This window comes from Chishuiella sp. (assembly GCF_032109125.1).
Lineage (GTDB): Bacteria > Bacteroidota > Bacteroidia > Flavobacteriales > Weeksellaceae > Empedobacter.
The window spans coordinates 1-102,103 of record NZ_DAMCLZ010000013.1; the positions used below are offsets into that span (position 1 = coordinate 1).

Here is a 102,103-nt window from a genome sequence, read left to right on the forward strand (position 1 = left end):
ATTGGGTAATGACGTGAAGCAATTTTTATCTCAATTCGTTGAGTTGACATTCTTTATTTTTAATTATTTGTTTTAATTTGAGCGATGCACGTATCGACTTCTTTTATTAATTTGTTCATTCTCTGCTTCATCATTTGCTTATACTCCTGATTTCCGCTCATTGCATTAACGACTTTTAATCGTTTTACCTCTTCATTTAAATGTAAGTTATTCGCTTGCGAATCTCTCAATTTATTTTTTAATCTAGTGTTGTCATCTTTCAAAGAGTCAATTTCCTTTTGCAATTTTTCAACTTCTTGAATAGAGTTTTCAGCACCTTTTAATATATTTTTATAATTCTCTAGTTGGTCTAAAAGGTTTAAAACTTTGTTTTCAAGTTCATTAAATTTTTCCATTTTTTCCATCTCCTGAGAATTTCAATTATTCTAGCTTCTATTGCAAAAATAACATTTTTTTTACATCTTTCGACATAAAAAAATAATTATTATTCGATTTTTGGTATTCCTCTGAAAAGGAGTGTTTTAAAAAAAAGTGTATAAAATTAAAAATTTTTATACACTTTCTATTTCTATTATTAAAAGCTAGACATTATCTCCAGAATATAATAATGTTAAAGAAGCTCTAGTGATACGATAATTTTGAAAACGATATACTTTTAAAATTAATTTATCTCCTACATTAAAATAACCTATACCATAAATATTATGATTAACTACTAAAGTTCTTTCTCCATGAGTAGTTGACTTTGCTACTAATAACACGTCATTTCTAAATAGAGATGACCTTGCTTCACCAGCAGTATATCCTTGTGTATTTTGACTTGTATCTATTGCTAAACTTGAATAAAACCTATAAAATCCTTTTTTAGATATTGTTATTTCATGAGTATTTTCATTAAAATTAATATAATCATCTTTTATAGGTGTAAAAGTGTTAAAATTAACTTGAGTCGTACTTCCACTAGTATTTGTCATATTGGATTGAAAATTAAATATTCCTATAACATATGGTATTACTGAAACTTCGTCAATTTTAGTCCATTTTGATGCTTTTCCTACTCCTTGTGAAGATAAAACATCATTTTGATTCCCTGAACTTCCTTTATTAGATGCATCTCCTCCTAAAATTATATCTTTAGTAACTTGTAAATTTCCATTAACATGCAGATCTTCTTGAGGTGTATTTGTATTAATTCCAATCTGAGCATAGGAATCATTAAATATTAAAATAAATAATAATATTAATAAATTATTGCAATTTTTCATAATGTACTTTTTTTTATTCAGATAAATAAGTAAAACTCACTGAAGCTTCATTTGTATACATATTTCTTGTGTAAGAAATAGCAACTCTAATAATATCTCCTTTATTAAAAAAAGTAGTTGTACTTAAATTTTCTTGCATTTCTTTATTAGTACTATCATATCCTGTACTATTAGCCGAAATATCTGCTCCATTTCTAGATAAAGATAATTTATATGTACCTCCACAAGCATTATTTGCACCACATATTATAGTAGCCTTAGCATTCGAATTAACTAAATAATAACCTGATTTATTAATGATGAATGTATAATTAGAAGTATTATATGTTATATAACTTGATAAATCGTGATCAACATGATTAAACTGTATATTCCACGCTGTATTTGCATTGACAAGAGTACCAGTTGTAGTTCTATTTGATATATTTATAACCTGTGGTATATTTATTTTATTTGGTTCTATCCATTCTGGAGATTTACCTACTCCATTAGACGTTAATATTTCTCCTTCTTTACCAGAATAACCACTACTTGTATCTGTCCCTCCTACATTTAAATCTTTCGTAATTTGTAAACTTCCATTTAAATGAAGAGTTGATTTTGGTGAAGAGGTATTGATTCCAACTTGAGCAAAACAAAAATAATTAAGGCTTGCCAAAAATATAAATGAATATTTTTTTTTCATATATTTTAATTTCCTAAAAATTGAAGAGATAAACTTGCTATACTAACAGATGCATTAGATGTAAACTTTCCATTTAAAGTTATACTATCATCTTTATTTAAAAATATTGTATTTGTAGTATTATGATCTATATTACTTAAAGACGAATACCCTGAAACATTACTTACAATTGTAGAATTATTTTTAATCAATGTAGTCGTTGCAGTCCCTGACTGATTAATATTATAGTGAATATAAGAAGTTACTTGATAATAACCTGATTTTACTATTTTAAAAGAATTAGAATTATTAGTGGGTTGAGGAATAGCATAATTTTGTAAGTTTAGAAGAGTTGTATTAAATGTAATAAGGGTTGCTACATTTGCTGTAATTGATTGTGAAGAACTTTTATTAATAAAACCTGCTTCTACAGGAACATTAATATCATCAAGATTTCCCCATAATGGAGGTTTATTTTCACCTTGAGAAAATAATATTTGTCCATTTTCTCCAGGATCTCCTTTGGTACTTTCTGTGCCTCCTACGTTAATTTCATTTGTTACTTGAAATTCTCCATTTACATGGAAAGTTCTCTGTGGATTTTCTGTATTAATACCAACCTGTGCATTTATTAAATAGGAGGTGGCAAAAACAACTAAGCTTGTAATTTGCTTTATCATAAATTTATTTTAGTCCTATCAAATGTATTGATTTACAGCACAATAAAAAAAATAAATAATTAAAATAATTTATAATTATTTAGTAAATAATTATAAAAATAAAAACAACAATAATCCTCAATTAATTGAAAACACTTATGGATAAAAGAAATTTAATCTTAACAAAAAAATAAGACAACTATATATTTTAAGATTATTTTTAACATTTAATATTTAGTCAAATACTTAATAAATTACTCTTCTACTAGATAAAAACTTATTTTTATTGTAAAAAAAATAAGTTTAAAAGATTTAGTTTATTTTTAGCAAAAATTTAATAAAAATCTTCATTGTGATAAAACCTATTTTTCTAAACTTAATTTTAACTTCTATTGTTTTTGGACAACGAGCCGAACAGCCAAATCCAATTACTTATCCAAAAAATGCATTTCAAAATCCTTTAGAAATAAATAATTATTTAGCAGCTAATTTTGGAGAATTAAGAACAAATCATTTTCATTCAGGATTGGATATAAAAACTCAACAAAGAGAAGGTTTAAAGGTTAAAGCAATTGGAGATGGTTATATTTCTAGGATTAATATATCTCCCACTGGCTATGGTAATGCTCTGTATATTGATCATCCAAATGGATATACATCTGTTTATGCTCATTTACGTGAATTTTCACCAGAAATACAAGAATATATACGTAAACAACAATATGCTCATGAAACTTTTAAAATAGATGTCTATCCAAAACCAGAAGATTTCCCCATAAAATCTGGTGATACAATAGCTCTTTCTGGAAATTCTGGTGGCTCTGGTGGTCCACATTTACACTTTGAAATTAGAGATACAAAATCAGAAGAACCTATCAATCCATTTTATTTTGGATTTGATATTCCTGATAATAGAAAACCCTCAATATTAAGCTTATATGCTTACCCAATTTATGGTAATGTAAATGAAAAAACAAATCGAATTCTTGTATCTAACAACGGAACAATTTCGGCAGCAGGAGCTATTGGTTTTGGAGTTAAAGCCTATGATAAGCTAAATGGAGCAGAAAACAATAACGGTATCTATCAATTAAATGTTTTTGTTGACGAACAACCTATTTATACATTTACAGCTAATCGTTTTTCTTTTGATGAAGTAAGAGCTATTAATAGTGTTTGTGATTATGGTGACATTCAGAAAAATAATAGCTGGGTATATCAAGCTTTTGTAAAAGATGGAAATCCACTTCGTATTTTTTCTAATTTAAATAATAATGGAGTTTTAACAATAGAAAATGGTAAAACATATAAAATTAGAATAGAAGTTTCTGATTATGCAGGAAATATTACTTCTCAACAATTTACTGTAAATGGAAAAGAATATATAGATTCTGTAAAACTTCCACAGACTAACCCTATGTTTTGGAATAAAGAAAATTATTTTAAAACTGATGGTATTGAGTTATTTTTTCCTAAAAATAGTTTTTATGAAGACTTTGATTTAAGTTATTTTTTTAAAAATGGCAAACATTGGGTAGGCGACTATAATATACCTGTTCATAACGCTTACACTATTGTAATTACTCCTAATCCTGAAATACCAACAGCACAACTTGATAAAGCTGTTATTGTAAGAGAATATCAAAAAAGAGGTATTTGGAAAAAAAGTTATGAAGCAACAGAATTAAAAAATGGTAAGCTTGTAAGTCATGTGAAAGAGTTTGGCGTTTTTTCTGTTATGATAGATAATACTAAACCAACAATTACTCCGTTAAACATCAAAGCAAATAGTCAATTTTCTAATGCTAATTCAATCATTCGGTTTACAATAAACGATGAACATTCAGGAATAAAAGATTATAAAGCTTATATAGATGGTAAATGGGTATTAGCCGAATATGATCAAAAAATTAAACGATTAACAATCAATTTAAATAAAGAACAAATATCGGTTGGAGACCATCAATTAGAACTAAACGTTAGAGATGAAAAAAACAATACAGCAACCTACTCTGCTCCATTCAAAAAGATTTCTTAGTACAATAAGTTTATCTCTTTTAGGTGGAGTTTTATTTGCACAGACAGCCCAAATTTCAGGAAAAATTGTTGATGAAAATAAAAAACCTATTGATAAAGCAGAAATTATTGTAGCAGATAAGTCTTATTTCACAAATCAGGATGGAGATTTTAAAATAGATATACCATCCAATCAATCTGTAACAGTAACATTTAACTACAATAATTATTTATCTTATGCACAAACAGTTAGTTTAAGAGATAAAAATAAAAAACAATTATTTATTCAATTAGTTCCTGATAAAAATAAGGCGATTGAATTAGATGAAGCTATTATTACATTTCAATCCAATAGTAATAAACCTTTACAAAGCACAAGTCTTAGTGCTGCTCAAATGCAGCAAGGACCAAGCCTTACTGGTGGAGTAACTGATCTATTGAAAACATTACCTTTCGTAAATTCTAATACTGAATTAAGTTCTCAATACATGGTTCGTGGAGGTAATTATGACGAAAATTTGATTTATGTAAATGGAATGGAAGTTTACAAACCTCAACTTATTCGTTCTGGTCAACAAGAAGGATTAAGTTTTGTAAACCCAAATATGACAGAATTTATTAATTTTTCTGCAGGTGGATGGGAGGCTAAATATGGTGATAAAATGTCTTCTGTACTTGACGTAACCTACAAACGCCCTCAAAAACTAGAAGGACAATTAGAAGCTAGTCTTATGGGAGGAAGCGCTACTATTGGTGGAGCTTCAAAAAACAAAAAACTTTCCGCTATTATTGGAGCTCGTTATCAGAATAGAAATTTAGTTTTAAATACTTTAAAAGGTGATACTAATTTCAACCCACAGTATTATGATGTACAAACCAACATCAACTATAAACTGAATGATAAATGGAACATTGCATTTCTAGGAACTGTTTCCCGTTCTCGTTACGAAATGTTTCCTATAAAACGTGATACTTACATCAATCGATCAGATAATCCATTATTATTAACAGTTTATTACAATGGTAAAGAAGATGATAAATATGGTACAGAAACAGGTAATTTATCATTTACTTATCAACCAAATTCTAAAGTAGATTTAGCTTTGGATGTTTTTGCTTATCATTCAAAAGAACAAGAATATTTTGATATTCAAGGTTCTTATTTTATTTCTGAAGTTGATGAAAAAGGAAATGCAACCTCAACTACAGATGTTGGTACACAACTAGATCATGCACGAAATAATTTCGATGCACTTGTTACTGGAATACAACATAAAGGTAAATACAAAATAAATGGAAATAATAATATTGAATGGGGATTAAAATATCAGCAAGAAGATATTCGGGATCTTTGGAACGAGTGGCAAGTTATAGACTCTGCTGGATATGTTGTAACACCAACTCCTAGCAATGGACTTAATTTGCAATATTATGTTAATTCAAAAAACAATATAAAAACCAATCGTATTTCTGGTTATGCGCAATACACTGGAAAATATATGTGGAATGATACAAAAGTATTTTTAAATGCTGGCTTACGTACAACCTATTGGGATTTCAACAACGAAACAGACATTTCTCCAAGAGCACAAATTGCAGTAAAACCCGATTGGAAAAGCGATATGTTATTCCGTTTTTCAACAGGAATTTATTATCAACCTCCATTCTATCGCGAAATAAGACGATTAGATGGTTCATTGAATGATAAAGTAAAATCTCAAAAATCAATTCATTTTATTGCAGGTAACGATTATGAATTCAAATGGATGGATCGTCCTTTTAAATTAACAACAGAATTGTATTATAAAATACTACAAGATTTAAATCCTTATTATGTAGATAACGTTCGTATTCGATATACAGCAGATAACAATTCCAAAGGTTATGCTTATGGATTGGATATGCGTTTATACGGACAATTTGTACCTGGAATTGACTCTTGGTTTTCGGCATCTTATGCCAGAGCATATCAAAATATTGATAACAGAGGAAATATTCCTTTACCAACTGATCCTAGGTTTAAGTTTTCTGCATTTTTCCAAGATTACATGGATTTCTTACCTTCTTTTAAGGTAAATGTAAATATGGTTTATGCTTCTGGATTACCAAACGGCGCTCCTCAATTTTCTGATCCTTACGATTATCAAACTACATTATCTGCCTACAAGCGTGTTGATATTGGTTTTGTAAAAGAATTGGTCAATCAAAAAGAACTAAAACCATCTAAAGGTACATTCTGGAGTAATTTCAAAGAAGTATCTATTGGTGTTGATGTTTTTAATGTTTTTGATATCAAAAACCAAATCAGTAACTCATGGATTAGAGACGTTAATTCTCCAGCAGTTTATACCATGCCAAACTATTTAACAGGTCGATTTTTTAATGCTAAAATAAATTTCAAATTCTAAAAATACATTCATCAAAAAAATATTTATTTTCTATAAAACACTTTCTATTTCAGAAAGTGTTTTTTTTATGAAATATATTCAAAACAACTATAAAAAACGTTATTCAATTTCATATTCTTTTAGATTTATAAAAAATAAAATTATTTGCGCAAACCCTTCGGGAAACGCTTTTCGTTCCCAATCTTTTTACTTCGCTAAAAGGCTTCGTAAAAAGGATTTCCACTTCAATCGTTTTTGTAATTTAGATAGTAAAAAAAGTACCCTATATTTACATAGATATATAAGTTAACTTCAACCTTAGAAAAACACCGTGATAAAAGAATATCCATTACAATTTACATTAACTCTTATATTGTTTTTAATAATTAATACAAGTTATTTTTGGGAAGGAGAATTTGGAATTTTAATTTCTCCAATTTTTATTGTTCTTTTTATGATATTTTTCATTTTGTCTATTGAACTGATAAGGCAAGTTTACATTTCAAGCAGAGATAAATTCACTAATAAAAAGCGAAACTTTTTGCTCCTATTTATGACATTAAGTTTACTTTTAATCATTATAAAACCAACAGGAATAATAAACTTTGAAAAATTTGAAGGTAAAAATTTGTACTTTGCACAAGTTAAAGGATCAGCAAATTGTACATCAACAATAAAATTAAAACAAAATAATAAATTCACTTACGAAAGTATCTGTTTCGGAATAGAGAAAACAAAAGGTTTTTATGAAATTAAGAACGATACTATTCATTTCAAGGATTTTGATAAAAGGAAATTCCAATTCAAGTATGGTAAAATAAATTCAAAATTTAACACAATTGATTTGTTTCGTGAAAAAAATGATAATAATCCTTTCTCAATCCCAATAATAAAAAATTAAAAAGACTCCAGATAAAATCTTTTTAGTAAAATAATGGATTAAACAATAAATTAAAAGTTTGTACATTTTAATCCACAAAAGCTTTTTATATTGACTTTTTCTTAAATTTAGAAAATAATAAAAAACTATTGTTTTAGGTTAGTAAAAAATTGAACTTCTACCCTATTTTACCCATCAAAAACTGTTTTTTTTATTAAATTTACTAAAGGCTTACAGCTTTGACCTCATTAGTAGAAATTATTTTCAGAAAATGAATGAATCATTTGAGTATAAAGGTTATTGGTATATATCATCAAATCCTAACAATAAAATTGCTGGAATATTAAATTATCAACCTAATAATTCTATTAGGTTGGAATTATTTGATAGTTTTAGTAAATCAGAAAATCCAATAATAAATTTTCTAGAAAGGGAAACTATTGATATAATTTGGGGTATAACATCTGATGCAAAAAAAATATCTCTAATTAATTGTTTTCCTTCACAAGGAAAACAAAATTTAGGTTGTGAATTTTCATTATCATTTTATAATATTCAATATTGCCTAGTAGGTATTCATATAGACAATATCGACGATAAGAGATTCAAATCATCAAAAATTCTTATGCCATTATTAACCACTTGGTGCTATCCTGGAGCTATAAAAAAATCTATTCAATTCAATAAAAAAAATGTAGGAATTAAAAAGATTAATGTCTCTATTGACTATGAAGAAAACGATAAACCAATAACATCAGTAATATTAAACGATAATACAATTTTAGAAATTAAAAAAAATGTTGATTATAATGAATCACATTATTCAGAAAAGAAAATTTTAGAACAATATACATATTTTAAAATAAATAAGAAAAATGAAGTCTCATTTAAGGATTTTATTCATGACATCTTTGAATTTGAAAATTTCATATCATTGGCAACTTTAACTACTGTAAAAGCATCCAATATTATTCTAATTGATGAATCACAATATCAGATGATTAAATCAAACAAAATTTTTCATCCAATAAAATTATATTATAAATCAGAAGAAAAAATAAATAATAATACATCAAAAAATGATTATTTCTTATTCAATTACTCTCAAATTAATACAGATTTCCCAAGAATAATTCAAAAATGGTATAGTGATAACTTTAATATAATACCAATCAAGAAACATCTTATCAAAAGTATTAGTTTTACTAATACTTTTGATAGTTTAGACTTTTTAATAATAGTACAAGCTCTAGAAGGTTTTCATACAAGATTTAGAATTCAAAAACAAATGATATTAAGGCAACGACTTCAATCTCTTATTAAAGAATTCAACAACATACAATTTATTAATAAATTAAAAATCGATATTCAAGTTGTTGTAGACTCTCGTAATTATTATTCACATTTCATGAATAAAAGTGAAAAGCCTAAAACCTTAGATGGTTATGAACTTTATCTAATAACAAAAGAACTACGTATTTTACTTATTTGCTGTATATTGAATTATTGTGGATTTGAAAATGAAAAAATTGAACAATTTTTATTAGATAGTAATAATAGAGGAATCCTTAATAAATAACCCCCGTTAATATCGCTAACTATTGCACAACTATATTTTTTGATACAAAATCACATTTTTTTAAAAGCTATTTTTTGAAGGATTATCTTTATTATAAATAAGAACATCCACTAGTTTTTAAATTTTATTAATTTTCAATATTTTTAAGTTTAATTATTAATAAAATAATTTTTAGAAATCAAAAAAACTAAAAATGATAAATTATTTGACAATAGAAAAAAAATTATATGAAAAATGGAAAATTAATATTCCATTTTTTTGGATTCCTTTAGATGATCCGATTGATGTCAATTTAAACAATGAAATATGTTATTTTAATTATACTAAGCTAAAAGAAAACTATGACATTAAAATTATTGAAAATTTTATTCAAACAAAAAATGAAACAATAATTGTTTTAAATGACTTCAATGAAAAGTTTACCTTAGAGAAGATTGAAATTGAAAAAATTTCTGGTTCAGATAAATTCATTACAAACAAAAATGGAGATTGGGTAATTTATATTACTCACGAAGACACTATCACTTTTGCAGGAATTAGCTTAATTTCAAAATTAAAAGAATGGGTTGATTTCGAAAAAATGAAAAATCCTTGGGAAAAATAACCCCATACAAAATGATATTAGCAAATATTAATTCAAAATTTATCTTAGAAGACATAATGGAAAAAAATCTTGAAAAAATATTTATTCTTGAATCTAAAGAAAAATATAATGAAGCATTTATAAGTTATAAATCTCTTTTAAACTTAAATCCCACAAATTTTAAAATTTGGAAATATTATTTCTTTTTTCTCTGGTCAATGATTGAAGATGTGAATGGTAATTTTACAATTATTAAAAATGAAAATTTAAATATAGAACTGAATAAAGAATTAAAATTAGGGATTGAAAAATTTAAAAATTTAGCTGAGTTTAATTTTATAACAGGATATACCATTTCAATTTTCCCTTATGAGTTTGGTGATTATGATGAATTAGAAGAATTAGGCCAAGAATTATTATGCAGAGCTTGCGAATTAGATTCTGAAAACCCTTTTTATAAAATGGTATTTTTAGGAAGTATTGAAAATCGAACAAAAATTCAACAAAACGAATATGAAACATTAAAACCGAGAGTTGAAAAATTAATACTTGAACAAAATTCTGAAAACGGTTTGCTAAACAAATATTACAGACAGATATTTGTAAGAAAATAATGAAGAATAATATTTCTAAAAACTCAATAAAACATAATAAATAAAGTTTTTTCTGTCTTAGATTTCGATAGAATTTTTCTGCTTTTTCTTTTCGAAAAAAATCACTCCATTTGACATAAAACAGTTATTTATAAAAACTTAACAAAATAGAAAATTTATTAAAAATAATCTATTCCTAAAATCTAACATCCCAAATCTTAATTTGCAATAGCGATTGAAGAGGAAATCCTTTTTTGATTGGATACATTTCGACATTCGCTCAATGCAATGACCAATCAAAAAAAGATTGAAACGAAAAGCGCGGCCCGAAGGGATTGCCCAAATTGTAAAAATAATTATGAAGGTTACATTAATTATAATTTTCTTAATTTCGCAACTGCTTTCAGAAATAGAATTCTGACAAAAAGACACACTATGCGCATTGGCAAACTATTTGATTCTATCAGAAACAAAACAACTAAGAATATGTCTGAACAAAATATAAATGAAGAATTAGAGAACGAAAATCTACAAGATAACGTTCAAGATACTGAAAATAATTCAGATCAAAAAGAGAATGAGACTGTCGGAAAGTCAGAATTAGAAATTGTAAAAGAGCAATTAGCAAAAGAAAAAGATCAATACTTACGTTTATTTGCTGAGTTTGATAACTTCAAGAAGCGTACTTCTCGCGAGCGTATCGATACTTTTAAGACAGCTAACAAAGAGGTGATTACATCTTTATTACCTGTTTTAGATGATTTTGGACGTGCATTAAATCAAATTCAGAAATCTGAAGATGATACTTTATACCAAGGAGTTGAGTTGATTAGTAATAAATTAACTGAGACTTTACGTGCTAAAGGTCTAAAAGAAATGGAAGTAAAGGCTGGCGACGATTTTAATACTGATTTCCACGAAGCAATTACTCAAATCCCTGCTCCAACAGAGGATTTAAAAGGTAAAATTGTTGATGTTGTAGAAACAGGTTATTTATTGAATGACGTAGTTGTACGTTATGCAAAAGTTGTTGTTGGACTATAAAATTAAGAATTAAAAAAAATGTCATCTAAAAGAGATTATTACGAAATATTAGAAGTTGAAAAATCTGCAACTTCAGAACACATCAAGAAAGCTTATCGTAAACTTGCTATAAAATATCACCCTGACAAAAATCCTGGTGACAAAGAGGCAGAAGAAAAATTTAAAGAAGCTGCTGAAGCTTACGAAGTATTAAGCGACGAACAAAAACGTAGCCGTTACGATCAATTTGGTCATGCTGGAATGGGCGGTGGCGCTGGAGGTTTTGGCGGTGCTGGAGGCGGAATGAATATGGAAGATATCTTCTCTCATTTCGGTGATATTTTTGGCGGAGGCGGAGGTTTCGGCGGATTTGGCGGAGGTCAATCTCGTGGTCCTCGTAGAATGAAAGGTTCCGATTTACGTATTCGTGTAAAACTGAATCTTGAAGAAATGGTTAACGGTTGCGAAAAGAAAGTGAAAGTTAAACGTTTTAAACAAGCCGACGGAGTTACTTCTAAAACGTGTCCTACATGTGGTGGTTCTGGTCAACAAGTTCGTGTTACAAATACTTTCTTAGGACAAATGCAAACTGCTACAACTTGTTCTACATGTCAAGGTGTTGGTAAGGTTGCTGATAAAATTCCATCTGGTGCTAATAACCAAGGTTTAATAAAAGTTGAAGAAACAATAGATATTAAAATTCCTGCTGGAGCAAGAGAAGGTATTCAATTACAAGTTCGTGGAAAAGGTAATGATGCTCCTTTTGATGGTGTTCCTGGAGATTTACTTGTTTTGATTGAAGAAGAAGAACACGACACACTAAAACGTGACGGTAACAACCTTCATTTTGATTTATATGTTTCTGTTCCTGATGCTATTTTAGGTTCTTCTAAAGAAATTCCTACAGTAAATGGAAAAGTAAAGATCAAGATTGAAAAAGGTACTCAATCAGGAAAAGTTTTACGTTTAAAAAGTCAAGGTTTACCAGATTTAAATGGTTATGGTAAAGGAGATTTATTTGTACATGTAAACATTTGGACTCCTACTCATCTTTCTAAAGAACAAGAAGCTTTCTTTGAGAAAATGAGAGATGATGATCATTTTTCTCCTGAGCCTTCGAAAAATGAAAAATCATTTTTTGAACGTGTAAAAGATATGTTTCAATAAATATAAAGTATAAAAAACCAGCATATAATGCTGGTTTTTTTATTTTCAAAAATTTTGTATTGAAAATAAAGTTATATTTTACTTATTCTTATTCTTTTTCTAATTCTATTTCATGTCCAGCTTGTGTAAGAACTACTTTTTTTCCATTTTCACTAAATGTTAGTTTTATACCTGCTTTATCAAATGTAAAAACGTTTTTTTGAATAGCATCTAATGGTAAAGAAGCCTGTCCTGTTGCTTGGGCTACAAGCTTTAAATTCTCTTTTGAAATAGTAATTTTGAAAGGCAATCCTTTTCCTGAAAAAACACCTAGAAATTTATCTAATTCTTTTTCTGTAAATACAATTTCATCAAAACTTGGTATTTCAATAGTATGATTAAAAATAGCATTTAAAATTGTACTTGAAATAAGATTTATATTATAGTTTAATGCATTAGATACTACTGCATAAGAAACTTTTTCTTTTGGAAAAATCGACACAATTGATTTGTATCCATCAATTGCTCCATCATGCCCTACTCCAAAATGATTTTCGAAAGACATATCAAATATACCTAATCCGTATTTATTAGAGAATGTTAGCATCGTGTCTAAACTTTTTCTATTGATTATTTTCAGATTAAATAAATCATTTATAAAAAAAACTAAATCTGTCGAATTACTTATTATTGCTCCTGCTCCTAATGGAACAGAATAATGTGTTTCATTTTGTTTTACCCAACCGTTTCCAAAACTATAAGAATTAGTTGTGTATTTTGATTTTTTATAAATTCCAAAATAAGTGTTTTTTAACTTTAGAGGCTTGATGATATTTTTTTCTAAAATATGAGCATAGTCTGTTTTATATATTTTTTGTAATATAAATGATAAAAGTATATAATTAGAATTACTGTATTCATTTTTCGAATTTGGCTCAAACAAAGATTGATGAATCATTATTTTATTTAAAACATCTTGTTCTGATATTTTATTTGTATTCCAATCTAAGTAATCTTCATCATCAGTTATGCTATAAATACCACTAGAATGGTTCAATAAACTTTTAATTGTTATTTTATTAGCATTTATTATTTTGGGATAAAAATCACTCAATTTAGTTTCTAAATTCAATTTTTTATCTTCAATTGCTTTTAAAATCAGTACAGAAGTAAAAAGCTTAGAAATAGAACCTATTTTATAATCAGTTGTATTGTTTGCTTTTATTTTTGATTCTATATCACTATATCCAAATGATTTACTATAAATAATTTTATCATTCGCTAATAAACTCACACTTCCCATAAATTTATCATTGGAAGATAACTCTTCAAAATAGTTTGAAAGAGATAGTGTATCTATAGTTTGAATTTGACCAAAAGATGTATTGTTTGGTAAACTAAAAATTACAGATAGAACAAAAAATTTTAGATAATTCATATTATTGTTTTTTGAAATTGTTTCTTTAATCTAAGGAGGAGAGTAATTATAAAAAACAATGTAATAGAACAGATAATCATTACAGGAATAAACCAATTTCCAAGCTGTTCGTATTGATAATAATTGAAAGAAGTACTTTTTAGCTTACCTAGTACAAAGAATTTATTTTTTAAATAATAAAAACCTATATTCTTAGGATCTAATATCTTTTTAATACTCAGAAAAATAAAAAAGAATAATGATAAATAAAGTATTAAAAAAATAATATAAGAGACTCCATTTGTGATATTCATTAGTAAAGCATTAAATATTTTTATAGGATTAAAAGATTTGGTTGCTTCATATAATCTTTTTTCTCCAACTAATTCTTTCAAGAATACTTCTGGATTTCCAAGTTTTTCTGTGACATCTAAAATATTTTCAACCTCACTTTTATTTGAATTCAATAATGATTCGTAAATATGACTATTAATTTCAAGTAATATATCATTTTGGCTCTCTTTACTAAGACTTTTTATTACATTTCTTACTCTATCAAAATATTGTATGTATATTCTTTGGGCAGATTCATCATTAAAATTTACTTCTTTAAATTTCATAATTATAATTTATTTATAGTGTTATTAAGATCAATCCAATAATCTTTCATCGTAAGAAAAGTAGATTTACCTTCTTCGGTAATTGTATAATATTTTCGAGGAATACCTGATTTTTGCTCTTTCCATGAAAAATCTACAAGTTCTTCGTTTTTTAACCTAACAAGTAAAGGATATAAAGTTCCTTCGGCAATATCTATACTTGTTAACTCTTTTATCCCGGTAATTAATTCATATCCATAATATTCTTTTCCATCTGAAAGTATATTTAAAACAATATAAGAGAGTGTCCCTTTTTTTAATTGGGATATCCATTTATTTTTAAAATTCTCATTCATAATTCAAATATAACAAAGTATTTTGTATAACAAAGTATTTTGTATAAAATAATTACTTTTATAGTTTTATAAATAAAATAGATAAGAAAACTCATTATAAATGAACCTAGATATAAAATAATATGTAAAAAAATCCGAAGAATTTTACTCCTTCGGATTCAAATAACACTAAATAATTTAGCTATTTTAATTAAAATGTTCAATAATTAATGAGCATGTTCTCCTCCTGAATCACTCATTTTTGCATTAATAAAAAAAGCTCCTTTAATCACCACTTTTACATCTTTACCAATATCATTTATAGGAGTTATACCAGTAAATCCAAATTCTGAAGTTCCTTTTACTATTTCTATCTTTTCAAAATTTATACTTTTCAATTGTTTCTTTACATTCTTATTAGTATTTTTTTCAGATTCATGTCCATGATCTTCTATTCCTTCATCATGCTCATTATCTTTAGTTTTATGTTCTTCATTTTTTTTATTGGTTTGAACAAAAATATAAAATTTACCATCTGCTTCCACAATAGCATCATTAGGAACTGCAGGCGTTGCTGATCTATCAATTCCTACAATTCCTGTGATATTCATATTATCAATAAGACCTTGCTTACTTCCTATAACATCGCAATGCACAGAAATAGTTTTACTATCACTTGAAAATGATGAACCTATACTATAAACTTTTGCTCTATAATCAATTTCAGGATTATTAGTTAATCTAAATTGAACAATTTGACCAACTCTCATTCTAGGTAAATCTTTTTCAAAAACCTGTAAATCAAGATGAATAGAATTATTATCAATTAGTTCTACAATTGGTGAAGAAATATCTACATAACTACCAATCTGAGCAATAACATTACTTACATAACCACTTATTGGAGAAGTAATAACTAATCCCGATTGAAAATTCTTATTACTTACTTTTGCTGGATTAATCCCCATTAATTGTAATTGACGTTTTAATGAAGCAAGTTGAGATTTCAAAGATTTTAATTCTGTTGTAGAACTCTGAAGATTTTTTTTAGCTCCTGCATCATTATTAAATAATTCTGTTTGTCTATTATATTCTTGCTCTGCATAAGTAATCTTACTACTAACTGTTAAATATTGTTCCTGAATTTGAATAAATTCTGGATTCGAAATTGTAGCAACAATTTGACCTTTCTTTATATAATCACCAATTTCTACAGGCAAAGATTTAATAACACCTCCATAAATAGATGTTACAGAAGCTTTACTATTATTAGGAACCCGAAGATTTCCGTTAGCTTTTATCGTTGCCATCAAATCTCTATTTTCTATCGTTCCTAACGTTACTCCTACCGCTTTCATCTGTTCTTCTATAAGCGTTGTAATTGTTATTGGCTCTTCTTCATGATTATCTTTTTTAACCTCTATTTTAGGTTCAACCTCCTTCACTTCTTTTTGTCTACAATTCGTAAATAACAGCAAAGTGATTATTGAAACAAAAGTTATATATTTTATATTTTTCATTTTATTGATTGATTAAAGAATTAATTTGAATGACAGATTCATTTACTTTTTGAATAGATTCTAAGTATTTAAGTTGAATATTCGTTGCTGTTTGTAAAGCAAAAAGATACTCTACGTATGAAATTTCTCCTGTTTTATAACCAAGTTGTGCGGCTTTTACTATTTTTTCAGCATTAGGTAATGCTTGATTTTTATAATAATAAAACTGTTTAACATCTTGTTGGTATTGACTAATTGTATTACTTAAAATTGTAGACATTTGTTGTTGTTGAAATTTCACTGTACTTTCTATCATTTGTTTTTGATAATCAATAGATTTTATACGTGCTTTCGTTGCTCCAAAAGTTAAAGGAATAGAAACTCCAACATTTACATAACTGAATCTATTTCCTGAATTTGCATATCTTTCTCCAGATTTAAAATCCTGCATACCAATTAGCGACTGATTGGAATAGCCTAAAGTAAAATCGGGTAAACCTTCTGCTTTTTCAACACTTTTAGATTTTTCTAAAACCTCCATTTCTTGATATAAAGATCTAATTAAAGGGTGATTTGCTATTAAAGAATTATCAAGAATATTTTCTAGTTTTAATGGTTCATAATTTTTATCAGCAACAATTTCAAATGATTCCTCTGTATTTAATAATACTTTAAGGCTTTTATAGGCATTTTGAAGAAATACTTCATTTTGTTGTATTAAAAGATTTATTTCTCCTTTCTGAGTTTCAGCAGTATTAATTTCGATTTTTTTAATATCACCTGCATTATATCTTACAGTTGCTATTCTTATAAAATCCTGATATAATTGATCAAGTTCATTTAATTTAGTTTCGTTATTATTTAAATATTCAATTTGTTGATATAACGTACGTATTTGCTTCACCATCTCATTAATAGAAACTTCTTTCTCTATTTCTTTACTTTTTACTTCTTGCTGTATAAGTTCCTTTCTTGCTTTAAACAAAGTAGGAAATGGAATATTCTGAGAGATAGAATAAGATTGATCAAACTTTGGGCTATTATATTGCCCTAGTTGTGCTTCAAATCCAAGTTTTGGTAATTCATTAGCTGTTTTCTTTAATACTTCAGTCGAACTAATATCTAATTTTTTTGATTTTATTCTCTCATTATTATTCAAGGCTATATCCAAGGCTTGATCTAATGTTAATAGTTTTGATGTTTGAGCATTCGTAGTGCTTGTTAAAAACAAAAATCCAATTACAATAAAAAATGTTATAGGTTTTAATCTTCTATGTTTGAAATTGAAGTTAGTTGTACAAAAAATAATATATAACATTGGTAAAACAAATAATGTCAAAAATGTAGCAGTAACTAAACCTCCTATTACAACAGTAGCTAAAGGTTTTTGAACTTCTGCGCCAGCACTTGTACTTATCGCCATAGGTAAAAAACCAAAAGAAGCAACTGCTGCTGTCATCAAAACAGGGCGAAGACGTGATTTTGTTCCTTCAAATACTCGAGTATAAACATCCGTCATACCTTCTTTTTCTAGAGTATTAAATGTTCCTATTAATACAATCCCATTTAAAACAGCAACACCAAACAAAGCAATAAAACCGATTCCGGCACTAATACTAAAAGGCATATCTCTAATTAAAAGAGCTAAAACTCCTCCTATAGCACTCATTGGAATAGCTGTAAAAATTAGAAAAGCTTGTTTCATTGATCTAAATGTCAAATACAATAACATAAAAATTAAAAATAACGAAATAGGTACTGCTATCATTAAACGCTTACTTGCTGCTTGTAAATTTTCAAATTGCCCTCCATATGTAAAATAATATCCTGGAGGTAATACTATCTCTTTGTCTAACTTAGATTGAATATCTTTAACCACACTTGCTATGTCCCTATTTTTTACATTAAATCCAATAACAATTCTTCTTTTACCTTCTTCACGACTTATTTGTGCTGGTCCTAATTTGTAACTTATATTAGCAACTTGTGAAAGAGGAATTTGGTTTCCACTATTCGTTGCCAACATCAAGTTATTAACATCATTAATATTAGTACGATTTATACTATCTAAACGAACAACCAAATCAAAACGACGTTCATTTTCGAAAACTTGCCCTGCAGACTTTCCTGCAAAAGCAGTACTTAAAGCATCATTTACATCTAAAACACTTAAACCATAATTTGCTAAACGTGTTCTATCATATTCTACATTTATTTGCGGTAAACCACTTATACGCTCAATTTGTGGATCTGTTGCCCCATCAATAGATTGAATAATTTTACCAACTTTATCTGCATAAATAGATAACGAATCCAAATTTTCTCCAAATATTTTAACCGCAACATCCTGACGAATCCCTGTCATCAACTCATTAAATCTCATTTGTATTGGTTGATTTTTTTCAAAGAAAACACCAGGAATAACCTCTAATTTCTCTGAAATTTCATTCGCCAATTCATCATAAGTTTTTTTTGTTTTCCATTCATTTTGAGGTTTTAGAATAACCATCATGTCCGTTGCTTCGGGTGGCATAGGATCTGTAGGAACTTCAGCAGATCCTGTTTTACCAATTACCATTTTTACCTCATCAAATTCTTTTATAATTCTAGATGCTTGCATAGATGTTTCTAAACTCTGACTTAATGAACTACCTTGTGGTAAAATACAATGATATGCAAAATCTCCTTCTTGTAATTGTGGAATAAACTCACCTCCCATACGACTAAAAATAAATGCACAAATTACAAACGTAGTAACCGTAATTGTTACTATTATATATTTTACTTTTATAGCTTTTCTTAAAAGAGGATTATATATACTATAAAGTTTATCCATTATTCTATCTGAGAATGTAGGTTTTGGATTTATGTTTTTAGATAAAAACAAAGCACTCATCATCGGAATATAAGTCATTGAAAGAATTAACGCTCCTATAATTGCAAAAGCTACTGTTTTTGCCATAGGCGAAAACATTTTGCCTTCAACACCAACCAACGTTAAAATAGGAATATAAACAATAAGAATTATTATTTCTCCGAAAGCTGCACTACTACGAATTTTAGAAGCAGAAAGAAAAACTTCTTCATCCATTTCTTTTTGTGTAAGTCTTCGTATTTTTTTATTTAATCCCAAATGATGTAAAGTAGCCTCTACAATAATGACAGAACCATCGACAATCAATCCAAAATCAATAGCACCTAAACTCATCAAATTGGCACTTACACCAAATACATTCATCATTCCAAGTGCAAATAATAATGATAACGGAATGGCTGAAGCAACAATTAAACCTGCACGGAAATTTCCTAAAAACAAAACAAGAACAAAAATTACAATCAATGCACCTTCAATTAAATTCTTTTCAATCGTTTTTATTGCTCTTCCTACAAGATCAGTTCTATCCAAATAAGGTTCTATAACAACATCTGCAGGTAGAGATTTCTGAATTGTTGGAAGTTTATCCTTAACCCTATTAACAACTTCATTAGAATTTTCTCCTTTCAGCATCATCACAACTCCACCAACAGCATCTACTTGTCCATTGTAGGTCATTGCCCCATAACGTATCGCACTTCCAAAACGAACATTAGCCACATCTTTTACAAAAATTGGAACACTTCCTCCATCATCATTTTTTACTGCAATATTTTCTACATCTTTTAAAGAAGTCACAAGACCGATACCTCTTATAAAATAAGCATTAGGCTTTTTATCAATATAAGCACCACCAGTATTTTGGTTATTATTCTCTAGTGCAGTAAAAACATCTAAAATACTCACTCCCATTGCTTTTAATTTATCGGGATTAATTGCAACTTCGTATTGTTTCAACTCACCACCAAAACTATTTATTTCAGCTACACCAGGTGTTCCATTTAACTGTCTTCTTACAATCCAATCTTGCATTGTACGTAAATCTTTTGCAGTATATTTCTTTTCACTTCCTTTTTTCGGATGAAGAATATATTGGTATACTTCACCTAAACCAGTACTAACAGGGGCAAGCTCTGGAATTCCGACACCTTGTGGAATTTCTTCTTGTGCTTGTTTTAGTCGTTCACCAATTAACTGACGAGCAAAATAAATATCTACATTTTCTTTAAAAACAACAGTAATAACTGATAAACCAAATCTTGAAATACTTCTTATTTCTTCAATATCTGGCACATTTGCAATACTTTGCTCTATTGGAAAAGTAACAAATTGTTCAACTTCTTGTCCTGCAAGAGTTGGGCTTGAAGTAATAATTTGAACCTGATTATTAGTGATGTCAGGTATTGCATCAATAGGTAATTTCTGAGCACTCCACACACCCCAAATTATCCAAACAACAGTTAAAATACCAATAACAAACTTGTTCTTGATACTAAACTTTATAATATTATCTAACATTTTAAAATTTTATGAATGTTTACTATAAAAACCGTAAGCAAATCATTAATAAATGAAGCATACGAATATGTTTACCTAAGGAGAATCCAAAGGCATAAACATATATAATAACAGCTATTTTAAAATATTATATTTTAGGCGGTTGCCATATATTCCCGTAGAAATGAGAATATAAATCAGTATCTATTAATGGAAACTTTAACTTATCGGTTATTTGAAATTTAGGTTCTTTTATTTCTATAGAATTAAAGTTAAAGTCTGTTCTAGCAACTGTACCACAACAAGAACATGAACAAAAAGGACTACAAAAATCTTCATGTATATCTTGACTTTTTATTTCATCTACTTTCGATTGTTCTTTTGTACTATTTCTATTAAATTCTTTATAAGCATCATTGCATGGCGATAAAGATAAAGCCAACATGTAAATACTTAATATGAATATAATTAATTTCACTTTTTTAAATTCTATATAAAATTGATAAGTTCTATTTCACAAATCTACATGTATTATTCTGCAATTTGATTGCAAAATAAAAATAAATTAAACAAATTTTTTGGGCGTTCCTTTCAGGTCGGGCTTTCCATTACAATCTTTTATAAAAAAGATATAAATAAGACTTTAGTCATTCAATTTTTTATAAAAGGATTTTCATTGCAATCACTAACGCATAAGAAAAATTAAAAAGAAGCTAATCAATTAAGATTAACTTCCTTTCATTTAAATTAAAAAAAATATAAGTAATAAATTTACCCTTCGGTAAACTCAATTTCTTTGCTTCTATCTCCTCCTAAATTTGCATTTATAAATTTTTCATTAGAAGGAAGTTCAATTTCATAATCTTCTAAAATTTGAATTTCTACTTTACCTTTTTCCATCATAAAATCTAATGTATGACCACCTCCATTTCTTAATTCTGTAATAAAATGTAAATGATAACCTGCTACAGTAATTCCTTGCATATAATCTGGTGAATAAAAACCTGCTAACAACCCTTGTTTATCATGAAAAACAAATTCTTTTTGGTCATTTACTGCCAACATAAATTTTTTATATGGTTTATGCTGTTTAGAAACAGTTCTTGTACGTACAGTTGAAAAATATCCTTCCAAATGAATTGCATAAAACAAATTTGGACCAGGAGTTAACTGCTTCATCAATTGATCTAGACCTTCTTTATTTATTGATTCTGTAATTTCGTGTACTATATCAGCTTTAAAATTAGTAACTGATGCAAATGGTGTTTTTTGAGACATATTTGCTTTAGATGAAGTTCCATCTGCTTTTATTTGATAAAATTCTCCATTATATGCTACCATTTCTCCATCCATTCCATTAAAAGTTCCTAAACCAAAATCGCCATGTTCTGCAATTTCTCCAATTGTTTTTTCACTTTCATATAATCCCTCCAACAATCCATTCATAATAGAAAATTGAAATAATTTTGCTCTTTTCATAATTCTTAAAAATTATTTATTTCTCTAGACTAAAGCTTCTGCATGCAGCGCTTTTCCTAATTTTATATTATCTCTATAATCAATAGGAATATCAACAATAACAGGGCCTTCTGTTGCTAATGCCTTTTTTAGAATATCTTCCATATCTGTTGCATCATTTACTCTGAAACCTTTTGCTCCAAAACTTTCTGCATATTTTACGACATCTATAGGTCCAAATTCTATTCCAGAAGTTCTACCATATTTCATTTCCTCTTGAAAAGCAACCATATCATACGTTCCATCTGTCCATACAAAATGAGTTATATTAGATTTTAGTCTAACTGCTGTTTCTAATTCCATTGCAGAAAATAAAAATCCTCCATCACCAGAAATAGAAACTACTTTTTCATTTGGGTGAACCAGCGATGCTGCTATTGCCCAAGGTAATGCAACACCAAGTGTTTGTTGCCCATTACTAAATAAAAGTCTTTTTGGTTCAAATACTTGGAAATATCTTGCCATCCAAATATAATGAGAACCTATATCACATGTTACTGTGACATTATCTCCAATATTATCTCTTAATAACTTTATGAACTGTAATGGATGAACTTTTTCTCCCTCTTTTACTGTTGGAATTTTTTGTTTATCCTCAATAAACTGTGCATGATACTTATCTAATAATGGATAAACAACATCTTTTTTTTCAGGAATTAAATCTTTCAATTCATTTAATGTTGCACTGATATCCCCTATTAATTCTAGTTGAGGTTGATAAAAATTATCAATATCAGCTTGATTATAATCTAAATGGATAATTGTTGCATCCTTGGATGTATTCCAAAAGTGAGGATCGTATTCTACAGGATCATACCCAATTGCTAAAATAACATCTGCTTTACTAAGCAATATATCTCCTGGCTGGTTTCGGAATAATCCTATTCGACCAACATGGTATTCTTCTAAATCTCTTGGTAATAAACCAGCTCCTTGAAAAGTTCCTACAACTGGAAAAGGTCTTTTATAGAATAAGGCTCTTGCTGCAGCGACAACATCATCAGCATTTGATGATTCTCCAGCAATAATTACAGGATTTTTTGCATTTAATAATAATTCTGCTGCTAATTTAATATACTCTTTTGGAGCAGAGCCAGATTGTATATTTGTTGTTGCTTTTATCACATTTGTTGTTGCATCTCCTGTTACAACATCATTTGGTAAACTAATAAATGTTGCCCCTTTTCTTGGTTGTTCTGCAATTCGAAAAGCATTCGTTAAAACTTCTGGTATTGCATTGGAATCAGTAACCTCTAAACTCATTTTTGTTACAGGCTTCATGATACTTACTGCATCCAAAGATTGATGCGTTCTCTTAAAAGAATCACTTCTTTTTACAGCTCCTGCTATCGCTACAATTGGGTCTCCTTCTGTCGTTGCTGTTGCTAATCCTGTTGTTAGATTGGTAGCTCCTGGACCAGAAGTAACCATACAAACACCAGGTTTCCCTGTTAACCTACCAATTGCAGCTGCCATGAAAGCTGCATTTTGTTCGTGACGACAAACGATTAAAGGTATATTTTGTTCTACTAATTCATCGAAAACTGGATCTATTTTAGCTCCTGGTATTCCAAAAACTTGTTTTACATTTTGTTCTTTAAGTGTTTTTACAACTAAAGAAGCTCCTGTTTCTATATTTTTCATGATATTAACTAAATAATTAATAACTCCGTAAATAATATTATTGTCAAATAATTGTGCTTTTATTTAACAATACTAAGTTAATCTGAAATTAAAGTTTTAACAATCGTAATTACTAATACAATTGATAGGCTATACTTATGAATAATATAATTATTATAACTATTTTTATATAACAATACATTCATATTAAATACTGAAGCATTATTTATTTTATCAAAAATTTCGCGTTAGGGGTTGAAGTGGAAATCCTTTTCTAATTTGATGCATTTCGACTTTCGCTCAATAAACAATTAGAAAAGATTTAAACGGAAAACCCGACCGAAGGGAACACCCAAAATAAAAAAATAGAAGTATTAGATATGTTATATTCAATTTTTAAAATTATGGAATTACACCAATTAAAATATTTTATAAAAGTTGCAGAAATATTGCATTTTACTAAAGCATCCGAAGAATTATATATTTCTCAGCCTGCTCTTTCACAGCAAATGAAGCAATTGGAAGATGAGCTAAAAGTTCCACTATTTTATAGAAAAGGACGAAATATTCAGCTAACACAAGCAGGAGAAATATTTTTGGATTATGCTAGACAGGCTTTAAATGTTGTAAAAGAAGGAAAGAAAGCCATGAGTGACTTGAAAAATGAAGTGAGTGGAACTATAAAAATTGGGATTATGTATTCCTATTTCGCTCCATTAGTTGACTTACTTCCTAAGTTTTGTAGTAAATATCCTAATGTTTCGTTGAGTTTACATTATGGAAATGATGAAGATAACAAAACAAAACTGATGAATTCTCAGTTGAATTTAGCATTGACTTTTGGTGAAAATGAGATTGACAATCAGTTTGAAATTCTTGCAAAATTTGAAGCTTTTCCTAGAGTTATAGTCAGTAAAAATCATCCTTTTGCAAAAAAAGAAACTATTAGTATAAGAGAGCTAAATGATACACTATTAGCATTGCCTACTGAAGAAAATATTATACGAAGTAGTTTGAACAAACTTTTTGATAAACATAAATTTTATCCGTTTGTGAATACCGAAATAAGTGATGCTCACTTACTATTTGATTTGGTTGAGGAAGATAAATTTGCAACAATAATGACTGATACAGCTACTTATTCGAGAAAAGATTTAGTTTTAATTCCATTGAAAGAAAAAATAAACTCTGTACAAGGAATGATTTTAGTAAAAAAAGGAACATTTATAAGCAAAGCAACTCAGATTTTTATAAATGAAGCTATAGCTATTTTAAATTCCATTCGAAAATAATAAAGTCAGCATAAATGCTGACTTTCTACATTATAAAATAAAAGATTAATGTTGATGTGTTGAATGATCTTGTTCTGTATCTACAGCATCTGTATCTCTGTCGTATAAACAACATGAGTGTAGTTTTTCATACACTTTGTCATCTGCTTTTTTATTTTGAGTATCATGACCAACCGCAACAATTGCATCTTCTACAGCATCTACATTATTTTTAGTTTCGTTAAGAACGATATGTAAATTATGTGTATCTACATCCCATGTTGCAACTTTTACTCCTTTTACACCATAAGCTGCCTTTTCTATACGTTCTTTACATTGTCCACAATTACCATTTACTTGAATGTCATGCTTAGCATTCTTGTTTTGTGCTTGTGCATTTATTCCTACTATTGCTACTAGAGCAAAGGCTATTAATTTTTTCATTTTTTTTGATATTGTTATTTAAATATTTTTCTTAATTATTTTAAACTAAATCTTAGTCCTGCATAATACATCTGTCCGAAAATTGGAGCATAAACAATAGAACTATCAAAGTTAGAACCGAATGGATTATCCCCTCCCAAAATAACACGATGTTGTCTATAATTTGAAATATTCTCTCCTCCTATATAAACTTCAAATCTTTTTGAAAAAACTCGTGTTATTTGTGCATTAATTGTACCGAATGGGTTTGAATATTCAGGTAATCGGTTTTCTGGAGCATTACCTAATGTATTTGGTAAACGTTGTTTACCTAACCAATTATAAGTAAAATCGAAACGCCAATTTTTACCATTTCTTTGATTTGTTTCATATTCCAAATTTGTAAAAAAACGATGTTTTGCTTGTAAAGGTCTTTGCATTTTTCCTGTTTCATAATCTGTAGACAAATCATAGTATTTATAAGATGTTCTTATTTTAAAATTTTTGAACGGATTATAATTAAAATCGAGCTGGAAAGAATTTGCGTATGAATTTCCTTCTAAGTTATAGAATCTAACTTGATGAGCAGAGTAATCTATATCTGTAACAATTTGATTTTGAAAACTTGTTCGATAGAAATCTGCTGTAACATCTGCATTTTTGCCAAATAATTTAAATTCTTATGTTACACTAATTCCATAATTCCATGCAATCTCTGGATCTAAACCATATGCTTTGCCTCCATCTCCTAAAATGTGAAATTGTCTTGAAGAGGCAAATAAATTCTGATTTTCTGCAAAAATATTATTAATTCGTTTACCTCGACCAATAGATGCTTTTATCGTTGTTCCTTTTACAGGTGTATAACGAGTGTGTAAACGAGGAGTTAAGAAAAATCCCATTCGATTATGATAATCAGCTCGAAGACCAGCTATCATATTGAAATTTTTCAGATTATTATATGTATATTCAAAAAATGTACCTACAGAATTATCTATTCTATCATAATTTTTATCAGTTGGTAAAGCAACAAATTCTTTGAATCTATCATACGTAAAGCTAGCTCCTGTAGAAAACTTATTTTTTGTATTATTTATAATAGAACTAAAGATATAGTTAGAATAGAAACTTTGTTGTTCTATATTATATTGATTCAATCCAAAATAAGAATCTTGTTTATGATAACTGAATGCAGTTTGTAATCCCATACTTTGAAAAGGCATTTCTGGAAATACATATCCAATTTTAGAAGATAAATCTACTCTATTTGTATTTATTTCTGAACCCCAATAATTTGTTGTTAATTTATCTCTATGTTTATCAAAATCTAACTGACCAGATTGTTTTTGATCAGTTAAATAACGAGCAGACAAAAAACCAACCCAACCTTTTTCTAAATTTTGGTACTGCCAACGATTCATTACATTTATTTGATGTCCTAATGGATTATCTAAAAATCCATCGTGATTCATATCGTTTTTTGCAACACGAGTATTTCCGTGTAAAAATAAAGTAGAACTCCATTTATCATTCAATTTTTTATTAAGATGAACATTCCCTTCGAAACGAGCATCTGTAGAACCATAAACATTAACAAATAAAGGTACATCATTATATGGTTTTATCAATTCTGTATTAATTTGTCCTGAAATACTTTCGAACCCATTAACAACAGTACCAGCTCCTTTGGTTACCTGAATACTTTCTACCCATGTACCAGGAGTAAAACTAAGACCATAAGCTTGCGAAGCACCACGAACATTTGGAATATTTTCCTCTGCTATTAAAATATAAGGAGAAGTTAATCCTAACATTTTAATTTGTTTATTACCTGTTACAGCATCCGAGAAATTAACATCAATAGAAGGATTTGTTTCAAAAGATTCAGCTAAATTACAACAAGCTGCTTTCAGTAATTCTTTACCAGACATTGTTGTCATATTAGTAGCAAATTTAGATTTTTTTAAAGAGCTACTCGTATCTCTAACCACAACTTCTTTTAGATTAGTATCACTATAATTAGTATCAAGCTGAATAGTTATATTTTGAAATTCATTTTTCAATTCCTTGAAAGTAGTTGTCTGATTTTCATAATAAACTCCTAAAGTAGATGTCGGTTGATAATCTTCTAATTCGAAATTTCCATTTTCATCAGTTAAAACAGAAACATCTGTTGATTGCCAGAACACTTCTGCTCCAACAACTGGTTGATTATTTTGATCTGTTATTTTCCCTTTTAAAGAGGTTTGTGCGTATGTAATAGCTGCACTTAGTATAAATACTGAAGTGAATATTTTTTTCATTTTCACGATTTAAGGCATAATGCCTATTTATTATTGCGTACTTTTTGATTATAATTTAATCAAGTACTTAAATATTTGAATAATAGCTTATTGATTTCTGATTGATTTCAATCAAAATAAAATAGTTTATTATCCTTCGTAAAAAGTTAATTGAGAATTTTTTATATAATTTGGAGGAGCATTTGAATCTACAAAAAACTCTAGAAAATGTTTCTTACTAATTACAGTTGAATTTACTATAGGTATTTCTATTTGTAAAACTTCTGTAATTACTGTATAAATAGGAACAAGTTTTTGTATAGAAACTACTTGTTTATGATTATTCTTATCTGAATAAGATATGTCTTTACAACAATCATCTTTTTGTTTAGATTCCCCTTTAGGAGATTCACAATGATTTTTCTGTTTTAGAGTTGAACAACAAGATTTTACTTTATCTATTTTACAACTAGTATTACCTAAATGATTTAATTTTATTTTTTTTATTTCATCTTGGCAATAATGCGTCGAAAATGCTAAGTTAAGATTAGAAAAAATCAAAACCATCGACAAAACAAACTTTATGTATTGTTGCACTTTCATTAAAAACAAAAATAATAAAAATATTGAAAAGATTAAAGTTCTATTATTTATATGATTTTCAGAATTTGTTATAAAATATACATATTAGAATTTTACAAAAACATGCCTAAATTATCATCAAAAATCATTAAAATTGCATTAAAATAAGAATACACATTTTAATTATGTCAGAAGATATTTTCAAGAAAGTAATTTCACACGCGAAAGAATATGGATTCATTTTTCAATCGAGTGAAATTTATGATGGATTATCAGCCGTTTATGACTATGGACAAAACGGAGCTGAGTTAAAAAATAACATCAAACAATATTGGTGGAAAGCAATGGTACAAATGCATGAAAACATTGTCGGCATTGACTCTGCAATATTTATGCACCCTACAACTTGGAAAGCTTCTGGCCATGTAGACGCTTTTAATGATCCATTAATCGATAATAAAGATTCCAAAAAAAGATATCGTGCTGATGTTTTAGTTGAAGATTTCTGTGGTAAAATTGAAGTTAAAATTGATAAAGAAGTTGCAAAAGCAGCAAAACGTTTTGGTGAATCTTTTGATAAAGAACAATTTTTAGCAACAAATCCAAAAGTAATTGGATATAAAGAACAAATTGATTCAATTTTACATCGTTTAGGAAAATCTTTAGAAAATGAAGATTTAGAAGATGTAAAAGCTTTAATAGAAGAATTAGAAATTGCTGATCCAGTAACTGGTTCTAAAAATTGGACAGAAGTACGTCAATTCAATTTAATGTTTGGAACAAAATTAGGTGCAACAGCGGATCAAGCAATGGATTTATATCTACGTCCAGAAACAGCACAAGGTATTTTCTTAAATTACTTGAATGTTCAAAAAACAGGACGTATGAAATTACCATTTGGAATTGCACAAATAGGAAAAGCATTCCGTAATGAAATTGTTGCTCGTCAATTTATTTTCCGTCAACGTGAGTTTGAACAAATGGAGATGCAATTTTTCGTGAAACCAGGAACTGAATTAGAATGGTACGAAAAATGGAAACAGACACGTATGCGTTGGCACCAAACTTTAGGATTAGGAAAAGATAATTATCGTTTTCATGATCACGAAAAATTAGCTCATTATGCTAATGCTGCTGCTGATATTGAGTTTAAATTCCCTTTTGGATTCAAAGAGTTAGAAGGAATTCACTCTCGTACAAACTTTGATTTAAGTAGCCATGAGAAATTTTCTGGTAAAAAATTACAGTATTTTGATAATGAAACAAATGAATCTTATGTTCCTTATGTTGTAGAAACATCTGTTGGATTAGATCGTATGTTTTTAGCTGTATTCTCAAACTCTTTAAAAGAAGAAGTTTTAGAAGATGGATCAGAACGTGTAGTTTTAGCTTTACCAGCTGCTTTAGCTCCAATAAAAGTTGCAATTTTACCATTAGTTAAAAAAGATGGTTTACCAGAATTTGCTGAGCAAATCGTTAAAAAATTACGTTTAGATTATAATGTTATGTACGAAGAAAAAGATTCTATTGGTAAACGATACCGTAGAATGGATGCTATTGGTACACCATTTTGTATTACAGTAGATCATGATTCATTAAATGATAATTCAGTTACATTACGATTCCGTGACACAATGGAACAAAAGCGAGTTCATATAGATGAATTAGCTTCTATTATAGATAAAGAAGTTAATATGAAATATTTATTTGAACAATTATAAAATATAATTCAATAAAAAAAACTCAGAGATTATCTCTGAGTTTTTTTTATTGAATTATTTGAACAATTTCTTTAGTTTATTATCAATTTTGAAGTTGTTACTCCATCATTAGTTCCTATTTTTATAATATAAATTCCTTTTGGTAAATTTGTATTGATTTGTTTCTTAAAATTTCCTGAAGAATTATAGTTATTTGAATAAACTATTCTCCCATTAAAATCAACTATTTCTAAATTTACATTTCCTGTTGATTTTTGTTCTATGTAAAAAGATCCATTAGATGGATTGGGATAAATAAGATTTGTATTTTTTATTTCTATATCATTTGAAGCTAAAGATGAATCTGTTTCAAATTTTTTAACTGCTAAAAAAATATTATCCACAGCTTCAATCATAATATAACCATCTGTTACATCCTTAGCATCTGTAGGCAAAGAAAAATTTGCAGATCCTGTATTATCTACAATACCTAATTCCTTAAATGTAGATCCTCCATCCCAAGAAATAGAAATTTTAACTTTTGAAGTGTTAATAGGTACTAAATTAGTATTCCCAACATTCCATGTTACATCAAAGTTATTTTTATTAATCCCTAATTTATCATCAACACTTGGTTTTGTAATTTTAAAAGCTTCAGTATTGTCAGCTACTATAACTTTTACTTCTCCATAACTATTTTGTGGTCCTTCTACATTATAATCTCTTGCAGTAACTGTAAAATTATATGTTCTAGGAACTGTTGTTAAAGACTCTCCTTGAATATTTGGCTCGTTAAATTCATTTAGATTTGGTTCTGTTCTAATTTCTCTAATCAAACTATCATTTAGAATTTTTTGAAAACTAGGAAAATAACGATATGTTTCTTTTACAGGTTTATATGATCTAAAATTAGGACCAGATGTTTTTATAGATCTTACTCTACTATTTACTCCTATAGAAAAAAATGTCCCTGTATCATTTTGTTCCCAAGCTACAACTACATCATCATTTTCATTATCAGAAACTTTAGAATTTAATTTAAATGCTGTTCCTATAGGGATATTATAAACTGTATTCTCAATTTCAATTTTTGGAGCTGTATTTAAAATTGGTCTTGTAATTCCACATGTTTTATTTTCTAAATTATCCTGTATTTGTTTCAAACTAGCATGAGAAAAATAATCATCTGAATGTCTTTGCACATTATAATAAGTGATCCCTGCATAACTCATTATTGTAGAACCACTCCCTGGTTCTACTTGTACTTGCTTTCCAGTATCTTCATAAGAAAACGAAAAAGTATGATTTGCACCAATTTGATGACCTATTTCATGAGCAACAAAATCAATATCAAATGCATCTCCTTTTGGTAATCCAATATATGGAGAAGTAAAACCACTACCTTTTCCAATAGGAAAATCTGTTTCACAAATACAACCTATACATCCTGCATTTCCACCACCACCAGCATGACCAAACAAGTGACCTATATCGTAATTATTTTCTCCAAAATTATCTCGTAAGTTTCTTTGTAGTTCCACGTTCCATCTATTTGTATAAGTATAAACAGAATCTCTTTTCATTCCATCTTTTTCATTAGAGTAAGGATCTGTATTTGGGTCTAAATAAATTAATTTTTCAATATCATCTGTCAATATAAAATTAACAGATAATTCTTTTTCAAAAACACCATTTACACGAGTCATTGTATTATTCATAGCTTCAAGAGACTTTTCTACAGTACCTCCAAAAACCTTACTATACTCACCTGTTACAGAAAGTGCCAAACGATATGTTTTAAATGTATTTTCAGCTATTTGAACTTTACTATTATTTTTATTTGCTATAGATTTTAAAGATTCATGTACCTCTGGTGTAAGACAATTAAAATCTCCTTTATTTGTTTTTGAGTGTACTTCAAAATATTCTCCTCCTTTTGAATAAGTTTCTAAAAATTCTGATTTATTTTGATCTCTAAAAATTGTAGAACTAATACCTGATGGACCTGTACTAAATCTTAAATATGAAGAATCCTTCAAACTTTTCCCTACATAAGAGCGAATATTAGGATATTTTGCTTGATCTTTTGTTGATAAATTTGAAGCTTCCCAGACTTCAAAACGTTCTAATTCACCATCAGCATTTGGTAATACAAGAACAGTTCCTGTTTGATTTGAACTTCTTGAATTAACATTAATCAAAACTTCATCTAAAGAACTACGTTGTAATTTAAAAATTTTTTGATTTCGTTTTTCCTTATATTCATTTTTAGCCATCGGATAAGCTTCACCTTCATTAACTAATTTCCAATTTTGTCCATAAGAATAAAAATTACCAATTAATAAGGTTATAAAGAGTATTTTTTTCATCATATTTATAAATTTTAATTATTTTTAATAAGTCTAAATTAATTTAAAGTAAAAGTAATACTTATTATATAGTAACAGTAAATTATAAAGAATTATTTTTGTTTAATGAAAAAACTTTTAATTATTGGTCAAGTTTGGCCAGAACCAACATCATCCGCAGCAGGAATTAGAATGATTCAATTAATTGATTGTTTTACTATAAATAATTATAAAATTTATTTTGCAAGTGCAGCAACTAAATCAGAATTTAGTTATGATTTGAAATCCAAAAATATTGAAGAAGTATCTATTCAATTAAATGATAAAAGCTTTGATATTTTAATAAAAGAATTAAATCCTTCTATAGTTATTTTTGACCGCTTTATGACAGAAGAACAATATAGCTGGAGAGTGATTGAAAATTGTCCAAATGCATTAAAAATACTAGATACAGAAGATTTACATTTTTTAAGAAATGCTCGCCAAAATGCATCTAAAAAAAATATTAAATTTACAGATGAACTATTATATTCTGATTTAGCAAAAAGAGAAATTTCTGCAATACTTCGATGTGATTTATCATTAATCATTTCTAAAAAGGAAATGGAAATTTTGATTAGTAAATTTAACATAAATGAAAATATATTATATTATCTTCCTTTTTTAGAAAAGAAAATTAAAGAAAATGATATAAATAATTGGAAAAAATTTAATGATCGAAAGAATTTAATATTTATTGGTAATTTTATTCATGAGCCCAATTACAACTGTGTTTTATATTTAAAAACTAAAATTTGGCCAAAATTACGTAAAAAGCTCCCTAATGTTGAAATGCATATTTATGGAGCTTATGCCACACAAAAAGTTTTACAATTAAATAATCCTAAAGAAAATTTTTATATTAAAGAAAGAGCTCTTGATGCAAAAGAAACAATGAGTAATTATAAAATTTTATTAGCTCCTATTCAATTTGGTGCAGGCTTAAAAGGTAAATTTATAGATGCTATGTTATCTGGAACACCTTCAGTAACAACATCACTTGGATCTGAATCTATGACCGAAAATGGAGAATGGAATGGATTTATAGCTGATGACGATTCTACTTTTATAGAAAAAGTTATTTTACTTTATGAAAACGAAGAAATTTGGCAATCATCACAAAAAACAGGAGTTGACATTCTGAATAAAAATTATAATAAAGAGTTATTTGAATCTAAATTTTTAACTAAAGTTGACTCAATAAAAGAAAATTTAGTTGAACATCGAAATTCAAATTTTATTGGTCAAATTTTGCAATATAATATAAATCAAAGTACAAAATATATGTCTCTTTGGATTGAGGAAAAAAATAAAACCAGTTTTAACTAAAGTTAAAACTGGTTTTATTTTTTACATTTTAATTAGATTAATCAATTTTAAAACTATTTACAATAGCAATAAAATCATTTTTCATTAAATCTTTATTTTCATATTCACAGTATTGTAAAATCTGATAAATATAATCTTTTGTTTCAATCACAGTTTGTAAAAAATAAATTCTGCCTGAATCTTCAACATTTGTTTCAAATTCTGTGTATGCATAATTAAAACCTCGTTCATAAGATATATATGGCTTTTTTATATATGTAAATCCTTCCTGTTGAGTATAAGGTTCAATAGAATTTAAAGTATAATCAATAATATCTAATTTTACATCTGCTAATTTTAGCTCATCCTTATGTTCAAAAATTAAAAAACCATAAGAACTAGGCTTTGGCTCAGTACTCTCAAATTGAATTGTAGCATAATCATTAATACCTATAGTTCGTTTAAAATTTTCTGGCATTATAAGACTGAAAGTCTCTGAACCATATACTTTTTTCTGAGCAGAAATCGTAATACTAACTAATAGATAGCATATAAATAATATTTTTTTCATTAAATTAATTTGAGATACAAATAAAAAAGCCCTGATTATATCAAGGCTATAACGTATTTATTTTATTAAAATTGTTTAATTAGAACAAGATTTATTTTTTAATTCACAAGGTGTTTGTCCTTCAACTATTTTTACACCATCAATATTTTTAATTTTACCAAATCCTCCTGCAACATCAATTAAATTTTCATAACCACGAGCTCGTAAAATAGAAGTAAAAATCATAGAACGATAACCTCCTGCACAATGCACTAAATAAGTTTCTTCTGGATCAATTAATTTCATTGATTCATTTATAAAATCTAAAGGAGCTGATATTGCATTTTCTACATGAGAAGTTGAATATTCTCCTGGTTTTCTAACATCAAGAACCTTCAATTCTGTTTCATCAACTAATTCTACAAATTCTTCAGGAGATATTGATACGATCTCTTCAAAATCTTTTTCTGCATCTAACCAAGACTGAAATCCATTATTTAAATAACCTATTACATTGTCATAACCAACACGAGCTAAACGAATTATAGTTTCTTCTTCCGTTCCTGTTTCTGCTATCAATAAAATTGGTTGTTTTATATCTGTAATTAATGTTCCAACCCAAGGAGCAAAACCTCCATTAATTCCTATGTTTATAGAACCAGGAATAAATCCTTGAGCATAAATTTGAGGATCTCTAACATCTAATATAATAGCGCTTGTTTCTTCAGCAACTTGAATAAGTTCATCTGGAGAAAAAGCATGAGCAGCACGTTCTTTAATCACATCCAAAGACTCTACTCCCATTTTGTTCATCATAACATTTTCAGGAAAATAAAATGGTGGAGGTAATAGACCTGAAGTTAATTCTTTTATAAATTCTTCTTTAGTCATAGAAGGATTTAAAGCGTAATTAACTTCTTTTTGATGTCCTAAAGTATCTGATGTTTCCTTACTCATATTTTTTCCACAAGCCGAACCAGCTCCATGAGCTGGATATACTATAACATCATTATCTAAAGGCATAATCTTTGTATGTAAAGAATCATACATAAGCCCCGCTAATTTATCTTGAGTTAATTCTGAATTTAACTTTTGAGCTAAATCTGGGCGACCTACATCTCCAATGAACAATGTATCTCCAGAAAAAATAGCATATTGTTTACCATTTTCATCTTTCAATAAATAAGTTGTACTTTCCATTGTATGACCAGGAGTATGTAAAGCTGTTATTGTTACATCGCCTAATTGAAAAACTTCATTATCTGTAGCGATATGAGCTTTAAAATTTGGTTCAGCAGTTGGACCATAAACAATCATTGCTCCTGTTTTATTTGCTAAATCTACATGACCAGAAACAAAATCTGCATGAAAGTGAGTTTCAAATATATATTTTATTATTGCTTGATCTTTGGTTGCTTGATCAATATAAGTTTGTGTTTCTCTTAACGGATCAATAATAGCAACTTCGCCATTACTTTCTATATAGTATGCACCTTGTGCAAGACATCCTGTGTAAATTTGTTCAATTTTCATAAAATGAATTTAGGTTATAAAAGTACAAATAATAAAATTCAGAATATTATTTATCCATATAAATCGTTTATTTAAAGTGATAAAAAATTGATAATCAACTTTATTTAACATCAATTTTTTATTAAATTTATTTTTTTATTAAATGAATAAATAACTCTGTATCTTTTCTTGGCTGAATTGAATTATAACATTTTTCCATTCTTTCTATATTAAAATAATGTTTAAAATAATTTTCATATTCATCTTTATTACCTCCATACGGAGGATTTAAGGTATTAAAATTATGATTAAAAAGCAGACCAATTAATTTTCCATTAATTGATAAAAGTTGATGCATTTGATGAACATAAGATCTTCTTAAATTTGGATTTAATGCACAAAAAAATGTTTGTTCTAAAATTAAATCGAATTGTCCTTTTAATGTAAAAAAATCTTGATGAAAAATTTGTATATGATTATTGTTTTTAAATTTTTGTTTTAATTGTTGGGTAACAACTTCAGAAATATCAACCAAAACAATATTTTTAAAACCTTTTTCTAACAAATATTCAGCTTCATAAGCATTACCACAACCTGGAATTAAAATTTTAATATCTTTATTTTGTAGTTGATCAATATATTCCTTTAATGGTCGTGAAGGAGATTTTAAATCCCATTTTATATCATTATTTTGATATTTATAATTCCAAAAATTTTCGTCTAAATTCATATTTATTGAATTATAAATTCTTCTATAAACATAAATATAGCCATGACAATAATAAAATATGCGAATGTTTTTTTAAGAAATTTTATTGGTAAATATTTATTAATATATGTTCCTACAATAATTCCTAACATTGAAATTCCTATAAATACACTCAAAAAATTCCAATCTATTTTTATATGTAAAGCATCTCCAATCAGAAATCCGACCAAAGAATTGATTGCTATAATAACTAAAGAAGTTGCAGAAGCTTTTTTCATATCAAGTTTAGCAACCATAATAAGAGCTGGCACAATAAGAAATCCTCCTCCAGCACCTACCATTCCAGTTAAACTTCCTATCAATAATCCTTGTATAAGTAAAGTGATATTCGATTTAGAAGTAACATTATTAGAGCTATCTTCTTTTCTACCTTTTAACATAGAAATAGCAGCAAAAACCATTAAAAAAGCAAAAAGTCCAAACATTGCCATTCTACGTGTTACAGTAAAATCATTTACTGTAAAAATATCACTAGGTAAAGCTGGAATTAAAAATGCCCTTACTAATGTGATTCCAATTACAGCTGGAATACCAAATTGAATAACAACTTTCCAATCAACCATTTTTTGTATTGCTTGTTTTATTCCTCCTATTAAACCAGTAGAACCAACAATACATAATGAATAAGCCGTTGCAATCCTTTCATCGAAATGAAATATATAAGCTAGAATAGGAACAGCCATAATAGAACCTCCTCCACCAAGAACTCCCATAATAAGCCCGATGAAAAATGCACCTACAAAACCAAAAAATTCTATTATATCCATAAATTCCTATTGTTACAAATCTATAGGAAAAAGAATATATTATTCAATTAAAATATATTGAAATATTGTTGTAAATTAATGTAAATCCTACTAAATCAATAGAGAAAATTATTAATTCTATAAAAAATGCTCTAGGTTTCCCTAGAGCATTTTTTAATTATATTTTATAAACTTCATTAACATTTATTTGAGTTGTAAATAATCCATAATTTACAAAAACTGTATCTTTTTTTATTTTATCAATTGTACCAACAGAAGAAGATCCATGAATTTTAACACGATCACCAACTTTTAAAGCATCAATTTTTTTCTGTGTTGCAACTTTTTCTTTTTTCTCTAAAACTTCTTTTTGTTTAGATATTGTTTCAGAATTTTCTTTCAATTCTCGTTGGACTTCCTTCTCAACAATTTTTTCAATTTTCTTAAGTTGTTGTACTTCTTTCGTTTTCTTCGAATTTTCCATTTCTATCAACTTCAAGAAATTAGAAATCATTTGTTTTTTATTTTTCGACTTCAAATAAGAATCAGCCATATCAGAAATTCGTTCCCCAAGCTTTAGTCGCTTTTGTTCCCTATCATACAATTGTTGAAAATCATAAAGCTTTTGTTGAATTTTTTCATTCGTCTGCTCTAACTTCTCATTATTTTCGATATTAGTTTCACGCAATTCTTCTACATGATCTTTTGTCTTCTGAATCTCAAATTTTTCTTGTTGTAATTTAAGAATTGTTTTATCTAAACTAACTTTCTCACTTTCTACTTTCTTTTTAGCACGATTAATTAATCGAAAAGGAATTTTATTTTTCTCTGCAACCTCAAAAGTAAAAGAACTTCCTGCTTGACCAATTTCTAAACGATAAAGTGGATCTAAAGATTTTTTATCGAACAGCATACAAGCATTGATTGCCTCTGGTAATTGTTCTGCACTAAGTTTTATGTTTGTATAATGAGTTGTAAAAACACCGAAAGAATTACGCTCGTAAAACTCTTCAAAAAATACCTCAGCTAAAGCTCCTCCTAATTCAGGATCAGAACCTGTACCAAATTCATCAACTAACAATAATGTTTTATCATCTGCATTTTTCAAGAAATAAGACATTTGTTTTAGTCTATAACTATAAGTTGACAAATGATTCTCGATTGATTGATTATCTCCAATATCTGTAAATATTTGATCAAAGAAACCGAATTGACTTCCTTCTTTTACAGGAACTAAAATTCCACTTTGAATCATTATTTGAAGTAAACCAATTGTTTTTAAGGTAATTGATTTTCCTCCAGCATTTGGACCAGAAATAATAATTATTCGGCAATCCTCATTAATTTCCAAACTTTGAGGAATTGTCTTTTCTGATTTTCTCTTATTATTTAAAAATAAAACAGGATGAAAAGCATCTACTAATTTTATTATTCTATTTTCAGATAAATTAGGTAAAATTCCATTAATCAAATAAGCATAATTTGCCTTTGCTTGTGTAAAATCTATATATTCTAAAAAAGCTTGATATTCTTCTAATTGTGGTTTATATTCTGCGATTTCAGCTGTAAGATCTAAAAGGATTTGAATAATTAAATGTTTTTCTTCTTCCTTTAGTTCCTCCCATTCTCTGCGAGGATTCTGTACACTTTCTGGTTCTATGAATGTTATAGAGCCTGTTTTAGAAGTTCCTAAAAATTGTCCTTTTACTCTTTTTCTTAGGGCTGATTTTACAGCAAGTACTCTTCTATTTCCTATTACAGATTCTCTAATATCATCTAGATAATCTGCATGATAAGACATTGATTTGTTAAATAATTCTGTAATTCTTCCGTTTAAATGACGTAATCTATCACGAACAATTTTTAATTCTGGACTTGCATCATCTTTTATTTCTCCAAATTTATTGAATACTTGATCAATTAATTTTACTATATTTTTTTCATAAGTAATTGATGATGCTTTCTCAAAAAGTATAGGAACATACTCTACATAAGTCGTAAGATATTTAAATATCTCTTTGACTTGCAATGTATTTGCTTTTATTTTGAAAAATTCTTCTGCTGGTAAATAGTAATTTTCTATTTCCAATCGTTTTAGATTTTCATCTAAAATATAATATTCAGAAAAAGGAACTAGATTTCCTGTTTCCAATGATGTTAAATATTCGTTTGTTGTTTTTAAATCTACAAGTAAATCTTGATGATTTTCATAAGGTTTTAATTGATTAATAAAATCAACAACCTTTTCGGTATGAGCAAATTCTGCGATTTCCTTTTGAATCGCGTTAAATTCTAAATCTTTTAAAGTTTGTTCTGATATTTGCATTAAGGCAAATTTAAGCATAATTTTGGTTTTCAAAAAAGTTAAAGATGATGATGGAAAAGGATAATTCTTGGTATAAATTTTTAGAAAATGAATTTGAAAAAGATTATTTTAAAAATTTAATAAAATTCGTAAATAATGAATACGAAACAAAAGAGATATATCCACCAAAAAAGGAGGTTTACAATGCTTTTAATTCTACACCATTAGAAGATGTAAAAATAGTTCTTATTGGTCAAGATCCTTATCATGGGAAAGGACAAGCTAATGGTTTATCTTTTTCTGTTGCTGATGGTATAAAAATTCCGCCAAGCTTAAGAAATATATATAAAGAATTAAATGATGATTTAAATATAGATATTGCTACTTCTGGAAATTTAGAAAAATGGGCAAAACAAGGTGTTTTATTATTAAATGCAACTTTAACTGTTGAAGCTTCTAATGCAGGTTCTCATCAAAATAAAGGTTGGGAAGAATTCACCGATACTGTTATCGAATTGCTTTCTGAACAAAAAAATAATATTGTTTTTATTTTATGGGGGGCTTATGCACAAAAAAAAGGAGCTAAAATTGATAGATCTAAACACTATGTGATTGAATCTGCCCATCCATCTCCTTTTGCTGCTTACAGAGGTTTCTTTGGAAGTAAACCATTTTCTAAAACAAATACTTTTTTAAAAAGTAAAAATATTAAAGAAATCGATTGGAATATTTAAATTATAATTCTTTAATCTTATCAAGATATTTTTTAAACAACCTCGGATCATTTACATTTATAAATGGAGCATCAGTAGTTATTTTTTTTCTCATATCAGAGTATGTCGCCACAAAAATTGTAGCTTCTGGAGCTAATTTTTTTATTAATTCTAAATATTCCGCCAACATATTCATATCATAATTATCTTCTACGTATGTAAAAATATGTGTGAATTTTACACTTTGCATACATTGTTCGACAGAAGAAAGAGGTTGATCCTCTCCTAACAAGATACCATCTTCACCATTTATTTTTAAATGTAAATAAGCAAAAAATAATTCTATTTCATCGTCTTCATTTTTTGGTAGAAAATATAGCCATTTTCTATCACTTAAATTTACATTTTGCCTTGCTGTAACCATAAAATAATTTAAATTATTCTTAAGCAAGTTTCTTGTATATGATATCACTGCATCCTCTACAGAATATGTTTTAGAAATATTAGAAAGTTCTTTAATAAAAGGGAATACTATCTCAAGACAACAATCTTCTATTCCCATAATTTTAAAACAAATACTTATAATTGTATCAAAAGATTTTTCATCATAAGAAAAACAAACACAAGTAAGTAATCTAATTACTGGTAAATATTTCTTTTTATTCTTTTTTAAGTAATTATGTAATTCAAATTCAACTAAAACTTGTAATTCTGAAGGTGTTTTTGTTGCTAATTTTTCTACTGTGAATTTAGTATTAGATTCTATTAAAAAAGAAGTAAATATGAGTTTTTTTAATTCAAACTTATTAAATACACTTTCTCTATCTATTTTTTCTTCTCTAAATATTTTAAATTTCTTATTCCAAAGAATAATCATTTGAGAACTCAATCCAGAGAATTGAGTCATATGTTTCATAGTATAAATATACATAAGTAGAGGTTTATTTTTTGAGACTGCAAAATTACTAATTTTAATTCTAATATGTTAGATATTTTTTTTTGTCTACTGTTAATCTTTTATTTATAAAAAATAATAAGCATTATTAACAATAATCAATAATGCTTATTATAAAAATATTTAAATTATTTTTAATCTCCCAACATACCTCCTAAAGCAGAATTAACAAATGCTAAAACAACTCCAAATAGTAATGCATACCAGAATCCATCTACATGAAAACTATCTCCCATTATAGCACTTGCTAAAAGAATTATAACAGCTGTAATAACAAAAGAAAACAACCCTAGAGTTAAAAATGTAATTGGAAAACTTAGAAATTCTAATATTGGTTTTATAAAAGCATTTAATAAACCAATTACAATTGCAACTATAATTGCAGAACCATAACCTTTAATAGAAACTCCTGGTAAAATAGATGCTAAACCGAAAACAATTAGTGCTGAAACTAATAAATTAATAATAAATCCCATAATTTTTTATTTTTTAGATTGTTAATACATTATATAGAGCAAATTTTTTGCCAAAAATAATTTAATAAAAAAAGCTCAGAAAATCTGAGCTTTATATATTATTATATTTCATCTTATTAAAAAGGCATTCCTGGAATATTTGGTAAATTATCTTGAGCTGTCTTTTTTGCTTTTTCAATTGCATCGTTTTTAACTTCTTCTAATGCTTTATTTAAAGTCATAACCAACAAATCCTCAATCTCTTCTTTTTCCATTCCATCAGCTAATTCAATATCTTTTATCGTAGCCAATTTAGACATTGTTATTTTTACTTTTCCATCTGTTGAAGTTGTTGTAAAAATTTCACTATCTAATTCATTTTTTAAATCTGAGAATTTTTCTTTAAATGAATTAATTTTCCCCATCATTCCCATGATGTCTCCAAAATTTCCAAACATTATTTTATTTTTAATTATTAATTTATTCGTGTAATTTTTTCCAAATAAGATCTTTCAATTCTTTAATTCCTTTTCCTGAAACAGATGAAATAAATATTGTATCTATATCTTTAGGTAATTGAGCTTTTATTTCTTCTTCTAACTCATCATCTAACATATCAGATTTAGAAATAGCCAAAATCCTTCCTTTATCTAATAATTCAGGATTAAATTTTTGAAGTTCATTCAATAAAATTTTATATTCTTTTGCATAATCTTCAGCATCAGCTGGAATTAAGAATAATAAATTAGAATTTCTTTCTATATGTCTAAGGAATCGATGTCCAAGTCCTTTACCTTCTGCAGCTCCTTCTATTATTCCAGGAATATCTGCCATAATAAATGATTGGTGATTACGATATTCTACAATTCCTAAATTCGGTGTTAAAGTCGTAAATGCATAATCTGCTATTTTTGGTTTTGCAGCAGAAACAGCAGAAAGTAATGTAGATTTTCCTGCATTGGGAAACCCAACAAGACCTACATCAGCTAGTATCTTCAACTCTAATGTAAATTGACCTTCAACTCCATCTAATCCTGGTTGAGCATAACGAGGTGTTTGACGTGTTGCAGAACGAAAATGCCAGTTTCCTAATCCTCCTTTACCTCCTTGAGCAATAATTAACTCTTGTCCATTCTCTGTTATTTCACCAATAACATTTCCTTCTTCATCTTTTGCGATTGTTCCAATTGGAACATCTAAAATTATATCTTCTCCATCAGCTCCAGTAGATCTTGATTTACCACCACGACCACCATTTTGAGCTCTGAAGTGTTTTTTAAAACGAAACTCTAATAAAGTCCATAAATTTGAGTTTCCTAAGAGTGTAATATTTCCTCCTCGTCCTCCATCTCCTCCATCAGGACCTCCTTTATCGATATATTTTTCGCGATGCAAACTTGCTGAACCCGCACCTCCGTGTCCGGCTCTACAATTTATTTTTACGTAGTCAACAAAATTTGATTGCATATTTTTTATTTTTATAATAGTTTGCAAAAGTACAATTTATAAAGATTATAATGAAATCTTATTTATATTTGTTTTCTTTTAGATAAAAATATCTAAAATTTATTTGAAGAAGTTATCGACTTTTACTTCAGAAAGCTGAATAGATGTTGTTGGTATTCCATAAATTATTAGTCGATCTATTAAACCTTCAAGTTGTGAACTATCATTTAATATACATTCTGCTAATAAACAATATTCTCCAGTAGTTCTTTTACAACTAATAATCTCAGGAAACTTATACAAGTCATTTATAAATAATTTAAATTCATCATTCTTAAATTTTAAAAAAATAATCACTTTTAAGCTATAACCTATTTTTTGAAAATCTATATCTACACTAAATTTTTTGATTACTTCATCATCAACTAACTTCGTTATTCGTTCTTTTGTAGCTGATTGCGACAAACCAATTAACCTACCAATTTCTGCATAACTTAATCTCGAATTATCATTTAAAATTTTAAGAATTTTATAATCGTAGTGATCCAAAATTATTTTCATTGTTTCTTGTTTTAAATACAGTTATAATCATTAAAAATACACTTGTTTTATATTAAATCAACTTTAGATATATTTTTTTTTCTTAGAAATTTGAAAAAATATATAATATGAAAAGACTAAAACCTTCAGAAAATGGATTTACTCCATTTGAAAAACAAATTGGACATAATAAGTTTATTCTAGAAAGTTGGAATAATTTAGATGAATCTTTATGGCACAAAACTTCATTAAATCAAAATTTATTAGAACAAATTCGCAGAACATTAGCTTTTGAAAATAAATGTGAATATTGTATGGTTAAAGGAGGTAGACCGAATTATAATCCTAATAATATAAAAGTATCTATAGCTTGTGCTTTTGCAGAATTATTTTGTAAAGACCATTTTTCTATATCTGATAAACATTTCGACATTTTAAAAGAATATTTTACGGATAAAGAAATATCCGAATTATGTACATTTATTGCATTTGTACAGGCATCTCAAAAACTTGGTAAAATTTTTAATTTATCAGAAAATGATCAATTAAATGCAGTTGTAAAATTAAAAGATGTTCTATAGAAAAAAATAAGCTTCCTAGTTAGGAAGCTTATTTTTTTATGCTACATTATTTATATATTCAGCCTCCAAAATTTGATCTACAATTTTTTCAACTTCATCAATATGTTCTTTAACTAATTCATTATTCTTAATCTGCTCAATCTCATAAAATTTCACTGTATTTTTATAGTTATTTAGTTGAGTGTAAAACTTTCTAAGCTTTGCTCTATTAAATATGTGTTCTTCTTTTACATAAATAACGTGTATTTTAGATTTTATATATTGTGTTATCTCTAAAATATCTGTTCTATGTCTAGAAATATCAATTGAATAAAATATTGATTTTAAATAATCATTCTTAGCTTTAGGTTCTTCAATCACCCAATCTTGAGTTTTAGGGCTTGATGCTATAGGAATTATATTTAATACTTTATTTGGAAATAAACAAGCCATTTCCCATGCTATTCCACCTCCTAAATCAGCTCCTATTATAGCAAAAACTTCATTAATTTCTAATTCAAATAAAGTCAACCAAAATAAAACAGCTACATCTCTTGCAGTAATACGATCAAAAGGCAAATAATCATAGTTTATTGACTTTGAAACTTCATTACCAGGTATATCTATAGTAATAACAGTATATTCATTAAGATCAATTGCTTTATTTTTTCCCATAACTCCATCCCAATGATAAGCGCTATCAGAATCTCCTTGTAATGAATGATTAATTAATACAACTGGAGCTGTTCCTAATGGTAAACCAAATACTTGGTAAGTAACTGATACTTTACTTAAAATTGTGTTATCCTCTAATGGCCATACAGGCACTTGTAACTGTTGTAAATTTTGCATAATTATGTAATTTTTGGTTGATGGTAATATTTAAAATTGTTTATAAAAAAAATCCCTATCGATTTCTTCGATAGGGAACTTTACCAATTAAAAAATAAAAATAATTTATTATATTAATGTATAACATTCCCTAGCCTGAACTTACAAACCTGTTGACGAATTGAAATATTAAAATACATTTTTTTCATTTTTTAATTGCTTATACCCCAAATTTATAAAAAATAAATCTACTTTTTCTAAAAAAAATGATAATAATTTGTAAAATTTTCTGTAAATATTCTTTTTATTGTATATTTGCTATGTATTTCGAACCGAAAAGCGGTACCAACCGAGAGTAGTCTCCACGGTGGTAAAATAATACGGGAATCAATCCAAATAAAACGTTTCTCCTTTATTCATCGAAATACAATAATTGTTTAATAAAAATAAATATTTATTGTATGTCACAAAACATTTCAGAATTAAATTTAACATCAATTACAAATGAAAAACTAGTTCATTTCATTAATTACCAATTACCTATTACGAACAAAGATTTAAAAGAGATTCTTTTAAAAGAGTTTAAAAATAGAAATTTAGAATACAGACATCTTTACAACTTTCAGTTAAATGAATTAGATATTAAAAATTCTCTTCATTTAATAGATGATTGCTTATTTGAAAAAAATATTCCCAAACCTCCATTAGTTGGTAATTTTTATCCAATTGTTAGAAGATTAAAAAACTTTTTAATGACAAGTGAAGAATTAAAAGGAAAAAGATTAAAAACCTTTGACTACATATTCGATCAACTTTTTTTAGCAGATGATTTTATTGAAATTATCTCTGAAGATAAAATTCAAGAATTAAATGAAAATGACGTATTTATTACATTCAAAAATAAGTTTCAACAATTTCCTAATCAGAATGTTTTAAAAAGAATTACTTTAAAAAGTTCTATAATAGTAATTGATAAGGATAATTACTATAAAGGTTATAAAAGAATATCTATTCATAAAGATAATTCCGTGATTAAAGAACTTATTTTAGCATAAAAATAAAAGCAATTTATAACTTGGTTATAAATTGCTTTTTTTCTTATATCATACTATTAATTAGATTGAATGATATTTGAAATCGTGATTATTTTTTATTGTTTTAACTGATTCGTAAATCAATTCAATTACATTTTTTACATCTGCCTGATGAACCATCTCTACAGTTGTATGCATATATCTAAGTGGTAAAGAAATAAGTGCTGAAGGCACACCTCCATTACTGTAAGCAAAAGCATCTGTATCCGTTCCTGTTACACGAGAACTAGCCGCTCTTTGAAAAGGTATATTATTTTTTTCTGCCGAATCAATAATTAATTCTCTTAAATTATTCTGTACAGCTGGAGCATAATAAATAACAGGGCCATCTCCACATTTTTGTTCTCCTTCTTTTGACTTTGTAATCATAGGAGTTGTGGTATCATGTGTAACATCTGTAACAATAGCTACATTTGGTTTTATTGTTTGCGTAATCATTTCTGCTCCACGTAAACCTACCTCTTCTTGTACAGCATTAACAATATATAATCCAAAATCCAATTTATCTTTATTCTCAGCAATTTTACGAGCAACTTCAGCAATCATAAAACCTCCCATTCTATTGTCTATTGCTCGACAAACGAAATAACGATCATTTAGTGTAAAAAATTCATCTGGATATGTTATAACACAACCTACATGAATTCCCAATTCTAAAACCTCTTCTTTTGTTGTACATCCTGTATCTATCCAAATTTTATCTGGCGTTGGAGCTTCCTCTTTTGCTCCTTGACGTAAATGAATTGCAGGCCATCCAAAAACACCTTTTACAATTCCTTTTTTAGTATGAATACTAACTATTTTAGATGGAGCTATCATATGATCAGAACCTCCATTTCTAATAACATAAATTAAACCATCATCTGAAATATAATTTACAAACCATGAAATTTCATCTGCATGTGCCTCAATAACAACTTTATATTTAGCTTCTGGATTAATTACTCCATATGCAGAACCATAATTATCTGTTTTTACTTCATCTACATAAGGCTTAATATAATCTATCCATACTTTTTGTCCAGCACTTTCAAATCCTGTTGGTGAAGCTGTATTTAAATATTCCTTTAAAAAATCTAAAGATTGATTATCAAATAAATTATTTTTAGTCATTTTTCTTATATTTTATAACAAATGTACTAATTTTAGGGACAGTTCTCAACAAATTTGAACACATGAAATATTACAATTTTTGTATCATCATATTATTTATTTTTTATTTTTCTCCAAATTCAAATGCTCAAATATTTGGATTAGATCTTGGAGGAAAAAACTCTACTCAACAAATAAAAAATGATTCTACAAGTTTAGATGATTTTACATTTAACCCTGAAGATACTATACATTTAAATGAATCTAATTTTTATACAGTAAAATTAAAAACAGATTTAGAAAAAAAATATTATTTATGGCTAAGAAAACGTGTTCGTGATGTTTGGCCTTATGTAAGAACTGCCGTTCGTGAATACAATCATGTATCAGATACTATCCAATCAATGGATAAAAAAAGAGAGCAAAGAAAATTTATTAAAAGTAGACAAAAGGAATTAGCAGATAAATTTGAAAAAGAATTAAAAAACATGTCTAATTCTAGAGGCCAAATTATTACCAAATTAATTTATAAAGAAACAAACAAAACAACTTTTGAAATCATAAAAGAGTTACGTGGAGGGTTTAATGCATTTTTATATCAAGCTGCAAGTGGAGCATTTGACATAAACCTTAAACAAACTTTTGATCCAAAAAAAACACGTGAAGACCTATATATAATTGTTATTTTACAAAGAGATTTTGCTAATGGAATCCTCAAACCCATTGACGAAGATGATTAAGAATTTTAATTGAGTTTTATAAATTATAATTTTTCATTATATTTGATTTTAATAAAAGGGAAAAAGTGCAAAAAAATATAAAAAGAATTGGTGTTTTAACCTCTGGGGGAGACGCACCTGGAATGAATGCTGCATTACGTGCAGTAGTTAGAGCATGTAAATTTTATGATATAAAATCTATAGGAATTCGTCAAGGATATGAAGGTTTAATCAACAATGATATGATTGAACTTGGTCCTCGTTCCGTAAAAAATATAATTAATCAAGGAGGGACAATTTTAAAGACTGCTCGTTCACAAGAATTTAGAACTCCTGAAGGAAGAGCTAAGGCTTACAAACACTTAACAGAAAATAACATTGACGCTCTTGTTGTTATTGGTGGAGATGGTTCTTTTACTGGTGCAAATATTTTTCATAAAGAATATGGAGTTCCTTTTATAGGAGTTCCTGGTACTATTGATAATGATATTTTTGGTACTGATTTTACTATAGGATATGATACAGCTCTTAACACAGTTGTAGAAGCTGTAGATAAGCTACGTGACACTGCTACATCTCATGATCGTGTTTTCTTCGTAGAGGTTATGGGAAGAGATGCAGGTTTTATTGCTCTTAATAGTGGTATAGCTTCTGGTGCACAAGATATTTTGATTCCTGAACAACGCGATAGTGTAGAAAATTTATGCAAATCACTTGAAAGATCTGCAGAATCTGGTAAAAAATCTAGTATCGTTATCATCGCTGAAGGAGAAAGTCTTGGTGGTGTTTATGAAATTGCAAAACAAGTAAAAGAAATACATCAAGAATACGATATTCGTGTAACTGTATTAGGACACATACAACGTGGTGGTTCTCCTACATGTCATGACCGTGTTCTTGCTAGCCGATTTGGTATAGCTGCTGTTGAAGGTTTATTAGAAGGTAAAACAAATTTGATGGCTGGAATTCGTTCTAGTAAAATTGTTTTTACTCCAATCGAAGAAGCTATTAAAAAGCACAACGAAATAGATACAGAACTTATAAAAGTTGCTAATATATTAGCAATCTAAAAAAAATAAATATAAAGGGAAAAATTATATATTATGTCAAAAATTAAAATTGGAATCAATGGATTCGGAAGAATTGGTAGCTTAGTATTTGGAGTTGCTATCAAAAGAAAAGATATCGAAATTGTCGGAATTAACGACCTTGTAGATGTTGATTATTTAGCTTACATGTTAAAATATGACTCTGTTCATGGTAAATTTGAAGGTGAAGTTAAAGTAGAAAACGGACACTTAATTGTAGACGGTCAAAAAATTAGAGTTACTGCTGAAAAAGATCCAGCTAACTTAAAATGGGACGAAGTTGGAGCTGAAATCGTAGTTGAAGCTACAGGTTTATTCTTAACTAAAGAAACTGCTGGTAAACATATTGAAGCTGGTGCTAAAAAAGTTGTTTTAACTGGACCTTCTAAAGATGATACCCCTATGTTTGTTATGGGTGTTAATAATGATAAAATAACTGCTGCTGATACTATCGTTTCTAATGCTTCTTGTACTACAAATGCATTAGCTCCTTTAGCTAAAGTTATTCATGAAAACTTTGGAATTGTTGAAGCTTTAATGACAACTATTCACGCAACTACAGCTACACAAAAAACAGTAGATGGACCATCTGCTAAAGATTGGAGAGGAGGAAGAAGTGCATTAGTAAATATCATTCCTTCTTCTACTGGTGCTGCAAAAGCTGTAGGAAAAGTTATACCTGAATTAAATGGAAAATTAACAGGAATGTCTTTCCGTGTACCAACTGCTGATGTATCCGTTGTTGATTTAACAGTTAAATTAGAAAAAGAAACTAATTATGACGAAATCAAAAAAGTTATTCACGATGCTGCAGAAGGAGAATTAAAAGGAATTTTAGGATACACTGAAGATCCATTAGTTTCTCAAGACTTTGTAGGAGATACAAGAACTTCTATTTTTGATGCTGAAGCTGGTATTATGTTGAACCCTACTTTTGTAAAGTTAGTTACATGGTATGATAACGAAATTGGTTACTCTAATAAAGTAGTAGATCTTGTTGAATACGTTTCAAAAATATAATATTTTAATAATTTAGTTTATTTTATTTAAGCCTTTCTTTAAAAGAAAGGCTTTTTTATTAACTATAATTTAAATTTTAAGAATATATTAAGAATTATTCTGTTAATGTTGTGTGAAATAATTTTTAGTTTATTACATTTGTTACAAATCTAAAGCCTATAGAAAACGTATACTTTAAAAACAACTATAATATCCCAGCTATGAATTACGATAATGACTCAGTGCTTATCAAAAATTATATTGACGGTGATGAAAAATCACTAGAAATTTTAATAAAAAAATATAAAAATAGAGTTTTCAGTTTTATTTATTCCAAGGTTTTAGAAAAGGATATTACTGAAGATATTTTCCAAGACACTTTTATAAAAGTAATTCTTACTCTTAAAAGTGGTGGCTATAATGAAGAAGGAAAATTCCTTCCTTGGGTTATGCGTATTGCTCACAATTTAACAATAGATTATTTTCGTCTTAATAAAAAATCACCTACAGTTAGAGAATCTAATAACAGCGACAGTGATTACAGTATCTTTGATTTTATTGGTATTTGTGACGAATGTTCTGAAACTATTTTAATCAAAAAACAAATCAATCAAGATTTAATAAAAATGATCGACCAACTTCCAGATGATCAAAAAGAAGTTTTAGAATTAAGAATTTTCAAAGAACTTAGTTTTAAAGAAATCGCTGAAGAAACTAATGTAAGTATAAATACAGCTCTAGGTAGAATGAGATATGCTATCATTAATTTAAGGAAAGTCATTGAAAATAATAACATTACTTTAACAGTTGATTAAAAAATATTTATCATATAATTACGTTTATGTAATAAATAAGATTATATGATTGAATTTTACTCAGAAAAATTAGAACCAAAACAATCAACAATTGATAAATTATTATTGTTTTCAAAATCTATTTCTACTGTAAAATCAGAAGAATTAAAGACTAAATTAATTATTAATTTAAATTAATTTAAAATCTATTTCATTTTCAAATAAAAAACGCCTAAAATAATATATTTTAGGCGTTTTTTTATTATCTATTATAAATTACTTTTCTACAAAGGTAGTTTGTATATACAATTCATCTTTTTGTGCTTGATCTATTGTTGCAGGTGCATCAATCATTACATCTCTTCCTGAATTATTTTTAGGGAAAGCTATATAATCACGTATTGTTTCAGAACCATCCAAAATAGAAACAAATCTATCAAAACCAAATGCTAAACCTCCATGTGGTGGCGCACCATATTTAAATGCATTCATTAAGAATCCAAACTGTGCTTCTGCTTGCTCAGGAGTAAATCCTAACAATTCGAACATTCTTGCCTGAATAGCTTTATCATAAATACGAATAGAACCTCCACCAATTTCATTACCATTTAAAACTAAATCGTAAGCATTAGCTCGAACTTCTCCAGGGTTAGAAGTTATCAATTCCATATCTTCTGGTTTTGGCGAAGTAAACGGATGGTGCATTGCATGGTAACGCTCAGTTTCTTCATCCCATTCTAATAAAGGAAAATCTACAACCCAAAGTGGCGCAAATTCTTCTGGTTTTCTTAAACCTAAACGCTCTGCAATTTCCATTCTTAAAGCTGATAATTGTGCACGAACTTTATTCGTATTACCAGACATCACCAATAAAATATCTCCAGCCTTAGCATTCATACGTTTTGCCCATTCAGCTAAATCTTCTTGAGAGTAGAATTTATCAACAGATGATTTATACGTACCATCTTCGTTACAACGAACCCAAACCAATCCGCTTGCACCAATTTGTGGACGCTGAACCCATTCTATTAATTTATCAATTTCTTTACGTGTGTAAGAATTACATCCTTCAGCAGCAATACCAACGATTAATTCTTGTTCATCAAAAATCTTAAAATCATGTCCTTTTGCTAAATCTGTAATTTCACCAAATTCCATCCCAAATCTAATATCTGGTTTATCATTTCCAAAACGACGCATAGCTTCAGCAAACGTTATTCTTGGGAAATTATCAAATTCTAAACCTTTAAATGTTTTTAATAAATGTTTCGCTAAACCTTCAAAAACATTCATAATATCTTCTTGTTCAACAAAAGACATTTCACAATCTATTTGTGTAAACTCTGGTTGACGGTCGGCACGTAAATCTTCATCACGGAAACATTTCACGATTTGAAAATAACGGTCCAAACCGCCTACCATCAACAATTGTTTGAAAGTTTGTGGAGATTGTGGTAAAGCATAAAACTCACCTGGATTCATACGAGAAGGAACAACAAAATCACGTGCACCTTCTGGTGTAGATTTTATTAAAACAGGTGTTTCTACCTCAACAAATTCTTGTGCGTCTAAATATTTTCTTACTTCTTGTGCAACTTTAGAACGGAAAATCAATTTTTCCTTAACTGGGTTACGACGAATATCCAAATAACGGTATTTCATTCTTATGTCTTCTCCCCCATCTGTATTATCTTCAATCGTAAAAGGTGGCAAAGCAGACTCATTAAGAATTGTAATATCTTCTGCTAATATTTCTATATCTCCTGTTGGAATATTTGGATTCTTAGATGCTCTTTCTATAACAGTTCCTTTCACCTGAATTACAAACTCACGTCCTAAATTACGTGCAGTTTCAAATAATTCTTTAGAAGAACGTTCCTCATCTAAGATAATTTGCGTGATTCCGTATCGGTCACGTAAATCAATCCACATCATAAAACCTTTGTCACGTAGTGTTGAAACCCAACCGCTTAATGTTACTTGTTCATTAATATTGGCTTGAGTTAATTCACCACAAGTATGTGTTCTAAACATTTATCGTAAAATTTATAACACAAAGGTAAAGCTTTAGAACGAAATAAAGAAGGTTAAGAATTATTTTGAAAAATAATTTAGTTTTAGGCAAACCCTTCGGGACACGCTTTCCGCTCCCAATCTTTTTACTTCGCTAAAACGCTACATAAAAAGGATTTCCTCTACAATCGTTTTTGCAATTCATATAATATATAACTAAGTAAAAAAGTATTTTATATTTACGGAGCTAAATAAGTGAGCCAACATTTTAGAAAAAACAGTACCAAAATGAAATTTATGGATTTAGACAATGGAAATTTTAAAATTTCAGATATTTTAATTATCAGTCGTAATACACACTTTTCAGAATTACTTGAAAAATTTCCTAATAATAAAATTTGGGACATCAAAAATGGATATAGATGGATATACTTTGACAATGAAAATATTAATGAAAAAAAATTAAACATTAGTATATGCTTTAAAAATGAAAATATCTTTGAAATTCATTTCAGTTTCTCTAATTCTACGCAACAAATTTGGAGCGAATGGACAACCGAAAAAGAACTTGAACAAAAAAATATATACGATTTTTTTTTAACTTCTGAATTCGGAAATAAACGAAAATATAAATGAGGAAAATTTGGAGCAATTTATGATTCAAGAAGTGGGGGAACCTTTATGTTTTTAAAATATCATTAAGTATGGCATCAAATAAAAAAGCAATAACTATATGTATGTAAATATTAACGGAACGGTAATTAACAAATAATAAAATTGAATATTTTTCTGAATATTTTCATTCAAATGATGGAGGAAGATCTTATATAAAATAAACTTACGAGCAATTACACCAGACAATAAATTTTGAGGATTTTTATCACGAAAAAATATCCAAAAAAAATAAAAATTGAAACTGCTGAAAAATAAAAACATCGCCTAACATAAGTAACTGTCGTATAACTCCAATTTTAAAATAAAACATAACATTTTTAACCTCGTTTAATCCTTTTTAAACAAGATTTATATGTTTCGACAAACTCCTTTAGATTTGAAAATAAAAAAAAGATTATATTTATAAGAAAGAGAACGTGCTTAAGTAAACTAAGACAGACTCCGAGTTTAAAACTCATTTGTTGATTCAGACTTAAACACTTTTTTGTAAAATACTCAGATAGAAATCCAGGAAAAACCCATTATTAAGGAGTCGAGATTTTACAATTTTCTCTTTCAAATTAACTTGTAAATCTAAATTTATGGAAAAAGTATTTTCAAATTAAAAATAATGTAAAAGAGATTAGTCAATTGATTAAAAAAGTAGTTAAAGATCAAAATGTTGTAATTGCTATGGAAAATACAGGAAGGTATAATTCTAATTTATTCGAATATCTGTCAACCAAAGATTTTAAAATTTATGTTCCAAACCCTCTTCATCTAAAGAAGTCAATTGGCTTATATCGTGGAAAAAATGATAAAATAGATAGTCAACGAATTTGTTCGTTTATAGAGAAGAATTATACTGATTTTAAACAATGGAAACCTTCGAATAAAACAATTGATAAATTAGGTTCTTATATACTGAAAGAAGGTATAGAACAAAAATAAAAGCCAGTTTATTAACACAACAAAAGGACTATAAAATCATAAAAAATAGTCTTGATAAAGAATTTATTCGTTACAAGAAACAACTGATTCAATTATTAGAAAATCAAATTATTAGATCATAAAATTGAATATTTTATCACTCTTGATACTGACTTAAATGAACATTTTGAGTGTATACAAACTATTTCAGGTTTTGGAAAAGTATTTAGCAACATTAATTTTAATAAAAACAAAAGGCTTTACAGAAATCGATTCTCCTAGAAAAATGGCTTGTTATGCTGGTGTTGTTCCATTTAAAAATAAATCAGGATCTTCCATTTTCGGAAAGAATCGGGTTTCATTTTTCGCAGATAAGCAATTGAAAAGGTTTTACATTTGGCTGCTTGAAGTACGATAAGATTAAATAATGACTTGGCTATTTATTATCGACGAAAAGTCGAACAAGGAAAAAAACAAAATGTTAGTCTTAAACGCTGTGAGAAACAAAATTATTCATCGTATTTATGCATTAATTAAAAATCAAACTTTTTATCAAAATAAATTGGTTTTATCATAGAAATCAATATGATAGAAAAAAATAAATGAATGAAGGTTTTCTGTCTTAGATTTCGACACAATTTTTCTACATTTCCATTTCGGAAAATCACTCTATCTGACAGAAAGAAAATAAAATTTATATCATTACTAAAATCTAATATTTCAACTCTTAATTTGCAATAGCGATTGTAGCGGAAATCCTTTTATAATTGGATGCATTTCGGCTTCGGCTCAATAACCAATTATAAAAGATTGGGAGCGATAAAGCGCGTCCCGAAGGGATTGCCCACAAAAAAAAACATATTAATAAAAATATATTTTTCTCCTCTTATTTTTATTTTTTATCCACTACTGGACGATTTTCGGCATTTGCTAAAATCCACGCTGTGTTAAAAGCTAACTGAGTCCTGCGTTTTAATAAGTCATAATTTATTTTATCTGGTGTATCTCCTGGTTGGTGGTAATCATCATGCACTCCATTAAAAAAGAAAACAGATGGAATATTATGTTTTGCAAAATTATAATGATCAGATCTATAATAAAAACGATTTTTATCTTGTGGATCATCGTATCTGTAATCTATATTTATACCCAAATTTTCATTCGCTTTTATTACAGTATTATACAAATCTGTAGATAACATATTAGAGCCAATAGCATAAACATAATCTTTTGTTTTCTCGTCATGTTCATAATCTATTCTACCTATCATATCTATATTGATATCTGCAATTGTATTATCTAAAGGAAAAATAGAATGCTCTGAATAATATTTAGATCCTAAAAGACCTTTTTCTTCCCCAGATACATGCAGAAATAAGATAGAACGTTTTGGAGAAAATCCTTTTTTTTCTGCTTCTCTGAATATTCTAGCAACCTCCATTACACCTACAGTTCCAGAACCATCATCATCTGCACCTGCATACAATTTTCCATTTTTTATACCTTCATGGTCATAATGTGCAGAAACAACTAAAATTTCATCTGGTTTTTCATATCCTTTTATAAATCCCATAACATTTCTCATTTGGCCATTAACTCTACTAAAAGTTCCTTCTGGTATAACTTGAAAATAATCATTATTTGGTCCACTAATTCCTAAATCTTTATAATAATTAGCTATATAATTTCCTGCTTTTATTTCTCCTTCAGAACCTGCATTTCTTCCTTGCATTTCTTCTCCAGCAATTATATAAAGATTCTTTTTCAGTTTTTCTTCGGAAATATTTTCAGAATATTTATAAAGATATTTATCATATTTTTCTTGAGATGGTAATTTAGTAGAGTTACAACTTAATAAAGTAATTGTGAGAGTAATTCCTAATAAAATTTGTTTCATGTTAATTTTTTAACTTAAATTTAAAAATAAACTAATAAAATCATTAAAAAAAGACTTTTGTATAAAAAACGAATATTTATACTATTTTATCATTTTTTTGGGTAGTCTTTTTTTATATTTGCCCGTTTTTAAATTAATTATGTCACAATTATTCAGAAAAAAATCTGTCGCATCCATTCTAGCTGAGTCAGATAAAAATTCAGCCTCAATGAAAAGGACTTTAGGAGTTCGAGATTTAACAGGTTTTGGAATTGCAGCTATTGTTGGAGCAGGAATTTTTAGTACGATTGGTCGTGCTAGTTTCGAAGGTGGTCCAGCAGTAATCTTTTTATTTATTTTTACAGCAATTGCATGTGGATTCACTGCTTTTGCATATGCAGAATTTGCTTCATTAGTTCCTGTTTCTGGAAGTGCATATACATATAGTTATGTTGCTTTTGGAGAATTATTCGCTTGGGTAATTGGTTGGGCACTTATTATGGAATATGCAATAGGAAATATAGTTTTAGCAATATCTTGGAGTGACTATTTTACTACTCTACTCTCCGGCATGGGATTACATATTCCTGAATGGATGACTATGGATTATTTTACAGCGAAAGAAGGATTTGAATTCATAACAAATGAACTAGCAAAAGGTAAAACTTTAGAATCTTTAGCAAATTCGAACTACGCACAAGAAATACCAAAGTATTTAGCATTTAAAAATGCACCTAACATTGGATTCAATCTTGTTGTTGATATTCCAGCTTTAGTAATTACATTCTTAATTACTGCTTTAGTTTACAGAGGAATTAATGAATCTAGAAAAGCTAGTAATGCAATGGTCGTATTAAAACTCGCAGTTGTATTTTTAGTTATTATAGTTGGAGCATTTTATGTAAATCCAGATAATTGGAATCCTTTTGCTCCTAATGGAATTGGAGGAGTTTTAGCTGGAGTTTCATCTGTATTTTATGCTTACATTGGTTTTGATGCAATTAGTACAACTGCAGAAGAATGTAAAGATCCTAAACGTGATTTACCAAGAGGTATTTTTGCTTCTATTATTATATGTACAATACTATATGTTATAATTGCATTAGTAATCACAGGAATGGTTCATTATTCTGAATTGAATGTTGGAGATCCTTTAGCTTATGTTTTTGATAAAATAAATGATTTAAAATGGCTTGCAGGAATTATAGCTTTATCTGCTGTTGTAGCTATGGCAAGTGTATTTATTGTTTTTCAAATTGGACAACCTCGTATTTGGATGACTATGTCTAGAGATGGATTATTACCTAAGAAATTTTCTAAAATTCATCCTAAATTTAAAACTCCATCCTATGCAACAATTTTCACAGGTTTCGTAGTAGGTATTCCTATTTTATTTACAGATTTAGAATTGGTTGTTGATGCCTGCTCTATTGGTACATTATTCGCTTTTGTATTAGTTTGTGCTGCTGTAATTAGAATGGATGCCAATCCAAATGCTACAAGAGGTAATTTTAAAACTCCTTTTATTAATGCTAAATATATAATGCCATTTGTAACACTTTTAATTATTTTTATTTGTTCTACAACTTTTCAAAAAGAATCAAAAAGCTTCTTTACAAATGAATCCCAAGTTACACCTGTAGAAAAATTTGTAAGTTCTTTAAGTGATAAAGAATTAAAAGATTCTTATAATACAATAAATAATATATCAGGAAATGAAATAGAGCATATAGATGATTATTTATCTAATTTAAATCCTGAGACTTACGAAAATACAATTAAAAAATTACCTGTATACGAAGGAAAGAAAACAGAACAAGGATGGAACGTATTTAAACATAAAATACCTATGTATATTTTCATAGCTATTTATATATCAATGTTTTTTCGTTGTTTCTTTAAAAGAACATCTATAATTCCTTTAGCTGGTATGCTATGCTGTTTTTATATGATGGCTCAATTAGGATTAAAAAATTGGCTTATATTCTTAATTTGGTTGGCTATTGGACTTATAATTTATTTCTCTTATGGTTACAAGCACAGTAAATTAAAAAAGAATTAAATTTTAGAATAATTTATAAAAATAAAAGGATCAAATAAGTTTATTTGATCCTTTTATTTTTATAAATCAGATGTAACTTTATCAAATTTTAAAATAATAAAATTATCATCAAGAGTAAACGTATAAAAACTCATTTTTGTTTTACTAGTTCCTTTTTCCATAAAAATATTTTTAACAGGTAAAACGATATAAAATTTAAAATGACTATCTTTTTCAAAATGTTTTACAGCTGAATAATATATTAAATTATACCAACTATCTATTGGTGAATAGATTCCATAGAAATCTGGAAATATTTCATTTTGTCCGTTTTTATAAACATCAACTAACTTGTATTTATCGATATCCAATTTAGGAGCACATTTATAAAAATTTGTTTTTTCACAAAAATCTAAATTATCATCATATTTTACCATATCTAACTTTATTCCAAACTCATTGATTTCAAAATTTTCAAATTTATTAATCATTGGATCGATAAGGATTTCTTTATTTATTTTACTATTATTATTTGTTTTTATATCATCAACAATAACTTTATAAATATTTAGACGAATTTGATCAGGATCAATTTCCTGAGCTTTCAGCAAAAAAGATAAAAAAAGTATAGAAATATAGAAATAAAACTTCATAACTAATTATTTTGGTATAATACTTGATATATGGTAATTAATTAAAATCAAATTTATGATAAAAAGTTTTAATAAAATATTATTTAAAATTTAAATCAGTTAACGTTTTGTTAAACAATGATTTATTTATTAAATTTAAGCTATTAAAAACAATTAAATAACATATTACTTACCAATTAATTAAACGAAATTAAATACATATTATAAATAAATTTTATTATTTTTATAATTATTTTCTATGTATAATACTTTACTCAATTCAAAAAATATTAGACATTTGCAGTGTCAAAATAATTTATTCATAGATAGTAATACGAAAGGTGACATACGAGTTAAATGAAATTGATTTATGATGTTGATATTACTCGGACCTTAGTTTACTTTTTAGAGTTTTTTATAGTAGTTTAGGTTGGTTAGTAATCCGTTCTCAGAACGGATTATTTTTTTTTATAAACTATTGACAAAATCTTTCAAAAGATGAAATACGTTTACTGAATTATCAAGATTCAAATTTTTCATTTTATCCTTAGGATCATGATAATACCCTTTTCCTCCTAACGTATAAATAAAAAAAGATGGTACTGATTTCTTATAAAATGGACAATGGTCGGAATTACAAGATTCTCCTCTTATTTTAATTTCTGCTAAATAATTTTTGTTTTGATTAATTTCGACTATTTTTTGAAATTGATCACGATAGACTTTACCATTAACAATTTGAATACCTTTATCACCAGCTCCCATAATATCTAAATTAACTAAAAATTTTATTTGTTTCATAGGAAATAGTGGGTGATTAACATAATAATCTGCACCTAGCAACCCTGCTTCTTCTCCAGCGAATGCTATAAAAACCATTCTATATTTTGGTTTTATTTTATGATAGTAATCCATTAAACTTAACATCATTGCAACTCCACTAGCATTATCACTTGCTCCAGGAAAAATAGTTTTCCCTACTTTTCCTAAATGGTCATAATGAGCTGTTATAACAACTGTACTGTCGTTATTATTTCCATCTATATAACCAATAATATTTTTAGCATTAAACGTTCTATTAAAATCAGCATTTATTGAATAAGAGTCTATTCCTGAGGTTGTATAAAATTTATCATTAATAATAAATTCAGAAATCGATGATTGTCTCTGGCTTAAACTCGCAATTAGTTTATCTGATGTAAATCTGAAAATAGCCCTGTCATTATTATCATCTTTTTCATAAATATTTGCCCAACCTTTATAATATTGTTGAATAGAATCAATTTTAGATTTTAATGGAGGAAGAATTATATTTTTATTTTTTTGAAGAACTTCATCTTCCTCTATAAATTTTCTTAAATACCACTTAGATAAAAAAGATTGTTTATACTTCGCTACATTAAAAATATAAAATGGTAATTCAACACTACTAGATACAGACTTTGAACTTGGTTTAACAAGAAAATCAATTCCATATTTTAATTTTTTACCATTAATTTTTAATTCAGCGCTATTTATAACATTAATAGGATAATTAAATGATTGATAATAATCTTGTTCAAAGTATTTTAAATTATTCTTAGCATATTGTTTCGACAAATAAACTGCTGCATTATTCATACCTTCATCTACATAACCTCTACCTGCATATTTTTTAGAAGAAAGAGTAGTAATTATTGAAGTAAAATATTTTTTATTAAACTCTTGTGCTTTCACACTAATTAAATTTAAAAAAAATAAAAAAATAATCAGTTTATATTCTCTTTTATTATCCATAAGTAAAATTTGCATAAATCTAAATATAGTCAATAAAAAAACACTCAAAAAATAACAATGAGTGTTTCTATATTTATATACTGATTATTAATACTATAAAAATTTAAAAAGTATTCTTATACTAAATGTAATTACTAATAAAGCTACAGCTAATGTTGCTATTTTTTGAGGTATTTTTCCTGCTAATTTTGCTGCTAACGGAGCTGCTATAACTCCTCCTAATATCAAACCTGCTACAATATAACCATGACTTACTCCTAATGCAGCAAAAAATGTAAGTGATGCAGATAATGTAACAAAAAATTCGGCCAAACTAACCGTTCCGACAACAATATTTGATTTTTTACCTTTAGATAATAACGTAGAAGTTACAACTGGCCCCCAACCTCCACCTCCAAAAGCATCAAGAAAGCCTCCAGAAAAACCTAAAAAACCTACTCTTTTTACTTTTTTACGTTCAATTTTTTTTCTAAATGCAAGAATAATAAGACGAATACCTATAATCAAAGTATAAGTTGCTAAAACACCATAAGTTATTGTTTCATATTGATTACCTAAATAAATTAATAGCAATGACCCTGATACTGCTCCTATAGAGCCAGGAATTGCTAAAGCTAACAATAACTTCTTATTTACGTTACCAAATTTATAATGAGAAAAACCACTAATTCCACTCGAAAACATTTCAGCTGTATGAATACTTCCACTAATTGATGGTAGATTAACTCCAAAAAGCATCATACTTGTAGAACATGTAATTCCATAACCTAAACCTACAGCTCCATCAACCATTTGAGCAAAAAAACCAACGGCTAACATTATATAAAAAACACTTGGAATATCAATAACAAAGGCTTTTGCCTCAGAAAAGCTAATTACAGATGATAAAGCATAACCAACAAATAGAGCAAAAAAAGCTAATGATATTTCAAAAACTAATCGTCTATAACCTTTCGATTTCTTTTTTGTTTTTTTTAATTGGACAGAGTTTGATTGATTTTCAAAATCTATCATTTCATTGTTATAAGTTCCCTTATCTACATTTTCTATATTTTTCATAAAAAGCTTTCTTATAGAATTCGTATTTTACTTTAGATAAACATTAAAGCTGCAACTGTATTATTTGTTGTTTCATCAATCAAAATAGCATTACCAGTTGTCGTATTTTCTTCAAATAAATCAAAAAATAAAGGTTGATTTGTTTTTAAACCAATTTGAGCTATATCATTTAATTTTATCTCATCAGAAGAAATAAATTCCCAATTATTAATATCCCATTGCTGATCTATTGTTTTAATTTTTGTTCTAACTGAATGAAATCTATGTTGTAATAAGTATGTTTTACCTTGTTGTAATGCATTTGAATCTAACCAACAAACCCAAGCCTTTAAATCATTACTATTTATTGGCTCTTCATTTATTTTAACAATTGTATCTCCTCTACTAATATCGATATCATTTTCAAAATGTAAAACAATATTTTCTCCAGCTTCAGCTTTTTTAACTTCTACTAAGTTTCTTTCTATTTTTGAAATTTTAGAAATAATATTTGATGGTAAAATCTTAACTTCATCACCTACATTATAAACTCCACTCAATATCTGACCTGCATATCCTCTATAATCATGATTTTCTTCATCTTTAGGTCTTATAACCCACTGAACTTGAAAACGAGCTGTTAAATCCGTATTATTATCAATTGTAATATTTTCTAAAACATTTAACAATGTATTTCCATTGTACCAAGGTGTTTTTGAAGATTTATCTACAATATTATCTCCTACCAAAGCACTTGCTGGAATAAAAATAACTTCGTCATAATTTAATTGACTTTGTAATGATTCAAATTCTTTTTTTATGGCAAGAAATGTATCTTCAGAATAACCTACTAAATCAATTTTGTTTACAACAACAATTGCTTTTTTTATTCCCATTAAAGAACCAATGCTTGCATGACGCTTGGTTTGAGTTGTAACTCCTTTTCTAGCATCTACTAAAATAATTATCAATTCAGAATTAGATGCACCAGTAATCATATTTCTAGTATACTGTTCGTGTCCAGGAGCATCGGCAATTATAAATTTTCTTTTTGCTGTAGAAAAATATTTATATGCAACATCTATTGTTATTCCCTGCTCTCTTTCTGCACGTAGACCATCAGTAATTAATGATAAATCAATCTCATCATCTGAATTTGATTTTCTTTTTTCTAAAACACCTAATTGATCTGTATGTATACTATTCGAATCATATAATAAACGACCAATTAAAGTACTTTTACCATCATCAACATTTCCTGCAGTTATGAATTTTAGTGTATTCATTTTTATTTTATTTTCTATAAAATTTATAGATTAATTTGTATTGAATAATTTAATATAAGATTAAAAATAACCTTGTTTTTTACGATCTTCCATTGCAGATTCTGACAATTGATCATCTAAACGAGTTTGTCCTCTTTCACTTATTCTTGTGTGAATAATATCTTCTATAATATCATCAATTGTTTCTGAATTTGAAGGAACAGCTGCCGTACAAGTCATATCACCAACAGTTCTGTAGCGTACTTTTTCTACAACGACTTGATCATTTTCATTTGGTTGAATAAAGGCTGATGTAGCAATTAGCTTATCGTTATATACAATACATTCTCTCTCGTGTGCAAAATATAAATTTGGTAATTCTATATCATTGTATTTTATATAATTCCAAACATCTAATTCTGTCCAATTACTAATTGGAAAAACACGAACATTATGTCCTTTTTCAATTCTTCCATTCAATATATTCCATAATTCTGGTCGCTGTAATTTAGGATCCCATTGTCCAAAATCATCACGAACAGAAAAAATTCTCTCTTTTGCTCTAGCTTTTTCTTCATCTCTTCGAGCTCCTCCAATACAAGCGTCAAATTCATTTTCTTCAATAACATCTAACAAAGCATATGTTTGTAATGCATTACGAGAAGGAAAACGTCCAGCAGTTTCTTTTAAGTTATATTTTTTTATGGCATCTTCTACAGAAGTTACAATTAAGTTTTCTCCTAATTTATCTACTAAATAATCTCTAAATTTTATAGCTTCAGGAAAATTATGTCCCGTATCTACATGAACCAAAGGAAATGGAAATTTACCTGGTCGAAAAGCTTTTAATGCTAAATGAATTAAAACAATAGAATCTTTTCCTCCAGAGAATAATAAAGCAGGTCTTTCAAACTGTGCTGCTGTTTCTCTTAAGATATAGATTGCTTCATCCTCTAATTGACTTAAATAATTTTTTTGGTTTGACATTTTATTAAATATGATTCAAAACTTTTTATAATAACAACAATTCTATATCAATTTGTTAATGTATTTCACAATAACTATTAATCTATAGAATCGATAGAATTTATGCTCAAATTTATAAATAAAAATTAACTTTAATTCTTAAAAAAGAGTAGAATCATAAAAAAAATGGAATATTGCAATGACTTTCTTACCTTTGCAAAATGTCAAGAAAAGTAAAGCAAAAGATCATATTAAATAATATAGAAGTTCTACGAGCGGGTGCGAAAGGCGTATCTGTAGGTAAAACAGAAGAAGGAAAAACAGTTTTAATCAAAGGTGCTATTCCTGGAGATATTGTAGATGTACATGTTTTAAAGAAAAAAAGTAGCTATTTAGAAGGTCAAGCAATAGAAATACATACAAAATCTCCTTACCGAGTAGATGCAGAGTGTGAACATTTTGGTGTTTGTGGAGGATGTAAATGGCAAGACATGAGCTATGATGCACAACTTAAATTCAAACATGAAGAAGTTGTTAATAATTTAGTTCGTATAGGAGGATTCAAAGATTTAGCAGAGGAAATTATTCCTATTTTAGGTTCAAAAGAACAATATTTCTACCGTAATAAATTAGAATTTACATTCTCTAATGCTCGTTGGTTAACTTTAGATGAAATTAACTCTGGAAAAGATTTTAATGATAGAGATGTTGTTGGTTTTCATATTCCTGGTGCTTGGTCTAAAGTATTGGATGTAACTAAATGTCATTTACAACGTGACCCTTCAAATGCTATTCGTAATGAAGCTAAACGTTATGCTTTAGAAAATAATTTAGATTTCTTTGATCTTAAAAACCAAGAAGGATTATTAAGAACATTAATGATTCGTACTTCCCAAAATGGTCAAGTTATGGTTTTAGTTCAGTTTTTTAGAGAAGAAGAAGAAAATCGTATTGCATTTCTACAAAACTTAAAAGATAAATTTCCTGAAATTACATCTTTATTATATGCTATCAATCCAAAACAAAATGATTCAGTTTATGATTTAGATATAAAAGTTTTTTCTGGTGATGATCATATCATGGAAAAAATGGAAGATTTGAATTTTAAAATTGGACCAAAATCATTTTATCAGACAAATCCAGAACAAGCTTACGAATTATATAAATTAACTCGTGATTTTGCAGGATTGACAGGAAATGAATTAGTATATGATTTATATACAGGAACTGGTACGATTGCACAATTTGTTTCTAAAAAAGCAAAAAAAGTAGTTGGTGTTGAATCTGTACAAGAAGCAATCGATGCGGCAAAAGCAGCGGCTAAATTCAATAATATAGAGAATTGTGATTTCTACTGTGGCGATATGAAAGATGTTCTAAATCAAGACTTCATCAACGAACATGGAATCCCAGATGTTTTGATTACTGATCCTCCAAGAGATGGAATGCATAAAAAAGTAGTTGAGAATATTCTATTCATGAATCCTAAACGTATTGTTTATGTTTCTTGTAATTCTGCTACTCAAGCTCGAGATTTAGAATTAATGAAAGAAAACTATAAAATTGTTAAAATTCAACCTGTTGATATGTTTCCACAAACACACCATGTAGAAAATATTGTACTTTTAGAGCGAATTTAAATTCCTATCGAATAAAAATGAAAAAATTACAATCCATATTATCATTAGCAATCATTGCAATTATAGGTTCATTTATATTATATAGTTGTGAGGATGATGATATTTGTACAGACGAAGGGCAAGTGCCTCGATTAGTAGCTGATATGTACTATTCTGGAACAGATGTAAAACTAGAAGATTCTATTTATTACTGGGCTTACATACTCAATGGAACAGATACAGTACAAATTGATAATGGATTTGTTAGTGAAAAGTCTAGTTTTGGTATGGGAGTTACGAAAAATGATGCTAAAAAAGTCTTCTATACTATTGCTCAAGGACCAGACCGTACAGTTAAAGATGAAAATGATGCAGATGTAACAATACTTGCAAAACGTGATCGATTAATTTTAGAATATGAAAGTCTTGGAAACGCTTATACTTCTAAAGCATGTGGATTTGGACTAACATTTCATGGCGTAAAAGTCTCTCTAGTTTCTGGAAAAACTAACGGAGAAGGAAATTGGATAAAAAGTATAGAAACTGTAAATACCGAAATAAAAGATGGTTCGACACCTATTATTAAGCTTTTCACTAATGCTCGCAATTAATTTTGCAAATGCACAAGAAAAATTAGAAAAAACAGATTCAAGTAAAATTGCAGTTACTGATTCTATTCCTAAAAAAAAATATCATGATATTTTTATAGGAGTAGACTTATTTAATCCCATTATTGGTGCATTTAAAGACAAAAAAGGTTTCAACACTTTTCTATCTTATCAAATAAACAATAAATGGCATTTAGTTGCTGAAGCTGGCTATGAAAAAAACATTTTTAATGAAATAAATTGGAATGTTGATGTAGATGGCTTTACAGGTAAAATTGGAGCAAACTGGTTTATTACTCAAGACGTAGAAAATCATTCAAATGGTATATATATTGGTGGTCGTATAGCATACACAAAATACAATCAAACTATCAATAGTTATCCCATAAGAGATTTACAATCTAACGAATTAACAGGAGAAACTGGCTCAAGACCAAAAATTAATTTAGATGCTTTCTGGTTAGAAGTTGTTTTAGGTGCTAGAGTAGAAATTTTCAAAGGTTTTTATGGAGAAATGTCCCTACATCCTGCAGCCTATTTAGGGGGTAAAAAAGATGATAATATTGATCCTCTTGTAATTCCTGGTTATGGGAAAACAAACGGACCATTTAATTTACCTGTTTTTTGGGGAATATCTTACAAAATAAAATAATTAAAAAAGGCTATTTCAGTAATGAAAATAGCCTTTTTTTATATTATTAAATCTAATTGATTAAACAGCTAAATCTTCACCTATATCCAATAAAACTAATTGAATATTACGATTAAAGAAAATAGATTTCGCTTCCGATTTATCTATTTTTATAGGAGGAAATGTATCATAATGATAACCTAATACTTTTGTTGCTTGAACAAATTCAGCTGCAATAGAAGCACTTTTTGCTCCCATTGTAAAATTATCACCAATTGGTAAAATTGCTAAATCTAATTGTCCTATTGTATCAGGAATCAATTTCATTTCATAAGTTAACGCTGTGTCTCCAGCAATATAAACTCTTTTTCCTTCACTTTCTATAATGTATCCATTAGGATCCCCACCATAAGTACCATCAGCAAATGAACTAGAATGAAAAGCTATTGTAGATTGTATAGAACCAAATTCAAAAGAAAATTTACCTCCTGTATTCATTCCATGTGCCTCGAAACCTTTTGCTCCATAATAACTTGCTATTTCAGCATTTGATATAATTTTTGCTCCTGTTCTTTTAGCTAAAGCTTCTACATCATATACGTGATCTTGATGAGCATGTGTTATAACGATGTAATCAGCTTCTAAAGATTCAAAATCAATATGACTTGCTAATTCATTTGGAGTAATAAAAGGATCAACAATGATATGTTTCCCATTTGCTTCTATTGATAAAGAAGCATGTCCTAAATATTGTATTCTCATTTCTTATAATTTTTTTTAACTAACGAATTAAAGCATCAATAAAATCAAAACCAATTAAACTATATCCTAATAATACAGCAAAAAATAAGGCTAACATTGATACTTGTTTTAAAAATGGATCAAAATCCTTTGGATCTTTTACAGCAAAAATCTGACGACGAATAGCATTTGCAAAAAAGATTAAAATTAAAAATACAAAACCAGATAACTTTCCTGATTTTAATGGTGACATTGTAACATACAATGCACTAAAAACAAATGGTAAAGTCATCAAAGTCATTTGATAATATTTACTTTTTTGAAACCCTAATTTTGATGCTATTGTAATTTTATTGTTCTTAATATCATTCTTAATATCTCTCATATTATTTAGATTAAGAACTGCTACACTCCAACATCCCATAGAAGCTGCTGGTAATAATATTTGCCATTGGAAAACTTTAGAATATAAAAATTCTCCTCCAGAAACAGCTAAAATTCCAAAAAATAAAAAAACAAAAATATCTCCTAAACCTATATATCCATAAGGTTTTTTACCCATTGTATAAGCCATTGCTGCAAATATAGAAGCTAAACCTAATCCAAGAAAAATATAAATGTATTTCATATCATAAGGATAAAAAGCAACATATAATAAGGCTGCAATACAAGCTAAAGAAATAATAACCATAATTGTTATAGCGGTTTTCATTTGATTTTGTGTTATCAAACCAGAAGCTACAGTTCTTTTCTCTCCTATTCTATTTGCATCAGTTCCCTTTACTGCATCTCCATAATCATTCGCAAAATTAGATAATACCTGAAAAGCCAATGTTGTTAATAGAGATAAAAGAAATATATCATTTCGAAAAATACCTTCAGACTTAGCAATAAATCCTGCCAATAATAATCCACTCAAAGAAAGAGGTAATGTGCGAAGCCTTGCGGCTAAAATCCATTTTTTCATAATGAACAAATATAATGAAGATTTCTTTTTTTATATCATCGAAATTTAAAGTAATATTGTATAAATTATATCTATAATTCAACTACCGAAAATGCCTAAAAAAAAATCTAAAAAAATACCTTTATACAAGCAAATAAAATTTTCTAGCTATATAATTGGTATCATCCTATTTATTTTTTTATATTTTACATACCGCTACAGACATGGAATACACTATTATTACAAAATTGTAGAAAAAACAGTTAAAGGAGAAAAACTAACTGACGATAAAGTTACAAAATATGATATTCGAAATATCGAAGTCATGGACAATTATTATCTAAAAACATTCGGAATAGATGTTTCTCATTATCAAGGTAAAATTGACTGGTCGAAAATGCATACTATTTATGAGTTATATCCCATACAATTTGCATTTATTCGCTCTACAATGGGAACCGCTGCAATAGATGAAAGATTTGAAGAAAATTGGAATGCCATTAAAGAAACAGAAATTCTGAGAGGTGCTTATCATTTTTATAGACCAGATGAAAATTCTACTTTACAAGCTCAGAATTTTATACGAAAAGTTCACCTAGAAAAAGGTGATTTACCACCTGTAGTAGATATTGAACATATTCCAAGAACTCAATCTATGGAAAAATTAATTGAAGGAGTAAAAAATTGGTGTAGAATTGTAGAAGAGCATTATCATGTAAAACCGATAATATATACTTCAGATAAATATTACGAAGATTATTTACAAAAGCATTTTGATGGACATCTAATCTGGATTGCTAATTATAATTTTTGGACAGAAAAAATGAAAGGTCATTGGAATTTTTGGCAATTCACAGAAAAGGCTTCTATTGAAGGTGTAAAAAAGTATAAAGTTGATGTGAATATTTACAATGGTACAGTTGATGATTTAGAAAATCTAACGTTATAAAACGATAAAAGTTTGCCTATTAGGCAAACTTTTATCGTTTTATATGAAATTATTAAGAGTCAATTAATTTAATATTACCTTACGAATTGGTTTTATAAACAACGAAATTGCTATAACAGTAACTATAGTCATTATTCCTCCAAAAACAATTCCAGGAACTAAACCTAAGAACGTTGCTGCAACACCACTTTCCAATGCCCCTAATTCATTAGAAGAACTAACAAAAATAGAATTTACAGAAGATACACGACCCTTTAAATTCTCTGGTGTTTTTAATTGTAATATACTTTGTCTAATAACCATAGAAATAGCATCAAAAGCTCCTCCAAATAATAATATGGCAAAACATAAATAGACACTTCTACTTAACCCAAAAGAAATAATGCATACCCCAAACATAGCTACAGCTATTAATAATTTAGGACCAACATTCCCTCTTAGAATAGCAGGAAATGAAGATAAAAGAAGTAACATAATCAAAGATCCTATCCCATGTGCAGAGCGTAATAATCCAAATGTTTCTGAACCTTGGTTTAATACTTTTTCAACAAATGCTGGTAATAAAGATTCTGCTCCACCAAAAAATACAGCAAACATATCCAAACTAAGTACAGCCAATATAATTGGTGTAGCCCAAATAAATTTTAATCCTTCTTTAATTCTTGTCATAGGAGACTCTAAAGAAGATGATTCGGATAAATCAGCTGGTTTTTTAGATATCATTAATATCATTACCATAGAAATACACATTATTGCAAATGCTGTCATCAATGTTATTTCTATACCCAACTTTGCTAATAAAACTCCACCTGCTAACGGACCAAGTACAGATCCTATCATAAATGCAGAAGATGAGATAGGAATAGCTTTTGTATAATTTTCTTTTCTAACAACTAATGCTAACAATGCAAAAAGCGCTGGTCCTTCAAAGGCTCTTGTTAAACCAAGAATGAAGAAAGAAAAATAACAAACCCCTAAATAAACTGGTATACCAATTGCATCTCGAACTGATGGAAAATTAACAAGCATTAATACAAATGATGCTATCATAAAACAACCTGTACTACGTACTAAAATCATTCGTTTATCTAAACGATCAACTAATTGTCCTGCGTAAAATGCTGTAAATAATATTGGTAAAAACTCTGCTAAACCAATTAATCCTAAAAAAATTTCTTTTTGTGTTACTTTAAATATTTCATAAGCAACTGAAGTACTTTGAATGAATAAGGCAAAAATTAATGAAAACCTTAAAAATATGAATGGAATAAATTCTTTATTTTTCCATACGGATGGTATTTGTTCTTTATTACTCAATTTATAATAGATTTTTGAAGTTTTAAATTTACATTGATTTTTTTTTTAAATAAATGTTTAACTCAAAAAAAATCTTCGAAGATTTTCACCCCGAAGATTCTTGAAAGTTTATAATAAATTATTTTTTTTTAACTAAGCGAATTCCTCTACTAATTGCTCATTCTCTATTTGATTTCTGTACTCAGCTATATCTTCTATCGTAAGCACTGTCATTCCATGTTTTTCAGCAAATTCAATAATTTCTGGAACTCGAGACATTGTTCCATCAGGATTTGTTAACTCACATAAAACAGCTTCATTTCCTAAACCTGCAAGCTTCACAATATCAATACTTCCTTCAGTATGACCACGTCTTTCTAATACTCCATTTTGTTTTGCAATCAAAGGAAAAACATGTCCAGGACGATTCAAATCAGCTGGTTTTGCATTTGCATTTATTGCTGTTTTTATAGTTTGTACACGATCGGCAGCAGAAACACCAGTTGTAACACCTTCTTTTGCTTCAATAGTTACTGTAAAAGCTGTGTGAAATTTAGAACTATTATCTTTAACCATTGGTTGTAAATCTAATTGTATTGCTTTTTCTTGTGTCAAACACAAACATACAATACCACTACATTCTCGAATTAATAATGCCATATCAGGCGAAGTAATTGTTGAAGCTGGAAAAATTATATCTCCTTCGTTTTCTCGATTTTCATCATCAATTAAAAGAATTCCTTTTCCGGCTTGTAAATCAGTTATTGCTCTTGCAATACGTTCGTTGGCTGTTACGCCAAATTCTGTGATTGTTTTCATTTTATTTATTGTTTTAATGAAACATCACTTCAGGGCAAACACAATAAAGTACTTAAAGATTCATCTTTGTACTAAATTGTGTTTAATTTCTTTTCTTCTCTCATCCAGACTATACTGTCGGTATTGGAATTTCACCAAATCAGTCCATTAAAATTAATTAATAGAGTCGCGGACTATAACCGCCGGTAAGGAATTTCACCTTGCCCCGAAGAAAATTTCGTTTGATTATTTTATAATTATTATTAAAAATTATTATAAACTTTCCTATACAAATTTACGCAAATTGTACTAATTATTTATAATCACTTAAAATAATTTTACAAATATTTCTCAATAATTGGTTTTATATTTTCTGCTATTAGTTCATAGCCATTCTCATTAGGATGAACTCCGTCATTCGATATTAACTCTTCCTTATTGGTATTAAAAAGTGAATAGATATTAATAAAATTAACTGAATGTTCTGTTGTAATATTTTTTAATGAAGTATTAAATAATTCAATTTTTTCTGTAGTTCGTAAAGTTCCTGCAGCAGTTGGTATTCCATCTAATTTCTCAGAAATAGGAATTATACTAATTACATTTACTTTATCCGTATACTTTTTCGCTAATTGAATTGCCTGAGAAATATTTTTTTCAAAATCTGGTAAAGTAAGCATTTCTACTCCTTTTTTTATTGCTAAATCATTTGCACCATAAAAAAAGAAAATTTCATTTTCATCTGGTGATAATCTTGCTTGTACTTCAACCTCAAATCGTTTAAGTAAACCAACAGTTGTTTCACCTCCTATCCCAAGATTAAAACAATTTACTTCTTGTGCTTTGTTGTTGTGATATTCTGCATGAGAAAATCTTTTCAAATAATCTACATAACCTCCCAAAACACCATCATATTCTCCATAAGTGATACTATCACCAAAAAACAAAAAGTTTGTCATTCCCTATCTTATTTTTAAATCATAATAAAGGTAAAGAAAACAATTTATAATTGTTGATTTTATATGAATTTACTTTTTTGGGCAAATCCTTCGGAACAGGCTATACGATACAATCTTTTTTGATTGGTAATTTAATAAAAATGAAACTCATACAATCAAAAAAGGATTTCCTCTTCTATCCTTTTTGCGGGATAAAAAATTGTAAACCTCCGAAAAAATAGTATTTAAACACAGAACTGATTAGCTAGTAAAAGCAACCATGATAAAATGTTGCTTTTGCTAGATACTTTGAAGGATGAACTCGGGAAAAGAGCAACATAATTGTTGCGTATTATTCAATCATTAAAATAATACTTTATCCTCTTTTCTTAGCTCTTCTAAATATTGTTTTTTATCGTCTCTGTAAAATAAATTCATTGTTTCGAAAGGAATTAATTTCAAATCTTTATCTACAATATGAACACAAGACTTTTTTACTGCGCGAACATCAAAATCGTGTGCATCCATAAAATTCATAATAATTATTCGAAATAGATTATCATATTCTAGATTAGGAGCACAAACCCCTGGCAAACAACATAACAGTTGGTCTATTTTGGGTTGAACTTTATCAACAGAAATTCCTGTACTAAAAATATCCAATAATTGCATTTTCAGTCCTTCATCTTGTTCATAAACAATTGTATTTTTTGATTCATTATTCAATAAATCTGCAGGATTTATGTAACGTGTTAAAGGAATTATTTCTTTATCAAGTTTTAGAATATATCCCATAGCTAATGCATCAGGATTACATGGTACTGGAATAATATCATCCGCATTTAAAAGTGAATATTGATTAAGAATTTCTTGACGAACTTCTGTTAATGTAATTTTCTCATGTAATGAATCTTCTCTATTTCTTCCTGCTATTTCTACAGGCTGAAAAGTTATTCCACGAACACATTTTTGTTGTAAGGCAAATTCAATTATTTTTCCTATTTCATCAATATTTTTATCTTTTTGCAATACAACAACCAATGTTGTAGAAAGATTTAATTCATTTAATTTTTCTAAAGCTTTGATACGAATATCTGTTAAATCTTTGCCTCGGAAATCTTCGAGAACTTCAGGTTTAAAAGAATCGAATTGTAAATAAATTTCAAATTCTGGAGCATAGGTTGCTAATTGTTCTGCAAAACCAGGATCATTAGCAATTCTGATTCCATTGGTATTGAGCATTAAATGTTTTATTGGTTTTGATTTTGCAATATCTAATATTTCAAAAAAATTAGGATGAATTGTTGGTTCTCCACCACTTATTTGAACTACATCTGGTTCACCTTCATTCCGAACTATGGTATCAAACATTGCTTCTATCTGCTTTAGGCTACGATGAGAACCATAATGAGGTGAAGACATAGCATAGCAAGTAGTACATGTTAAATTACAACGATCTGTAACTTCTACAATAGATAAACAACTATGTTGTTCGTGATCTATACATAATCCACAATCATAAGGACAACCATAATTTACATCTGTCCCGAAATGAAGAGGCATTTCTGATGCTTTGTTATAATTTCTTATATTCTTATAATAATTTACGTCAGAAGCAATTTTCGTCTTAAAAAAACCATGATCAGGACAACGTTTTGTCATAAAAACATTTTCATTCTCTATAATTATTTTAGCTCCAACACGCTTTAAACATTCAGGACAAAGGCTAATTGTATAATCGTAATAAGTATAATCTCTAATTGGCATAATTGGTTAGTTTTGTAAATAAAAAATAGTATGTAGAATTACATGGAACCACAAATCATTCCTGATACAATAAGTGCTATTAAACCACTTATAGCAAAAACTTGTAGATAATATTTAGAAGTTTTTTTAATATCTGAAAAAGTATTAAAAATAAATGTTATTAATGTTATTACAGCTCCTGAAATAATAGCTATTGCAAAAACAATTGCAATGATTACATAAATTAATCCATTTAAACCTCCTACTTCCAAAAATATTGTTCCAAACATATCATCATTTTTTTTAAATTTAATATATTATAACAATTTACACTTTTATTTATCTTTTTTATAAATTAAAGAACAGTTATTCAATAATTTATAAATATAATAAATAACTATTATTAAACATGTTATTTGGATAGTACTTAAACAAAAGAAAACATTTACTTTAGGTTTTATGAAATCTAATAAAAATCTAAAACTAAAATAACCGAACATAAAAAGTTGAAAAATAAATCCAGAAGGGTAATTATATTTTTTTTTGATAATTTTTAGAATAATTAGTAAAATAATTAAAAAAAATATTTCATATAAAGCAACAGGATGTCTTAAATACTCATCTCCTAAATGCATTCCAAAAATAGAGGAAGTTGGTAAACCATAAGTTTGTTCGTAAATACCTGTTAAAAAACAACCTATTCTACCTATTATTATAGCAATGATAAGAGGAAAAGCAATTAAATCTCCTGTACTTTCTTTATAGCCTATTATTTTTTTTGTTAATTCAACTCCTATTAATCCAAAAAATAATCCACCAATAATAGTATTACTCGTCCAAAAAAATAACAATTGATTTTTTGATTCAAAAAAAGCCTGAGGATTTTCTAATGTTCCTATTATTTTAGAACCTAACAATGCTCCTACAAGAGCTCCTATAATAATATTAAGAGATTGAAAAGTTGTTAATGTAGATTTATGTTTTTTTTCTTAAAAAAGCATAATATCTCATTGCTATAAAAATACCAATAGACTCTAATATTGGATGTATTAATAGGTGATGTCCAAATAGGTCTACAGTAACAGGAAATTGTATTTCCACAAATTTAAGTTTTTACTAATTTAAAACATTTATATAATAAATCAAACTTCATAAAATAGAAAAAGCCATTCTTACGAATGGCTTTTCATTTATTGATAGTTAGAATATCTAATTATAATTCTAAAGCTTTTTTAGCATCACCTCCCATTAATAAATTTAATGGATCTTCTACTGCTTCTTTAACAGCTACTAAGAACCCAACAGACTCACGTCCATCAACAACACGGTGATCATAAGATAATGCAACATACATCATTGGAGCAATAACTATTTGTCCATTTTTAACAACTGGGCGTTCAACGATATTATGCATTCCTAAGATACCAGATTGAGGTGGGTTGATGATTGGAGTAGACATCATAGATCCAAATACACCACCGTTAGTGATTGTAAATGTACCACCTGTCATTTCATCAACTGTAATTTTACCATCACGTACTTTAATAGCTAAATCTTTGATAGATTGTTCAACTCCACGGAAAGTTAAATTTTCTGCGTTACGAACAACTGGAACCATTAAACCTTTTGGTCCTGAAACAGCAACAGAAATATCTTGGTAATCAAACTTAACTTGGTAATCTCCGTCGATCATAGAGTTTACATCAGGGTACAATTCTAAAGCACGAGTCACAGCTTTTGTGAAGAAAGACATGAATCCTAAACCAACTCCATGTTTAGTTTTGAAAGCATCTTTATACTCATTACGTAAAGCAAAGATTGCAGACATATCAACTTCGTTGAAAGTTGTTAACATTGCAGTTTCATTTTTAACAGAAACTAAACGTTGAGCAACTTTACGACGTAAAGCAGACATTTTTTTCTCTGACTGAGAACGGTTACCTGTAACAGGTGCTGTTCCCATTGCAGGTGCGTAACGCACTGCATCTTCCTGAGTAATACGACCATCACGTCCTGTACCTGTAACTTGAGAAGCATCTACACCTTTTTCATCTAAAACTTTTTTAGCTGCTGGAGATGGAGTTCCTGTAGCGTAAGTTGCAGCTGGAGCTGGAGCAGCTTTAGGAGCTTCTTCTTTTTTAGGTTCTTCTTTTACTTCAGCTTTTGGAGCTTCTGCAGCTGGAGCACTAGCACCACCGGCTGGTTTAGCAGCTGATGTATCGATAAGACAAACAACTTGTCCTACTTCTACTACATCACCTTCTTCAGCTTTTAAAGTAATGATTCCACTTTCTTCCGCTGGTAATTCTAATGTTGCTTTATCTGAGTCTACCTCTGCTATTGCTTGATCTTTTTCTACGTAATCACCATCTTTTACTAACCACGTAGCGATCTCTACTTCTGTGATTGATTCCCCTGGTGATGGGACTTTCATTTCTAACATATCTATTAGCTTTATTTTTTATTTGAATACTTTGTTTATAACCTCTTCGAATATAGCAGCCCAACGCTTGCTAGATCCTGGAGCTGTAGCTGCACTTTCTGCTGGAGAAACAACGTCGAATGGATATTTTCTTAATTTACGTAAGATATATGTCCAAGCTCCCATGTTTTCTGGTTCTTCTTGAGCCCATACTAATTTAGCTTTTCCATATTTAGAGATAATTTCATCTACTTTTTCCTCATTTAAAGGATATAATTGTTCTAAACGAACAATTGCAGTTTCTTTATCACCTAAATCTTCACGTTTTTTATCTAGTTCATAGTATATTTTACCAGAACAGAATACAACTTTTTTCACTTTTTTAGCATCTACAGTTGTATCATCAATAATTTCTTGGAATGAACCTGTAGAAAAATCTTCTAATTTTGATACAGCTGAAGGATGACGTAATAATGATTTAGGAGACATTACGATTAAAGGCTTGCGATAATCTGTAACAACTTGTCTTCTTAATGCATGAAAAAAGTTTGCTGGAGTTGTAATGTTTGCAACAAACATATTGTTACTAGCACACATTTGTAAGAAACGTTCTAAACGAGCTGAAGAGTGTTCAGCACCTTGACCTTCATAACCATGAGGTAATAACATTACTAAACCGTTTTGTAAACTCCATTTATCTTCTGCTGCAGAAATATATTGGTCAATCATAATTTGAGCTCCATTAGCGAAATCTCCAAATTGTGCTTCCCAAATTGTTAAAGCTTTAGGATTAGCCATAGCATATCCATAATCAAAACCTAAAACTGCATATTCAGATAATAATGAATTGTAAATTCTTAATTTACCTTGTTCATTATTAATTTGATTTAATAAAATAATTTCCTCTTCTGTATCTTCGGTTTTAACAACTGCATGACGGTGAGAAAAAGTACCACGTTCTACATCTTCTCCAGAAACACGTACGTTACGTCCATCTGTAAGAATAGAACCAAAAGCTAAAGCTTCTCCTAATCCCCAGTCGATTTTATCATCTTCAATCATTTTTCCTCGTCCTTCAATTAAACGAGATACTTTTCTGATTAATTTTTTACCTTCTGGAACTGTAGAAATAACTTTTGCAATCTCTTTTAATTTATCTGCATCATATGCTGTATCAGCTGGGGTAAAAATATCTTTATCCTCTGCTGTTTTGAAACCCTCCCACTCTTCTGGAATAAATGGGAAAATATGATTACGCTCTATCTCTTTAGATTGTTCGAAATTAGCATCAAGAATAGCTTTAAATTCAGCTTCTTTCTTCGTTACAATTTCTTCACCTATAACTCCTTCTTTTAATAATTTATCTTTATAAATTTCACGAGGATTTGGATGTTTAGCGATTATTTCATATAATTTTGGTTGAGTAAATTTAGGCTCATCACCTTCGTTATGACCATATTTACGGTAACCTAATAAATCAATAAATACATCTGATCCAAATTTTGCACGATAATCAGCTGCAAAACGGAAAGCATGAACAACAGCTTCTGCATCATCAGAATTTACATGTAATACAGGTGATAATGTTACTTTAGCAACATCAGTACAATAAGTAGAAGTTCTTGCATCAACATAATTTGTTGTAAAACCAACTTGATTGTTTACTACTACATGTACTGTTCCTCCAATATTATAACCATCTAATCCAGCCATTTGTACAACTTCGTATACAATACCTTGACCTGCTACTGCAGCATCACCATGAATTAAAATTGGAATAATTTTAGAATAATCTTCATTATAATCTTCTTCGGCTTTTGCTCTAGTAATCCCTCCTACAACTGCATCAACAGTTTCTAAATGAGATGGATTAGGTGCTAAATTGATTCTGATATCTTTACCATTTAAAGCTTTGATTTGATTAGATGATCCCATGTGATATTTAACATCACCAGCAACTAATTCATTATCAAAAGCTTTACCTTCAAATTCAGAAAATATTTGAGAATAAGATTTACCAAAAATATTTGCTAAAACATTAAGACGACCTCTGTGAGCCATTCCTACGATAACTTCCTCAACTCCATGCTCAGCAGACTTGTTGATTAAAGTATCTAATGCTGGGATTAAAGATTCATTTCCTTCTACAGAAAAACGCTTCTGACCAACATACTTTGTGTGCATATAGTTTTCGAAAGCAGTAGCTTCGTTCAACTTTTCTAAAACACGTTCTTTTTCTTCTTTTGATAATAACGGGTGATTCAAATTTTGATTTAACCAATTTTGAATCCAATTAATTTTTTGAGGTTCTCTAATATACATGTATTCAACTCCAATAGAGTCACAATACATATTTTTTAGGTGGCCAATAATTTCACGTAAAGTGATTGGTCCTCCTACACCTAATATTTCACCAGCATTAAACGTTAAACCTAAATCTGATTCAGATAAACCAAAGTTTTTGATATCCAAAGTAGGTTCAGTTACTCTACGTTCTCTTACAGGATTAGTCTTAGTAAACAAATGTCCACGTGTACGGTAAGCATCAATAAGATTGATTACTTTGAATTCTTTTTGTACATTTTCAGGAATTTGAGAAACAACAGTTGGATTAACTACTGCTTGACTAGTTCTAGTTTGAGTTACTTGAGGTGTTGGTGCAAATAAAGGTTCTCCTTCATATGTTGCATTTGCAAAGTCATATCCTTGGAAAAAAGCTTTCCAACTGGGTTCAATACTATCCGGATATTGGACGTATTGATCATATAAGTCGCCTATAAACTCTAAATGAGCGGCATTTAAAAACGAAAAACGATCCATAAATTTACTCTCTATGAGATTTTACTACAAAATTAAACTATTTAACTTTTTTAAAAAAATTACTTTCATGATATTTATTCTATTTTATGCGTTAAGATACATTATAGTCAAATAATCACTACATTTGGTATAAAAGTAAAAACAATTTTACATTTAAATGGTAAATTTTTTAATAAAAAAAATAAAAAATCGTTGGACAGGTTACATAATTGTTTTTATAATTTTTGGGGTAACAATTTGGTCAAGTAATAAAATTGTTTATGAATTAAAAATAGAAGAACATAAACGTGTTGAAAACTATGCAAAATCCTTGGAACTTTTAAGTTCTTCTGAAATTTTAGATCTTGAAACTCAAGATTTTTTATTTAAGCTCATCAAAGATAATAATTCAATTCCCGTAGCATTAGTAGACGAAAAAGGAAATATTATTGATAGTAAAAATATTGATGAAAGAATACAAAAAGATTCTGTCCTACTAAAAAAATATATTAATGAATTAAAGAAATCTGATCAATCCATAGAAATCAAGCTAATTAATGGTAAAAATTATGCTTATTTTAAAAATTCAAAATTACTCAATCAATTAAAATACTATCCTATAGCTATTTTTGTCTTAATATTAGCTTTCTTTGGGTTTACATATTGGTATTTAAAAACAATAAAAGATACTGAAAAAAGTTACTTATGGGCTGGTATGGCTAAAGAAACAGCTCATCAAATAGGAACTCCATTGTCTTCTTTAATGGGTTGGGTAGAATTATTAAAATTTGAAGAAATTGATCAATCAACTGTACTTGAAATAGAAAAAGATGTAAACAGATTAAAGGATATTGTAGATCGTTTTTCTAAAATTGGATCCAAATCAGAATTATCCAAAAATGATATTATTTTAATCACTAAGCAAACTGTAAATTATATATCTAAACGAATATCAAAAGGTATAGAAGTTAACTTTTATACAGATGTTGAACAATTTATAATCAATATAAATCCCCCTTTATACAGTTGGGTCATCGAAAATTTAATGAAAAATGCTGCTGATGCAATGCAAAACAAAGGCGTTCTTGATATTTTTATCTCTACAAAAGATTACAAATACTTGGAGATTACAGTAGCTGACACAGGATCTGGTATTCCAGCTAAATTAAAAAAACGAATTTTTGAACCTGGATTTACAACAAAAAAAAGAGGCTGGGGATTAGGACTATCATTAGCTAAAAGAATTATTAATGAGTATCATAAAGGTAAAATTTTTGTAAACAAAAGCTCAAAAGAGACTGGGACTGAATTTAAGATATTATTAAAAAAATAGACACTATATTTAGATATATAGTGTCTATTCAAATTATTATATATAGTATTTTCTAGAACCCTAAAATAACTTTAGCAATGGAAAAATAAATTAATAATCCAAAAATATCATTACTTGTAGTAATAAAAGGTCCAGTTGCAATAGCAGGATCTACTCCATATTTATGTAACATTATTGGAATAAATGTACCTATTAAACTAGCTAAAATCATTACTGTAACCAAGGCTAATACAATAGTAGAAGATATTTCGTAACTTGTGCTCATAATAAAATGAGTTGCTAATAAAAGTACTAAAGCTAAAATTGTACTATTTAACATTGCTAATAACATTTCTTTTCCTAATCTTTTCCATATAGATCCTGATATATTATTATTTGCTAATCCTTGTACAATAATCGCAGAAGACTGTACACCTACATTTCCTGCCATAGCAGCTACAAGTGGTGTGAAAAAGAATAATTGTGGATAAAGATTCATTGCATTACTAAAACTTTGCGAGACATTTACAGCAATAAAACTACCAACCAAAGCTAATAAAAGCCAAGGTAATCTCGCTCGTGTTAATTTCCAAATACTGTCATCAGAATCTACATTATGTGTAATACCTGCTGCTAATTGATAATTTTCTTCTGCTTCTTCTCTAATCACATCAATCACATCATCAACTGTAATTACTCCTACCAAACGCATTAATTCATCAACTACAGGAACTTCATACAAATCATATTTCTCCATTACTTTAGCAACTTCAGAATCTTTTGCATAAGTCTTTACATATTGTACTTTATCATTATAAACATCAGAAACCTTTGTATTAGATGATGTTGTTAATAAACGCTTTAAACTAAGAATTCCAAGTAGCTTTTCATCTTCATCAATTACATAAATAGAAAAGACTTCTTCTAAATCTTCAGCTTGTTTACGCATTTGCTTAACAGCAGTTAAAACAGACCAATCTTTATATACTTTGATGTATTCTTTTCCCATCAACCCTCCAGCAGTTTCCTCGTCATATCGTAAAAGATCTACAATCTCTTTAGCATGTTCTTGATCTTCTAACTGAGCAATTACTTCATCTTTCTTTTCATCAGAAAGCTCGTTAATTACATCAACAGCATCATCTGTGTCCATTTCTGTAATCACATCTTCTGCTATTTCTTTTGCTGTAAGTGTTTTTAGGAATTTTTTTCTGTCATCTTCTTCTAATTCAAGAAGAATATCAGCAGAGATTTCATTATCTAATAAATCAATTACAAAAGACTGTTCTTTGGTCGAGAGGTTATCAAACAATTCGGCAATATCAGCTGGATGTAAATCTTGTAACATCTCCTTAACTTCTTTTGCATTTTGCTCATTAACTCTTTCTACTAAAATATCTATAAAGTCTTTTGTAATTTTAACTTCCATTTTTACTGCATTCTTTTTGTTAATTCAATAAAATCTTCAACTGATAATTGCTCAGCTCGCATATTTAAAAATTCGTGATCGCTTAAAGATTCAGGAATCCCTAAAGATTTTAAAGAATTTCTTAATGTTTTACGTCTTTGTCCAAACCCTGCTTTTACAACTTGAAAAAAGCGTTTTTTCTCTACTCCTTCTATTTCTGTTCTGTAACGTTTCATTATAATTACTCCTGATTTCACTTTTGGAGGAGGAGTAAAAACATTTTCGGGAACAGTAAATAAATATTCGCAATGATAATAAGCTTGGGCCAAAACAGAAAGTATTCCATAATCTTTTGTTCCTTTTTTAGAAGCAATTCTTTCTGCGACTTCTTTTTGAAACATTCCACATACTTCAGGGACATTTTCACGTTCATCTAAAACCTTAAAAATAATCTGTGAAGAAATGTTATAAGGAAAGTTTCCGAGTACAGCGATTTGTTCATCAAACTTTGTAGAAAAATCCATTTTAAGAAAATCTTCTGAATGAATTTTGAAACCAGGATAAAATGGCTGATAATATTCTTTTAAATATTCGACAGATTCTGTATCAATTTCTACAACTTCAATATTTTTTTTTGCTTGTAAAATATATTTCGTTAGAACTCCCATTCCTGGTCCTATTTCTAATACACGATTATATCCTTCCCAAGTTAAACCTTCAGCTATATCGCGTGCTATATTTTCGTCATTCAAAAAATGTTGACCTAGATGTTTTTTAGCTTTTACTTTCAAAAATTATAAATTTTAAGTTTTCTTTAACCAACTTATCTTATAATATCTATCAGAATATCTTTCTTTCAAGATAAGTTTTTTTTATATTAGCCCCAAAATTAACCCAAATGTCAAAAACGAACGATAAATTTGAGAAAAAAAGACTGCGTTCTTCTAATATTACTGTAATTATTAGTATTTCGCTTGTTTTATTTCTATTAGGTATTTTCGGCTTAATTGTTATTAATGCACAAAGTTACGCAGAACATCTAAAAAGAGAATTAAAAATAGAAGCTTATTTTAAAAGTGTTGAAGATCCTAAACTAAAAAGTAAAGAACTTGATCTACAAAAATCTTATATTGATTCGTTAAAACTTAAATATTCTTTTGTAGAATCTACAAAATATATTAGTAAAGAAGAAGCTGCTAAAATAGCGAAGAAAGATTTGGGTACTGATGGAAGTGATTTTTTTGAGGAAAGTATTTTTCCTGCATCTGTAGAAATTACATTAAATCCTTCTGCTATCAAATCTGTTGAACAAATAGATTCTATCAATAAAGTATTATCTAAAAACACGATTATAGATGAAGTAAAAAGTGATAAAGAAGCTATGGTTACTATTTACCAAAGTATAAATAAAATTACTTTTTGGATTATGATATTTGCTGCTATATTTTTAGTGATTGTTGTTATCTTAATTAATAATTCTATTCGATTAAAAATTTATGCAAAACGTTTTAGTATAAAAACAATGCAATTAGTTGGTGCTAGAAGACGTTTTATTATAAAACCTTTCATCATAGAAGGTGCTATTTTAGGATTTTTTGCTGCATTAATATCTATTATAGGACTTGGGCTTTTATGGTACTTACTTGCTACAAAAGTAGGATTAGTGCTTTGGAACCCTAGTTATACATTATTAATTATTGTATTAATCACAATTGGTGTTATTATAGCAATATTTAGTACTTTATTTGCTGCATGGCGTTATCTAAGATTAAAAACTGATCAACTTTATTAATGAAAACAAACTCAATAAATACATCTAAATCAGCATCAAAAAATGATGCTGGTTTTACTTTTCTTTTCGGAAAAAGAAATTATATTTTTATAGCTATTGGTCTTGCTCTTATTGGTCTAGGATTCTTATTAATGACTGGACATGATGCTAATACTAAACCTGACGGAACTTGGGATGCTAATTATTGGAACGAAGACATCTATTCTTTTCGAAGAATAAGATTAGCTCCATTTTTAGTTATTGCGGGGTTTGTTGTCGAAATTTATGCTATATTAATTAATCCGAACAAGGAAAAATAATGAATACTTTACAAGCAATTATACTTGCAATAGTAGAAGGACTTACTGAATATTTACCAATATCATCTACTGCACATATGGGATTTACGGCTGCACTTATGGGAATGCCGGAAAGTGAATTCTTAAAAATGTTTCAAGTATCCATCCAATTTGGTGCAATTTTATCAATTGTCGTTTTATATTGGAAAAAATTCTTTGATTTCAAAAATTTCAATTTTAATTTTTATATAAAATTAGCTTGTGCTGTTATACCTGCTCTTATTCTAGGGAAATTATTTGATGATAAAATAGAAGCTGTTCTTGGGAACCAAATTGCTATTTCTGGAATGTTAGTTTTTGGTGGTGTTATTTTATTATTTGTAGATAAATGGTTTAAACATCCTAGAATTGACAATGAAAAAGAAATATCGATAAAAACAGCTGTAACTATTGGTTTTTGGCAATGTTTAGCTATGATGCCTGGTACTTCACGTTCTGCTGCATCAATCATTGGAGGAATGACACAGGGATTAACAAGAAAGGCCGCCGCAGAATTTTCTTTTTTCTTAGCTGTACCAACCATGTTAGCTGTAACTGTTTATTCTGTTTTTGTAAAAACATGGGGAGAAGAAACTGCAAATCCTATGAAAGGTTACGAAATGATTATACAAGATCAAGAACATATTACTTTATTTATACTTGGTAATGTAATTGCATTTATTGTAGCATTGGTAGCTGTTAAAACGTTTATATCAGTTCTTACAAAATATGGTTTTAAATTTTGGGGATGGTACAGAATTATAATTGGTATTATTTTATTAATATATTTTGGTAATACTCCAGCACCAAAAGCTAAAACAGAAGAAAACAATATAGAAACTACAATGATTCAACATAAATAAGATGAATGTAGAAAAAATACAAGAAGGTCATATTTTTTTAATTGACAAACCTTTGGATTGGACTTCTTTTGATGTTGTGAATAAAATAAGATGGAATATCCGAAAAGCTTACAATTTAAAAAAAATAAAAGTTGGTCATGCTGGAACTTTAGATCCAAAAGCAACTGGGCTTCTATTAGTTTGTACTGGAAAATGGACAAAACGTATTGATGAATATCAAGCACAGGAAAAAACTTATACTGGTACAATAAAATTAGGTGCAACAACACCAACTTATGATTTAGAATCAGATGAAGATCAAACTTTTCCTATTGATCATATTACAAATGAAAAAATCTTAGAAGCTACTCAGCAATTTGTTGGTGAAATACAACAATTTCCTCCTATGCATTCTGCGATTAAAGTTGATGGAAAAAGATTGTATGAACTAGCTAGAGAAGGTCAAGAAATTGAAAGAAAATCGAGAACAATCACTATTCAAGATTTTAAAATAACACGTATAGATTTACCTTATGTCGATTTTGAAGTAAACTGTAGTAAAGGAACTTATATTCGTTCCTTAGCTTATGATTTTGGTAAAGCTTTAAACTCTGGTGGATATCTTACAGCTTTAAGAAGAACTAAAATCGGAGAGTTTGATGTTTTAAATGCTGAAAATTTAGCTTTTGAACAAAGTTATTTCGAAAAAGAGAATAATTAGAATAAATATAAAACGGGAGCTTAATAAGCTTCCGTTTTTATTTGAGTTATTTTTTTTATTTCTAATTATATTTTTTAATCCTCAATTCATTTATTATTAAATTTTAGTTTGCAATAGTGATTGAAGTGGCATCCTTTTTAGATTGGATACATTCCTACCTTAATTATTGCATTTCGAAAGCCTTAATGATCTAGTAGAAAAAATAATACCCAATCTAAAAAGATACAGCGAAAAAGAACGGTGCGAAGCAATTGCCTAAAAAAATTATAAATTTGCTTGAATAAATTCTAATGTTTTAGACACTATTATGTCTAAATCATTATCTAATGTTGCTACATGATAACTATTCTCTAACTCTATTAATTCTTTTGATTGACTAGAAACATGATTATAAATATATTTCGCATTAACAGGAGGAACTACATGATCTTCTGTTGAAGAAAAAATTAATATTGGGCAAACAATTTTATTTAATTCTTTTCTTATTTCATTTGTAAAATTAACTATTTCTTTTACAGATTTTTTAGGTGTTTTTTCATAAGCCAATTCTATAACTCCTTCTTTTTTTATATCAGAACCTATTCCGTCGATGAATCTAGGAGAATCAGGATTTTTATAGATTTCTTCCATAAAAGTAACATCTACTGCTCCATTTATAATTATAGCTCCTTTTATTGGAAAATTTATAGCACTATATAAAGTTAAAGTTCCTCCCATAGATAGCCCAAGAACAAAAATTTCTTTTACAAAAGGTTTTAATTCATCATATGCATCATTTACAGACTTTTTCCAATCATTATATGTACAAGATTCCATATCTTCTGGTGTTGTTCCATGACCTTTTAAACGAGGCATATTTACAGTAAATCCATTCTTATGAAGTGAATTAGCTACTAACCTCATACTTTGTGTTGTCCCTGTAAATCCATGTATAACTAAAACTCCAATATCATTTGATCCTTTAAGAAATTCTGCTTCAGCTCCCTTTAATATATTTTGTTCCATAATTTTTTTGTGGTATTTAAGTTATTTATTTTTAAAAAGATTGTAAAACATTATTAATTTCATTACTAATTTGCTTTGGTTTTTGCATAACCATAATATGTGTACCACCTTCTATATTTATTGCATTTTTAATATTATTTATCGGAAAAACAATATCTTTCGTACCATGAATATGAGTCAAATTTTCTTCTTGATAAGATGACGAATGTTCCCAATTAACAATCTTGTGAATAGACCATCTTAAATATTCTTTATTTTTGAATTCAAAAATATCATCAATATTATCTTTTTCTCTATTTGTATAATAAAGCCTTCTCAACATCATATAAGAAAAAACTCTATCTGATGTCAAAAAGCTCATTGGAATCAATTTGTGAGCATTTATAGAAGCTGACAATTTAAATAAATACGGTATCTCTGCTCTATTTTTTACTGTAGAAATTAAGAATGTATGTTTTGGATGAACAAAGCGATTCATTTCTTGAGCAACTATACCTCCAAAAGATAACCCCATTAAAACAAAATCTTCTTTTGGATTAATTATATCTAATAATCTTTCTGTATAATGTGTTAAAGATTCATTTTTTTCTGGGACTAACCACGGAATATAAATCTGTTCAAAATCATCATTTAAGCGAAGATTTCTAAATGCATTTCCATTTGCTCCCAATCCACTTATTTGATAAACTTTCATAATTTATAATATATTTTTTTTCTTTAAATAATCTGTAGGTCTTACACCAATTATTTTCTGAAAAGTATTACTAAAAGTAGGTAAACTATTATAACCAACCATTGTTGAAATTTCACTAATAGAATATGTTTCATCAATTAATAATTGTAATGCTCTTAACATTCTTAAAATAGTAAAATATTGAACAAATGTCATATTCAAATCTTTTTGAAATAATCTTGACAAAGAGCGTTCCGAAAAGCCAAACTCCATTGTAATTTTTTTCATGGTAATAGATGAGTCCATATTATCATCTAAAAACTTAACTATTTTTTTTAATCTTTCATCATGAGGAATAGGTAAAGCTAATTTTAAACTATTTTTACTCACTTTAGGTAAAATCTCTTTAAAAGCTTTTGCTATAATATATTCACTCTGATCTTTATACTCTTCTATATTACCTTTCCATTGATTTGAAAACAATAACAATTCTAACAATAGACCATCAGCTGGATAAATACCAACTTTCTTATAAAATGAGTTGTCACTATTTTCTATAGGAAAATACAAATTTCTCATAATAACTTCTGGTGTATTCGGGTGTATACTATGTTCTACATATGGTGGAATCCACATATAGTGTCGCGCAGGTAAATAAAATGTATCCTTCCCTATTTTCACATAAACTATCCCTCCTTCACAATACAGGAATTGTGCTTTATTATGCTTATGCTCTACTACGTAAGCCTCTGATATCTCTTTATGATAACAAAAAATTGATGTTGGGATTTTATCTATTTCCGTTAGGTAATATTGAGTTTCAAAAATATTATCTTGATCCATTTTATTTTAACTTTTATATATAAACAAATATAATTATTCAATAAATATAACGTAAAAAGTACACAAAAAAAAGTGGCTGTATTAAATAATTATTTGGCTTTTTTAAATATTCGTTTTTTTATAATTAGAACAATATTTGTAGTACCTCTATTACCAAAACACACAAAGAAGAATAAAAACAAAAGTTGCAATATGTTAGAAAGAGTAAAAAACGCTGATCTACATTCGAAAATAATGACAGCAGAAGAGTCTGCATCTTTTTTTGAAAATAATATGATTGTTGGATCTAGTGGATTCACAAGAGGTGGAGATTCTAAAGTAGTATTAAAAGCTTTAGCAAACCGAGCAAAAAATGAAGATTTAAAAGTAACATTAATTACTGGAGCATCATTAGGTCATGGAACTGATGCAGCACTTGTAGAAAATAATGCTTTAAAAAAACGCTTACCTTTTCAGGTAGATTCTGTTATGCGTAAAAGTATAAACAATGGAGATGTTTTATTTATTGATCAGCACTTAGGTGAAACAGCTGAGCATATATTAAACAAACAATTTAAATTAGACATTGGTGTTTTAGAAGTTGCAGAAATTTTAGAAGATGGTTCTTTAGTTTTTACTACTTCTGTAGGTAACAATGTTGAAATTGCAAATAATTCTAAAAAATTAATTATAGAAATTAATACAAGTATTCCTACCAATATAAGAGGTATACATGATATTTACAGTGTAGAAGAATATGGCAAACGTACTCCTATAAATATTACTGCATGTGATACTAAAATAGGAACTAATGCTATTAAGATCGATCCATCAAAAATTATTGGAATTGTTTTCCACGACATACAAGATATGCCTGGAGATATACAACCTGCTGATAATGCCACAACAGCAATTGCAAAAAATATTGTAAAATTCTTTGAAAAAGAAGTTGAAAATGGACGACTTACAAAATCTTTAATGCCTTTACAATGTGGAATAGGAAAAGTTGCTAATGCTGTTCTAGGAGGCTTAGAAAACTCAGATTTTGAAAACCTTGTAATGTATTCGGAAGTTTTACAAGATTCTACTTTTGATTTATTAGATTCTGGAAAAATGATATTTGCCTCTGCATCATCAATGACTGTATCTCAAGAATGTTATAATCGAGTAATTAACAATTTAGATAAATATAGAGACAAAATTGTATTACGACCACAAGCTATATCTAATTCAGCTGAAGTTATCCGCCGTTTAGGAATTATCGGTATAAATACATCATTAGAATGTGACATTTATGGAAACGTCAACTCTACTCATGTTTCTGGAACTCATATGATGAATGGTATTGGTGGTTCAGGTGATTTTGCAAGAAATGCTTACATTTCGATATTTGTAACTTCATCAATAGCTAAAGGTGGAGATATATCTTCTATTGTACCTATGGTTTCTCACACAGATCACACAGAACATGATGTAGATATCATAGTTACAGAACAAGGTTTAGCAGATTTAAGAGGTTTAGCACCAAGAGAAAGAGCTATTGAAATCATTAATAACTGTGTTCACAAAGATTATAAAGATGAATTACTATCTTATTTTGAAAGAGCTTGTGCACTAAGAGGTGGACAAACACCACATATTTTAGAAGAAGCTTTTTCTTGGCACACAAGATTAAGAGAAACTGGTTCTATGAAAAAAGAAAAAGTCTTAGCTTAAAAAAAGAAAAATATTAAAATAATTATACATATCAAAAAGCATAAATCAGAAAGATGATTTATGCTTTTTACATATGATATATAAATTAATTCAATAATTATTTTATATATCATATTTTATTCCTATATTATATAAACATTTTTTTAGAAAGAATAAATGTTAAATAATTAAAAATAAAATATTTATATTTTTATTTCTATAATTTATTACCTTAATAATTAATAAAAAACACTAATACTATAGCTTTTATGAATTTTTTAGATGATATTTTTAATTCTTTTTCTCCACCAACAGATAGAATTTCTAAAATGTTAGAAGAAGATTTTTTTTGGCAAATAATTGAGGATTCATTAGAACAAGCAAACAATCTTCAAGAACAAAAATACACACTTGCCAAAGAATTAAATAATTTAGTAGCAGATGATATTGTAGGTTTTCAATTACGATTAGAAAATTATCTTTTTTCATTACATAATCCTGAAATATGGTGTGCAGCATGTATAATGAATGACGATACTGATCCTAAACATTTTTACTATTTTAAAAACTGGATTGTATCACAAGGAAGAGAATTATACGAACGAGCAATAGCTAATCCAGATGAATTAGCTTATTATTTTGATGAAGGGTTTAATGATGATGATTTATATGAATTTGAAGGATTTAATCAGGTTACAGATGAAATTTTTATGATGAGAATTAATAAGCCTATACAAGATTATATTGATGAATCTTCTTTAATCCTTTTTACAGAAAATTCCCCTAAACCTGAATTTGATTGGGATGATGAAAATATGCTGAATTTACAAATATTTTGTCCTCGCCTTTATAAAATCTTCATAGAAGATTATTTTGATGAAGAAGATGAAGAAGAGTAAGTTATATTAATTTATCCAATGCTTTATCTAAATTTGGATAAGAAAATTTAAATCCTTGATTTTCTATTTTTTTAGAATTCATTCTAGATCCTTTTAAGATAAGAAGGCTCATTTCCCCTAAAATTAAATGCAAGAAAAAAGAAGGAACATTTGGCATAAAAAAAGGTTTCTTCATTTTCTTTGCTAGCTTATGATTAAATTCTTCATAATTTATCATTTCTGGTGCTACAGCATTATAACTTCCTTCTATATTATTATTTACTGCATATAAATAAATATCTACCAAATCATCTATATAAATCCAAGGCATCCATTGTTTCCCATTTCCTAAATTTGCTCCTAAACCTAGTTGAATTGGTTTTTTAATCAATTCTAGCGCTCCTCCATTTTTAGATAAAACTAAAGATGTTCTTATACAAACTATTCTACTTCCAAAATCTTTGAATTTATAAGCAGCATTTTCCCATTCAACACAAATATTTCCTAAAAAATCATTACCTGGATTATCATTTTCGTCAAAAATTTTATCAGAAGTTACCTGACCATAATAACCTGTTCCTGAAGCGGAAATAAAAAATTTTAAATCAATTTCATTTTTCTTCACATATTTATATAGTAGTTCTGCAGAACAAATTCTACTATCATGAATTTCTTTTTTATAAGAATCTGTCCACCTTTTTGAGATAGATGCTCCAGCTAAATGTATAATACCGTCTAAATCCTGAAAAGCATCATTGTCAATAATATTTTTATCCCAATTGTAAAACGGAGGATAAACATCTTTTTCCCTTGTTAAGATTCGAACTGTATGTCCATTATCAATTAATTTTTCAGTTAATTGAGAACCAATTAACCCACTTCCTCCAGTAAGTAGAATATTCATAATTATTTTTTTTCTAATTTAGCTCTTTAGAAAATAATAAACAATGTTTAAAGGTCGATTTCCTTACATAAAAAAAATGAGCCCTGATGAAGAAAATAAATTAAAAAATAAACTTTTTGATATTATTTTTGAAGCAGATACACCTTATGGTAAATTATTCGATATTGCCTTACTCTTTCTAATACTTATTAGTGTTGGATTAGTAATGTTAGAATCAATTCCTGCCATCAACGCAAGATATCATTTAGTTTTAGTTATATCTGAATGGACTCTTACAACTCTTTTCACAATAGAGTATGTATTACGTTTATATTGTGTAAAAAATAGATGGAAATATTTTTTTAGTTTTTATGGAATAATTGATTTATTATCTATTTTACCTTTCTATTTAGGCTTATTTTTCGAAACTAGTAAATATTTATCAAGTGTTCGAATTTTACGATTACTAAGAATCTTCAGAATATTTAATTTAACTCGATTTACTCGAGGAAAAAATATTCTCGTTGTAGGATTAAAAGAAAGTAGAGATAAAATAATTGTATTTCTGTCTTTCGTTATTCTGATTGTTGTTGTAATTGGTTCAATTATGTATATGGTAGAACACGATCATCCAGAATCAGGTTTTACGAGTATACCTATAAGTATTTACTGGGCTATTGTTACATTAACCACTGTAGGTTACGGAGATGTTTCCCCTGTTACTGGTTTGGGACAATTCCTAGCTTCTCTAGTTATGATTATTGGTTATGGAATAATTGCAGTTCCAACAGGAATTGTTACGATGGAAATGAATAAAGCTTCTAACAATATTCCAACAAACACAGAAAGATGTAGATATTGTGGAGATGAAAATCATTTAGATGGCTCTATATATTGTAAAACATGCGGACATAAATTAAATGATTAATTAGATTAACCTTTATAAATGAATAAATATTATAAAAAATCACTTCAAATACTTAAAACAATATTCACAAAATAGACTATATAAAAAAAGGTTTCGAAATTCGAAACCTTTTTTTATATATTATAGAATATTAATTATCCTAAAACTTTTGCTACAGTAGCACCAATATCAGCTGGAGAAGCAACAACGTGGATACCACATTCTTCCATAATAGCCATTTTAGCTTGAGCAGTATCATCTGCACCACCAACAATAGCACCAGCATGTCCCATTGTACGACCTTTAGGAGCTGTTTGACCAGCAATAAATCCTACAACTGGTTTAGTTCCATTAGCTTTAATCCAACGAGCAGCCTCAGCTTCTAATTGACCACCAATTTCACCAATCATAACGATACATTCTGTTTCTGGGTCATTCATAAATAACTCTACAGCTTCTTTAGTTGTAGTTCCGATAATTGGATCACCTCCAATACCGATAGCAGTAGAAATACCGTAACCAGCTTTAACAACCTGATCAGCTGCTTCATAAGTTAAAGTACCTGATTTAGATACAATCCCTACTTTACCTTTTTTGAAGATAAAACCTGGCATAATACCAACTTTAGCCTCTTCTGAAGTGATAACACCTGGACAGTTAGGTCCAATTAATGTAACATCTCTTTGATCTACATAAGCTTGAACTTTTACCATATCCTCTACTGGAATACCTTCAGTAATACAAATAATTACTTTAATTCCAGCTTCAGCAGCTTCCATAACTGCATCACCTGCGAACGCTGGTGGAACAAATATGATAGATACATCTGCACCAGCCTTATCAACAGCATCTTTTACTGTATTGAAAATAGGTAAACCTAAATGTGTTTGACCTCCTTTACCTGGTGTCACTCCACCTACTACTTGAGTTCCGTACTCAATCATTTGTTCAGCATGAAAAGTTCCTTCTTTCCCTGTGAAACCCTGAACAATTATCTTTGAATCTTTATTAACTAATACAGACATTGTGATTGATTTATTTATTTACACAAATATAAAAGGACTTTCTCGTTTTAAAAAATAATATGAATAAAAAAATAATTAAAAAAAATCTAAATCATTATGGTACAAATAAAAAAAAGATCAATATAAAATTGACCTTTTTTTTAGTAAATAGTAAATATTTTATCTTTCCCTGTACTCTTTTATAATTATATCAGTAATAGCCATCTTCTTATATAATTCTCTTGACTCAGCAGCAGGATAACCAAAATAAGTTTTTCCTCCTTCTAAAGATTTACTCACTCCCGCTTGAGCTAATAAAACAGCCTTTTTTCCAATTGTTACACCACTTGTAATACCAACTTGTCCCCAGATAGAAACTTCATCTTCTACAGTTACACAACCTGCAATTCCTGTTTGTGAAGCTATCAAACATTTTTTACCAATTATAGTATCATGTCCAATCTGTATTAAATTATCTAAAATAGAGCCTTCTCCTATTATAGTTGAAGCAGAAACACCTCTATCAATTGTACAATTAGCACCTATTTCTACATTATTTTCTATAATAACATTACCTACTGATTTTAAACGATCAAAACCTGTTTCCCTTTTTTTATAATAAAAAGCATCAGCTCCAAGAACAGTTCCTGAACGGATAATTACATTATCTCCTATAATTGCGTAATCATTTATAGATACATTTGAATGAATCACACAATTTTTACCTATTTTAACATTATTACCAATAAATGCACCCGGCTGTATTATTGTTCCCTCTCCTATTTCAGCAGATGAAGATATATGTTTATTAGCTTGCTTAAATGGTGCAAAATATTGACCAATTTTAACAAAATCTCTGAAAGGATCATCAGATATCAATAATGCTTTTCCTTCAGGGCAATCAACTTCCTTATTTATAAGTATTATTGTAGCATCAGAATTTAATGCTTTATCATAGTATTTGGGATGATCTACAAAAACTATATCTCCAGCTTCTACTCTGTGAATTTCATTTATACCCTCTACAACAAAATTTTCATCACCTATATATTTAGCATCAATAATAGTTGCTACTTCTTTTAATTTATATGATTTAGGAAACTTCATATTTTTTCTTCTAAAAAGTTTATAATTACAAAAATAAAAAAAAACTGCCTTTATAAAATAGGCAGCTTAAAATTTTCTATGCAAGAATAATAAATTTTTTATTTTTTATTGAAAACCATAGTCTTAATATCATTTGCAAAAAGAATTAATTTCCCATCTTTTATCTCAAATTTATTTATATTATTAAATCTTTCCATAAAAACATCAGATTCTACTCCTTCACAAGCCATTGCTGAAACAGCAATATTTTTCATTTGTAATGAATTTCCTACTGCTAAATAAGCTCCGTTAATATTATTACATCCATTATTTCCTGAAATAATATTTTTTGTAAATGTTAGTGTAGGCTTTTCATTTGGAAAACGATCATTAACAGATTTTAAACTACGATCTTTACCTATAAATTCTTCTAAAACCCAAGAACCCTCAATTTTAGCTGGACGTACAAAAGTAAGAACCGTTTTATCTCCTTGCAATAATTCTAACTTATCTCCATTAATTTTATATTGTAAAGTTCCTGTCAATTTAGAACTAAAATTTTGGTCTTCTACATTTGTACATGCTTTCATTGTTGACATAAGATTACCGAAAGTAATTTTATCTCCTGTAGTAATTATACCACCATTTAATAAATTACAACCATCTGAAGCTGATACCATTTTATTAGATATGAAATTAATAGTTGGTAATCCTTGAGAATAAGCTTCTGACAAAGATGAAGCTTTTATATCTGCTATATCATTTAATTCCCATTTTCCTAAAAGAGAATTCTTTTGTGTTTTCTCCGTTGTTTCTGACTGTGTATTAGCTGTAGAACAAGAGCTTAATCCACCTATAATTAGTATACTTGCTAAAGAAATTTTTAAAAAAGCTAATTTCATAATTAGTTTAAAGTTTAGATTATTTATAATAATTAAAATCTTCTTATACCAATACCATACCATTTTATCTTTTAAATATATAATTAGTAGTAAGTAATCTTTAAATAAAAATTTATATTAATTTTGAAGTAAATTTTTATTTATTTTGATTTCTCAAAGAACTATAGATATCATATTCGAAACTGCTCGTGTAGAGGAAGTTGTAGGCGATTTTGTTAATTTAAAAAGAGCTGGATCAAGTTTAAAAGGTTTATCCCCATTTGGGAATGAAAAAACACCTTCATTTGTTGTTTCTCCTGCTAAACAAATATGGAAAGATTTTTCTTCTGGTCGTGGAGGAAATGTTGTAACATTTTTAATGGAAGTAGAACAATTTACTTATCCAGAAGCTCTTAGATGGTTAGCAAAACGTTATAATATAGAAATTGAAGAAGATCGAGAATACTCTTTTGAACAGCAACAAGAAGAAAAAGAAAGAGAAAGCCTTTTCATTTTAACTGAATTTGCAAAAAAATTCTTTATTAATCAATTAAATAATTCAGAAGAAGGTAATCTAATTGGTTTAAGTTATTTTAAAGAAAGAGGTTTTTCGAAAGAAATTATTGATAGATTTGAATTAGGTTACTCTCCTAAACAATGGGATGCATTTGCTGAATATGCTTTGAAAAATGGTTATTCTAAAGAAATCATAGAAGAAGCCGGTTTAGTAACTTTTAGAGAAGATAATAAGAAATATGATAAGTTCAGAGAACGAGTAATGTTTCCTATATTCAGTTTTTCTGGGCGAACATTAGGTTTCGGAGGACGAATTCTTAGAAATGATATAAAAGCTGCTAAATATCTTAATTCTCCTGAAAATAAAATTTATCATAAGAGTAAAACTCTTTATGGTTTGTTTCAGGCAAAACAAGAAATTATAAAATCTGATCAATGTTTTTTAGTTGAAGGCTATACAGATGTTCTTTCGATGCATCAGGCAGGAATACAAAATACTGTTGCTAGTTCTGGAACTGCACTTACTAATGAGCAAATTAGATTAATAAAACGTCTTACAGAAAATATCACTGTAATGTACGACGGTGATAATGCAGGAATTAAAGCTTCTTTTCGTGGAATTGATATGATTCTTGAACAAGAAATGAACGTAAAAGTTCTTTTACTTCCTGAAGGTGAAGATCCTGATTCATTTGCTAAAAAACATTCTTCTCAAGAAATAGAAAATTACATAAAAGAAAATGCTACTGATTTTATTCGCTTTAAAGTTAATGTTCTTTTAGAAGAGGCTAATAATGACCCTATTAAAAAAGCTGAATTAATTCGTGAAATTGTAAAATCTATTTCTTTAATTCCTAATAGTATTAAACAAGAAGTTTATATTGCTGAAACTTCTAAAATAATGGGAATAAGAGAAGAAGTTTTATTTAAAGAATTAGCTCAGCTTAAAAATTCTGGATCTAAAAATAGTACTTCTCATATAACTGATAAAGCAAGAGAAAAAAAACCAGAAATTTCTATTGTTACGACAAACAAAGAAGTTTTAAATATTCAGTTAACTATAGAAACTGAAATTATTAAACTCATCTTACAAAATGGTGATTTAGAAGTTGATTTAAAAGATGAAAATAATGAATTATATAAAACAACTGTCATACAAGAAATTGTTTCACAATTTCAAGAAAATGAACTTTCTCTATCAACTCCTATTTACCAAAAAATACTAGAAGATGTAAAAATAGGTTTAGAGAATAACGAACTTAGAACAGGAAGTTATTTTTCAAGATCTTCAGATTCAGAAATTGTAAATCTAGCAACAGAAATGATGTTAGAAAAGTATAGTTTAAGCGAAAACTGGACTGTTAAACAAGGAATAAATATTAAGAAAAAGGAAGAGTTTGTTCATAAGGATTTATTTGATGTTTTACTGAGATTTAAAATCATTTATATTGATAATTTTATTAAAAACTTAATGGATAAAACAAAAAATAAAGATATAACTCAAGAAGAACTAAATGATATTCTGAAACAAATAATGCATTTTACAAGTTTAAAAAAAATATTAAATGAACATTTAAACCGTGTTATTTAAACCAAAAGCTTCTTAATAAAAGAGGCTTTTTTAAATTTTATATATATCAAGATATTCCTTTGCCGCTTTATTCCAATCAAATTCTTTTGAACGTTGAATATATTTTTCTATATAATAATCTTTATTATTATTATATTTTTCAAGTGCTTTAGCTAATACATCAGCCATATACGCTGAATCAAAATTATCCCAATAGAAAGCATCATCACCTCCTATTTCAGGCAATGATGTTTTATTTGATAAAAGTATTGGTTTTCCAAAACTCATAGCTTCTATAGGAGGTAAACCAAATCCTTCTCCTACCGAAGGAAATAAAAAAGCATCACAGTTCTGCATATAGTACTGTTTTTCGATTTCTGATATTTTATTTGTTAAAATAACTCTGCTCTCTAACTTCATTTCAATAATTAAATTTTTAATTTTTTGTCCATATTCGTTACTATTATTTCCTGCAATAACTAATTTGTAATCTGGAAAAAATGGCATTAGACGGATTATTGATTCAAAATTTTTCTTTTCAATAAACGCACTAATAGTAAAAAAATATGGAGAATCAATTTGTATTCTTGGTTTAAAATCTTTTAAATCTAAACGTTGTGAAATTGAATTACCATTGTAAATAATTTTATTTTCTATACCAGAAATATCAAAATATTTTTCTGTTTGCTCCTTAGCATATTTAGAAATAAATGTTATATAATCAGTTCGTTGTAATTTTTTATAAAAAAGATTCTTTTTCTTTATTGAAAAATCATTTGTATCCTCTTCAGCAAAATTAACATCATGTATTGTTAAAACATATTTCTTAGGCTTAAGATATGGTTCAACACTAATATTTTGATTTAATGAATGCCATACGTCTATATTATTTCTTTTTATAGAAAAAAGATTAAATTTCATAAAATCATAATATTTTATGTAGTCAAATTTTTTTCCAAATTCATTCTTTAATTCATTAATATCTTTTGCTACAAGATGTATATTATCATTAAAATCTAATTGAGAAAATGCTTTAATTAACTCATAATTAAAAACTCCAAAACCAGTAGTTCTATTTTTTAAATTATGAGATTCTAAAATAATTTTATTCATTAGTAAATGATTTAAATTGTTTATGCTTTATTCGTATATTATTTCAACAAAAATAAACATATCTTTGAAACCTATATTATAAATATATATTTATATCTATAAACAGTATAAGGATTAATAAAATGATGTCAAAAATCGTTCTCAATAATAATTTCCCTACAACAAAAAAAGAAATTGAATCTATCATCAAAGGTTATGATTCAATTAATCAATACATTGCAAAAGGAACAAGAAATTCTATAAAAAAAACTCAATTAGAATCTGGAAAAATAGTTACTATTAAGTCTTTCAAGATTCCTAATATTATCAATAAATTTATTTATAAATTTTTCCGTCAATCAAAAGCTGAACGCTCTTTTGAATATGCAAATAAACTTGTTAACTTAGGTTTTTTAACTCCATTACCTGTTGCTTATATTGAAGAAACTACTACAATTCAGTTTCTTAAAAGCTATTATTTATGTGAATTAGTTGAAGCTGATTTAACTTATCGTGAATTAGTTGAAATTGCTGATTATCCAAATAAAATAGAAATTTTAAAACAATTTACTCAATTCACATACCAATTACATGAAGCAGGAATTGAGTTTTTGGATCATTCGCCTGGAAATACATTAATAAAAAAAGTAGGTGAAAATAGTTATGATTTTTATCTGGTAGATCTTAATCGTATGAACTTTCACACAAAAATGGATTTTGAATTGAGAATGAAAAATTTTTCTCGCTTAACTCCATACAATGATATGGTTGAAATAATGGCGAAAGAATATGCTAAACTTATAAATGAAGAAGAAACTAAAGTTATAAATGAAATGTGGAAGAAAACAGAAGAATTTCAAACAAAATTTCATAAAAAACAAGAACGAAAAAAGAAATTAAAAAAATTAATAGAAAAATAAAATCAATAAAAAAAAGCTACTAAAAAGTAGCTTTTTTTATTTTAAATGGTATAAATTATTTACCAAAATTTTGAGTAAATTCTACCTGACCTTTAATATGAACCTCACTCCAAGTTTTAGAAACACCATCTGAACCTTTGTGTAATTCAAAACAAGCTTTGTTTAATGCTTCTAATGCTTTAGTTGTATTAAAATCCATTAAATCAACATCTGCTTCAATTGTAAATACATTATTTTCAAAAGATGATTTTACTTCATATTCTTTTGAAGCATTATTTAAAGTTAATTTTAAGAAAGTTTTTCCGTCTTTAAATGATAAATTACCTTTAATTTCCTTTGTATCAATCATATTACCAAATAAAATATCTTTCAATTTTTGGTCACGATCAACTAAGTCAGAATTTATTGTAGCAACTTCCGCAACTATATTAGCACCTTCTAAAACTTCTTGAGGAGTTTTACCTTCTTGATTAGCATCCTTAACTAATACTACATCAAAATGACCAGATACGGGAGTTTTTTCAGTTGTTTTATAAGCTGTCCATTCAACACTTGATTTAGCAATCACACCTTCAACTAAATCTGTAGCTTCTTCTGTTGTAGTAGTTGTTTCTTGTGGAGCTTCCACTTTTTCATCTGTTTTGTTATTACAACTATAGAAAGACATCGCAGAACAGATTGCGATTGCAGTATACAATTTTTTCATTTTATATTTTTTTACTATTACAAACATACGGCAACAAAAAATGAATATACAAATGATTTTAACAAATTTTATTATTTAAATTTGCAATATGCTTAAAAATTTTTTAAATACTTGTTTAATCATATTTTGTTTACCTTTTATACTTATTTACGAAGTTTACTGCTCTATTTATAAGTACAGAAAATAATTGATTAAATTTACCAATTAATTCACATCAATGAAAAATAGAATAATTGGTATAATGGGAGCAATTCCTCAAGAAATAGACGGAGTTGTTCACTTATTATCAAATAAAAAAGAACACAAAATTGGTAATAGAATCTATTACACAGGAGAAATAAATAACCAGCAGATTGTAGTAGTATTTTCGAGAGTTGGTAAAGTTGCAGCTGCAACAACAGTTTCTACGCTTATTATAAAATTTAATATAACAGAATTAGTTTTTACAGGTGTTGCAGGAGCAATACATCCTTCATTAAAAATAGGTGATATCGTTTTAGGAAGAACATTAATACAGTATGATATGAGTGCTGAACCTTTATTTCCTAAATTCGAAATTCCTTTATTAAAAAAATCTTATTTTGATTCTGATCAAAGTTTATTGGATATTTCATCAAATGCTATCAAAACTTTATTAGAAGATAATTATTTACATCATGTAATTGATGAAAGTGATTTAAATAAATTTGATATTCACTCACCTAAATTACATATTGGATTAATTGCTTCTGGAGATTTATTTTTTTCGACTACAAAACAAAAAGAAAACTTACAAAATATGTTACCTGATGTTCTTTGTGTAGAAATGGAAGGTGCTGCAGTAGCTCAAGTTTGTTATGAATTTGATTTACCATTTACTGTTATTCGTACAATATCTGATGAAGCAGATGAAGAAGCTACTATAGATTTCACAAAATTTATAGAAAAAATTTCAAATGTATATTCTATAGAAATTATAAAAAACATCATCAAGTAAAAGTCCTTTATAAAGGGCTTTTCTTTTGATGTACACATTAATAAAATAATTGATTTATTCTAAAACTGAAGTAAGTTTTGTGGGGAGAGCAGGATTCGAACCTGCGAAGGTGAAACCAACGGATTTACAGTCCG

The 102,103-nt window shown here is 28.0% G+C and carries 94 protein-coding genes, 1 pseudogene and 2 riboswitches; of the genes and pseudogenes, 38 read left to right on the plus strand and 57 right to left on the minus strand.

The window, feature by feature from the left end:
- Nucleotides 1-59 precede the first annotated feature (59 nt).
- The 4 genes from RT575_RS12460 to RT575_RS12475 all read right to left on the minus strand — a co-directional run bounded on the left by RT575_RS12460 (nt 60) and on the right by RT575_RS12475 (nt 2,609).
- On the minus strand, nt 60-404 hold the full coding sequence (locus RT575_RS12460; RefSeq protein WP_313385767.1) for a hypothetical protein: 345 nt from the start codon (nt 402-404) through the stop codon (nt 60-62).
- A gap of 177 nt (nt 405-581) precedes the next feature.
- On the minus strand, nt 582-1,265 hold the full coding sequence (locus RT575_RS12465; RefSeq protein ID WP_313581272.1) for a hypothetical protein: 684 nt from the start codon (nt 1,263-1,265) through the stop codon (nt 582-584).
- Nucleotides 1,266-1,278: 13 nt separating this feature from the next.
- Nucleotides 1,279-1,950: a hypothetical protein gene (locus tag RT575_RS12470; protein WP_313581274.1), complete on the minus strand. Its 672-nt coding sequence runs from the start codon at nt 1,948-1,950 to the stop codon at nt 1,279-1,281.
- A 5-nt stretch (nt 1,951-1,955) separates the two neighbouring features.
- Nucleotides 1,956-2,609, minus strand: coding sequence for a hypothetical protein (locus RT575_RS12475; RefSeq protein ID WP_313581276.1), 654 nt, complete (start codon nt 2,607-2,609; stop codon nt 1,956-1,958).
- Between the two features lie 331 nt (nt 2,610-2,940).
- Between RT575_RS12475 and RT575_RS12480 the strand changes: the two genes are divergently transcribed.
- The 8 genes from RT575_RS12480 to dnaJ all read left to right on the plus strand — a co-directional run bounded on the left by RT575_RS12480 (nt 2,941) and on the right by dnaJ (nt 12,816).
- Nucleotides 2,941-4,626, plus strand: coding sequence for a M23 family metallopeptidase (locus RT575_RS12480; RefSeq protein ID WP_313581278.1), 1,686 nt, complete (start codon nt 2,941-2,943; stop codon nt 4,624-4,626).
- Nucleotides 4,574-7,012 (plus strand): carboxypeptidase-like regulatory domain-containing protein, encoded by a 2,439-nt coding sequence (locus tag RT575_RS12485; protein WP_313581280.1) that lies wholly within the window; start codon nt 4,574-4,576, stop codon nt 7,010-7,012. The genes RT575_RS12480 and RT575_RS12485 overlap by 53 nt, the downstream gene beginning before the upstream one ends.
- A gap of 532 nt (nt 7,013-7,544) precedes the next feature.
- Nucleotides 7,545-7,892 carry a hypothetical protein gene (locus RT575_RS12490; protein WP_313581281.1) on the plus strand — a complete coding sequence of 116 codons (348 nt, stop codon included), beginning with the start codon at nt 7,545-7,547 and terminating at the stop codon, nt 7,890-7,892.
- Between the two features lie 250 nt (nt 7,893-8,142).
- Nucleotides 8,143-9,450, plus strand: a complete 1,308-nt coding sequence (locus tag RT575_RS12495; protein ID WP_313581283.1) for a HEPN domain-containing protein — start codon at nt 8,143-8,145, stop codon at nt 9,448-9,450.
- A 193-nt stretch (nt 9,451-9,643) separates the two neighbouring features.
- A complete protein-coding gene (locus RT575_RS12500; protein WP_313385752.1) occupies nt 9,644-10,054 on the plus strand; it encodes a hypothetical protein in 411 nt (136 codons plus the stop codon).
- Nucleotides 10,055-10,110: 56 nt separating this feature from the next.
- On the plus strand, nt 10,111-10,647 hold the full coding sequence (locus RT575_RS12505) for a hypothetical protein (RefSeq protein ID WP_313581285.1): 537 nt from the start codon (nt 10,111-10,113) through the stop codon (nt 10,645-10,647).
- Between the two features lie 414 nt (nt 10,648-11,061).
- Nucleotides 11,062-11,670: a nucleotide exchange factor GrpE gene (locus tag RT575_RS12510; RefSeq protein ID WP_313385749.1), complete on the plus strand. Its 609-nt coding sequence runs from the start codon at nt 11,062-11,064 to the stop codon at nt 11,668-11,670.
- An 18-nt stretch (nt 11,671-11,688) separates the two neighbouring features.
- Nucleotides 11,689-12,816 (plus strand): molecular chaperone DnaJ, encoded by a 1,128-nt coding sequence (gene dnaJ / locus RT575_RS12515; RefSeq protein WP_313385747.1) that lies wholly within the window; start codon nt 11,689-11,691, stop codon nt 12,814-12,816.
- Nucleotides 12,817-12,904: 88 nt separating this feature from the next.
- Here dnaJ and RT575_RS12520 read toward each other — a convergent pair whose 3' ends face one another.
- The 8 genes from RT575_RS12520 to alsS form a co-directional block, all read right to left on the minus strand.
- Nucleotides 12,905-14,233, minus strand: coding sequence for a serine hydrolase domain-containing protein (locus RT575_RS12520; RefSeq protein ID WP_313581288.1), 1,329 nt, complete (start codon nt 14,231-14,233; stop codon nt 12,905-12,907).
- Nucleotides 14,230-14,832: an HAAS signaling domain-containing protein gene (locus RT575_RS12525; protein WP_313581290.1), complete on the minus strand. Its 603-nt coding sequence runs from the start codon at nt 14,830-14,832 to the stop codon at nt 14,230-14,232. Before RT575_RS12525 ends, RT575_RS12520 begins: the two co-directional genes overlap by 4 nt.
- A 2-nt stretch (nt 14,833-14,834) precedes the next feature.
- Complete coding sequence (locus tag RT575_RS12530) at nt 14,835-15,167, minus strand: PadR family transcriptional regulator (protein WP_313581292.1); 333 nt, start codon at nt 15,165-15,167, stop codon at nt 14,835-14,837.
- Between the two features lie 206 nt (nt 15,168-15,373).
- Nucleotides 15,374-16,666 (minus strand): efflux RND transporter periplasmic adaptor subunit, encoded by a 1,293-nt coding sequence (locus RT575_RS12535; protein WP_313581294.1) that lies wholly within the window; start codon nt 16,664-16,666, stop codon nt 15,374-15,376.
- Between the two features lies 1 nt (nt 16,667).
- Nucleotides 16,668-21,038 (minus strand): CusA/CzcA family heavy metal efflux RND transporter, encoded by a 4,371-nt coding sequence (locus RT575_RS12540; RefSeq protein ID WP_313581296.1) that lies wholly within the window; start codon nt 21,036-21,038, stop codon nt 16,668-16,670.
- A 127-nt stretch (nt 21,039-21,165) separates the two neighbouring features.
- Nucleotides 21,166-21,495: a DUF6660 family protein gene (locus RT575_RS12545; RefSeq protein ID WP_313581298.1), complete on the minus strand. Its 330-nt coding sequence runs from the start codon at nt 21,493-21,495 to the stop codon at nt 21,166-21,168.
- Nucleotides 21,496-21,788: 293 nt separating this feature from the next.
- A complete protein-coding gene (gene budA / locus RT575_RS12550) occupies nt 21,789-22,496 on the minus strand; it encodes an acetolactate decarboxylase (protein ID WP_313581299.1) in 708 nt (235 codons plus the stop codon).
- 24 nt (nt 22,497-22,520) lie between these two features.
- Nucleotides 22,521-24,179 (minus strand): acetolactate synthase AlsS, encoded by a 1,659-nt coding sequence (gene alsS, locus RT575_RS12555; RefSeq protein WP_313581301.1) that lies wholly within the window; start codon nt 24,177-24,179, stop codon nt 22,521-22,523.
- Between the two features lie 383 nt (nt 24,180-24,562).
- On the opposite strand from alsS, the gene RT575_RS12560 reads away from it, so the two are divergent.
- Nucleotides 24,563-25,450 (plus strand): LysR family transcriptional regulator, encoded by an 888-nt coding sequence (locus RT575_RS12560; RefSeq protein ID WP_313581303.1) that lies wholly within the window; start codon nt 24,563-24,565, stop codon nt 25,448-25,450.
- A 45-nt stretch (nt 25,451-25,495) separates the two neighbouring features.
- Here RT575_RS12560 and RT575_RS12565 read toward each other — a convergent pair whose 3' ends face one another.
- The 3 genes and pseudogenes from RT575_RS12565 to RT575_RS12575 form a co-directional block, all read right to left on the minus strand.
- Nucleotides 25,496-25,873, minus strand: a complete 378-nt coding sequence (locus RT575_RS12565) for a cation transporter (protein WP_313581305.1) — start codon at nt 25,871-25,873, stop codon at nt 25,496-25,498.
- Between the two features lie 35 nt (nt 25,874-25,908).
- Nucleotides 25,909-28,155 (minus strand): annotated as a pseudogene (locus RT575_RS12570) (carboxypeptidase-like regulatory domain-containing protein).
- A gap of 129 nt (nt 28,156-28,284) precedes the next feature.
- Nucleotides 28,285-28,737: an HYC_CC_PP family protein gene (locus RT575_RS12575; protein WP_409515955.1), complete on the minus strand. Its 453-nt coding sequence runs from the start codon at nt 28,735-28,737 to the stop codon at nt 28,285-28,287.
- 164 nt (nt 28,738-28,901) lie between these two features.
- On the opposite strand from RT575_RS12575, the gene RT575_RS12580 reads away from it, so the two are divergent.
- A complete protein-coding gene (locus tag RT575_RS12580; protein WP_313581309.1) occupies nt 28,902-30,437 on the plus strand; it encodes a glycine--tRNA ligase in 1,536 nt (511 codons plus the stop codon).
- Nucleotides 30,438-30,508: 71 nt separating this feature from the next.
- Here the strand turns inward: RT575_RS12580 and RT575_RS12585 are convergent, their stop codons facing one another.
- Entirely contained in the window at nt 30,509-32,785 is a 2,277-nt protein-coding gene (locus tag RT575_RS12585; protein WP_313581311.1) for a reprolysin-like metallopeptidase, read from the minus strand.
- A 105-nt stretch (nt 32,786-32,890) separates the two neighbouring features.
- Between RT575_RS12585 and RT575_RS12590 the strand changes: the two genes are divergently transcribed.
- Nucleotides 32,891-34,132: a glycosyltransferase gene (locus tag RT575_RS12590; RefSeq protein WP_313581313.1), complete on the plus strand. Its 1,242-nt coding sequence runs from the start codon at nt 32,891-32,893 to the stop codon at nt 34,130-34,132.
- Nucleotides 34,133-34,169: 37 nt separating this feature from the next.
- Here the strand turns inward: RT575_RS12590 and RT575_RS12595 are convergent, their stop codons facing one another.
- From RT575_RS12595 to RT575_RS12615, 5 genes are all read right to left on the minus strand, one after another.
- Nucleotides 34,170-34,682, minus strand: coding sequence for a hypothetical protein (locus RT575_RS12595; protein ID WP_313385720.1), 513 nt, complete (start codon nt 34,680-34,682; stop codon nt 34,170-34,172).
- 75 nt (nt 34,683-34,757) lie between these two features.
- A complete protein-coding gene (locus RT575_RS12600; protein WP_313581315.1) occupies nt 34,758-36,194 on the minus strand; it encodes an MBL fold metallo-hydrolase in 1,437 nt (478 codons plus the stop codon).
- Nucleotides 36,195-36,321: 127 nt separating this feature from the next.
- On the minus strand, nt 36,322-36,903 hold the full coding sequence (locus RT575_RS12605; protein ID WP_313581317.1) for a methyltransferase domain-containing protein: 582 nt from the start codon (nt 36,901-36,903) through the stop codon (nt 36,322-36,324).
- A 2-nt stretch (nt 36,904-36,905) separates the two neighbouring features.
- Nucleotides 36,906-37,709 (minus strand): sulfite exporter TauE/SafE family protein, encoded by an 804-nt coding sequence (locus RT575_RS12610; protein WP_313581319.1) that lies wholly within the window; start codon nt 37,707-37,709, stop codon nt 36,906-36,908.
- 157 nt (nt 37,710-37,866) lie between these two features.
- Nucleotides 37,867-40,014: an endonuclease MutS2 gene (locus RT575_RS12615; protein WP_409515956.1), complete on the minus strand. Its 2,148-nt coding sequence runs from the start codon at nt 40,012-40,014 to the stop codon at nt 37,867-37,869.
- 47 nt (nt 40,015-40,061) lie between these two features.
- Between RT575_RS12615 and RT575_RS12620 the strand changes: the two genes are divergently transcribed.
- A complete protein-coding gene (locus RT575_RS12620; RefSeq protein WP_409515957.1) occupies nt 40,062-40,727 on the plus strand; it encodes a uracil-DNA glycosylase in 666 nt (221 codons plus the stop codon).
- 1 nt (nt 40,728) lies between these two features.
- On the opposite strand, the gene RT575_RS12625 is transcribed toward RT575_RS12620, so the two are convergent.
- The 5 genes from RT575_RS12625 to RT575_RS12645 all read right to left on the minus strand — a co-directional run bounded on the left by RT575_RS12625 (nt 40,729) and on the right by RT575_RS12645 (nt 44,123).
- Nucleotides 40,729-41,637: a hypothetical protein gene (locus RT575_RS12625; RefSeq protein WP_313581325.1), complete on the minus strand. Its 909-nt coding sequence runs from the start codon at nt 41,635-41,637 to the stop codon at nt 40,729-40,731.
- Nucleotides 41,638-41,795: 158 nt separating this feature from the next.
- A complete protein-coding gene (locus tag RT575_RS12630) occupies nt 41,796-42,137 on the minus strand; it encodes a phage holin family protein (protein WP_313385709.1) in 342 nt (113 codons plus the stop codon).
- 116 nt (nt 42,138-42,253) lie between these two features.
- The gene (locus tag RT575_RS12635) at nt 42,254-42,574 is read right to left on the minus strand and encodes a YbaB/EbfC family nucleoid-associated protein (RefSeq protein ID WP_313385707.1); all 321 of its coding nucleotides are present in this window, start codon (nt 42,572-42,574) and stop codon (nt 42,254-42,256) included.
- Between the two features lie 22 nt (nt 42,575-42,596).
- On the minus strand, nt 42,597-43,583 hold the full coding sequence (obgE, locus tag RT575_RS12640) for a GTPase ObgE (protein ID WP_313385705.1): 987 nt from the start codon (nt 43,581-43,583) through the stop codon (nt 42,597-42,599).
- Nucleotides 43,584-43,682: 99 nt separating this feature from the next.
- Nucleotides 43,683-44,123 carry an Lrp/AsnC family transcriptional regulator gene (locus tag RT575_RS12645; RefSeq protein WP_313581327.1) on the minus strand — a complete coding sequence of 147 codons (441 nt, stop codon included), beginning with the start codon at nt 44,121-44,123 and terminating at the stop codon, nt 43,683-43,685.
- A 107-nt stretch (nt 44,124-44,230) separates the two neighbouring features.
- On the opposite strand from RT575_RS12645, the gene RT575_RS12650 reads away from it, so the two are divergent.
- Nucleotides 44,231-44,683 carry a carboxymuconolactone decarboxylase family protein gene (locus tag RT575_RS12650; RefSeq protein WP_313581329.1) on the plus strand — a complete coding sequence of 151 codons (453 nt, stop codon included), beginning with the start codon at nt 44,231-44,233 and terminating at the stop codon, nt 44,681-44,683.
- Between the two features lie 36 nt (nt 44,684-44,719).
- On the opposite strand, the gene RT575_RS12655 is transcribed toward RT575_RS12650, so the two are convergent.
- Nucleotides 44,720-45,514: an alpha/beta fold hydrolase gene (locus tag RT575_RS12655; protein WP_313385699.1), complete on the minus strand. Its 795-nt coding sequence runs from the start codon at nt 45,512-45,514 to the stop codon at nt 44,720-44,722.
- A gap of 296 nt (nt 45,515-45,810) precedes the next feature.
- A riboswitch (SAM-I-IV-variant riboswitch) is annotated at nt 45,811-45,903 on the plus strand.
- Between the two features lie 51 nt (nt 45,904-45,954).
- On the opposite strand from RT575_RS12655, the gene RT575_RS12660 reads away from it, so the two are divergent.
- Complete coding sequence (locus tag RT575_RS12660; RefSeq protein WP_313581331.1) at nt 45,955-46,548, plus strand: hypothetical protein; 594 nt, start codon at nt 45,955-45,957, stop codon at nt 46,546-46,548.
- A 60-nt stretch (nt 46,549-46,608) separates the two neighbouring features.
- On the opposite strand, the gene RT575_RS12665 is transcribed toward RT575_RS12660, so the two are convergent.
- Complete coding sequence (locus RT575_RS12665) at nt 46,609-47,700, minus strand: M42 family metallopeptidase (RefSeq protein ID WP_313385695.1); 1,092 nt, start codon at nt 47,698-47,700, stop codon at nt 46,609-46,611.
- 62 nt (nt 47,701-47,762) lie between these two features.
- On the opposite strand from RT575_RS12665, the gene RT575_RS12670 reads away from it, so the two are divergent.
- The 5 genes from RT575_RS12670 (at nt 47,763) to RT575_RS12690 (ending at nt 51,477) form a co-directional block, all read left to right on the plus strand.
- Nucleotides 47,763-48,419 carry a DUF4294 domain-containing protein gene (locus tag RT575_RS12670; protein ID WP_313385693.1) on the plus strand — a complete coding sequence of 219 codons (657 nt, stop codon included), beginning with the start codon at nt 47,763-47,765 and terminating at the stop codon, nt 48,417-48,419.
- A 65-nt stretch (nt 48,420-48,484) separates the two neighbouring features.
- Nucleotides 48,485-49,468, plus strand: coding sequence for a 6-phosphofructokinase (gene pfkA, locus RT575_RS12675; RefSeq protein WP_313385691.1), 984 nt, complete (start codon nt 48,485-48,487; stop codon nt 49,466-49,468).
- A gap of 33 nt (nt 49,469-49,501) precedes the next feature.
- The gene (gap, locus tag RT575_RS12680) at nt 49,502-50,506 is read left to right on the plus strand and encodes a type I glyceraldehyde-3-phosphate dehydrogenase (protein WP_313385690.1); all 1,005 of its coding nucleotides are present in this window, start codon (nt 49,502-49,504) and stop codon (nt 50,504-50,506) included.
- 200 nt (nt 50,507-50,706) lie between these two features.
- Nucleotides 50,707-51,300 (plus strand): sigma-70 family RNA polymerase sigma factor, encoded by a 594-nt coding sequence (locus RT575_RS12685; RefSeq protein WP_313385689.1) that lies wholly within the window; start codon nt 50,707-50,709, stop codon nt 51,298-51,300.
- A gap of 45 nt (nt 51,301-51,345) precedes the next feature.
- Nucleotides 51,346-51,477 carry a hypothetical protein gene (locus RT575_RS12690; protein WP_313385688.1) on the plus strand — a complete coding sequence of 44 codons (132 nt, stop codon included), beginning with the start codon at nt 51,346-51,348 and terminating at the stop codon, nt 51,475-51,477.
- 78 nt (nt 51,478-51,555) lie between these two features.
- Here RT575_RS12690 and aspS read toward each other — a convergent pair whose 3' ends face one another.
- Nucleotides 51,556-53,313, minus strand: coding sequence for an aspartate--tRNA ligase (gene aspS, locus RT575_RS12695; protein WP_313581334.1), 1,758 nt, complete (start codon nt 53,311-53,313; stop codon nt 51,556-51,558).
- Between the two features lie 267 nt (nt 53,314-53,580).
- On the opposite strand from aspS, the gene RT575_RS12700 reads away from it, so the two are divergent.
- The 3 genes from RT575_RS12700 (at nt 53,581) to RT575_RS12710 (ending at nt 55,294) form a co-directional block, all read left to right on the plus strand.
- Complete coding sequence (locus tag RT575_RS12700) at nt 53,581-53,928, plus strand: hypothetical protein (protein ID WP_313581336.1); 348 nt, start codon at nt 53,581-53,583, stop codon at nt 53,926-53,928.
- 639 nt (nt 53,929-54,567) lie between these two features.
- Nucleotides 54,568-54,897, plus strand: coding sequence for a transposase (locus RT575_RS12705; protein ID WP_313581390.1), 330 nt, complete (start codon nt 54,568-54,570; stop codon nt 54,895-54,897).
- Nucleotides 54,898-55,063: 166 nt separating this feature from the next.
- Nucleotides 55,064-55,294 (plus strand): transposase, encoded by a 231-nt coding sequence (locus RT575_RS12710; protein WP_313581338.1) that lies wholly within the window; start codon nt 55,064-55,066, stop codon nt 55,292-55,294.
- 474 nt (nt 55,295-55,768) lie between these two features.
- Here the strand turns inward: RT575_RS12710 and RT575_RS12715 are convergent, their stop codons facing one another.
- Complete coding sequence (locus RT575_RS12715; RefSeq protein ID WP_313581340.1) at nt 55,769-56,773, minus strand: M20/M25/M40 family metallo-hydrolase; 1,005 nt, start codon at nt 56,771-56,773, stop codon at nt 55,769-55,771.
- Between the two features lie 139 nt (nt 56,774-56,912).
- On the opposite strand from RT575_RS12715, the gene RT575_RS12720 reads away from it, so the two are divergent.
- Nucleotides 56,913-58,814 carry an amino acid permease gene (locus RT575_RS12720; protein ID WP_313581342.1) on the plus strand — a complete coding sequence of 634 codons (1,902 nt, stop codon included), beginning with the start codon at nt 56,913-56,915 and terminating at the stop codon, nt 58,812-58,814.
- Between the two features lie 59 nt (nt 58,815-58,873).
- Here RT575_RS12720 and RT575_RS12725 read toward each other — a convergent pair whose 3' ends face one another.
- From RT575_RS12725 to cysD, 5 genes are all read right to left on the minus strand, one after another.
- Complete coding sequence (locus RT575_RS12725) at nt 58,874-59,446, minus strand: hypothetical protein (protein ID WP_313581344.1); 573 nt, start codon at nt 59,444-59,446, stop codon at nt 58,874-58,876.
- Nucleotides 59,447-59,893: 447 nt separating this feature from the next.
- The gene (locus RT575_RS12730; RefSeq protein ID WP_313581346.1) at nt 59,894-61,201 is read right to left on the minus strand and encodes a M28 family metallopeptidase; all 1,308 of its coding nucleotides are present in this window, start codon (nt 61,199-61,201) and stop codon (nt 59,894-59,896) included.
- A 93-nt stretch (nt 61,202-61,294) separates the two neighbouring features.
- Nucleotides 61,295-62,260 (minus strand): sulfite exporter TauE/SafE family protein, encoded by a 966-nt coding sequence (locus RT575_RS12735; RefSeq protein ID WP_313385681.1) that lies wholly within the window; start codon nt 62,258-62,260, stop codon nt 61,295-61,297.
- Between the two features lie 32 nt (nt 62,261-62,292).
- Entirely contained in the window at nt 62,293-63,525 is a 1,233-nt protein-coding gene (locus RT575_RS12740) for a sulfate adenylyltransferase subunit 1 (RefSeq protein ID WP_313385680.1), read from the minus strand.
- 60 nt (nt 63,526-63,585) lie between these two features.
- Nucleotides 63,586-64,491 (minus strand): sulfate adenylyltransferase subunit CysD, encoded by a 906-nt coding sequence (gene cysD, locus RT575_RS12745; protein WP_313581348.1) that lies wholly within the window; start codon nt 64,489-64,491, stop codon nt 63,586-63,588.
- 200 nt (nt 64,492-64,691) lie between these two features.
- On the opposite strand from cysD, the gene rlmD reads away from it, so the two are divergent.
- Genes rlmD through RT575_RS12760 form a run of 3 tightly spaced genes read left to right on the plus strand, consistent with a single transcriptional unit; the run spans nt 64,692 to nt 67,349 of the window.
- Nucleotides 64,692-66,110 (plus strand): 23S rRNA (uracil(1939)-C(5))-methyltransferase RlmD, encoded by a 1,419-nt coding sequence (rlmD, locus tag RT575_RS12750; RefSeq protein WP_313385676.1) that lies wholly within the window; start codon nt 64,692-64,694, stop codon nt 66,108-66,110.
- 17 nt (nt 66,111-66,127) lie between these two features.
- Nucleotides 66,128-66,700: a DUF6452 family protein gene (locus tag RT575_RS12755; RefSeq protein ID WP_313581350.1), complete on the plus strand. Its 573-nt coding sequence runs from the start codon at nt 66,128-66,130 to the stop codon at nt 66,698-66,700.
- On the plus strand, nt 66,687-67,349 hold the full coding sequence (locus RT575_RS12760; RefSeq protein ID WP_313581352.1) for a DUF6048 family protein: 663 nt from the start codon (nt 66,687-66,689) through the stop codon (nt 67,347-67,349). The genes RT575_RS12755 and RT575_RS12760 overlap by 14 nt, the downstream gene beginning before the upstream one ends.
- 60 nt (nt 67,350-67,409) lie before the next feature.
- Here RT575_RS12760 and RT575_RS12765 read toward each other — a convergent pair whose 3' ends face one another.
- The gene (locus RT575_RS12765) at nt 67,410-68,090 is read right to left on the minus strand and encodes a metal-dependent hydrolase (RefSeq protein ID WP_313385671.1); all 681 of its coding nucleotides are present in this window, start codon (nt 68,088-68,090) and stop codon (nt 67,410-67,412) included.
- Between the two features lie 19 nt (nt 68,091-68,109).
- Nucleotides 68,110-69,036 (minus strand): 1,4-dihydroxy-2-naphthoate octaprenyltransferase, encoded by a 927-nt coding sequence (gene menA, locus RT575_RS12770; protein ID WP_313581354.1) that lies wholly within the window; start codon nt 69,034-69,036, stop codon nt 68,110-68,112.
- 91 nt (nt 69,037-69,127) lie between these two features.
- Between menA and RT575_RS12775 the strand changes: the two genes are divergently transcribed.
- A complete protein-coding gene (locus RT575_RS12775) occupies nt 69,128-69,964 on the plus strand; it encodes a GH25 family lysozyme (protein ID WP_313581356.1) in 837 nt (278 codons plus the stop codon).
- 63 nt (nt 69,965-70,027) lie between these two features.
- Here RT575_RS12775 and RT575_RS12780 read toward each other — a convergent pair whose 3' ends face one another.
- From RT575_RS12780 to RT575_RS12820, 9 genes are all read right to left on the minus strand, one after another.
- Nucleotides 70,028-71,281 (minus strand): MFS transporter, encoded by a 1,254-nt coding sequence (locus RT575_RS12780; RefSeq protein WP_313581358.1) that lies wholly within the window; start codon nt 71,279-71,281, stop codon nt 70,028-70,030.
- A gap of 132 nt (nt 71,282-71,413) precedes the next feature.
- Complete coding sequence (gene ribB, locus RT575_RS12785; RefSeq protein WP_313373897.1) at nt 71,414-72,079, minus strand: 3,4-dihydroxy-2-butanone-4-phosphate synthase; 666 nt, start codon at nt 72,077-72,079, stop codon at nt 71,414-71,416.
- Nucleotides 72,080-72,167: 88 nt separating this feature from the next.
- A riboswitch (FMN riboswitch) is annotated at nt 72,168-72,296 on the minus strand.
- A 100-nt stretch (nt 72,297-72,396) separates the two neighbouring features.
- Nucleotides 72,397-73,017, minus strand: coding sequence for an SGNH/GDSL hydrolase family protein (locus tag RT575_RS12790; protein WP_313581360.1), 621 nt, complete (start codon nt 73,015-73,017; stop codon nt 72,397-72,399).
- Between the two features lie 342 nt (nt 73,018-73,359).
- Nucleotides 73,360-74,763: a radical SAM protein gene (locus RT575_RS12795; protein ID WP_313581362.1), complete on the minus strand. Its 1,404-nt coding sequence runs from the start codon at nt 74,761-74,763 to the stop codon at nt 73,360-73,362.
- A gap of 38 nt (nt 74,764-74,801) precedes the next feature.
- The gene (locus RT575_RS12800) at nt 74,802-75,032 is read right to left on the minus strand and encodes a hypothetical protein (RefSeq protein WP_313373893.1); all 231 of its coding nucleotides are present in this window, start codon (nt 75,030-75,032) and stop codon (nt 74,802-74,804) included.
- Nucleotides 75,033-75,077: 45 nt separating this feature from the next.
- Complete coding sequence (locus RT575_RS12805; protein WP_313581364.1) at nt 75,078-75,659, minus strand: prolipoprotein diacylglyceryl transferase family protein; 582 nt, start codon at nt 75,657-75,659, stop codon at nt 75,078-75,080.
- A gap of 58 nt (nt 75,660-75,717) precedes the next feature.
- Nucleotides 75,718-75,843, minus strand: a complete 126-nt coding sequence (locus RT575_RS12810) for a hypothetical protein (RefSeq protein ID WP_313581366.1) — start codon at nt 75,841-75,843, stop codon at nt 75,718-75,720.
- A 112-nt stretch (nt 75,844-75,955) separates the two neighbouring features.
- Nucleotides 75,956-77,185 (minus strand): 2-oxoglutarate dehydrogenase complex dihydrolipoyllysine-residue succinyltransferase, encoded by a 1,230-nt coding sequence (odhB, locus tag RT575_RS12815; protein ID WP_313581367.1) that lies wholly within the window; start codon nt 77,183-77,185, stop codon nt 75,956-75,958.
- A gap of 18 nt (nt 77,186-77,203) precedes the next feature.
- Nucleotides 77,204-79,984, minus strand: a complete 2,781-nt coding sequence (locus tag RT575_RS12820; RefSeq protein WP_313581369.1) for a 2-oxoglutarate dehydrogenase E1 component — start codon at nt 79,982-79,984, stop codon at nt 77,204-77,206.
- A gap of 157 nt (nt 79,985-80,141) precedes the next feature.
- Between RT575_RS12820 and RT575_RS12825 the strand changes: the two genes are divergently transcribed.
- The gene (locus tag RT575_RS12825; protein WP_313581371.1) at nt 80,142-81,296 is read left to right on the plus strand and encodes a HAMP domain-containing sensor histidine kinase; all 1,155 of its coding nucleotides are present in this window, start codon (nt 80,142-80,144) and stop codon (nt 81,294-81,296) included.
- A gap of 52 nt (nt 81,297-81,348) precedes the next feature.
- Here the strand turns inward: RT575_RS12825 and mgtE are convergent, their stop codons facing one another.
- Nucleotides 81,349-82,704, minus strand: coding sequence for a magnesium transporter (gene mgtE, locus RT575_RS12830; RefSeq protein WP_313385657.1), 1,356 nt, complete (start codon nt 82,702-82,704; stop codon nt 81,349-81,351).
- Between the two features lie 2 nt (nt 82,705-82,706).
- Nucleotides 82,707-83,474, minus strand: a complete 768-nt coding sequence (gene rsmA / locus RT575_RS12835) for a 16S rRNA (adenine(1518)-N(6)/adenine(1519)-N(6))-dimethyltransferase RsmA (protein WP_313581373.1) — start codon at nt 83,472-83,474, stop codon at nt 82,707-82,709.
- 107 nt (nt 83,475-83,581) lie between these two features.
- On the opposite strand from rsmA, the gene RT575_RS12840 reads away from it, so the two are divergent.
- Genes RT575_RS12840 through truB form a run of 4 tightly spaced genes read left to right on the plus strand, consistent with a single transcriptional unit; the run spans nt 83,582 to nt 86,355 of the window.
- Nucleotides 83,582-84,475 carry a permease-like cell division protein FtsX gene (locus RT575_RS12840; protein WP_313385654.1) on the plus strand — a complete coding sequence of 298 codons (894 nt, stop codon included), beginning with the start codon at nt 83,582-83,584 and terminating at the stop codon, nt 84,473-84,475.
- Entirely contained in the window at nt 84,475-84,774 is a 300-nt protein-coding gene (locus RT575_RS12845) for a DUF3098 domain-containing protein (protein ID WP_313581375.1), read from the plus strand. The genes RT575_RS12840 and RT575_RS12845 overlap by 1 nt, the downstream gene beginning before the upstream one ends.
- Complete coding sequence (locus tag RT575_RS12850; RefSeq protein ID WP_313581377.1) at nt 84,774-85,655, plus strand: undecaprenyl-diphosphate phosphatase; 882 nt, start codon at nt 84,774-84,776, stop codon at nt 85,653-85,655. The genes RT575_RS12845 and RT575_RS12850 overlap by 1 nt, the downstream gene beginning before the upstream one ends.
- A 1-nt stretch (nt 85,656) precedes the next feature.
- Nucleotides 85,657-86,355, plus strand: coding sequence for a tRNA pseudouridine(55) synthase TruB (truB, locus tag RT575_RS12855; protein WP_313581379.1), 699 nt, complete (start codon nt 85,657-85,659; stop codon nt 86,353-86,355).
- Nucleotides 86,356-86,619: 264 nt separating this feature from the next.
- On the opposite strand, the gene RT575_RS12860 is transcribed toward truB, so the two are convergent.
- The 3 genes from RT575_RS12860 to RT575_RS12870 are packed head-to-tail and all read right to left on the minus strand — an operon-like array spanning nt 86,620 to nt 88,876.
- Nucleotides 86,620-87,360, minus strand: a complete 741-nt coding sequence (locus RT575_RS12860) for an alpha/beta hydrolase (protein WP_313581380.1) — start codon at nt 87,358-87,360, stop codon at nt 86,620-86,622.
- Nucleotides 87,361-87,391: 31 nt separating this feature from the next.
- On the minus strand, nt 87,392-88,054 hold the full coding sequence (locus RT575_RS12865) for an alpha/beta hydrolase (protein ID WP_313385648.1): 663 nt from the start codon (nt 88,052-88,054) through the stop codon (nt 87,392-87,394).
- Nucleotides 88,055-88,057: 3 nt separating this feature from the next.
- Nucleotides 88,058-88,876: an AraC family transcriptional regulator gene (locus tag RT575_RS12870; protein WP_313385647.1), complete on the minus strand. Its 819-nt coding sequence runs from the start codon at nt 88,874-88,876 to the stop codon at nt 88,058-88,060.
- A 192-nt stretch (nt 88,877-89,068) separates the two neighbouring features.
- Here RT575_RS12870 and RT575_RS12875 point away from each other — a divergent pair, with 192 nt between their 5' ends.
- Nucleotides 89,069-90,571, plus strand: coding sequence for a succinate CoA transferase (locus tag RT575_RS12875; protein ID WP_313385646.1), 1,503 nt, complete (start codon nt 89,069-89,071; stop codon nt 90,569-90,571).
- 248 nt (nt 90,572-90,819) lie between these two features.
- Nucleotides 90,820-91,449 carry a DUF4240 domain-containing protein gene (locus RT575_RS12880; protein WP_313581381.1) on the plus strand — a complete coding sequence of 210 codons (630 nt, stop codon included), beginning with the start codon at nt 90,820-90,822 and terminating at the stop codon, nt 91,447-91,449.
- Between the two features lies 1 nt (nt 91,450).
- On the opposite strand, the gene RT575_RS12885 is transcribed toward RT575_RS12880, so the two are convergent.
- Nucleotides 91,451-92,332, minus strand: coding sequence for a TIGR01777 family oxidoreductase (locus RT575_RS12885; RefSeq protein WP_313385644.1), 882 nt, complete (start codon nt 92,330-92,332; stop codon nt 91,451-91,453).
- 43 nt (nt 92,333-92,375) lie between these two features.
- Between RT575_RS12885 and RT575_RS12890 the strand changes: the two genes are divergently transcribed.
- Entirely contained in the window at nt 92,376-93,239 is an 864-nt protein-coding gene (locus RT575_RS12890) for an ion transporter (protein WP_313385643.1), read from the plus strand.
- Nucleotides 93,240-93,373: 134 nt separating this feature from the next.
- On the opposite strand, the gene sucD is transcribed toward RT575_RS12890, so the two are convergent.
- From sucD to RT575_RS12905, 3 genes are all read right to left on the minus strand, one after another.
- Nucleotides 93,374-94,243: a succinate--CoA ligase subunit alpha gene (gene sucD, locus RT575_RS12895; RefSeq protein WP_313376898.1), complete on the minus strand. Its 870-nt coding sequence runs from the start codon at nt 94,241-94,243 to the stop codon at nt 93,374-93,376.
- A gap of 159 nt (nt 94,244-94,402) precedes the next feature.
- Nucleotides 94,403-95,329, minus strand: a complete 927-nt coding sequence (locus tag RT575_RS12900; protein ID WP_313581383.1) for a UDP-3-O-(3-hydroxymyristoyl)glucosamine N-acyltransferase — start codon at nt 95,327-95,329, stop codon at nt 94,403-94,405.
- A 98-nt stretch (nt 95,330-95,427) separates the two neighbouring features.
- A complete protein-coding gene (locus tag RT575_RS12905) occupies nt 95,428-96,210 on the minus strand; it encodes an META domain-containing protein (RefSeq protein WP_313581385.1) in 783 nt (260 codons plus the stop codon).
- Nucleotides 96,211-96,355: 145 nt separating this feature from the next.
- Between RT575_RS12905 and dnaG the strand changes: the two genes are divergently transcribed.
- On the plus strand, nt 96,356-98,296 hold the full coding sequence (gene dnaG, locus RT575_RS12910) for a DNA primase (RefSeq protein ID WP_313385637.1): 1,941 nt from the start codon (nt 96,356-96,358) through the stop codon (nt 98,294-98,296).
- 30 nt (nt 98,297-98,326) lie between these two features.
- On the opposite strand, the gene RT575_RS12915 is transcribed toward dnaG, so the two are convergent.
- Nucleotides 98,327-99,388, minus strand: a complete 1,062-nt coding sequence (locus RT575_RS12915; RefSeq protein ID WP_313581387.1) for a glycosyltransferase family 1 protein — start codon at nt 99,386-99,388, stop codon at nt 98,327-98,329.
- Nucleotides 99,389-99,510: 122 nt separating this feature from the next.
- Between RT575_RS12915 and RT575_RS12920 the strand changes: the two genes are divergently transcribed.
- A complete protein-coding gene (locus tag RT575_RS12920; RefSeq protein WP_313581389.1) occupies nt 99,511-100,287 on the plus strand; it encodes a lipopolysaccharide kinase InaA family protein in 777 nt (258 codons plus the stop codon).
- Nucleotides 100,288-100,342: 55 nt separating this feature from the next.
- On the opposite strand, the gene RT575_RS12925 is transcribed toward RT575_RS12920, so the two are convergent.
- Entirely contained in the window at nt 100,343-100,993 is a 651-nt protein-coding gene (locus tag RT575_RS12925; RefSeq protein WP_313385632.1) for a hypothetical protein, read from the minus strand.
- 217 nt (nt 100,994-101,210) lie between these two features.
- On the opposite strand from RT575_RS12925, the gene RT575_RS12930 reads away from it, so the two are divergent.
- Nucleotides 101,211-101,969 carry a 5'-methylthioadenosine/adenosylhomocysteine nucleosidase gene (locus tag RT575_RS12930; protein ID WP_313385630.1) on the plus strand — a complete coding sequence of 253 codons (759 nt, stop codon included), beginning with the start codon at nt 101,211-101,213 and terminating at the stop codon, nt 101,967-101,969.
- The last annotated feature ends 134 nt before the right edge of the window (nt 101,970-102,103 follow it).

Excerpts from the sequence above, each read along its gene's own strand:
- RT575_RS12820 (WP_313581369.1), bottom strand. The coding sequence starts at position 79,984 with ATGGATCGTTTTTCGTTTTTAAATGCCGCTCATTTAGAGTTTATAGGC.
- RT575_RS12590 (WP_313581313.1), top strand. The coding sequence starts at position 32,891 with ATGAAAAAACTTTTAATTATTGGTCAAGTTTGGCCAGAACCAACATCA.
- RT575_RS12660 (WP_313581331.1), top strand. The coding sequence starts at position 45,955 with ATGTCACAAAACATTTCAGAATTAAATTTAACATCAATTACAAATGAA.
- RT575_RS12900 (WP_313581383.1), bottom strand. The coding sequence starts at position 95,329 with ATGAAGTTTCCTAAATCATATAAATTAAAAGAAGTAGCAACTATTATT.
- RT575_RS12610 (WP_313581319.1), bottom strand. The coding sequence starts at position 37,709 with ATGGATATAATAGAATTTTTTGGTTTTGTAGGTGCATTTTTCATCGGG.
- RT575_RS12605 (WP_313581317.1), bottom strand. The coding sequence starts at position 36,903 with ATGAATTTAGACGAAAATTTTTGGAATTATAAATATCAAAATAATGAT.
- RT575_RS12530 (WP_313581292.1), bottom strand. The coding sequence starts at position 15,167 with ATGAATGAGAATTTTAAAAATAAATGGATATCCCAATTAAAAAAAGGG.
- RT575_RS12740 (WP_313385680.1), bottom strand. The coding sequence starts at position 63,525 with ATGAATACACTAAAATTCATAACTGCAGGAAATGTTGATGATGGTAAA.
- gap (WP_313385690.1), top strand. The coding sequence starts at position 49,502 with ATGTCAAAAATTAAAATTGGAATCAATGGATTCGGAAGAATTGGTAGC.
- mgtE (WP_313385657.1), bottom strand. The coding sequence starts at position 82,704 with ATGGAAGTTAAAATTACAAAAGACTTTATAGATATTTTAGTAGAAAGA.
- RT575_RS12510 (WP_313385749.1), top strand. The coding sequence starts at position 11,062 with ATGCGCATTGGCAAACTATTTGATTCTATCAGAAACAAAACAACTAAG.
- RT575_RS12595 (WP_313385720.1), bottom strand. The coding sequence starts at position 34,682 with ATGAAAAAAATATTATTTATATGCTATCTATTAGTTAGTATTACGATT.
- RT575_RS12685 (WP_313385689.1), top strand. The coding sequence starts at position 50,707 with ATGAATTACGATAATGACTCAGTGCTTATCAAAAATTATATTGACGGT.
- RT575_RS12665 (WP_313385695.1), bottom strand. The coding sequence starts at position 47,700 with ATGACTAAAAATAATTTATTTGATAATCAATCTTTAGATTTTTTAAAG.
- menA (WP_313581354.1), bottom strand. The coding sequence starts at position 69,036 with ATGAAAAAATGGATTTTAGCCGCAAGGCTTCGCACATTACCTCTTTCT.
- RT575_RS12535 (WP_313581294.1), bottom strand. The coding sequence starts at position 16,666 with ATGAAAAATATAAAATATATAACTTTTGTTTCAATAATCACTTTGCTG.
- RT575_RS12825 (WP_313581371.1), top strand. The coding sequence starts at position 80,142 with ATGGTAAATTTTTTAATAAAAAAAATAAAAAATCGTTGGACAGGTTAC.
- RT575_RS12775 (WP_313581356.1), top strand. The coding sequence starts at position 69,128 with ATGCCTAAAAAAAAATCTAAAAAAATACCTTTATACAAGCAAATAAAA.
- RT575_RS12625 (WP_313581325.1), bottom strand. The coding sequence starts at position 41,637 with ATGTATATTTATACTATGAAACATATGACTCAATTCTCTGGATTGAGT.
- RT575_RS12875 (WP_313385646.1), top strand. The coding sequence starts at position 89,069 with ATGTTAGAAAGAGTAAAAAACGCTGATCTACATTCGAAAATAATGACA.
- RT575_RS12600 (WP_313581315.1), bottom strand. The coding sequence starts at position 36,194 with ATGAAAATTGAACAAATTTACACAGGATGTCTTGCACAAGGTGCATAC.
- RT575_RS12885 (WP_313385644.1), bottom strand. The coding sequence starts at position 92,332 with ATGAATATTCTACTTACTGGAGGAAGTGGGTTAATTGGTTCTCAATTA.
- RT575_RS12920 (WP_313581389.1), top strand. The coding sequence starts at position 99,511 with ATGATGTCAAAAATCGTTCTCAATAATAATTTCCCTACAACAAAAAAA.
- RT575_RS12795 (WP_313581362.1), bottom strand. The coding sequence starts at position 74,763 with ATGCCAATTAGAGATTATACTTATTACGATTATACAATTAGCCTTTGT.
- RT575_RS12690 (WP_313385688.1), top strand. The coding sequence starts at position 51,346 with ATGATTGAATTTTACTCAGAAAAATTAGAACCAAAACAATCAACAATT.
- RT575_RS12870 (WP_313385647.1), bottom strand. The coding sequence starts at position 88,876 with ATGGATCAAGATAATATTTTTGAAACTCAATATTACCTAACGGAAATA.
- ribB (WP_313373897.1), bottom strand. The coding sequence starts at position 72,079 with ATGAAAACAATCACAGAATTTGGCGTAACAGCCAACGAACGTATTGCA.
- RT575_RS12760 (WP_313581352.1), top strand. The coding sequence starts at position 66,687 with ATGCTCGCAATTAATTTTGCAAATGCACAAGAAAAATTAGAAAAAACA.
- obgE (WP_313385705.1), bottom strand. The coding sequence starts at position 43,583 with ATGCAATCAAATTTTGTTGACTACGTAAAAATAAATTGTAGAGCCGGA.
- RT575_RS12720 (WP_313581342.1), top strand. The coding sequence starts at position 56,913 with ATGTCACAATTATTCAGAAAAAAATCTGTCGCATCCATTCTAGCTGAG.
- RT575_RS12560 (WP_313581303.1), top strand. The coding sequence starts at position 24,563 with ATGGAATTACACCAATTAAAATATTTTATAAAAGTTGCAGAAATATTG.
- RT575_RS12865 (WP_313385648.1), bottom strand. The coding sequence starts at position 88,054 with ATGAAAGTTTATCAAATAAGTGGATTGGGAGCAAATGGAAATGCATTT.
- RT575_RS12630 (WP_313385709.1), bottom strand. The coding sequence starts at position 42,137 with ATGGGATTTATTATTAATTTATTAGTTTCAGCACTAATTGTTTTCGGT.
- RT575_RS12465 (WP_313581272.1), bottom strand. The coding sequence starts at position 1,265 with ATGAAAAATTGCAATAATTTATTAATATTATTATTTATTTTAATATTT.
- RT575_RS12475 (WP_313581276.1), bottom strand. The coding sequence starts at position 2,609 with ATGATAAAGCAAATTACAAGCTTAGTTGTTTTTGCCACCTCCTATTTA.
- RT575_RS12930 (WP_313385630.1), top strand. The coding sequence starts at position 101,211 with ATGAAAAATAGAATAATTGGTATAATGGGAGCAATTCCTCAAGAAATA.
- alsS (WP_313581301.1), bottom strand. The coding sequence starts at position 24,179 with ATGAAAAATATAGAAACAGGAGCTTCTTTAGTTGTAAAAACACTTAAA.
- RT575_RS12840 (WP_313385654.1), top strand. The coding sequence starts at position 83,582 with ATGTCAAAAACGAACGATAAATTTGAGAAAAAAAGACTGCGTTCTTCT.
- RT575_RS12730 (WP_313581346.1), bottom strand. The coding sequence starts at position 61,201 with ATGGATAATAAAAGAGAATATAAACTGATTATTTTTTTATTTTTTTTA.
- RT575_RS12485 (WP_313581280.1), top strand. The coding sequence starts at position 4,574 with ATGAAAAAAACAATACAGCAACCTACTCTGCTCCATTCAAAAAGATTT.
- RT575_RS12635 (WP_313385707.1), bottom strand. The coding sequence starts at position 42,574 with ATGTTTGGAAATTTTGGAGACATCATGGGAATGATGGGGAAAATTAAT.
- RT575_RS12670 (WP_313385693.1), top strand. The coding sequence starts at position 47,763 with ATGAAATATTACAATTTTTGTATCATCATATTATTTATTTTTTATTTT.
- RT575_RS12890 (WP_313385643.1), top strand. The coding sequence starts at position 92,376 with ATGTTTAAAGGTCGATTTCCTTACATAAAAAAAATGAGCCCTGATGAA.
- RT575_RS12585 (WP_313581311.1), bottom strand. The coding sequence starts at position 32,785 with ATGAAAAAAATACTCTTTATAACCTTATTAATTGGTAATTTTTATTCT.
- RT575_RS12655 (WP_313385699.1), bottom strand. The coding sequence starts at position 45,514 with ATGCAAAATTTACAACAGTTACAAGTGCCTGTATGGCCATTAGAGGAT.
- RT575_RS12490 (WP_313581281.1), top strand. The coding sequence starts at position 7,545 with ATGACATTAAGTTTACTTTTAATCATTATAAAACCAACAGGAATAATA.
- RT575_RS12580 (WP_313581309.1), top strand. The coding sequence starts at position 28,902 with ATGTCAGAAGATATTTTCAAGAAAGTAATTTCACACGCGAAAGAATAT.
- RT575_RS12715 (WP_313581340.1), bottom strand. The coding sequence starts at position 56,773 with ATGAAACAAATTTTATTAGGAATTACTCTCACAATTACTTTATTAAGT.
- dnaJ (WP_313385747.1), top strand. The coding sequence starts at position 11,689 with ATGTCATCTAAAAGAGATTATTACGAAATATTAGAAGTTGAAAAATCT.
- RT575_RS12520 (WP_313581288.1), bottom strand. The coding sequence starts at position 14,233 with ATGAATTATCTAAAATTTTTTGTTCTATCTGTAATTTTTAGTTTACCA.
- RT575_RS12700 (WP_313581336.1), top strand. The coding sequence starts at position 53,581 with ATGAAATTTATGGATTTAGACAATGGAAATTTTAAAATTTCAGATATT.
- RT575_RS12755 (WP_313581350.1), top strand. The coding sequence starts at position 66,128 with ATGAAAAAATTACAATCCATATTATCATTAGCAATCATTGCAATTATA.
- RT575_RS12525 (WP_313581290.1), bottom strand. The coding sequence starts at position 14,832 with ATGAAATTTAAAGAAGTAAATTTTAATGATGAATCTGCCCAAAGAATA.
- RT575_RS12880 (WP_313581381.1), top strand. The coding sequence starts at position 90,820 with ATGAATTTTTTAGATGATATTTTTAATTCTTTTTCTCCACCAACAGAT.
- RT575_RS12735 (WP_313385681.1), bottom strand. The coding sequence starts at position 62,260 with ATGAAAAATATAGAAAATGTAGATAAGGGAACTTATAACAATGAAATG.
- RT575_RS12725 (WP_313581344.1), bottom strand. The coding sequence starts at position 59,446 with ATGAAGTTTTATTTCTATATTTCTATACTTTTTTTATCTTTTTTGCTG.
- budA (WP_313581299.1), bottom strand. The coding sequence starts at position 22,496 with ATGAAAAGAGCAAAATTATTTCAATTTTCTATTATGAATGGATTGTTG.
- RT575_RS12500 (WP_313385752.1), top strand. The coding sequence starts at position 9,644 with ATGATAAATTATTTGACAATAGAAAAAAAATTATATGAAAAATGGAAA.
- sucD (WP_313376898.1), bottom strand. The coding sequence starts at position 94,243 with ATGTCTGTATTAGTTAATAAAGATTCAAAGATAATTGTTCAGGGTTTC.
- RT575_RS12790 (WP_313581360.1), bottom strand. The coding sequence starts at position 73,017 with ATGACAAACTTTTTGTTTTTTGGTGATAGTATCACTTATGGAGAATAT.
- RT575_RS12495 (WP_313581283.1), top strand. The coding sequence starts at position 8,143 with ATGAATGAATCATTTGAGTATAAAGGTTATTGGTATATATCATCAAAT.
- cysD (WP_313581348.1), bottom strand. The coding sequence starts at position 64,491 with ATGTCAAACCAAAAAAATTATTTAAGTCAATTAGAGGATGAAGCAATC.
- RT575_RS12765 (WP_313385671.1), bottom strand. The coding sequence starts at position 68,090 with ATGAGAATACAATATTTAGGACATGCTTCTTTATCAATAGAAGCAAAT.
- RT575_RS12845 (WP_313581375.1), top strand. The coding sequence starts at position 84,475 with ATGAAAACAAACTCAATAAATACATCTAAATCAGCATCAAAAAATGAT.
- aspS (WP_313581334.1), bottom strand. The coding sequence starts at position 53,313 with ATGTTTAGAACACATACTTGTGGTGAATTAACTCAAGCCAATATTAAT.
- RT575_RS12505 (WP_313581285.1), top strand. The coding sequence starts at position 10,111 with ATGGAAAAAAATCTTGAAAAAATATTTATTCTTGAATCTAAAGAAAAA.
- RT575_RS12565 (WP_313581305.1), bottom strand. The coding sequence starts at position 25,873 with ATGAAAAAATTAATAGCCTTTGCTCTAGTAGCAATAGTAGGAATAAAT.
- RT575_RS12925 (WP_313385632.1), bottom strand. The coding sequence starts at position 100,993 with ATGAAAAAATTGTATACTGCAATCGCAATCTGTTCTGCGATGTCTTTC.
- RT575_RS12860 (WP_313581380.1), bottom strand. The coding sequence starts at position 87,360 with ATGGAACAAAATATATTAAAGGGAGCTGAAGCAGAATTTCTTAAAGGA.
- RT575_RS12915 (WP_313581387.1), bottom strand. The coding sequence starts at position 99,388 with ATGAATAAAATTATTTTAGAATCTCATAATTTAAAAAATAGAACTACT.
- RT575_RS12460 (WP_313385767.1), bottom strand. The coding sequence starts at position 404 with ATGGAAAAAATGGAAAAATTTAATGAACTTGAAAACAAAGTTTTAAAC.
- odhB (WP_313581367.1), bottom strand. The coding sequence starts at position 77,185 with ATGTTAGAAATGAAAGTCCCATCACCAGGGGAATCAATCACAGAAGTA.
- RT575_RS12650 (WP_313581329.1), top strand. The coding sequence starts at position 44,231 with ATGAAAAGACTAAAACCTTCAGAAAATGGATTTACTCCATTTGAAAAA.
- RT575_RS12645 (WP_313581327.1), bottom strand. The coding sequence starts at position 44,123 with ATGAAAATAATTTTGGATCACTACGATTATAAAATTCTTAAAATTTTA.
- truB (WP_313581379.1), top strand. The coding sequence starts at position 85,657 with ATGAATGTAGAAAAAATACAAGAAGGTCATATTTTTTTAATTGACAAA.
- RT575_RS12470 (WP_313581274.1), bottom strand. The coding sequence starts at position 1,950 with ATGAAAAAAAAATATTCATTTATATTTTTGGCAAGCCTTAATTATTTT.
- RT575_RS12850 (WP_313581377.1), top strand. The coding sequence starts at position 84,774 with ATGAATACTTTACAAGCAATTATACTTGCAATAGTAGAAGGACTTACT.
- RT575_RS12575 (WP_409515955.1), bottom strand. The coding sequence starts at position 28,737 with ATGAAAGTGCAACAATACATAAAGTTTGTTTTGTCGATGGTTTTGATT.
- RT575_RS12905 (WP_313581385.1), bottom strand. The coding sequence starts at position 96,210 with ATGAAATTAGCTTTTTTAAAAATTTCTTTAGCAAGTATACTAATTATA.
- RT575_RS12800 (WP_313373893.1), bottom strand. The coding sequence starts at position 75,032 with ATGTTTGGAACAATATTTTTGGAAGTAGGAGGTTTAAATGGATTAATT.
- rlmD (WP_313385676.1), top strand. The coding sequence starts at position 64,692 with ATGTCAAGAAAAGTAAAGCAAAAGATCATATTAAATAATATAGAAGTT.
- RT575_RS12615 (WP_409515956.1), bottom strand. The coding sequence starts at position 40,014 with ATGCAAATATCAGAACAAACTTTAAAAGATTTAGAATTTAACGCGATT.
- RT575_RS12620 (WP_409515957.1), top strand. The coding sequence starts at position 40,062 with ATGATGGAAAAGGATAATTCTTGGTATAAATTTTTAGAAAATGAATTT.
- RT575_RS12540 (WP_313581296.1), bottom strand. The coding sequence starts at position 21,038 with ATGTTAGATAATATTATAAAGTTTAGTATCAAGAACAAGTTTGTTATT.